Origin of the sequence: Pseudarthrobacter sp. PH31-O2, assembly GCF_030063265.1 — a bacterium.
In the GTDB taxonomy this organism is placed as follows: Bacteria; Actinomycetota; Actinomycetes; order Actinomycetales; family Micrococcaceae; genus Arthrobacter.
Genome location: NZ_JASIST010000005.1, coordinates 113,451 through 226,478 on the forward strand (window position 1 = coordinate 113,451; position 113,028 = coordinate 226,478).

At 66.6% G+C, this 113,028-nt stretch carries 100 protein-coding genes, 2 tRNA genes, 1 other RNA gene and 1 pseudogene (2 of these 104 running past the window's edge); 40 read left to right on the forward strand and 64 right to left on the reverse strand.

Annotated elements, in window-relative coordinates; all coding sequences use genetic code 11:
• The 6 genes from QMG72_RS09675 to QMG72_RS09700 all read right to left on the reverse strand — a co-directional run.
• Nucleotides 1-1,060, reverse strand: the 5' portion of a protein-coding gene (locus QMG72_RS09675) for an O-acetylhomoserine aminocarboxypropyltransferase/cysteine synthase family protein (protein ID WP_283480353.1). The gene continues 266 nt to the left of window position 1, outside the view; 1,060 of the gene's 1,326 nt are visible here — the first part of the coding sequence; its start codon is at nt 1,058-1,060; its stop codon lies beyond the left edge, outside the window.
• Nucleotides 1,060-2,289, reverse strand: a complete 1,230-nt coding sequence (gene sfnG, locus QMG72_RS09680; protein ID WP_282359565.1) for a dimethylsulfone monooxygenase SfnG — start codon at nt 2,287-2,289, stop codon at nt 1,060-1,062. Before sfnG ends, QMG72_RS09675 begins: the two co-directional genes overlap by 1 nt.
• Nucleotides 2,282-4,279: an acetate--CoA ligase gene (acs, locus tag QMG72_RS09685; RefSeq protein WP_226773909.1), complete on the reverse strand. Its 1,998-nt coding sequence runs from the start codon at nt 4,277-4,279 to the stop codon at nt 2,282-2,284. The genes sfnG and acs overlap by 8 nt, the downstream gene beginning before the upstream one ends.
• Complete coding sequence (locus QMG72_RS09690) at nt 4,255-5,166, reverse strand: ABC transporter permease (protein ID WP_226773910.1); 912 nt, start codon at nt 5,164-5,166, stop codon at nt 4,255-4,257. The genes acs and QMG72_RS09690 overlap by 25 nt, the downstream gene beginning before the upstream one ends.
• The gene (locus tag QMG72_RS09695; RefSeq protein WP_283480354.1) at nt 5,166-6,203 is read right to left on the reverse strand and encodes an aliphatic sulfonate ABC transporter substrate-binding protein; all 1,038 of its coding nucleotides are present in this window, start codon (nt 6,201-6,203) and stop codon (nt 5,166-5,168) included. Before QMG72_RS09695 ends, QMG72_RS09690 begins: the two co-directional genes overlap by 1 nt.
• A gap of 131 nt (nt 6,204-6,334) precedes the next feature.
• Complete coding sequence (locus QMG72_RS09700; RefSeq protein WP_283480356.1) at nt 6,335-7,192, reverse strand: ABC transporter ATP-binding protein; 858 nt, start codon at nt 7,190-7,192, stop codon at nt 6,335-6,337.
• A gap of 337 nt (nt 7,193-7,529) precedes the next feature.
• Here QMG72_RS09700 and QMG72_RS09705 point away from each other — a divergent pair, with 337 nt between their 5' ends.
• The 5 genes from QMG72_RS09705 (at nt 7,530) to QMG72_RS09725 (ending at nt 10,331) form a co-directional block, all read left to right on the forward strand.
• Nucleotides 7,530-7,955, forward strand: coding sequence for a CoA-binding protein (locus QMG72_RS09705; RefSeq protein ID WP_283480357.1), 426 nt, complete (start codon nt 7,530-7,532; stop codon nt 7,953-7,955).
• 236 nt (nt 7,956-8,191) lie between these two features.
• Nucleotides 8,192-8,902, forward strand: coding sequence for a polysaccharide deacetylase family protein (locus tag QMG72_RS09710; RefSeq protein WP_226773914.1), 711 nt, complete (start codon nt 8,192-8,194; stop codon nt 8,900-8,902).
• 53 nt (nt 8,903-8,955) lie between these two features.
• Nucleotides 8,956-9,363, forward strand: a complete 408-nt coding sequence (locus tag QMG72_RS09715; protein WP_226773915.1) for an MmcQ/YjbR family DNA-binding protein — start codon at nt 8,956-8,958, stop codon at nt 9,361-9,363.
• Nucleotides 9,360-9,905 (forward strand): DUF1990 domain-containing protein, encoded by a 546-nt coding sequence (locus QMG72_RS09720; RefSeq protein WP_226773916.1) that lies wholly within the window; start codon nt 9,360-9,362, stop codon nt 9,903-9,905. Before QMG72_RS09715 ends, QMG72_RS09720 begins: the two co-directional genes overlap by 4 nt.
• A gap of 132 nt (nt 9,906-10,037) precedes the next feature.
• A complete protein-coding gene (locus QMG72_RS09725) occupies nt 10,038-10,331 on the forward strand; it encodes a DUF503 domain-containing protein (protein WP_226773926.1) in 294 nt (97 codons plus the stop codon).
• Between the two features lie 213 nt (nt 10,332-10,544).
• Here QMG72_RS09725 and purL read toward each other — a convergent pair whose 3' ends face one another.
• From purL to purS, 3 genes are read right to left on the reverse strand one after another with little or no spacing between them, the layout of a single operon-like run.
• Entirely contained in the window at nt 10,545-12,872 is a 2,328-nt protein-coding gene (gene purL / locus QMG72_RS09730; RefSeq protein ID WP_226773917.1) for a phosphoribosylformylglycinamidine synthase subunit PurL, read from the reverse strand.
• On the reverse strand, nt 12,869-13,627 hold the full coding sequence (gene purQ, locus QMG72_RS09735; RefSeq protein WP_226773918.1) for a phosphoribosylformylglycinamidine synthase subunit PurQ: 759 nt from the start codon (nt 13,625-13,627) through the stop codon (nt 12,869-12,871). Before purQ ends, purL begins: the two co-directional genes overlap by 4 nt.
• Before the next feature lies 1 nt (nt 13,628).
• On the reverse strand, nt 13,629-13,880 hold the full coding sequence (gene purS, locus QMG72_RS09740; RefSeq protein ID WP_056427643.1) for a phosphoribosylformylglycinamidine synthase subunit PurS: 252 nt from the start codon (nt 13,878-13,880) through the stop codon (nt 13,629-13,631).
• A gap of 268 nt (nt 13,881-14,148) precedes the next feature.
• On the opposite strand from purS, the gene QMG72_RS09745 reads away from it, so the two are divergent.
• Both QMG72_RS09745 and QMG72_RS09750 read left to right on the forward strand, forming a co-directional pair.
• On the forward strand, nt 14,149-14,334 hold the full coding sequence (locus tag QMG72_RS09745) for a hypothetical protein (protein WP_226773919.1): 186 nt from the start codon (nt 14,149-14,151) through the stop codon (nt 14,332-14,334).
• 298 nt (nt 14,335-14,632) lie between these two features.
• Entirely contained in the window at nt 14,633-17,878 is a 3,246-nt protein-coding gene (locus QMG72_RS09750) for a S8 family serine peptidase (RefSeq protein ID WP_502934655.1), read from the forward strand.
• Between the two features lie 117 nt (nt 17,879-17,995).
• On the opposite strand, the gene QMG72_RS09755 is transcribed toward QMG72_RS09750, so the two are convergent.
• From QMG72_RS09755 to QMG72_RS09770, 4 genes are read right to left on the reverse strand one after another with little or no spacing between them, the layout of a single operon-like run.
• Nucleotides 17,996-18,361 (reverse strand): serine protease inhibitor, encoded by a 366-nt coding sequence (locus QMG72_RS09755; protein WP_226773920.1) that lies wholly within the window; start codon nt 18,359-18,361, stop codon nt 17,996-17,998.
• Nucleotides 18,361-19,314 carry a 3-methyladenine DNA glycosylase gene (locus QMG72_RS09760; RefSeq protein ID WP_282359596.1) on the reverse strand — a complete coding sequence of 318 codons (954 nt, stop codon included), beginning with the start codon at nt 19,312-19,314 and terminating at the stop codon, nt 18,361-18,363. Before QMG72_RS09760 ends, QMG72_RS09755 begins: the two co-directional genes overlap by 1 nt.
• Nucleotides 19,307-19,864: an SSI family serine proteinase inhibitor gene (locus QMG72_RS09765; RefSeq protein WP_226773921.1), complete on the reverse strand. Its 558-nt coding sequence runs from the start codon at nt 19,862-19,864 to the stop codon at nt 19,307-19,309. The genes QMG72_RS09760 and QMG72_RS09765 overlap by 8 nt, the downstream gene beginning before the upstream one ends.
• Before the next feature lie 27 nt (nt 19,865-19,891).
• Complete coding sequence (locus tag QMG72_RS09770) at nt 19,892-20,365, reverse strand: MarR family winged helix-turn-helix transcriptional regulator (protein ID WP_226773922.1); 474 nt, start codon at nt 20,363-20,365, stop codon at nt 19,892-19,894.
• A 76-nt stretch (nt 20,366-20,441) separates the two neighbouring features.
• Between QMG72_RS09770 and QMG72_RS09775 the strand changes: the two genes are divergently transcribed.
• Together QMG72_RS09775 and QMG72_RS09780 are read left to right on the forward strand one after the other, a co-directional pair.
• Nucleotides 20,442-20,675 carry a hypothetical protein gene (locus QMG72_RS09775; RefSeq protein WP_226773929.1) on the forward strand — a complete coding sequence of 78 codons (234 nt, stop codon included), beginning with the start codon at nt 20,442-20,444 and terminating at the stop codon, nt 20,673-20,675.
• Between the two features lie 194 nt (nt 20,676-20,869).
• Nucleotides 20,870-21,064: a hypothetical protein gene (locus QMG72_RS09780; protein ID WP_226773930.1), complete on the forward strand. Its 195-nt coding sequence runs from the start codon at nt 20,870-20,872 to the stop codon at nt 21,062-21,064.
• A 147-nt stretch (nt 21,065-21,211) separates the two neighbouring features.
• Here the strand turns inward: QMG72_RS09780 and QMG72_RS09785 are convergent, their stop codons facing one another.
• A complete protein-coding gene (locus QMG72_RS09785; RefSeq protein WP_253031338.1) occupies nt 21,212-22,570 on the reverse strand; it encodes an aspartate kinase in 1,359 nt (452 codons plus the stop codon).
• A gap of 243 nt (nt 22,571-22,813) precedes the next feature.
• Here QMG72_RS09785 and QMG72_RS09790 point away from each other — a divergent pair, with 243 nt between their 5' ends.
• Nucleotides 22,814-23,923 (forward strand): hypothetical protein, encoded by a 1,110-nt coding sequence (locus QMG72_RS09790; RefSeq protein ID WP_226773924.1) that lies wholly within the window; start codon nt 22,814-22,816, stop codon nt 23,921-23,923.
• A gap of 70 nt (nt 23,924-23,993) precedes the next feature.
• On the opposite strand, the gene recR is transcribed toward QMG72_RS09790, so the two are convergent.
• The 3 genes from recR to ffs form a co-directional block, all read right to left on the reverse strand.
• Nucleotides 23,994-24,593: a recombination mediator RecR gene (gene recR, locus QMG72_RS09795; protein ID WP_226773925.1), complete on the reverse strand. Its 600-nt coding sequence runs from the start codon at nt 24,591-24,593 to the stop codon at nt 23,994-23,996.
• 54 nt (nt 24,594-24,647) lie between these two features.
• Nucleotides 24,648-27,620, reverse strand: coding sequence for a DNA polymerase III subunit gamma and tau (locus tag QMG72_RS09800; protein WP_283480361.1), 2,973 nt, complete (start codon nt 27,618-27,620; stop codon nt 24,648-24,650).
• 27 nt (nt 27,621-27,647) lie between these two features.
• Nucleotides 27,648-27,744: signal recognition particle sRNA small type (gene ffs, locus QMG72_RS09805), an RNA gene on the reverse strand.
• 224 nt (nt 27,745-27,968) lie between these two features.
• Between ffs and QMG72_RS09810 the strand changes: the two genes are divergently transcribed.
• Nucleotides 27,969-28,053: transfer RNA gene (locus QMG72_RS09810), tRNA-Ser, on the forward strand.
• A 65-nt stretch (nt 28,054-28,118) separates the two neighbouring features.
• Here QMG72_RS09810 and QMG72_RS09815 read toward each other — a convergent pair.
• A complete protein-coding gene (locus QMG72_RS09815) occupies nt 28,119-29,030 on the reverse strand; it encodes an oxygenase MpaB family protein (RefSeq protein ID WP_283480362.1) in 912 nt (303 codons plus the stop codon).
• Between the two features lie 282 nt (nt 29,031-29,312).
• On the opposite strand from QMG72_RS09815, the gene QMG72_RS09820 reads away from it, so the two are divergent.
• The 4 genes from QMG72_RS09820 to QMG72_RS09835 all read left to right on the forward strand — a co-directional run bounded on the left by QMG72_RS09820 (nt 29,313) and on the right by QMG72_RS09835 (nt 33,596).
• Nucleotides 29,313-30,431: a M23 family metallopeptidase gene (locus tag QMG72_RS09820; RefSeq protein WP_283480363.1), complete on the forward strand. Its 1,119-nt coding sequence runs from the start codon at nt 29,313-29,315 to the stop codon at nt 30,429-30,431.
• A 108-nt stretch (nt 30,432-30,539) separates the two neighbouring features.
• The gene (locus tag QMG72_RS09825) at nt 30,540-31,025 is read left to right on the forward strand and encodes a glutathione peroxidase (protein WP_226775008.1); all 486 of its coding nucleotides are present in this window, start codon (nt 30,540-30,542) and stop codon (nt 31,023-31,025) included.
• Between the two features lie 221 nt (nt 31,026-31,246).
• A complete protein-coding gene (fdhA, locus tag QMG72_RS09830; RefSeq protein WP_226775009.1) occupies nt 31,247-32,458 on the forward strand; it encodes a formaldehyde dehydrogenase, glutathione-independent in 1,212 nt (403 codons plus the stop codon).
• Nucleotides 32,459-32,654: 196 nt separating this feature from the next.
• On the forward strand, nt 32,655-33,596 hold the full coding sequence (locus QMG72_RS09835; RefSeq protein ID WP_282468072.1) for a phosphodiesterase: 942 nt from the start codon (nt 32,655-32,657) through the stop codon (nt 33,594-33,596).
• Between the two features lie 88 nt (nt 33,597-33,684).
• Here QMG72_RS09835 and QMG72_RS09840 read toward each other — a convergent pair whose 3' ends face one another.
• Nucleotides 33,685-35,262: a stealth family protein gene (locus QMG72_RS09840; RefSeq protein WP_282359574.1), complete on the reverse strand. Its 1,578-nt coding sequence runs from the start codon at nt 35,260-35,262 to the stop codon at nt 33,685-33,687.
• A gap of 124 nt (nt 35,263-35,386) precedes the next feature.
• Nucleotides 35,387-36,301 carry a Cof-type HAD-IIB family hydrolase gene (locus QMG72_RS09845; protein WP_226775012.1) on the reverse strand — a complete coding sequence of 305 codons (915 nt, stop codon included), beginning with the start codon at nt 36,299-36,301 and terminating at the stop codon, nt 35,387-35,389.
• Between the two features lie 178 nt (nt 36,302-36,479).
• On the opposite strand from QMG72_RS09845, the gene QMG72_RS09850 reads away from it, so the two are divergent.
• Both QMG72_RS09850 and QMG72_RS09855 read left to right on the forward strand, forming a co-directional pair.
• Entirely contained in the window at nt 36,480-36,779 is a 300-nt protein-coding gene (locus tag QMG72_RS09850; RefSeq protein ID WP_226775013.1) for a type II toxin-antitoxin system VapB family antitoxin, read from the forward strand.
• The gene (locus tag QMG72_RS09855) at nt 36,772-37,449 is read left to right on the forward strand and encodes a LytR C-terminal domain-containing protein (protein WP_283480364.1); all 678 of its coding nucleotides are present in this window, start codon (nt 36,772-36,774) and stop codon (nt 37,447-37,449) included. The genes QMG72_RS09850 and QMG72_RS09855 overlap by 8 nt, the downstream gene beginning before the upstream one ends.
• Here QMG72_RS09855 and QMG72_RS09860 read toward each other — a convergent pair.
• From QMG72_RS09860 to QMG72_RS09910, 11 genes are all read right to left on the reverse strand, one after another.
• Nucleotides 37,446-38,084 carry a TetR/AcrR family transcriptional regulator gene (locus tag QMG72_RS09860; protein WP_226775015.1) on the reverse strand — a complete coding sequence of 213 codons (639 nt, stop codon included), beginning with the start codon at nt 38,082-38,084 and terminating at the stop codon, nt 37,446-37,448. The genes QMG72_RS09855 and QMG72_RS09860 overlap by 4 nt on opposite strands.
• Before the next feature lie 59 nt (nt 38,085-38,143).
• Nucleotides 38,144-38,860 (reverse strand): DsbA family oxidoreductase, encoded by a 717-nt coding sequence (locus tag QMG72_RS09865; protein WP_283480365.1) that lies wholly within the window; start codon nt 38,858-38,860, stop codon nt 38,144-38,146.
• A gap of 55 nt (nt 38,861-38,915) precedes the next feature.
• Nucleotides 38,916-39,452: a GNAT family N-acetyltransferase gene (locus QMG72_RS09870; protein WP_282359580.1), complete on the reverse strand. Its 537-nt coding sequence runs from the start codon at nt 39,450-39,452 to the stop codon at nt 38,916-38,918.
• A 76-nt stretch (nt 39,453-39,528) separates the two neighbouring features.
• The gene (locus tag QMG72_RS09875; protein ID WP_283480366.1) at nt 39,529-40,398 is read right to left on the reverse strand and encodes a TolB family protein; all 870 of its coding nucleotides are present in this window, start codon (nt 40,396-40,398) and stop codon (nt 39,529-39,531) included.
• A gap of 14 nt (nt 40,399-40,412) precedes the next feature.
• Nucleotides 40,413-41,408 carry a sugar phosphate isomerase/epimerase family protein gene (locus QMG72_RS09880; RefSeq protein WP_282359582.1) on the reverse strand — a complete coding sequence of 332 codons (996 nt, stop codon included), beginning with the start codon at nt 41,406-41,408 and terminating at the stop codon, nt 40,413-40,415.
• A 1-nt stretch (nt 41,409) separates the two neighbouring features.
• Entirely contained in the window at nt 41,410-42,567 is a 1,158-nt protein-coding gene (locus QMG72_RS09885) for a Gfo/Idh/MocA family protein (RefSeq protein ID WP_283480457.1), read from the reverse strand.
• A 196-nt stretch (nt 42,568-42,763) separates the two neighbouring features.
• On the reverse strand, nt 42,764-43,603 hold the full coding sequence (locus QMG72_RS09890) for a carbohydrate ABC transporter permease (protein WP_282359583.1): 840 nt from the start codon (nt 43,601-43,603) through the stop codon (nt 42,764-42,766).
• Entirely contained in the window at nt 43,596-44,426 is an 831-nt protein-coding gene (locus QMG72_RS09895) for a carbohydrate ABC transporter permease (RefSeq protein WP_396021281.1), read from the reverse strand. The genes QMG72_RS09890 and QMG72_RS09895 overlap by 8 nt, the downstream gene beginning before the upstream one ends.
• Nucleotides 44,427-44,682: 256 nt before the next feature.
• Complete coding sequence (locus tag QMG72_RS09900) at nt 44,683-46,005, reverse strand: ABC transporter substrate-binding protein (protein ID WP_283480367.1); 1,323 nt, start codon at nt 46,003-46,005, stop codon at nt 44,683-44,685.
• 57 nt (nt 46,006-46,062) lie between these two features.
• Nucleotides 46,063-47,205, reverse strand: coding sequence for a Gfo/Idh/MocA family protein (locus QMG72_RS09905; protein WP_283480369.1), 1,143 nt, complete (start codon nt 47,203-47,205; stop codon nt 46,063-46,065).
• Nucleotides 47,202-47,942 carry a sugar phosphate isomerase/epimerase family protein gene (locus tag QMG72_RS09910; RefSeq protein ID WP_283480371.1) on the reverse strand — a complete coding sequence of 247 codons (741 nt, stop codon included), beginning with the start codon at nt 47,940-47,942 and terminating at the stop codon, nt 47,202-47,204. Before QMG72_RS09910 ends, QMG72_RS09905 begins: the two co-directional genes overlap by 4 nt.
• A gap of 211 nt (nt 47,943-48,153) precedes the next feature.
• Between QMG72_RS09910 and QMG72_RS09915 the strand changes: the two genes are divergently transcribed.
• Both QMG72_RS09915 and QMG72_RS09920 read left to right on the forward strand, forming a co-directional pair.
• On the forward strand, nt 48,154-49,365 hold the full coding sequence (locus QMG72_RS09915) for an ROK family transcriptional regulator (RefSeq protein ID WP_226775025.1): 1,212 nt from the start codon (nt 48,154-48,156) through the stop codon (nt 49,363-49,365).
• Between the two features lie 106 nt (nt 49,366-49,471).
• A complete protein-coding gene (locus QMG72_RS09920; protein ID WP_226775026.1) occupies nt 49,472-50,665 on the forward strand; it encodes an MFS transporter in 1,194 nt (397 codons plus the stop codon).
• A 211-nt stretch (nt 50,666-50,876) separates the two neighbouring features.
• Here QMG72_RS09920 and aceB read toward each other — a convergent pair whose 3' ends face one another.
• Nucleotides 50,877-52,538: a malate synthase A gene (gene aceB / locus QMG72_RS09925; protein ID WP_283480373.1), complete on the reverse strand. Its 1,662-nt coding sequence runs from the start codon at nt 52,536-52,538 to the stop codon at nt 50,877-50,879.
• Nucleotides 52,539-52,743: 205 nt separating this feature from the next.
• Nucleotides 52,744-54,060, reverse strand: a complete 1,317-nt coding sequence (gene aceA, locus QMG72_RS09930) for an isocitrate lyase (protein WP_226775028.1) — start codon at nt 54,058-54,060, stop codon at nt 52,744-52,746.
• A gap of 168 nt (nt 54,061-54,228) precedes the next feature.
• Here aceA and QMG72_RS09935 point away from each other — a divergent pair, with 168 nt between their 5' ends.
• Both QMG72_RS09935 and QMG72_RS09940 read left to right on the forward strand, forming a co-directional pair.
• The gene (locus QMG72_RS09935; protein WP_226775029.1) at nt 54,229-55,713 is read left to right on the forward strand and encodes a helix-turn-helix transcriptional regulator; all 1,485 of its coding nucleotides are present in this window, start codon (nt 54,229-54,231) and stop codon (nt 55,711-55,713) included.
• A 105-nt stretch (nt 55,714-55,818) separates the two neighbouring features.
• Nucleotides 55,819-57,543 carry a pyruvate dehydrogenase gene (locus QMG72_RS09940; RefSeq protein WP_283480375.1) on the forward strand — a complete coding sequence of 575 codons (1,725 nt, stop codon included), beginning with the start codon at nt 55,819-55,821 and terminating at the stop codon, nt 57,541-57,543.
• A 17-nt stretch (nt 57,544-57,560) separates the two neighbouring features.
• Here the strand turns inward: QMG72_RS09940 and QMG72_RS09945 are convergent, their stop codons facing one another.
• Nucleotides 57,561-58,424 (reverse strand): hydroxymethylpyrimidine/phosphomethylpyrimidine kinase, encoded by an 864-nt coding sequence (locus QMG72_RS09945; RefSeq protein ID WP_226773193.1) that lies wholly within the window; start codon nt 58,422-58,424, stop codon nt 57,561-57,563.
• Between the two features lie 142 nt (nt 58,425-58,566).
• On the opposite strand from QMG72_RS09945, the gene QMG72_RS09950 reads away from it, so the two are divergent.
• Nucleotides 58,567-59,958 carry an MFS transporter gene (locus QMG72_RS09950; protein WP_226773194.1) on the forward strand — a complete coding sequence of 464 codons (1,392 nt, stop codon included), beginning with the start codon at nt 58,567-58,569 and terminating at the stop codon, nt 59,956-59,958.
• Nucleotides 59,959-60,116: 158 nt separating this feature from the next.
• On the opposite strand, the pseudogene QMG72_RS09955 reads toward QMG72_RS09950, so the two are convergent.
• Together QMG72_RS09955 and QMG72_RS09960 are read right to left on the reverse strand one after the other, a co-directional pair.
• Nucleotides 60,117-61,037: pseudogene (locus QMG72_RS09955) on the reverse strand (TIGR01777 family oxidoreductase).
• Nucleotides 61,038-61,070: 33 nt separating this feature from the next.
• Entirely contained in the window at nt 61,071-61,727 is a 657-nt protein-coding gene (locus QMG72_RS09960) for a TetR/AcrR family transcriptional regulator (protein WP_283480376.1), read from the reverse strand.
• A 254-nt stretch (nt 61,728-61,981) separates the two neighbouring features.
• Here QMG72_RS09960 and QMG72_RS09965 point away from each other — a divergent pair, with 254 nt between their 5' ends.
• Complete coding sequence (locus tag QMG72_RS09965) at nt 61,982-62,677, forward strand: queuosine precursor transporter (RefSeq protein WP_282360502.1); 696 nt, start codon at nt 61,982-61,984, stop codon at nt 62,675-62,677.
• A gap of 105 nt (nt 62,678-62,782) precedes the next feature.
• On the opposite strand, the gene QMG72_RS09970 is transcribed toward QMG72_RS09965, so the two are convergent.
• From QMG72_RS09970 to QMG72_RS09995, 6 genes are all read right to left on the reverse strand, one after another.
• On the reverse strand, nt 62,783-63,727 hold the full coding sequence (locus QMG72_RS09970; RefSeq protein WP_226773198.1) for a type IV toxin-antitoxin system AbiEi family antitoxin domain-containing protein: 945 nt from the start codon (nt 63,725-63,727) through the stop codon (nt 62,783-62,785).
• 150 nt (nt 63,728-63,877) lie between these two features.
• Nucleotides 63,878-65,176: a tRNA guanosine(34) transglycosylase Tgt gene (tgt, locus tag QMG72_RS09975; RefSeq protein ID WP_283480378.1), complete on the reverse strand. Its 1,299-nt coding sequence runs from the start codon at nt 65,174-65,176 to the stop codon at nt 63,878-63,880.
• Between the two features lie 33 nt (nt 65,177-65,209).
• Nucleotides 65,210-65,935, reverse strand: coding sequence for an SRPBCC family protein (locus QMG72_RS09980; RefSeq protein WP_283480379.1), 726 nt, complete (start codon nt 65,933-65,935; stop codon nt 65,210-65,212).
• 49 nt (nt 65,936-65,984) lie between these two features.
• On the reverse strand, nt 65,985-67,022 hold the full coding sequence (locus QMG72_RS09985; RefSeq protein WP_283480380.1) for a DUF6707 family protein: 1,038 nt from the start codon (nt 67,020-67,022) through the stop codon (nt 65,985-65,987).
• A gap of 76 nt (nt 67,023-67,098) precedes the next feature.
• The gene (locus tag QMG72_RS09990) at nt 67,099-67,638 is read right to left on the reverse strand and encodes an NUDIX hydrolase family protein (RefSeq protein WP_226773202.1); all 540 of its coding nucleotides are present in this window, start codon (nt 67,636-67,638) and stop codon (nt 67,099-67,101) included.
• Between the two features lie 43 nt (nt 67,639-67,681).
• Complete coding sequence (locus QMG72_RS09995; RefSeq protein WP_283480382.1) at nt 67,682-68,443, reverse strand: VOC family protein; 762 nt, start codon at nt 68,441-68,443, stop codon at nt 67,682-67,684.
• Nucleotides 68,444-68,537: 94 nt separating this feature from the next.
• Here QMG72_RS09995 and QMG72_RS10000 point away from each other — a divergent pair, with 94 nt between their 5' ends.
• Both QMG72_RS10000 and QMG72_RS10005 read left to right on the forward strand, forming a co-directional pair.
• Entirely contained in the window at nt 68,538-69,137 is a 600-nt protein-coding gene (locus QMG72_RS10000; RefSeq protein ID WP_226773204.1) for a YdeI/OmpD-associated family protein, read from the forward strand.
• 55 nt (nt 69,138-69,192) lie between these two features.
• A complete protein-coding gene (locus QMG72_RS10005; protein WP_283480384.1) occupies nt 69,193-69,933 on the forward strand; it encodes a phosphatase PAP2 family protein in 741 nt (246 codons plus the stop codon).
• On the opposite strand, the gene QMG72_RS10010 is transcribed toward QMG72_RS10005, so the two are convergent.
• The 5 genes from QMG72_RS10010 to QMG72_RS10030 form a co-directional block, all read right to left on the reverse strand.
• Entirely contained in the window at nt 69,930-71,837 is a 1,908-nt protein-coding gene (locus QMG72_RS10010) for a glycogen debranching N-terminal domain-containing protein (protein WP_283480385.1), read from the reverse strand. The two genes, QMG72_RS10005 and QMG72_RS10010, sit on opposite strands and share 4 nt — an antisense overlap.
• A gap of 30 nt (nt 71,838-71,867) precedes the next feature.
• Nucleotides 71,868-73,043 (reverse strand): ABC transporter ATP-binding protein, encoded by a 1,176-nt coding sequence (locus QMG72_RS10015; RefSeq protein WP_283480386.1) that lies wholly within the window; start codon nt 73,041-73,043, stop codon nt 71,868-71,870.
• Nucleotides 73,040-74,632, reverse strand: a complete 1,593-nt coding sequence (locus QMG72_RS10020) for an ABC transporter permease (RefSeq protein WP_283480387.1) — start codon at nt 74,630-74,632, stop codon at nt 73,040-73,042. The genes QMG72_RS10015 and QMG72_RS10020 overlap by 4 nt, the downstream gene beginning before the upstream one ends.
• A 4-nt stretch (nt 74,633-74,636) precedes the next feature.
• Nucleotides 74,637-75,689 carry an iron ABC transporter substrate-binding protein gene (locus QMG72_RS10025; RefSeq protein ID WP_283480388.1) on the reverse strand — a complete coding sequence of 351 codons (1,053 nt, stop codon included), beginning with the start codon at nt 75,687-75,689 and terminating at the stop codon, nt 74,637-74,639.
• A gap of 165 nt (nt 75,690-75,854) precedes the next feature.
• Complete coding sequence (locus tag QMG72_RS10030) at nt 75,855-77,096, reverse strand: glycoside hydrolase family 76 protein (protein ID WP_283480389.1); 1,242 nt, start codon at nt 77,094-77,096, stop codon at nt 75,855-75,857.
• A gap of 172 nt (nt 77,097-77,268) precedes the next feature.
• On the opposite strand from QMG72_RS10030, the gene QMG72_RS10035 reads away from it, so the two are divergent.
• Nucleotides 77,269-78,102: an SDR family NAD(P)-dependent oxidoreductase gene (locus QMG72_RS10035; protein WP_226773211.1), complete on the forward strand. Its 834-nt coding sequence runs from the start codon at nt 77,269-77,271 to the stop codon at nt 78,100-78,102.
• Complete coding sequence (locus QMG72_RS10040) at nt 78,099-79,325, forward strand: acyl-CoA dehydrogenase family protein (RefSeq protein ID WP_226773212.1); 1,227 nt, start codon at nt 78,099-78,101, stop codon at nt 79,323-79,325. Before QMG72_RS10035 ends, QMG72_RS10040 begins: the two co-directional genes overlap by 4 nt.
• A gap of 9 nt (nt 79,326-79,334) precedes the next feature.
• Here the strand turns inward: QMG72_RS10040 and QMG72_RS10045 are convergent, their stop codons facing one another.
• From QMG72_RS10045 to QMG72_RS10055, 3 genes are all read right to left on the reverse strand, one after another.
• Complete coding sequence (locus tag QMG72_RS10045; protein WP_226773213.1) at nt 79,335-80,177, reverse strand: DUF1684 domain-containing protein; 843 nt, start codon at nt 80,175-80,177, stop codon at nt 79,335-79,337.
• A 90-nt stretch (nt 80,178-80,267) separates the two neighbouring features.
• Nucleotides 80,268-81,476: an endonuclease gene (locus QMG72_RS10050; RefSeq protein ID WP_282468073.1), complete on the reverse strand. Its 1,209-nt coding sequence runs from the start codon at nt 81,474-81,476 to the stop codon at nt 80,268-80,270.
• 189 nt (nt 81,477-81,665) lie between these two features.
• Nucleotides 81,666-82,292 (reverse strand): TetR/AcrR family transcriptional regulator, encoded by a 627-nt coding sequence (locus tag QMG72_RS10055; protein WP_226774496.1) that lies wholly within the window; start codon nt 82,290-82,292, stop codon nt 81,666-81,668.
• Nucleotides 82,293-83,145: 853 nt separating this feature from the next.
• Between QMG72_RS10055 and QMG72_RS10060 the strand changes: the two genes are divergently transcribed.
• From QMG72_RS10060 to QMG72_RS10070, 3 genes are all read left to right on the forward strand, one after another.
• Nucleotides 83,146-83,826 carry an NADPH-dependent F420 reductase gene (locus QMG72_RS10060; protein WP_226774497.1) on the forward strand — a complete coding sequence of 227 codons (681 nt, stop codon included), beginning with the start codon at nt 83,146-83,148 and terminating at the stop codon, nt 83,824-83,826.
• A gap of 221 nt (nt 83,827-84,047) precedes the next feature.
• Nucleotides 84,048-86,864: a phosphoenolpyruvate carboxylase gene (gene ppc / locus QMG72_RS10065; RefSeq protein ID WP_283480390.1), complete on the forward strand. Its 2,817-nt coding sequence runs from the start codon at nt 84,048-84,050 to the stop codon at nt 86,862-86,864.
• A 40-nt stretch (nt 86,865-86,904) separates the two neighbouring features.
• A complete protein-coding gene (locus QMG72_RS10070) occupies nt 86,905-87,210 on the forward strand; it encodes a hypothetical protein (protein ID WP_226774499.1) in 306 nt (101 codons plus the stop codon).
• 15 nt (nt 87,211-87,225) lie between these two features.
• On the opposite strand, the gene QMG72_RS10075 is transcribed toward QMG72_RS10070, so the two are convergent.
• From QMG72_RS10075 to QMG72_RS10085, 3 genes are read right to left on the reverse strand one after another with little or no spacing between them, the layout of a single operon-like run.
• Nucleotides 87,226-87,852 (reverse strand): DedA family protein, encoded by a 627-nt coding sequence (locus QMG72_RS10075; protein WP_226774500.1) that lies wholly within the window; start codon nt 87,850-87,852, stop codon nt 87,226-87,228.
• 48 nt (nt 87,853-87,900) lie between these two features.
• Nucleotides 87,901-88,482 (reverse strand): DinB family protein, encoded by a 582-nt coding sequence (locus QMG72_RS10080; protein WP_226774501.1) that lies wholly within the window; start codon nt 88,480-88,482, stop codon nt 87,901-87,903.
• Nucleotides 88,483-88,517: 35 nt separating this feature from the next.
• Nucleotides 88,518-89,483 carry an RluA family pseudouridine synthase gene (locus tag QMG72_RS10085; protein ID WP_283480458.1) on the reverse strand — a complete coding sequence of 322 codons (966 nt, stop codon included), beginning with the start codon at nt 89,481-89,483 and terminating at the stop codon, nt 88,518-88,520.
• Nucleotides 89,484-89,662: 179 nt separating this feature from the next.
• Between QMG72_RS10085 and QMG72_RS10090 the strand changes: the two genes are divergently transcribed.
• Nucleotides 89,663-89,944: a hypothetical protein gene (locus QMG72_RS10090; RefSeq protein WP_226774502.1), complete on the forward strand. Its 282-nt coding sequence runs from the start codon at nt 89,663-89,665 to the stop codon at nt 89,942-89,944.
• 60 nt (nt 89,945-90,004) lie between these two features.
• Here QMG72_RS10090 and yczR read toward each other — a convergent pair whose 3' ends face one another.
• On the reverse strand, nt 90,005-91,507 hold the full coding sequence (gene yczR, locus QMG72_RS10095; RefSeq protein WP_283480391.1) for a MocR-like transcription factor YczR: 1,503 nt from the start codon (nt 91,505-91,507) through the stop codon (nt 90,005-90,007).
• Nucleotides 91,508-91,567: 60 nt separating this feature from the next.
• Here yczR and yczE point away from each other — a divergent pair, with 60 nt between their 5' ends.
• On the forward strand, nt 91,568-92,206 hold the full coding sequence (yczE, locus tag QMG72_RS10100) for a membrane protein YczE (protein WP_283480392.1): 639 nt from the start codon (nt 91,568-91,570) through the stop codon (nt 92,204-92,206).
• On the opposite strand, the gene QMG72_RS10105 is transcribed toward yczE, so the two are convergent.
• Both QMG72_RS10105 and QMG72_RS10110 read right to left on the reverse strand, forming a co-directional pair.
• Entirely contained in the window at nt 92,207-93,070 is an 864-nt protein-coding gene (locus tag QMG72_RS10105; RefSeq protein ID WP_283480393.1) for a DNA-formamidopyrimidine glycosylase family protein, read from the reverse strand.
• Nucleotides 93,063-98,012: an ATP-dependent helicase gene (locus QMG72_RS10110; RefSeq protein WP_283480394.1), complete on the reverse strand. Its 4,950-nt coding sequence runs from the start codon at nt 98,010-98,012 to the stop codon at nt 93,063-93,065. Before QMG72_RS10110 ends, QMG72_RS10105 begins: the two co-directional genes overlap by 8 nt.
• A 384-nt stretch (nt 98,013-98,396) precedes the next feature.
• Here QMG72_RS10110 and QMG72_RS10115 point away from each other — a divergent pair, with 384 nt between their 5' ends.
• Nucleotides 98,397-99,737 carry an alpha-amylase family glycosyl hydrolase gene (locus QMG72_RS10115; RefSeq protein WP_253031296.1) on the forward strand — a complete coding sequence of 447 codons (1,341 nt, stop codon included), beginning with the start codon at nt 98,397-98,399 and terminating at the stop codon, nt 99,735-99,737.
• Between the two features lie 40 nt (nt 99,738-99,777).
• Here QMG72_RS10115 and QMG72_RS10120 read toward each other — a convergent pair whose 3' ends face one another.
• From QMG72_RS10120 to QMG72_RS10140, 5 genes are all read right to left on the reverse strand, one after another.
• Nucleotides 99,778-100,425, reverse strand: coding sequence for a DUF4232 domain-containing protein (locus tag QMG72_RS10120; protein WP_283480395.1), 648 nt, complete (start codon nt 100,423-100,425; stop codon nt 99,778-99,780).
• Between the two features lie 102 nt (nt 100,426-100,527).
• On the reverse strand, nt 100,528-101,235 hold the full coding sequence (locus QMG72_RS10125) for a YcnI family copper-binding membrane protein (RefSeq protein WP_502913743.1): 708 nt from the start codon (nt 101,233-101,235) through the stop codon (nt 100,528-100,530).
• A 198-nt stretch (nt 101,236-101,433) separates the two neighbouring features.
• A complete protein-coding gene (locus tag QMG72_RS10130; RefSeq protein ID WP_283480397.1) occupies nt 101,434-102,078 on the reverse strand; it encodes a hypothetical protein in 645 nt (214 codons plus the stop codon).
• A 614-nt stretch (nt 102,079-102,692) separates the two neighbouring features.
• Nucleotides 102,693-105,092 (reverse strand): phosphoenolpyruvate synthase, encoded by a 2,400-nt coding sequence (gene ppsA, locus QMG72_RS10135; RefSeq protein ID WP_283480398.1) that lies wholly within the window; start codon nt 105,090-105,092, stop codon nt 102,693-102,695.
• A 149-nt stretch (nt 105,093-105,241) separates the two neighbouring features.
• Nucleotides 105,242-106,060, reverse strand: a complete 819-nt coding sequence (locus QMG72_RS10140; RefSeq protein ID WP_283480399.1) for a pyruvate, water dikinase regulatory protein — start codon at nt 106,058-106,060, stop codon at nt 105,242-105,244.
• A 136-nt stretch (nt 106,061-106,196) separates the two neighbouring features.
• Here QMG72_RS10140 and QMG72_RS10145 point away from each other — a divergent pair, with 136 nt between their 5' ends.
• The 4 genes from QMG72_RS10145 (at nt 106,197) to QMG72_RS10155 (ending at nt 108,096) form a co-directional block, all read left to right on the forward strand.
• Nucleotides 106,197-106,400 (forward strand): hypothetical protein, encoded by a 204-nt coding sequence (locus QMG72_RS10145; protein ID WP_226773694.1) that lies wholly within the window; start codon nt 106,197-106,199, stop codon nt 106,398-106,400.
• A 934-nt stretch (nt 106,401-107,334) separates the two neighbouring features.
• Nucleotides 107,335-107,532 (forward strand): hypothetical protein, encoded by a 198-nt coding sequence (locus tag QMG72_RS10150; RefSeq protein WP_283480400.1) that lies wholly within the window; start codon nt 107,335-107,337, stop codon nt 107,530-107,532.
• A 4-nt stretch (nt 107,533-107,536) separates the two neighbouring features.
• Complete coding sequence (locus tag QMG72_RS17840) at nt 107,537-107,866, forward strand: ATP-binding cassette domain-containing protein (protein ID WP_354156613.1); 330 nt, start codon at nt 107,537-107,539, stop codon at nt 107,864-107,866.
• Complete coding sequence (locus QMG72_RS10155) at nt 107,866-108,096, forward strand: hypothetical protein (RefSeq protein ID WP_226773690.1); 231 nt, start codon at nt 107,866-107,868, stop codon at nt 108,094-108,096. Before QMG72_RS17840 ends, QMG72_RS10155 begins: the two co-directional genes overlap by 1 nt.
• 211 nt (nt 108,097-108,307) lie before the next feature.
• On the opposite strand, the gene QMG72_RS10160 is transcribed toward QMG72_RS10155, so the two are convergent.
• Nucleotides 108,308-108,395 (reverse strand) — tRNA-Ser (locus tag QMG72_RS10160).
• A gap of 151 nt (nt 108,396-108,546) precedes the next feature.
• On the opposite strand from QMG72_RS10160, the gene QMG72_RS10165 reads away from it, so the two are divergent.
• Together QMG72_RS10165 and QMG72_RS10170 are read left to right on the forward strand one after the other, a co-directional pair.
• On the forward strand, nt 108,547-109,557 hold the full coding sequence (locus QMG72_RS10165) for a zinc-dependent alcohol dehydrogenase (RefSeq protein ID WP_283480401.1): 1,011 nt from the start codon (nt 108,547-108,549) through the stop codon (nt 109,555-109,557).
• A gap of 44 nt (nt 109,558-109,601) precedes the next feature.
• A complete protein-coding gene (locus QMG72_RS10170) occupies nt 109,602-110,036 on the forward strand; it encodes a 6-pyruvoyl trahydropterin synthase family protein (protein WP_283480402.1) in 435 nt (144 codons plus the stop codon).
• Between the two features lie 510 nt (nt 110,037-110,546).
• On the opposite strand, the gene QMG72_RS10175 is transcribed toward QMG72_RS10170, so the two are convergent.
• Nucleotides 110,547-110,864: a hypothetical protein gene (locus QMG72_RS10175; RefSeq protein ID WP_283480403.1), complete on the reverse strand. Its 318-nt coding sequence runs from the start codon at nt 110,862-110,864 to the stop codon at nt 110,547-110,549.
• Nucleotides 110,865-111,485: 621 nt separating this feature from the next.
• On the opposite strand from QMG72_RS10175, the gene QMG72_RS10180 reads away from it, so the two are divergent.
• Nucleotides 111,486-112,748, forward strand: coding sequence for a DNA glycosylase AlkZ-like family protein (locus QMG72_RS10180; protein WP_226773686.1), 1,263 nt, complete (start codon nt 111,486-111,488; stop codon nt 112,746-112,748).
• Nucleotides 112,749-112,781: 33 nt separating this feature from the next.
• On the opposite strand, the gene QMG72_RS10185 is transcribed toward QMG72_RS10180, so the two are convergent.
• Nucleotides 112,782-113,028 carry the 3' portion of a nucleoside deaminase gene (locus QMG72_RS10185; protein ID WP_226773685.1) on the reverse strand. The gene runs 257 nt beyond the window's last position, so the window shows 247 of its 504 coding nt (coding positions 258-504); its start codon lies beyond the right edge, outside the window; its stop codon occupies nt 112,782-112,784.

Consider the following 113,028-nt stretch of genomic DNA (forward strand, 5'->3'; position numbering starts at 1 on the left):
CCGCGGCCCGGCCGCCCTTGACGCCGAAGGAAAACACCGAGCCCGGCCCCAGCGGCAAGTATTTCCTGGCCCGTTCGAAGTGCGGGTGCGAGGGCAGGCCGGAGAAGTTCACGTAGGCCACCCGTTCGTCCGCCTCGAGCCATTCCGCCACGGCCTGGGCGTTCTTCAGATGCTCGTCGAGGCGCTGGGGGAGCGTTTCCACCCCCTGCAGCAGCTGGAAGGCCGACATCGGAGACAGCGCCGGGCCGATGTCGCGGAGGTGCTCGCAGCGCAGTTTGGTGAGGAACCCGTATTCGCCGAAGTTCCCCCACCAGGAGACGTTGCCGTAGGACGCGACGGGCTCGGTCATCATGGGGAACTTGCCGTTGCCCCAATTGAAGCGGCCGCTTTCCACAACGACACCGCCGAGGGTGGTGCCGTGCCCGCCAAGGAACTTCGTGGCGGAATGGATCACGATGTCAGCCCCGTGCTCGATTGGCCGCACGAGGTACGGAGTGCTCAAGGTGGCGTCGACGACGAGCGGGATTCCGGCGTCGTGCGCGACCTTTGCCAGCACTTCAAGGTCCTGGATCTCCGAGGACGGGTTGGCGACCACCTCGACGAAGATCGCCTTGGTGTTCTCCCGGATGGCCGCGGCGTAGTCGGCCGGGTTGGTCCCCGGGACGAAAGTGGTGTCGACCCCGAAGCGGCGCATGGTGACGTCAAGCTGGGTCACCGTGCCGCCGTAGAGCTGGGCGGCGGCGACAATGTGGTCCCCGGCCTGGGTGAGCGCGGCGAAGGTGATGAATTCCGCGGCCATACCCGATGACGTGGCCACAGCGCCGATACCGCCCTCGAGGGAGGCGATGCGCTCTTCGAACGCGGCGACGGTTGGGTTGCCGATCCGGGAGTAGATGTTGCCGTACTTCTGCAGTGCGAAGAGGCTGGCGGCGTCCTGGGTGTCTTTGAAGACGAAGGACGTCGTCTGGTAGATCGGCACGGCGCGGGCGCCGTGCTCGGCATCGGGGGTGCCCCCGGCATGCAGGGCGCGGGTGCGGAAACCAAATTTGCGGTCAGACATTACGCGTTCACCAGCCCGGGGGTGGGGGTGGCCGAGACCGCCGGTGTGCCGGAGAGATCCAGTTCGCTGCCGTTCCTGCGGGCGAGGTCTGCCTCGAGTTCACGGACGATCGGCAGGATGTCCTGGCCGAAGGCGGCGACTTCCTCCTGGAAGTGCAGGTAGCCGGTGAGGAACAGGTTCACGCCGATCTTTTTGTACTCCACGATCCGCTCCGCGATCTGCTCCGGTGTGCCGATCAGCTGGGTTTTGAAGCCGTCGTTGTATTGGACCAGGTCCTCGAAGCTTGAGTCGGCCCACATGCCTTTGCCGTCCTTTGTGGACGCGCCGGCCTCCTGGACAGCGTCGCGGAAACCTTCGACGGCGGGTTTGTGCGCCTTCTCGACGATCTCGCGGAGGGTGTCGCGGGCTTCCCGTTCGGAATCACGGGCGATCACGAATCCGTTCAGGCCAAAGCGCGGGGCGGCGAGCGCGGGCTCGGTGGCGCCGGTCTTGGGCGCGGTCCCGCGTCCGCCTTCTGCCGCGGAAGCCACGACGCCGGCGATGTTCTCCTTGAAGCCTTCCAGGTCCTTGCCGTTGGAGAAGTACCAGTCGGCGACCCGGCCTGCCGTGGCCTGCGCAGCAGTGGAGTTTCCGCCGAAGAAGATCTCCGGGTGTGCCCGGCCGGGCACGTCCACCGGGGCCGGATTCAGGGTGAAGCCGGTGATGTTGTAATACTTTCCGGACTGGCTGTACTCCTGCTCGGTCCAGAGCCCGCGGAGGACGCGGATGAACTCCTCGGTGCGGACGTAGCGTTCGTCGTGTTCGAGCCAGTCCAGGCCGAAGTTCTCGAACTCCGCCTTAAGCCAGCCTGAAACGATGTTCACGGCGGCCCGGCCGTCGGAGATATGGTCCGCGGTGATGATGAATTTGGCGAGAACGCCGGGGTGCCACATGCCCGGGTGGACGGCGGAGATGACCTTGAGCCGCTCGGTGGCCGCCAGCAGCGCCAGGCTGAAGGAGGTGGCCTCGTGCTGTTTGTCCGCGCCGTAGGAGGCGGCATAGCGCGTCTGGGTCAGGGCGTATTCGAAGCCGGAATTCTCCGCGATCCGGGCCAGCTTCTTGTTGTACTCGAAGTCCCAGCCGGTGCGCTGTTCGATAGTGGAAACGACGAGGCCGCCGGAGACATTCGGAACCCAGTAGGCGAACTTGAGCGGTTCGGAGAGACGGGCCACATTGCTGATGTCAGTCATGGGTGTTCCTTACTTCTGGGGTATTTCGGGTTCGCAGGACATCCTGGATGTCCACGATGGATGGTTCGTTCTGGAGCGACGTGGTGTCGCCGAGCGCGCTGCCCTCGAACAGCTGGGTCAGTAGCCGTCGCATGATCTTGCCGCTGCGGGTCTTCGGCACATCCGGGACGACGACGACATCGCGGGGCTTGGCGATAGGCCCGATCGCCTTCGCGACGTGCGCCTTCAGTTCGGACGCGATGTACCCGGCAGCCGCTGCTTCGCGCAGAACGACGAACGCGACGATGGCGTGGCCGGTCTTCGGATCCGCGACGGGGCAGACCCCGGCCTCCACGACGTCCGGGTGTGCGACGAGGGCTGATTCGATCTCGATCGTGGAGAGCAGGTGTCCTGAGACGTTGAGGGTGTCGTCCACCCGTCCGAGGATCCAGATGTCGCCGTCGTCGTCGTATTTGGCACCGTCCCCCGCGAGGAACCACCCCTGCGCGGCGTACTGGCGCCAGTACGAATCGTAGTAGCGCTGCGGGTTCCCCCAGACGGTCCGGGCGATGGCGGGGCCCGGAGCGTCCACCACAATAAAGCCCTGGACGCCGGGCGGGACAGTGTCGCCGGCGTCGTCCACGATCCGGGTGCTGACGCCGGGCAGGGGCCGGGCGGCACAGCCGGGCTTAAAGCCGGCGTCGGTCGGGGCCGGGGAGAGAATGGTGGCGCCGGTTTCGGACTGCCACCAGGTGTCAACGACCGGGGCGGTTCCGGCACCGATGTTCTGCCGGAACCAACGCCATGCTTCGGGGTTGACGGCCTCACCGACGGTGCCGAGCAGGCGGATGGAGGACAGGTCGTAGCTGGCCGGGACGCCGTCGGGGAACCAGCCCATCAGCGAACGGACCAGGGTGGGAGCGGTGTAGTACTGCGTCACGCCGTAGCGCTCAATGATTTCCAAGTGCCGGCCCGGATGCGGAGTGTTGGGGGTGCCCTCGAAAATTACCTGGGTGACTCCGTTGGAGAGCGGACCGTAAAGCTCATAGGTGTGGGCGGTGACCCATGCCAGGTCTGCCGTGCACCAGTGAACGTCCCGGTCACGGAGTGCGGGGTCCGGATTGCTAAAGAGATGCTCGAAGCTCCAGGACGCCTGTGTCAGGTAGCCGCCGGAGGTGTGCACCAGGCCCTTGGGCTTTCCCGTGGTCCCGGAGGTGTACATAATAAACAACGGCGTTTCGGCGTCGAACACTTCGGCTTCGTGGACCTCGGAGGCCCGCCCGACGGCGTTATGCCACCACACATCGCGGCCCTCGGTCATCGGGACGGTCGCCAGAAGCTCCGGCGGGGTGGTTCGGTTGACTACCAGGACATGCTCGATAGCATTGTTGCCGGCCACGGCGGCGTCCGCATTGCCCTTGACCGGTACTGCCTCGCCGCGGCGGAACTGGCCGTCGGTGGTGACCAGCAGCTTCGCACCGGTGTCCGCTACCCGGAATCTGAGCGCTTCGGCGGAGAAACCGCCAAAAACCAGCGAGTGGACGGCGCCGATGCGTGCCACGGCCAAGGTGATGATGATGGTTTCGGGGATGACCGGGAGATAGATGACCACGCGGTCGCCCTTGCCGATTCCCAGCGCAAGCAGGGCGTTGGCAGCCCGGCAGACCTCCCGCTGCAGTTCGGCGTAGCTGATGGTGCGCCGGTCCCCGCGTTCGCCCTCGAAGTGCAACGCCACCTTGTCCCCGCGTCCCGCCGCTACATGGCGGTCGACGCAGTTGGACGCGACGTTGAGCCTGCCGCCCTCAAACCAGGTGATTCCCGGACCGGTGCCGGCAGCCCCGTCTGCCGGGATCCAGCGGTGGGTGGTGTGCCAGGGCCTGGCCTGCCCCGGCACCTCCTCCCAGTCGAGCCGGAGGGCAGCTGCCTCCCAGAAGGAGAGGCGCTCTTGTTCGGTGACCGGGAAACCCGCCGGTGCCGTTTCGGTGCTTATGCCCACCGGTTCACCGCCCATTTCTCGGCCAGGCCCAGCAGGGCGTCCGTGATCTTGCCGATCACGGCCAGCAGCACGATTGCGAGTAGGAGCCGGTCCGTGCGGCCGTTGTTCTGCGAATCCGTGAGCAGGAAGCCAAGCCCCATCGAGGACGCGATGAGTTCGGCGGCCACCAGGAACAGCCAGGCCTGGGCCAGCGCGAGCCGGAGTCCGGAGAACACTGCGGGAACCACTGCCGGAAGCTGGACGGTGGTCAGCAGCTTTACCCCGTTGAGGCCGAAGGCGCGCGCGGCTTCCACCAGGTTGCGGTCCACGTGCCGCAGCGCCAGGGAGACGGTCGTAAAGACGGGGAAAAAGGCGCCGATCAGGATCAGGGTGATCTTGGAATCCTCGCCGATTTTCATCCAGAGGATAAGCAGCGGTACCCACGCGAGGGAGGGGACGGCGCGGAGGGCCCCGATGGTCGGAGCCAGTAGGGAGTCGGCGACTTTGGACAGTCCTACCAGTGACCCGAACACCAGGCCAAGGGCCGCGCCGGCAGCAAAGCCGATCAGCACGCGCTGGGTGGAGATCGCGATGTGCTGGCCGAGTTGCCCGCGCTGGAGCAGGTCAAGGCCTGCCTCCAGCACCATCTCCGGCGGCGGGAGCTGGACAACGCTGAAGACCCCGGCAGCCGTGGAGACCTGCCAGGCGGCCAGAACCGCCGCGGGAAGGACCAATCCAAGGAACAGACGCGTCCAACGGCTGGCCAGGATCCCGGCGGGGAACCATCCGTTCGCCGGGGAGCCGCCAGCGCGCGAACCAGGGGAGGCCGGCCGGGCAGCGTCTGCCGGACGTGCGGGGACGGCTGCAGTGCCCCCGTCGGCAACGCTCGTGCCGGTGCCAGGCGGATTCCGGTGGTTTGTCATCAGGAATCCCTGATCGCGGATGCATCCGCCTTCTTCACCAGCGAGTCATCAAGAAGAGTCGACAATGCCGTGTCGATTTTGTCCTGGCCGGTGACATCCCCGGTCTCAACGAAAGTGGGGCCGATCTTGGCCAGGACCTTGCGCTGGGCCTCACCCGGCGCGGGGTCGACGGCGAGGTTGCTGCGCTCCAGGATCACGGTTTTGGCGATGCCGACGTCGAGGCCCGCGACGTCGGCGAGGATCTGCGCGGTCTCGTCCGGATTCGCGGCGGCCCAGGCACGGGCCTTCTCGTAGGCATTGACGACGGCCTGCGCCTGCTTCGGCTTAGCGGCCAGGAACGACTCGTTCGCGTTCAGGAAGCCGTAGCTGTTGAAGGACACGTTTCGGTAGAACAGCTTTGCACCGTTCTTCTCGGCGCCGGCCATAATCGGATCGAGGCCGGCCCAGGCATCCACGGCCCCGTTCTCCAGTGCCGTGCGTCCGTCCGCGTGCTGTAGGTTCTGCACGGTGACGTCCTTGGCCGAAAGTCCGGCTTCGGCGAGGGACTGCAGGAGGAAGAAGTACGGGTCGGTACCCTTGGTCGCGGCCACGGACTTGCCCCTGAGGTCGGCCACCGTGGCGATCCCGGAGGAGGGCCCCGTGACGAGCGCGGACCATTCGGGCTGCGAGTAGATGTCGATCGTCTTGATCGGGGAACCGTTGGCACGGGCCAGCAGCGCGGCAGATCCGGCCGTGGAACCGACGTCGATCGCGCCGGACCGCAGCGCCTCGTTCGCCTTATTGGAGCCCGCGGACTGGACCCAGTTCACTGTGACACCCTGGTCCTTGAGTGCGGCCTCGAGCCAGCCCTTCTTTTTGATGACCAGGCTCAGCGGGTTGTAGGTGGCGAAGTCGATATTCAGCGTGCCGCCCGAGACTGCGGCGGCGGGGGCCACGGAGGATCCTTCGCCCGCAACGCAGCCAGTAAGAGCAAGGGCGGCGGAGGCGGCAAGGGCCGCCACTACTGAACGGCGGGTGGTTGTGCGGGCGAATGACATGGCGATCCTCTGGGAAGTGAAAAATGCGGAAGTGAAGCAACGTGGACCGGAGCGAAAACTCGCGGTGTAACAGGAGGTGGCGCGGGCCGGGCAGCGGCATTCCGGCCGGCGTTCGAGGCGCCGGCGGGCTGCTAATGGCCGCCGACGCCGAGGGACTGAAAGAGCGAGGTCCGCAGGCTGGCCAGTTCCACGGAACCGCGGCCGCGGGGCCGCGCGCCGGGCACCACAGCGGTGCGAACGATCGTCGCGCTGGTCCCGGCCGCGGCGGATCCGGTACCGGGCCCGCTTTCTTTGCCCAGGACGATGATGCGGTCGGCAAGCTGGAGGGCCTCGTCGACGTCATGGGTCACAAGCAGCACAGTGGTGGGCTCGACTCGGTGGATCTCCAGCAGCAGGTCCTGCATCTTGATCCGGGTGAGCGCGTCGAGTGCGCCGAACGGTTCATCCAGCAGCAGGACACCGGGGTTGCGGGCAAGGGCGCGGGCCAGGGAGGCGCGCTGGGCCATGCCGCCGGATATTTCGCGGGGCCGGTGCTTGGCGAACTCCGTGAGGCCCACGAGGTCAAGCAGCCGGGCCACCTTAGCCTTTCCGTCCCTGGCGCTGATGCCTGCGGGCAGGCCGATCGCGATGTTGGCTTGCAGGGTGTGCCACGGCAGGAGGCGCGGTTCCTGAAAGGCGAAAGCGCAGCGGGAGTCGATGCCCTGGACCGGTGTGCCGTCGATCTCAACACTGCCGGCGGTGGGGGAGTCGAGCCCTGCGGCGGCCCGGAGCAGCGTGGACTTTCCGCATCCGGAGGTGCCAAGGATCGCGAGGACTTCGCCGGCCCGGATTTCGAAGTCGACGTCGCGCAGGACGGTGTGCGCCGCGGCCCCGGCCCCGAAGGTGCGGCGCAGCGATCGGAAGGCAACCGGCAGCGCCGGGGTGCGGGGGGCGGCTCGGGCGGCGTCGTAGGACGACGCCGGCGCGGGGGCGGACAGGGCAGTAGTCATGGGGCACTCCATCGGTCCTGGCAGTAGCACCCTACGGAAAGAGCCGCTCGGCCGGATGGTCAGTCCGGCCGTTCCCGCGGCTCTTACCTCGTTATCGCCGGAGCCAAGGGAAGAACTCCGGCGACCAGGGTTGCTGCGGCTTCATCGATCCAGGTCTCTCGGCCGCTCGGGATGGTCACCTTCTACTAAAACGGAATTGCCGGTTTTGCCCAAATCGACAACGTAATATTCGGAAACCTGACGGCGCGGGCAGGTGTTTCCGTAGATTATTCGAAACGCCGTGCCGGGGTGCCGTGACCCCGCGCGGGATGGCCGCGCGCGGGCCTAGGCTGGGTAGATGACCCATGTGAACGACCCCGCAGTCATCGAACGGCTCCTGCGCGAGAAGGGGCGCTGGGCCATCGTCGGACTGTCGACGAATCAATGGCGGGCGGCATACCAGACGTCCCTGTTTATCCGTGACAGTCTCGGGATGGAGATCGTCCCGGTAAACCTGCCCGGGGATGCCGTCCACGGCGAGCCCGGCTACGCCAGGCTGGCCGACATCCCGGCGTCCGGCCATGCCCTTGACGTTGTGGACTGCTTCGTGAATTCGCAGCGGGTCGGAGCCGTAGTGGACGAAGCGATCGCCGCCGGCGCGAGGGCCGTCTGGCTGCAGCTGGGCGTGATCGACGAGGCCGCCGCCGCCCGTGCCAAAGCCGCAGGGCTGGACGTGGTGATGAACGCCTGCCCGGCGCAGGAAGCGCCGCGGTTCGGTCACTGAGTAACGGCCGCAGGCTGCCGGTCACTTCGACCTGCTATTCTGCGCCGGACCTACTTCGCCTAGCGCTGGGACCAGACTTGTGTGAGCACCACGTAACAGAGCCCCGGCGGCCCCTTGGGCGCCGGACGGCGCTTGGGTTCCTGGGCGCCTCGCTGGCGACGGCCTTGGTGGCCTGCGCGGATCCGGCTGGCCCGTCCACTGCGCCGCCGCAAGCACCCGGCCCCGCAGCCCCTGCCGTGTCCGCCCCTGCCGTGTCCGCCCGGCCCGGGCGTCTGCGCCTCCCGCTCTTGCCCGACGACGGACCCACCCGACGTCCGCGCGCACCGGTTATCCGGGATTTCACGCTGCCTCCGGTTCAGAACGGGCTGGCGCCGGTGCTGACCAAGATCGAGACGAAGCAGCCGGTGGTTTTCCTCACCATTGACGACGGGGTGGCGAAATCTCCCGAAATGATCCGGCTGATGGCCGCGTACGATTATCCGGCGTCGATGTTCCTGACCCGGAACTTCGTTCAGGACAACCCCGGTTTCTTCGAACCCTTCGCCGCCCAGGGGAGCCTGGTGGAGAACCACACACTGAGCCACAACATCAACATGGTCACTCAGATGGGGTACCAACAGCAGCTCGCAGAAATCACCGGTATGCAGGATTATGCCCAGCGGGTGTTCGGACGGCGTCCCGCGCTGTTCCGCCCGCCCGGTGGCGCCTACTCGATCAGCATGCGGCAGGCAGCCGCGGCGGCAGGGATTAAGGCGATCGTCACCTGGGAGGCTAAAGCCAACGCCGGCCGGATGGACTACCAGTACGGCAATACCCTGCGTCCGGGGGATATTGTGCTGATGCATTTCCGCCCCGAGTTCGCCGCCGATCTGGCTGCTTTCCGGGCCGCCCAGCTGGCCGCCGGCCTTGAAGTGGTGCTGCTGGAGGACTTTCTCGGCGTCGTTTGAGGTACTCCCGGCGGGGACCCAAGAAAGTCGGCGGAGGCAAGTAGGCTGAGTTCATGGACGCAGCGGGACTTCGTGGAATCTGCCTTGGCTTGACCGGTGCTTTCGAAGACTTTCCGTTCGGCCCGGAGACCGCTGTCTTTAAGGTGCGGGCCGCAGTGTCCGGCGGCGTCCGCCACGAAGCAAAAATATTCGCCCTCTCTGCCCTGCAGGCGACTGACTTCTCCGTCAGCCTGAAATGCGAGCCGGCCCTGGCAGAGCAGCTGCGTGCGGCGCACCCCGAGATCACCGGAGCCTGGCACCTGAACAAGAAGCACTGGAATGGTGTGCGCCTGGATGGTTCCCTTCCCGATGCGATGGTGCGCGACATGGTTGAAGATTCCTACGACCTCGTGGTGGCTTCGCTGAACCGCCGCCAGCAGGAACAGCTGGGCTGGGCGCGGCTGGCAGGAGGCCGGGCATGAGCGCGCGGATCGCGGCCGGAGAGCTGAACTATCCGGGCATCGGCTCCACGGAGCATGGGCCGGCGCCTGCGGGCTACGAATGCCTGGTCACGCACGCCTACGTGGGCGAGGGCCTGGCCAGCTACCGGCGCGTGGTCCAAGGGACGCTGAACTGGCAACTGCAGAAACGGGCAGGACTGCGTGTCCGCGCGGAATCGGATGTGGTGGCCCCCGGCACCCGCGTGGTCAGCGGGTTCGGCGTCGGGCCGTTCCGGATCGACGCACCGTGCGAGGTGGTCTGGGTCCGCCGCCCGGTACCCGGTAAGGGCCCGCAGTCCGCCGGGTTCGGCTACGGGACCCTCCCCGGGCATCCCGTCCGGGGCGAGGAGGCGTTCGAGATTTCCATCGATGCAGGGGGCCGGGTAGCTATCCGGATCACGGCGTTTGGGGTGCCGTCCAACTGGTTCTACGCGGCGGGCGACGTGCTGGCGAAGCGGGTGCGGGGCCACATCACGTCCCGCTACATCCGGAGTGCACGGGAACTTGCCGCAGGGGTGGACTGAGAGCAGCAACAGTGCTGAATCAACTGACCCTCGACCCAGCAGGGCCTCGACCGGACGCCGCATGAGGGACGCCGCTGCGCTCGGGCGATGGTGGAGCTCGCCATCGTCTAGAACCTCAGGAGGGACAGTGCAATGTGGATCGGCTGGATTGAATGTGACCTGCTCCTTGGCGACGTCCACAGCCTGAAGGAAAAGCGGTCCGTGGTGCGGCCCGTGCTGGCCGAGCTGAAGCGGCGTTTTGAGGTCTCCGTGACCGAGGCTGGCCTCCAGGACCAGTACCGGCGGACCATAATCGGCGCCGGTCTCGTCGCAGCGGACCGGGCTCATCTTATGGAAGTTCTTGCCGCCGTCGAACGCTTTGTCGCCGCCCGGCCCGACATGGAGCTGCTCAGCGTCCGCCAACGGGAGTTGCGCAGCGATGACTGACCTCAACTGATCGATGCAGCAGCGGCGGTGCGGGTGCCGCCAGGGCCCGCGGTCCCGGGCAGGACGAGCCTCCGCCGTGGACCGCCGCGGTCAGTGCTGTCCAAGCCACGCGGGGTGACTTGGCGCCCATCCCGAGGGGGTTCTCCAAGCGGCAAGTGGCCCCACGGCGCGGTCGGTTAGGCCCGCGCCGTGGGGTCAGGGTTGCGGTGCGGACTAGCCGAAGTACTTCGGCAAGGTAGCCTCGTGGGCTTCGCGGAGCGAGGCGAGGTCCAGGGTGTCGACGCCGTTGATCTCAAGCGTGCCGCCCTCGGCGTCCACGACGCCGATCCGGAGGTGCGCGAAGCCGCGGGCGGTGCACATGTCCTTGAACCTGATTTCCTCGGAGCGGGGCACCGCCACGATGGCGCGGCCCTGGGTCTCGGAGAACAGCGCGGTGAACAGGTCCACGCCATCGCGGTCCAGGATATCCTGCAGCGCAATCCGGGCACCCACGCCGTAGCGCAGCGAGGACTCCACGAGGGCCGCGGCAAGGCCGCCCTCGGAGAGGTCGTGCGCGGAATCCACCATGCCGTCGCGGGAAGCGTTAATCAGGATCTCGCCCAGCGCACGCTCGGCGGCCAAGTCAACCTTGGGAGGCAAACCACCCAGGTGTCCGCGCATGTTGGACCACTCCGAACCGTCCAGCTCCGCAGCGGTTGTGCCGAGGAAATAGATGGCCTGGCCGTCTTCTTGCCAGCCCGACGGCGTGCGCCGGTCGACGTCGTCGAACTTGCCCAGCACGGCCACCACGGGGGAGGGGTGGATGGGCACTGTGCCGGTCTGGTTGTAGAGCGAAACGTTGCCGCCGGTGACCGGGATGCCCAGGACCATACACGCGTCGGACAGGCCGCGGATGGCTTCGGCAAGCTGCCACATAACGTCGGGATCCTCGGGCGAGCCGAAGTTCAGGCAGTCGCTGACGGCCATCGGCACGGCGCCGGAGGTGGCGACGTTGCGGTACGCCTCGGCCAGCGCCAACTGTGCGCCGTGGTAGGGATCAAGGTAGGTGTAGCGGCCGTTGGCGTCGGTGGCCAGAGCCACGCCCAACCCGGTTTCCTCGTCCACCCGGACCACGCCGGCGTCGTCCGGGAACGACATCGAGGTATTGCCGCCGACATAGCGGTCGTACTGGCTGGTAATCCAGGACTTGCTGCACATGTTCGGCGAGGAAACGAGCTCGGTGATGGCGGTGGCCAGGTCCGCGGGGGCGGACGGGCGGCCGGCGTCCTGCACGGACCCGGTGAAGGAGTCGGCCTGCACGGCGTCCTGCCAGGCGGGGCGGGCAAACGGCCGGTCGTAGACCGGCCCGTCGTGGGCCACTGTGCGCGGGTCGACGTCAACAATCACGTCACCTTCCCACGTGATGATGAGGCGTCCGGTATCGGTCACCTCGCCCAGCCAGGAATACTCGACAGCCCACTTGTCCATCACGGCTTCAAATGCTGCGACGTTTTCCGGGGTGACGACGGCCATCATGCGTTCCTGCGACTCGGACATCAGGATCTCGCCCGGCGTCAGGGTGGGGTCGCGCAGCAGGACGGAGGTGAGCTCGACTTCCATGCCGCCGTCGCCGTTGGAGGCGAGCTCGGAGGTAGCGCAGGAGATGCCGGCGGCGCCGAGGTCCTGGATGCCCTCAACCAGGGAGCCCTTGAACAGTTCGAGGCAGCATTCGATCAGGACCTTCTCGGCGAAGGGGTCCCCGACCTGGACGGCCGGACGCTTGGAGGGTTTGGTGTCGTCGAAGGACTCCGAGGCCAGCACGGAGGCGCCGCCGATGCCGTCACCGCCGGTGCGGGCTCCGAAGAGCACCACCTTGTTGCCCTTGCCGGAGGCGTTGGCGAGGCGGATGTCCTCGTGCCGCATCACGCCGACGGCGAGGGCGTTGACCAGCGGGTTGCCCTGGTACACGGAGTCGAAGACCATTTCGCCGCCGATGTTCGGCAGTCCCAGGGAGTTGCCGTAGCCGCCGATGCCGGCGACGGCGCCGTGCATCACGCGGGCGGTATCGGGGTGGTCGATGGCGCCGAACCGCAGCGGATCCATTACGGCCACGGGCCGGGCACCCATCGAGATGATGTCGCGGACGATCCCGCCGATGCCGGTCGCGGCACCCTGGTAGGGCTCGACGAACGACGGCGAGTTGTGCGACTCGATCTTGAACGTCACCGCCCAGCCGTCACCGAGATTCGTGACGCCGGCATTTTCGCCGATGCCCACAAGCATGTCCTTTTTCATCTCCTCGGTCACCTTTTCGCCGAACTGGCGCAGGTGGTTCTTGGAGGACTTGTAGGAGCAGTGCTCGCTCCACATCACGGAATACATGGCGAGCTCGGCGCCTGTCGGGCGGCGGCCCAGGACCTTAACGACTTCCTCGAACTCGTTCTGCTTCAGGCCCAGCTCGGCCCACGGCAGCTCGACGTCCGGTGTCTTGGCCGCGTTCTCGACCGTGTCGATGTTGAACTTCTTGGTCTCGGTGGCGTTGGGGCGCGACGTGTCCGTCATTTGTTGTCTCCCACGATCTTGTTCAGGACAGAGGTGAAGAAGCCAAGGCCCTCGGTGCCGGAGCCGTTCTCGGGGCCGAATCCTGCTTCCACGGCGTGTTCCGGGTGCGGCATAAGGCCCACAATGTTTCCCGCGGCGTTGGCGATGCCGGCGATGTCGCGGCGGGAGCCGTTCGGGTTGAAGCCGACGTAGCGGAACACCACACGGCCCTCGGCTTCCAGCGCGTCAAGGGTCTTGGCGTCCGCGATGTACTGGCCGTCCTGGTTCTTCAGCGGCACGGTAATTTCCTGGCCGGCGGCGTAGTCGCCGGTCCAGGCGGTTGTGTTGTTTTCCACCCGCAGGACCTGGTCGCGGCACATGAATTTCAAGTGGTCGTTTTTGATCATCGAGCCGGGCAAAAGGTGCGATTCGGTCAGGATCTGGAAGCCGTTGCAGATGCCCAGCACGGGCAGCCTGCCGTCCGAGGTCGCGGCGTCGATGATTTTGGTCATCAGCGGCGCGAACCGGGAGATGGCGCCGGCGCGGAGGTAGTCGCCGTAGGAGAAACCACCGGGAATGACGACGGCGTCGACGTCCCCCAGGGTGGTGTCGGCGTGCCAGAGCGGGACGGCGGTGGCGCCTGCGAGCCGGACCGCCCGGATGGCATCGCGGTCGTCCAGGGTGCCGGGGAAGGTCACGACGCCGATCTTCGCGCCGGCGAGCCGGGGCTCTGCGGCGACGGCAATGGCTTCGCCAATCAGGGGAAGTTCAGTCATCTCAGGCCTCGACGACCTCGACGTTGACGACGTCTTCGATCACCGGGTTGGACAGCAGGGTCTCCGCGGCGTTCCGGGCCTGGGCCAGGATCTCTTCGGTCACCTCGCCATCGACCGTGAGTTCAAAGCGCTTGCCCTGGCGGACAGCGCTAAACGCGGTGAAGCCCAGACGGGGGAGTGCACCCACGATGGCCTTCCCCTGGGGGTCGAGAATCTCGGGCTTGGGCATAACGTCGACAACGATCCGGGGCATCCGGCAACTCCTGTGCGTGAGCGTTGGGTAAGGGCGCAGCGGAGTGGTGCCGTCTCACGCCGGTCTGCTGTGTGGTGAGGACAGCGTAAAAGGGCGCTCCGCGAGCTTGCATCCCTATTCTACCGGCCGCGGTGCGTCCGGCCGCATTCGCGCGGGCAGTGTGAACACCGGCAGCGCGGCGGGCGCAGGCGCTGGTGCGCCCTTCGGCTCCGGCCCGGGACGCCGCAGTGCTCTGGTCACCCCGGTGCCCCGTCAGTAGCATGTGCCTATGGCTGAGAAAACGAAGTCCGTGCTGTTGCCCGTTGTTGCTGCTGCCGTTTTTGCGGGCCTCGGGAGGATGGTCCTGCAGAAGGTCATGGGGGACCGGAAGGCCAGGGAAAGCAATGTGGCCGGCCCGCTTGACGAGAAGACCCGCGCCGGGATCAGCGAACTGGTGAGGACGCCGCGGGAGTAGCGTGCCGGCGAGACGCCCGGCTCCTTTCTTCCGGGGGCCGCAATTCGGCCTCCGGGGCCCACCCGGGCGGCCCGGCCCAAGGATCTTGTCGAATTGTGTGACAAATTTCGATTTCCTGTTTGTGTTCTATGTCATAACCGGCTCTCAGTCTGTACTGTATGAATCGGCTGGTATCCTTCAGGGCCGTGAGGTTCCTAGCTCTTTCAGTCCTGCCAGTCCCCTGACCCGGTAGTGCCGCCGCAGTCCCCTGACCCGGCAACGCCGCCGGTATCGTTCCTTATGAAAGGTTCAACTACACGTGAAATCACCAGGAAAGAGCTTCCTTCGAAGCGGGGGACTCCGGAGGGCCGCGGCACTGACCCTGGGCTTGCCGGTTCTCTTGTCAACAGCCGCAATCGCGCCCGCCACGGCGGCTCCCGCGATGGGCTCGCCCGTCGCCGGAGTTGCGCAGAAGAATCTGGATCCGAACAGCTACCAGGACGGACGCTACATTGTCGTCCTCAATGAGAAACCGGCGGCCACCTACGATGGCGGGACGCCCGGGCTGGCGGCAACCAAGCCGGACTCCGGCAAGAAGCTCGACACCGGGAAGACCGACGTCCAGCGTTACGAGGCCCACCTCGAAGCGAAGCAGGCCGAGGTCGCCGGGCAGCAGAACGTCCGGATCAAGCGGCAGTTCACCGCGGCCGTCAACGGTTTCAGCGCAAACCTCACGGGGGACCAGGCCATCAAGCTGGCCAAGGACCCCGGCGTGCTGGTGGTTGCTCCGGATACCGAAAACGCCCCGGACTACTCGAGCACTGACTTCCTGAAGCTCAGCGGCCCCAACGGCACCTGGAGCACGAAGTTCGGCGGCCAGGCGGCCGCCGGCAAGGGTGTTGTCGTGGGTGTCATCGACACCGGCTACACCCCCTCCAGCGCCTTTTTCGCCGGCGACCAGGTTATGCCGCTCGTTGGCGATCCCGTCGTTGGCGTGCCGTACCGCACCGACGACGGCAAGATTGCAATGCTCAAGTCCGACGGCGATACCTTCACCGGCGAGTGCCAGAAAGGCGAGGGTACCGGCGCAGACTTTGACGGCTCCGCCTGCAACTCCAAAGTCCTCGCGGCGCATTACTTCGCCGATGACTTCCTGACGTACGTTCCGGCGGAAGAACGCTCCCCGCTGGAGAAGATCTCCCCGGTCGATGTCGCCAGCCACGGCACGCATACGGCCAGTACCGCTGCCGGGAACGCGAACGTCGAGACTTTCGTTGACGGTCGCAGCTTCGGTCTGACCAGCGGCATCGCCCCCGCGGCCAAGCTCTCTGTTTACAAGGTCTGCTGGGAGGATACCGACCCGAACAGCGGCGGCTGCTACAGCTCCTCATCGATCGCCGCAGTCGACCAGGCCATCTACGACGGTGTGGATGTCCTGAACTATTCGATTTCCGGCGCCACCTCCACCACCACCGATCCGGTCTCCATGGCGTTCCTGTCGGCCGCCTCCGCCGGAATCTTCGTGGCAGCATCGGCCGGTAACTCCGGCCCGACGGCGAGCACAGTGAACCACGGTGAACCGTGGGTCACGACTGTCGCTGCCAGCAGCTTCTCGCAGGAACTGCAGGGCACCGTCGAGTTCTCCGACGGAAGCAAGTTCCGCGGCGCCAGCATCATGAACCGCGAAGTCCAGGGTGCCGGCGTCGTGCTGGCTGCCAACGCGGCCGCCACGGCCGGAATCCCCAACGCAGCACTTTGCGGCCCGGACACACTGGACCCGGCGAAAGTCGCCGGCAAGGTAGTGGTCTGTGACCGCGGCGTCTTCGATCGCGTCGCCAAGAGCAAGGAAGTCCAGCGCGGCGGCGGTGTCGGCATGATCCTCGTCAACCTGAGCAACTCCTCGCTGGACACGGACAAGCACGCCGTCCCGACCGTCCACGTCAACCCGCCGGCCACCGAGACCATCAAGGCCAAGGTCACGGCCAACCCGGCCATAACGGTTTCCCTGGTCAACAAGGACACCACCGGCCTGGCGCCTGAGGCCCAGCCGCAGATCGCCGGTTTCTCGTCCCGCGGCCCGCTGCTGGCAACCGAATCCGACCTGCTGAAGCCTGATGTGACTGCCCCCGGCGTTGCAGTCCTGGCGGGCGTTTCGCCGATAGGCACCGGCGGGGACAACTTTGGCTTTTTGTCCGGTACCTCCATGGCGGCTCCGCACGTCGCCGGCTTCGGCGCACTGGTCCTCGGCAAGAACCCGAAGTGGTCCCCGGCCACGGTCAAGTCCGCGATGATGACCACCGCCGGTGACATCAAGAATGCCGACGGCAGCAAGAACACCGATGTCCTCGCCACCGGCGCAGGCCAGGTTGATCCGGCCCGCATGCTGGACCCTGGACTGGTGTACGACGCCAACGAAGACGACTACCTGAAGTTCATCCAGGGCACCGGAGTGGACCTCGGCATCCCGGGGCTGGGCAGCACAAAGGCCCGCGACATGAACGTCCCGTCGTTCTCGCTGGGCAACCTGACCGGCAAGATCGAAGTAACCCGGACCCTGACCGCGCTGACCCCCGGCACCTACCGGGTCAAGGCCGACGTCCCCGGTGTCAAGGTCACGGTAACCCCGTCCATCCTGACGTTCGGAACGGCAGGGGAGAAGAAGAACTTCAAGGTCTCCTTCGAGAATCAGAGCGCAGCACTGGGCAAGTTCGCCATGGGCTCGCTGACCTGGCAGGGCGCCAACAAGAACGTGGCTTCCCCGATCGCGGTCCGTCCGCAGTCGGTCGTCACCTCCAAGGATGTTGCCTTCACCTCCGAGGGCGGCACCGGCTCCGGTGACCTCAAGGTTGTCTCGGGCACCAACAATGCCATCAACATGACCCTGGACGGTCTATCCAAGGCGGACTCCTCTGCCGTTGAACTGGTCCCCGGTCCGGTGGCCCTTGGGGTTACGAACGCCTCGAACTTCGCCAAAGCCGTCCAGGTGCCGGCCGGCAGCCCGCTGGCCAAGCTCTCGGTCTACTCCGCGGACCCGAATGCCGACTTCGATATGTATGTGGTGAATCCCGCCAACCAGCTGATCCAGGTCGCAACCTCGTCTGCGAGCGAGTCGCTCTCAATCCCCAACCCGACCCCGGGAACCTACCGGATTTTCGTGAACCTCTACGCCAGCCCCAACGGCCAGGCCACGAAGGCGAGCGTCGATGCAGCTGTGCTCGGCTCCAATGTCGGCAACGCGACGTTGACGCCCAACCCGTTGCGTCTTGCCAACGGCAAGTCCGGAGTCGTGACGCTGAAATGGAAGAACCTGGCAGTCGGTTCCTACATCGGCCGGGTGACGTTCGCCGGCACCAGCGAGCCGACGTTTGTCAGTGTGCTCGTGACTCCGGCAGGCGCCGTGGTGGTGCCGCCGACCTCTGAGGACCAGGACAGCAATGACGGTCCCGGTGACAGCGGCGACGGAAGCCACGACGGCAAGGACAAAAAGGACAAGGGCAAAAAGGTGAAGAAGGAGCAGGCTAAGTTCCAGAACGAGGAACTTAGCGCTCCCAACAACGCCGTCTAGGCGCAGTTCCAGTCCTGACAAAACGGCAACGGCCGGCGGTTTGCACCGCCGGCCGTTGCCGTTCCTGCACTGCCGGCCGTTGCCGTTCCTGCGTCCTGCCGGACGCAGGCGGCCAGCCTAGATCGCGCCGGTGGAACCCGCCACTCCGCCCAGCAGCGGCGCCATGGCCCGCCAGCGGGCGATCTCGCAACCGTCCGTGCGGCTGAACTGGCTGGTGACTTCCCGGCCCAGGAACCACCCGGTGACCACGGCCAGCTGCGGACCGCCGTACTGCTGGGTGCACAATTTCGGCGGACCGGGCCGGGGGAAGAACATGTCCTCCCCATGCTGTGTGACGGCAGCGAGGGCGGCGGTGGCATCCGGCAGGGTACATCCCGCCGCGAGGACGCCGTCGCTTGCCGACAGCTGAAAAACGTGTTCCGGGGCGCCCGGTGCCTCGGTCAGTCGAACGGTGAGATCGATCTCGTGGTGATTGTGGGTCATTACTGTCCTTTTGTACGTTCGATGTCAGGGCCGGACCGTATCGACCGCAGCAGGGGAGCAAGCTCCCGCAGCAACCGCTCCCGCAGGTCTTGCGCTTCGGTCGAAAAAGCCCGCTGGTATTCGATATAGGCGGCTTTGCCCTCGGGTGTTTCGATCAGGATGGCGGGATAGCCCCACTCGTCCAGGTCATAGGGGGATGCCTGCATGTCCATGGCCCGGATCCGCCAGGAGAGCTCGAAACAGTCCATCACCAGCTCACTCGGCAGCAGCGGGGCAAGCTTGTAGGCCCACTTATAGAGGTCCATGTTGGCGTGCAGGCAACCGGGCTGTTCCATCGACCGCTGGTTTTCCCGGCTTGGCGCCAGGCTGTTGAGCGGAACCGCGTCCGGTGTGTAAAAACGGAAGGCGTCGAAGTGGGAGCAGCGGATCCGGTTTTGCTCCACCACTTCGTCGGTCCGTTCGGAGCCTAGCCGCAGCTGGAGGTATTCGTGCCGAAGCTCGAACTTATCCTGCCGGTAGACCATGGCCCATTCGTGCAGCCCAAAGCAGCCGAATTGGGCCGGGCGCGCCGCAGTCCCGGCCAGGATAATCCCGGCGAATACCAGGGCCTCCCGACGGTCCCGGACGAAGGCTTCGACGTCGACAGTGGCAGCCGTGGTGCCCGGCGGCAGCCCCGCGGCGGCGAGTTCGCCGTCGTCGGCCGCGCGGTAGTACTTCCAGCCGGTCCGCTCGGCCGCGGCGGGCCCTGACAGTACGACGCCGGCGCCGGGGTGCCAGCGCAGCAACTGCCCGGGTTTCTGGGTGTAGTAGGTGAAGAGAAAGTCCTCTACCGGGTGCTTCTTGCCCGCCGAACGCCGGGCGAGGTAAGGGTCCGCGTAGCGGCGGACACGCGCGTGGTGGGCAGCTTGGCGGGGAAGCCAGTGATCTGTGGAAAGTCCCTGCAGTTTAGACAGCTCCGCCGGTGGAGCCCAGGACGTCCTTGGCGGCGTTCCAGGCGGAGATCTCGCAGCCGTCGCGCAGACTGAACGTTGTTTCGACCGGACGTCCGTCCACGACGCCCGTGACCGTGGCCTCCTGCGGGCCGCCGTACTGCTGGGTGCAGGCCTGGTCTTTTGGCCGGGGCTGCGGGCTCAGGAGCGCTGCGTCGTTCTTCAGGGCGGTGCAGGCTGCGGCAGCGTTGGGGTGCTGGCTCTCGGCGGAGGGAACTCCGTCCACGCAGACCAGTGTGAAGTTTGCGGGTGTGCCGGACGCGGACGGTTTGACGCTGATGGCGAGTTCGGCGTTGCCCAGTCCCGGCCCCGGGGTCGCGGAGGCGGCGGACGGCGCAGGTGCCGGCGTTTTTGTTTCGGCATCGGGCGAGGGTGTGCCTGTCGGGGCAGTGCTGGTCCCGTCCGTCGGGGCGGTGGCGGTGGTCGACGGCGTCGGTGTTGTTCCTGGCGAGCAGGCGGCGAGTCCGGCCACTGCCATCAGAACGAACGCCGCCTGGCTCAGTTGCTTGCGCATCAGCAGTCCTCCTGTGTTTTGCCCAGTCTACCGCCGCGGCGGCAGCTCGACGGGGGTCTTTGTGGCAGCAATCAGGCCCATCATGGCGCTGTGCAGATGGCTGACCTGTTCACGGGTCATGCCCAGCCGATCCATCATGGTGCCGGGCACGGCTGTCGCTTGCTGCCGCAACGCCGCACCCCGCGGCGTCAGGCCCACGGCAAGGGTCCGTTCGTTGCCGGGCACGCGCTGGCGGGTGATGAATCCGGCCGACTCCAGGCGGCGGAGCAGGGGCGAAATCGTTGCCGGTTCCTGGGCGATGGCAGCGCTGATGTCTCGTACGGAGCGGGGGCTGGATTCCCAGAGGCAAAGCATCACAAGGTATTGCGGGTGGGTCAGGCCGAGCTGGTCCAACACCGGCTTGTAGGCGCCGACGACGCTCCGGGAGGCCACCGTAAGAGCGAAGCAGAGCTGGTGCTCGAGCAGGAGGTCGTCCCGGGCTTCCCCGGTCGATTCCGTCATCTGGCCTCCTAGATAGTTCGTGTACTAATCATTAGCGTACACTGGAGTCATCGTCCCGTTCTAGGAGTGGATTGTGATGGCCAACGAAAAAGCCGAAAACGGCTCGCAGCGTTTTATGCGTGCCACCGGCAAGCTCCGGATGATCTTCGGCCCCGCCAACCGCAGCGCCCTCGGCCATGAGATGACGGAACAGAACCGGCAGCTGCTGGCCGCGCGCGAAGCCGAAACCCAGCAGTGGGAGACCCTCCGGAGGCCGGACGGAAGCACCTATGTTGTGCCGCGCAACCCCGATGACAAGTCACTGCGCTGAGCCGCAGCAAGGCCGGGGCTCCGGGACCGCGTCCGGCCCTGGTCTCGGGCCGCCCGGCGCCTTTTGCCGCCGTCGGGCGTAAAATGAGGGCACTGGCCCCGCACGCAGCCGTGGCCGTTCAGCATGGCCCGGACGCTGGAGAGGGGGTGGGAATTGTGGCACTCGCACTGCGGAAAGCTGCCCTCGGAAAGCACCTGCACCCGTCGTCCTGGATAGGTTTCTTTTTCGGTACTGCTTCGAGGGGGGATACCTCCTCGCCGGTCGTGCACAAGCACGACGACTTTGAGCGGGCTTCCGAAGTGGACCTCGCCGGTTTCGAAGTGGAGACCGATGCGCAGGGACATCACTACGCTGTCCGAAAGGAAGATCTCCGGAACCAGGAAGCCTGAGCATTCGCCGGAGGGGCGCAAAGGTCCCGGGCGTAACGGGCAGGGAGCGGCCGGCGCCGGTCCCTGCCTTCAATAATGGTGTCTTGTCTTAATGACGGCTGGCTAGCCGCGTCCGGCGTGAATCCCCGCCGAGTCCCGCCGTTCCGGTCAGCGGCCGGTACCGCCGTAGACCGTTGCCTCGTCCTCGCTGTCCAGGTCAAAAGCCTTGTGAATGGCGCGAACGGCGTCGTCGAGTAGATCAGCGTGCGTGACGACGGAAATCCTGATCTCCGAGGTGGAGATCATGTTGATGTTGATGCTGGCCTCCGAAAGCGCCGCGAAGAACCGCGCAGAGACACCGGGATGGGACCGCATGCCGGCGCCGATCAGCGACAGCTTTCCGATCTTTTCGTTGTATTCGATGCTTTCGAAGCCGATCCGGTCCTGCGCGGCGTGCAGGGCGGCCAGGGCGTCGGCGCCCTCGACGATCGGCAGGGTGAAGGAAATATCGGTCCGGCCGGTGCCGTGCGTGGATACGTTCTGGACAATCATGTCAATGTTCGAGTGCGCATCGGCGATGACCTGGAAGATCGCCGCGGCCTTGCCGGGAATATCAGGAACCCCGACGACCGTGACCTTGGCTTCGGAACGGTCGTGGGCAACACCGGAGATGATTGGCTGCTCCAAGGCAACTCCTTCTTGGGTTGGGATCTTGTCGTCGGCGCCGGGTAGGACCCAGGTGCCTTCGTTCTGGCTAAAGGAGGATCTTACATGCAGCGGCATACCGAAACGGCGCGCATACTCGACGCAGCGCAAGTGCAGGATCTTGGCGCCGGACGCCGCCAGTTCGAGCATCTCCTCGCTGGAGATCCGGTCGATCTTGCGCGCGGACGGTACAACTCTGGGATCTGCGGTGTAGATCCCGTCGACGTCGGTGAAGATCTCGCACACGTCGGCATCGAGGGCGGCGGCCAGCGCCACCGCTGTGGTGTCCGAACCGCCGCGGCCCAGCGTTGTGACCTCGTTGGTGGTGCGGCTCATGCCCTGGAAGCCTGCGACGATCGCAATGTGTCCCTTGTCCAGGGCGGTGCGGATGCGGTGCGGGTCGACGTCGATGATCCGGGCTTTGCCGTGGATGCCGTCGGTGATCATGCCGGCCTGGGAGCCGGTGAAGGACTGTGCCGAAGCGCCGAACTTGTTGATGGCCATGGCGAGCAGGGCCATCGAGATGCGTTCACCGGCTGAGAGCAGCATGTCCATTTCCCGGGCCGGCGCCGCATCGGTGACCTGTGCGGCCAAGTCCAGTAGTTCATCGGTGGTGTCGCCCATGGCCGAGACAACCACAACGACTTCGTCACCGGCGTTCTGGGCGTCGACGATCCGCCTGGCCACCCGCTTTATCCCCGCAGCATCCGCTACTGAGGAACCGCCGAATTTCTTGACCACCAGGTGCCTGGTGGGGGCGGCCGTGACGGGCAGCGTTAGCGGCTGCGGTCCGGAGTGGACTTCGGTAGTGGGCAAACTCATGCGCGCACCCTCACTGGATCATCGGGGTTCTGGGCCAGGCAACCAAACGGCGCGACGGCGTAACTTCTCAGCCCAGTTTATCGCCGTGTCCCGTCGGTTGCTTCATTGTGACCGAATGGCAGACGGGCCCCCTCATTTCCTCTGGACATGCTCTCCCTCGCGGATCAGGATTGGGCATATGGCGGGTATGTCCGTTCAGGGACGCGGGTGCTGGACATGTCCACTAGGTCGGAGGCTCAAACGGTGGACCAGGATGGGGAAGAGTTTGGCTATGAGCTGATCGGCGCCGGGGCCACTCCGGATGCCGCGCCCGGGGTCGGCGACGGGCAGAGCGGCGACGACCGGGACGGCGGGCCATTCCAGGCCGCCGGCCGCATGACCCGCGTAGTCCGGGCAGCCGTTCACGAACGCCTGCTGGCCGTGCGCACGCTGAGGTTCTGGCTCGCGTCGGCAGCGGTATCGCTGGCTTCGTGGGGTTTGGCCATGTTGCTGGTCGCGGTCCTGGGTGCCGGCGAAGAACTCCACGGCGATTCGTACCGTTTGGCGTACATTCTGACCGCGGCGGCGTTGACAATGGTCGCGGCGTTAGCGGGGGTGCTGTGGGGTCTCGGTTGGCGCAGCCGGGTCCATTGCCCCTCGCCTTCGGAGCCGGTGTCCGAACGGGGCGGCGGCGCTGGCCCGCTGCCACGCTGGTTCGAGGCTGCGTCGCGGGGTGTCGCGTTTGCTTTGGCTGCCTTCGTTTTCCTGCTGGTGCCGGCCTTTGGATCCGGCGGGCCGGTTGAAGCAGCGGTTGTTGCGGCAATCGTTATGGTGGTGGCTTCTGCGGCGTTCGGTGGGATTGGTGCCGGCGCCGCTGCCTGGCTCCGTCCCGGTGCCGCGCGAACCGCCGCCTGCGTTGTTGCGGCCTTTCTGGTGCTGGGAAACGTGGTGGCAGTGGTCGCTCTACTGCCGGCGGTTCGCGCTGACGAGCCGGTGCTGGTGGCCATCAATGTCGAGCGCGATGACTTGGGCCGGGTGGTGCATTTTGAATGTTCGCCCGAGTTTGCCGGGATTGCCGAGGTCTTCCACACCGAGCGGATCTTCTGGCTGGCGGTTTCGAACCCGGTGATTATATTTACCCTGCTGCTTGGGGACCCATCGTCTCCGCCGGACTCCCTCCGCTGGCTGCCGGTTGAACTCCAGGCCGCCGCCGAAGGCCGGCATGTCCCGTGTCTTGAAGCGGAGCCGTTGGAAGAATCCGGACTGCAGATCCCGTTGGCTCTCAGCGGGTTGGCCGGCCAGGGTGTGCTGGCCGGGATTTTCCTGAACGGAGGGGCTGCGGCAGTCCGACGGCGTGAGGTTGCTCCGAGGTAAACGCCCCCGGGCCGGTTAGGCGCTAGTGTGCCAAGGTGGGGCCGAGGCGGCGTTCATCATCCCGGGTGGACTAGCTCAGAGCGTTGCGGCGGCCCTCGAACGCACGGCCCAGCGTGACCTCATCGGCGTATTCGAGGTCGCCGCCCACGGGCAGTCCCGACGCCAGCCTGGTGACGGCGATCCCGATCGACTTGAGCATACGGGCCAGGTAGGTAGCCGTTGCCTCGCCCTCCAGATTGGGGTCGGTGGCAATGATGACTTCCTGGATGGCCCCGTCGTTGAGCCGGGTGAGCAGCTCACGGATCCGGAGCTGCTCGGGGCCAACACCGGCGATGGGGTTGATGGCCCCTCCAAGCACGTGGTAACGGCCGCGGAAAGATCGGGTGCGTTCGACGGCAAGGACGTCTTTGGATTCTTCAACGACGCAGATGATCGAGGGGTCCCGGCGCGGGTCCCGGCAGATGTTGCAGAGTTCCTGCTCCGTGACGTTCCCGCAGACGGTGCAGAATTTCACCCGCTCTTTGACAGTGATGATGGCATCGGCCAGCCGCTTCATGTCCTGCGGGTCGGCTTCAAGGATGTGGAAAGCCAGCCGCTGGGCGGACTTGGGCCCGACGCCGGGAAGCCGTCCGAGCTCGTCGATCAGCTCTTGAACTGCACCTTCGTACACTTTGTCCTCGTTCGTCTTTGTGTGTGGGGGGGTCGGTGGCCTGCGGCGGGGCGGCTAGAACCGCGGCGGCAGTGCGCTGCCGTCCAAGGACCGTTCTTCCACGAGTTTTCCGCCCAGGATGCGTTCCACGGCGGCCCGTCCGAAGACGCCTGATTCTTCGATAGTCTCGTCGTCGGCGCTGGGTACGTCCTGGACATAGGTGTTGACCGCGGCTGCGGCGCGGGCCGGGGCCTTGGCGCGGCCCGCTTCGGCCTCAGGGCTGTTGGAGAGGCGCTGGTACAGGCTTTGCCTGCCAGCGGATGGTGGGGTTGCCAGGTCCGCGGGCGCCATCACCGGCGTGGCGTGCAGGGCAACGGGCTCGCCGCTGGTTGACGCTGGCTCGGAGGCAGCGACGGCCGGCACCAGCTCCGCGGAATCTCCCCACCCGTTCGAAGAGGCAACGGGCTGGTAGGACGCGGAAGCCGACACTGCCGCGGCGTACTGCGGGACCTGTGCCGCTGCTGGTTCATACTGCGGTGGATCGGGCTCGGGCGTTGGGGTGGCAGCGACGGTTTCCTCGCGCCGGTAGCCTCCGACGTTGGAGTCGGTGCCGACGGTCCAGACGCCGGGGGCTTCCTCGAGGGCACGGCCCCAGGGGTCGTCGGCAGGGGCTGGCGCTTCGACCGGCGGAACGGCGGTCGGGGTTGTTTTGGCGGCAGCCCCGGCGCGGGCGGGTGCGGCGGGCCTGTTGCGTACAGCTGAGGCTGCCGGTTGCGGGGCGGCGCTGGCAGCTGGGGCCGAAGGGTCCCAGTCCATCGGCGGTTCCTCGTCCAGCGGCGGAGCGTCTTCGTCCCGCGGCGGTCCCCAATCGTCGTCGGGATAGGCGTAGGAGCCGGCCGGGTCCTGGACCGGTCCCGGGTGTTCGTTCGCTGCCGAAGCTGCCGGAACGGCGGTCCGGGGTTCCTCCGGCGTGGTTTCTGTCGGAGCGTGCGACGGCGTAGGCGTAGGCGCAGAGGCAGAGGCAGAGGCAGCGGGTGCCGGGGCCGCCGCTGGAGCATCTTCGGCCGGCGCAGGCCCTGGTGGCAGCGCGGTGGCCGGGGCGTCCTGGTGCGCAGCACTTTGCTCCGCCGCGGCCGTGGGCAGGCTCCAGCCAGCGTCGGTGGGCGTGGCCGGGACGTCCCGGCTAGCGGGTGCTTTTGGGTTTGGCTCAGAGCTCGCTGCGCTGTTGCTTCCACTGGCCACGGCAGTGATCTGGCATTCGATGCCAATCGTCTTGTGGATCGCCTGCCGCAGATTCTCCGAGTGATCTGCCCGCCCGAACGCGCCCGCCAGGCCCGCGGTATTAAAGGCGAGCGTCAGTACATGGTCTTCGAAGTGCCCCACTTGGGCATTTGGTTCGACGAGGGCCCAGGTGCTCCGCTTGATCTTGCTGAGGGTCTGCAGGATCTCGGGCCATGCGCGGCGGAGGACTTCGACATCGGCCCCGGATCCGGTGCCATTAGCAGCAGCGGGAGCTGTTGACGCGGCGGAAGGGGCGGGCCGGATTTGGGCCACAGCGGACGGGGCAGCGACCGCCGGCACCGGCGGAGCTGCCTCGCGCGCCGGCGCCGGTCCGGAGGCCGCCGGGTTGACCGCCGCCGGCTCAGTGACGGGCCAGTCCCGGGTGCTGACACGCGGCGGAGTGAGAGTTTCCCTGGCCGGTTCAGCGTCGGGCAGCCGGGCCGCTTGAACGGCGGCGGCCGGCGGAGTGGCGGCTGCAGGCACCGGAACGGCAGGCGCCGGAGCCGCCGCCGCGGGGGCAGCCGCCGCTGCGGTAGCGTCCGGGGCCTGGGCGGCCGTGACCGCTGGGGCGGCAAGGGGGGCCCCGACGTCGTTTCCGGCATAATTCAGGCGGCGTTCCACCCGGTCGATTCGGGCGGCAATGCCGCGCTCTGTCTGCTCCGAAGACGGCAGCAGGATCCGGGCGCAGAGTAATTCCAGGTGCAGCCGCGGCGACGTCGCACCGGTCATCTCGGTCAGAGCGGTGTTGGAGACGTCCGCTGCCCGGGACAGCTCTGCCGCGCCCAGGTTGTGTGCCTGGTTCTGCAGACGCGCGATTTGGTCGGCGGGAACGCCGCGGAGAATTGACTGGGCGCTCTCCGGCAAGGCTTGGACGATGATGAGGTCGCGGAAGCGTTCGAGCAGGTCCTCCACGAACCGGCGCGGGTCATGTCCGGTTTGGATGACCCGGTCCACTGCGCGGAACACGGTGGCGGCGTCGGAGGCCGCGACGGCCTCCACAACGTCGTCGAGCAGCGTCGCATGGGTGTAGCCCAGCAGGGCAACGGCGAGCTCGTAGTCCAGGCCGTCCGGTCCGGCGCCGGCCATAAGCTGGTCCAGGACGGAGAGCGAGTCCCGCACGGAACCGCCGCCGGCGCGGATAACGAGCGAAAGCACGCCCGGCGCCACGGGGACATCTTCCTGCCTGCAGAGCAGCTCCAGGTACGCCATCAGCGGCTCGGGCGGCACGAGGCGGAACGGGTAGTGGTGTGTACGGGAACGGATGGTGCCGATGACCTTGTCCGGCTCCGTGGTGGCAAAAATGAATTTGATGTGTTCCGGCGGCTCTTCGACGATCTTGAGCAGGGCGTTGAAGCCGGCTGAGGTGACCATGTGGGCTTCGTCGATGATAAAGATCTTGTAGCGGTCGCGGACGGGAGCGTAGGTTGCCCGTTCGCGCAGGTCGCGGGCGTCGTCGACACCGCCGTGGCTGGCGGCGTCGATCTCGATGACGTCGAGGGACCCGGAGCCGCCCCGGGCCAGTTCGACGCAGCTCGGGCACTTGCCGCAAGGGGTATCCGTGGGGCCCTCGGCGCAGTTCAGGCAACGGGCCAGGATGCGGGCGGAAGTCGTTTTTCCGCAGCCGCGGGGGCCCGAAAAGAGGTAGGCGTGGTTCACGCGATTCTTGCGCAGAGCGGTCATCAGCGGCTCGGTGACGTGTTCCTGCCCGATAACGTCCGCGAACGAATCAGGGCGGTATCTACGGTAAAGGGCGGTAGTAACAGTCACAGCTAAACCCTACCAATCGGCACAGACATAAAAGACCCCTCATGCACCCGCCAGAGCCCATTTACCCTTGCTACCTTCCGGTCCTGGGGGAGTTCAACAGGATGACGCCACATGAGGGGCCGTCAGCAAGTTTACCCGACGTTTGAGTGTGCCCCGAATCGTGGGCTGCGAGCCGGGAAAATCCCGCCGGACTTGCTCATTTTCCAGTGCAGAGGCAGGGCACAATAGGCATATGTCCATTGGTCGCGGCGAGCGTGGGGCATGTCCGGTGGGGCCGGGGGTGGGGCCAATTGGGCGATGCCGGGAAGTTCAGGTATTCTAGTATCTGCTTTTGATTCAGAAGCTACTGGAGAATTCGCCTAGCGGCCTATGGCGCACGCCTGGAACGCGTGTTGGGTTAACGCCCTCGGGGGTTCAAATCCCCCATTCTCCGCGCTTGGCCCCGGTCCCTTGGACCGGGGCCTTTTTGCTTGCCGCGAAGATGACGGCCCGGCGCCCTCAGGCCCGGTAGCCCAGCCTGCGGAGTCGATTCCGGGCAGCCTGTTCACTCGGGCCCACCCGGCCCAAAGCGAGATGGACGATGCTGAGCGTAACCTTCGTCGCCAGCCGCACCGGCAGCGGGAAGGGCCCCAGCCGGGCGGTGCGCAGGCCCAGCAAGTCCCGGTACTTGGGCTCGAGGCTGACCACGGCCGCTGCGAACAGCACCCGGTAGCCCGGTCTGAGCACGGGGTGGAGCGGCGGGTTGCGGATGAACGCCACGGTCTCGGCAACCCTTCCGTCGGAGCGGAGCTCGCCGGCTTCATACCAGTGGTCCAATTGCTGGCGCATAGCCGCCTCGCTGAGCGGCGGCGACTGCACCCCCATCAGTTCACCGGCCTGTGCCCATTCACGCACGTAGGCGTCGGGACCGCCAGGAATCGGCCGGCCCCAGATCTTGTGCGTCGAGAGGAAAGCGTCGGTGAAGGCGATATGCACCCAGCGAAGCAATTCCGGATCATCAGCCGCGTAGCTGCGCGCGACGCCGTGACCGTCCACGTATTCCCCGCGCACCGATCCGTGGAGCCGCAGCACCCAGTCGGAGGCAGCGCGGGCCGCGGTGGTTGACCCGTAGGTAACCGTAAAGATCCAGCGGATCGTCCCCGCAAGCCGGCCCAGTGGATCCTCGCGGAAACGGGAGTGGTCGTGGACGCCAGCCAACGCGCCGGGATGGAGCGCCTGCATAAGCAGCGCCCGAATGCCCGCCACAATCGGTGTCATGTCCCCATGCACGGCCCAGACTGCCGAGCCTGGCAGGTGGTAGCCGGGGTCGTTGCCTTCCGCAAGACGGGGCACCCATTCCGGGACCTCGTCCCGGGACCCGGAAAACGTTTGCTTTAGTTCGGCCTGCCATTCCCTGAGGACATTGCGCATACTCCCATTCTCACCCACAGCCGCGGTGCCAGATACTCGCCGCTGGGCGCGGAACTACTGTGCTGCCCACTCGAGTTTGAAAGCCGCGGGTTTTTGCGGTTCACAGGCCACGACGAATGTGGTCCCATAAGAACGTCGGTCCGAGGTATTTGCGATCGGCGAACAGGATGCGGGAGCCACATCGTGGGAAAACACTGGGGAAACTCATCGGGTGGGCAGGCCACTAGAACCCGAATCTTTGCTGGGCGCCTTCTGTCCGGGGGTTTGTGCCTCTCCCTTGCGGTGCTGAGTTTCGGAGTCCAGGGGCTCGCGGGCAGCGGAACTGCCGGATTGCCGGCCCGAGTGCTGGCCTCCGGCGTCGTAGGTCCGGGCACCCTGGCGGCGGACGGTGGAGGCATCCCCGCCGTTTCGGCTGTTGGCGCCTTGGCCGCCACATCATTCACCGCCGACGCACTGGCGCTTCTGGCCTACAACCGGTCAAGCGTCCTGACGACGCCCAGGGACGGCGTAGCCGTGCAGCTCAACGTTGCATCTGCCGGATTGAAACGGCCCGCAGAAGGCTTCCTGATGGCTCCCCTCGAATCCCTCCACGAGTCCTCTCCCTTTGGGCAGCGAATCAGCCCCATCTCGGGAGCGCCCGGCGAATTCCACTGGGGCCAGGACTACTCGGCGCCATGCGGTACCCGGGTCTATTCCGCCGACGCCGGAGTGGTGCGGGCAGTCGGCTGGCACCCCTGGGGTGGCGGAAACCGTGTGGAAATCGATCACGGCAACGGCCTCGTGACCACCTACAACCACCTTGAGGGGATCGCCGTCAAAAAGGGCGACTCGGTTCGGGTTGGCCAGGTCATTGCGAGGGTGGGAACCACCGGGTCCTCCACCGGCTGCCATCTGCATTTTGAGACCATCCTCAACGGCTCCCACAAAAACCCCCATGAATGGATCCTCCTACCGACGGTGCAGACGGACCAGCTTGGCGCCCTGGTGATGACCAGCTACGCGCCCAATGCCGGACTGCCGTCGAATACTTCACTTGGCTGGGCGATCCCGGGTTCCCGCGACCGGAGCGGCGAGTCCGGCGCCGGCGCCCAAGCAGCACCCGCAACGGAGCTGCCGCAACTGCCAAACCTCATCGCGACGCCGACGACGTCCACCACGACGCCGCCAACGACCCTGCCCGTGACGACCCCGCCCGCGCCCACACCGCCCACCACAACGCCGCCAACGACCCCGCCCGCGCCCACACCGCCCACCGCGCCGCCAACGACGCCGGCCACCGCGACGCCGACGCCCACACCCACAGTGACCCCCGCCTCCACCCCTACCCCTACCCCGACGACCGAGCCCACGCCGCTGACTGCGCCGCGGGTACCCGTCCCGTCGCTGCCTCCGGGGCCGTAGCAGGCCCCGACCCATACCCGCGTACGTTGGTATCGAATGACAGTCGTGACCAATCCGGATCACTGCTCCGGGCACGAACTCCCTACCAACTTCGCGAGGAACCCCGCTATGACCGATCTCCACAGCATTCCGCTCACCCTTATCGACGGCACCAGCACCGACTTTGGCCGGTTCAAGGGGGAGGTGGTGCTGGTGGTCAACGTGGCGTCGCAGTGCGGTTTCACCCCGCAGTACGCCGGGCTTGAGGCGCTTCACAATAAGTTCCGGGATCAGGGCTTTCAGGTACTCGGGGTGCCCTGCAACCAGTTTGCCGGCCAGGAACCCGCCGCGGACTCCGAGATCGCGGAATTCTGCGAACGGAACTTCGGTGTGACCTTTCCACTCAGCACCAAAGCCGACGTCCGCGGCAAAAACCAGCACCCTCTCTACGCGGAACTGACGAAATTCAAAAACGGCTTCCTGCCGGGGCTGGTGAAGTGGAACTTCGAGAAATTCCTTGTGAACCGTGAGGGCGCAGTGGTTTCCCGGTTTGCTCCTACCGTCGGTCCGGATTCGCCCGAAGTACTGGAAGCCGTTCGCTCGGCCCTTAGCTGAGAGCTGGGTCCCGGACTGCAAGGGGACAAGGACCCCTATCCCTAAGCAGGCTTACCGACTTAGACTGGCCGGACCTTCCAGATACACCGGGCATGCCCACGGCGCCAACGCGCTCGTGCGCGCTGGCGCTCTGCTGCGCGTGCCTGGGGACGGTATGTCAGTACGCTTCGTGAATCACTACCGGACTCTCAGAGCGGGTCCGTGAAACCAGGAGGAATGTGATGACAGGGAACAAAGCCGTTGCCTACAAGGGGCCGGGAAAGGTCGAGCTTATCGACATCGACTACCCCAGCTTCGAACTCAAAGACGGTCCGGGGGTCAACCCCGCCAACGTGGGCCGCTCCGTGCGCCATGGCGTAATCCTCAAAACCGTTGCCACGAACATTTGCGGTTCGGACCAGCACATGGTCCGCGGCCGCACCACCGCTCCCTCAGACCTGGTGCTGGGGCACGAAATCACCGGCGAAGTGGTCGAAGTAGGGCCCGACGTCGAGTTCATCAAGGTGGGGGACATCTGCTCGGTTCCCTTCAACATCGCCTGCGGACGGTGCCGCAACTGCAAGGAACGCAAGACCGGTATTTGCCTTAACGTCAACCCGGACCGTCCGGGCAGCGCCTACGGCTACGTCGACATGGGCGGCTGGGTCGGCGGCCAGGCCAACTACGTCCTGGTACCGTACGCGGACTGGAACTTGCTGAAGTTCCCGGACCGGGACCAGGCGCTCGAGAAGATGATGGACCTGACCATGCTCTCGGACATCTTCCCGACCGGCTTCCACGGCGCTGTTACCGCCGGCGTTGGAGTCGGTTCCACGGTCTACGTCGCCGGGGCGGGCCCTGTTGGGCTGGCTGCGGCAACCAGCGCCCAGCTCTTGGGCGCCGCCGTCGTTATTGTCGGTGACATGAACGCTGACCGCCTGGCGCAGGCGCGCAGCTTTGGCTGCGAAACCGTGGATTTGAGCGAAGGCGGCCCGGCGGAGCAGATCGAACAGCTGCTGGGCGTCCCGGAGGTCGACTGCGGCGTCGACGCCGTCGGCTTCGAAGCCAGGGGACACGGCCACGACGCCAAGGAAGCGCCGGCAACGGTGCTGAACTCGCTGATGGAAATCACTGCAGCCGGCGGCGCCCTGGGCATTCCGGGGCTCTACGTCACGGGGGATCCAGGCGGTGTGGACGAAGCGGCCAAAAAGGGGGCGCTCTCGCTCAGCCTCGGGACCGGCTGGGCCAAATCGCTGAGCTTCACCACCGGCCAGTGCCCGGTGATGAAGTACAACCGCCAGCTGATGATGGCGATCCTGCATGACAGGGTCCACATCGCTAAGAACGTCAACGCCAAGGCGATCACGCTGGAGGAAGCGCCGAAGGGCTACGCGGAGTTCGACGCCGGCGCCGCCACGAAGTACGTGCTGAACCCGAACGGCTACCTGAGCTAGCAGCCAGGTGCCTGAGTAAGTACGTTCCGGCGAGCGCATAGCGGGGCAAGTATGCGTTCGCCGGAATACTCGTTGTTGTCTTTTTTTCAAACATGCCTACTGGAGTTTGCGCATTGTTCGCCGATTGTCTGGTTGGATAGACCTTACTGAGAGGGACGTTGGGGGCTACAGCCTCCACCCAACCAGGAAGGTAGCAATGGAGCTCATCGAGGCCGAACACCCCCGGCCACGTCATTTTCTACTCCATCTGAGTGACCCCCACCTGCTGGGAGGTCCGGATCCACTCCATGGTGTGGTCAACAGCGAATCCCTGCTCCAACAACTTTTTGACGAAGTGCAGGCCTCCGGAGCCCGCCCGGAAGCCGTGATTTTCACCGGCGACCTGGCCGACCGGGGCGAAGCGGCGGCCTACGCCAAACTGCGGGCCATTGTTGAGCCCGCCTGCAAGGCCCTCGGGGCAAAGGTCATTTGGGCAATGGGAAACCACGACGACCGCGCCAACTTCCGTACCGGCCTGCTGGACGTCCCGGCCGACGATTCCCCCGTGGACCATACGTATTTCATCAACGGGCTGCGGATCATCACCCTCGACACCTCGGTTCCGGGCTACCACCACGGCGAGCTGAGCCCCGGGCAACTGGAGTGGCTCGCGGCCGAACTCGCCACGCCCGCCCCGGATGGAACCATCCTGGCCCTGCACCACCCGCCGGTGCCTTCGGTCCTGGATCTCGCGGTCCTCGTCGAGCTGCGGGACCAGGCGGCCCTGGCCGGGGTCCTGCGGAACTCCGACGTTCGCGCAATTTTGGGTGGCCACCTACACTATTCGACGACGGCGACTTTCGCCGGGATCCCGGTCTCGGTAGCGTCAGCCACGTGTTACACGCAGGACCTCAACGTTCCGGTCGGCGGAACTCGCGGGCGCGACGGCGGCCAGGCGTTTAATCTCGTGCACGTCTATGAGCACACAATTGTGCACTCCGTGGTCCTGCTCGGCGACACACCCGCGGTCGGCGAGATTGTTCCGGCCGCGGAGGTCCAGCGGCGGATCACGGCGGCCGGGATCCGCATCCCGGCCAAGGCGAAGCTTGAGGATCCGGCCAGGACCCCCAGCAACCGCCGCCTGACTTCCCGCAGCTAGCGCAGGACCCGCCGTCGCCCGCCGGGACCCCGGTCCGGTGACCGCGGCCGGAGGGCGATGTTGGTTTCGCCCCGCGGCCCGCGCCCGGCTACTTTTCCCAGGGGGCCTTGATCGGGTAATACTTCTCCAGGAAGTCAGTCACGAGCTCGGCCCGTTCCTCAGCGGCAACCTCGGGGAAGCTTCCGTCATTGAGGCAAAAGAAGTCCATGTTCCGCTTGGCGAGCAGTTTTGGCAGGTAGTTCAGGCCGGCCCTGGCGGTGGTGTCCACGTAGCGCACCTTTGCCGCCGTCTGGGTAACGGCCCGGCCGGTGAGCAGGGCGTAGTAGTGGTAGAACGAGTTGGTCACCGAGATGTTGTCGGCCGCGCGGAAGGTACTGGCCGCAGTTTTTGCGAATTCGGCCGGAAATTCCTGTTCCATCGTGGCCACGACACTGCGTCGCAGCGGTGCGGCCGTGTGTTCCAGGTGCCGTGTGGTGATCCGGCCGAAGCGGTCCCAGAGCAATTTTCGGTTGACCCGGGCAGCGTTTTCGAAGCCGCTGCGCTCGGCGTCGTTGTCCCCAAGCCCGATCCGGGTTTCGGCTTCAATAAACTTCGTGATGCCGCCTGGGGTAAAAAACATGTCCGGTCCGACGGCACGGCCGAAGAACATGTCGTCGTTGGAGTACAGGAAGTGCTCGGACAAGCCGTCGATGTTGTGAAGCTGGCACTCCACGGCCTGTGAGTTGTGGGTGGGCAGCACGGACGGGTCCGCAAAGAACTCTTCGCTGCGGACAATCGTCACTCCCGGGTGGTCCGCAAGCCAGGCCGGCGCGGTCGAGTCCGTGGCGATGAAGATCCGGCGGACCCAGGGCGCAAACATGTACACCGAGCGCAGCGCGTACTTGAGTTCGTCGATCTGGCGGAAACGGGCTTCGTGGTCGTCGCCTTCGCCCACCACAACGCCGGCCATCCGTGCGCGCCGCGCTGCAATGTACTCCGGGGAACTGCCGTCCACCCAGGAGAACACGATGTCGACGTCGAAGCTGATGTCACTTGCGTGGTCAGCGAACATGTTCTCGATCGTGGGCCAAGTGTGGCCGTAGCGCTCCACCGTGCCGCGGACGGCGTCCTGGGCCAGCAGTGTCCGGCGGGTCAACGAGTTCTCGATCGGCAGGATCAGCTGGTCCCCCTCGAAACTCCACAGTTCCAGCTGCACGCCGGCCGAGGCGCCGAACTCGAAGCCGCCCTCAGGCTCGACCCGCGGACGGTACAACCGGAAGATCCGGGCCTGCCGGTTGGGGGAGAGTTCGCCGTCGGCAACCAGGACGGAGGACTTCTTTTTGGCGTCAACGGTCATCGAGTAGAAAGGCTCGTCGCGGCAGGCAGTGACGAGGGCGCTGCGGAGTTTCTTGCGGTCCTTCCAGTCCACAGCGATGACCGGCCGGTCGTTATTGCCCCGGACCAGGAGGTAGTCGAGCCCGGCGTCGTCAAGCACCGACCTGATGAGCATCAGGTCCTCGACCATGGCCTGGTACGGCGTGCGGTTTTCGTTGATCAGGCCGTAGCGGCCCCGCCGGCGCACGACGTGCTGGCGGGTACGGAATCTCGCGACCGCAGCCGCGGAGGTGACCTCGTCGTGGGCGTCCACGGATGCCTGGCTGCCGTAATAGATCTCGTCCTGGACCATTGCGTCTGTAATTTCGGTTCTCCGTGATTCTTTGCGTGAGTGGGTGCCTACTTGCATGATAACGCCCGCCCCAAAATCGGCCGGAATTTCCGCGGCAGGGATGCTGCGGAAGTGGCCGGCCGGCTCAGCCCGCCAGGGCTAGGCGCCAGCTGCGCAGGAAGGCCGCGCCGGCGTCGTCGTGGATGACTTCCGCACCCAAACCCAGATCCGCCGCGGTGAGGACCTCGTAAGGTTTTACCGGGACACCGTCGGCCGGCCGGACATCGACATGCTTCACCGGATGGTCGTTGTGGTGCAGCCAGTCGGCCATGGCGTAGTCGGTGCGGGAATCGCCCACCGTGCGCCAGGCCTGCGGGGTAACGCCCTGCGCTGCCAGCAGTTCCACGGCCCGGCTCGCGCCGAGGTCCTTGCCGAGCCGGACCGACTCAATGTCGGTGGAGATGATGGTCGGATCCACCCGATAGTCGACCCGGTCATCGGAGTCCGGTACGTGATGGTCCAGCCGCACGACTCCCAGACCATGCCGGGACATCAGTTCGATGGCGTCGGCGTCGAAGAGCTGCTGCTCGGCCTGGTAGTCGGAGCTCTCGACGGCGATGTGCTGTTCGACGGAGACCATGGCCAGCTTGGTTTCGTCGAAGAACATGTGGCTGGTGTAGTCCTCCGCCACGAGCCGGCGGACGTCATCGCTGAAAGCCCGGGGAACGGCCAGTTCATGGTCGACATGCACCGGGCCGGGCCCCGCAGCGGTGTAGCTGAACCAGACAGCGCCCTTTTCACATACCGCATGGATCAGGGTGCCGGCCGGCATTCCCGCGGCAATCATCGGCTCCATCACCTGTTCACGGATGAAGTCGGCCGAACGGCCGGTATTAAAGACCACCGGGATCCCGGCCCCGGCCAGCGCGAGCAGGTCCGCGATGATCTCCGGCTGCACCGTGCGGGTGACGGGGCTCGCTACCGGACCGTCGACGTCGAGCAGGAGTGCCAGCGGGGGAGTCGACGGCGTGAGGGAGGCGTTGATCTCGGCAGTTGTCATGACCCCATTCTTCCAGCAGCCAGGCACCAATGGATCCGTTGAAAGCCGTGCTGCCGGAAGATGGGCACTGTGACAGCTTCGACTCGACGGTGTGACAGATGGTTACCGTTTGGCCACAACCTCCCGCTAGGGGGAGTGGTGGATTCCCTTGGCCAGCCAAGTTCCATAGGCTTGCCGGGTGATATTCAAAGCCGTGGGCGAGGGCCGCCCGTACCCCGACCATGGTTACCACACGCCTAAAGATTGGGCGTCGCTGCCACCGCGGCCGGTCCGGCTGGATGAGCTGGTGACCACCAAGCGCACGTTGGACCTCGAGGCGCTGCTGGCGGAGGACTCCACGTTCTTCGGCGATCTGTTTCCGCATGTGGTGGAATACCGCGGCGTCCTCTACCTCGAGGACGGACTGCACCGTGCCCTTCGGACTGCCCTGCACCAGCGCACTGCGATCCACGCACGCGTTCTGGTGATAAATGGCTAGGAAGCCGAAGGACGTCAGGGTCCTGCATGGGCACCAGGTCATCACCGGCGCGGATTTGCGAGCCACCTTTGTGGCGAATGATGAACTGCACGAGAATCCGGTCAGAATGCGGCGACGCATCCGCCACGGCGTTGTGCTGGTGCTGCTGGTGGGACTGGTTACGGCCGCGATTGTGGTGGCGGTCGCGATTATGAACGGGCAGATTAAGATTCCGACGGCGCAGCCCAGCCAGACGGCCGCGTCCGCCTGCCCGGCGGCGAGCTTTGACTACACGCCGCCGGAGAAGATCAACCTCAATGTCTATAACTCAACATCCCGCCCCGGTCTGGCCCGCACCGTGGCCGACGAGTTCGCGGCCCGGAAGTTCCTGGTCGGCGCCGTCGACAATTCGACGTCGGGCTACCGCGGGGTGGCGTTGGTTGTCTCCGGTGCCGCCGGCCAGTCCGCGGCGTTCAGCGTGCAGCGCAACCTGCCGGGCTCGGACTATTTCCAGGACGGGAGGACGGACCCCAGCGTGGACGTTGTCCTCACCGGGGACTTTAAGGAACTCGCGAAGCCGGAACTGGTCGATCAAACCCCCGGCAAGCTTAGCTGTCCGCGGGAGGACCGCCGGGTAGTGGATGAGCCGGGTTCCATTACGCCTGCGGTCACGCCCGCTCCCGGCGGTTAGACGATTCGGCGGACGGGCCGGCCTTCGCCGTCAAACCGTGCACCGGCGCCCAGTTGGATAAAACGCACCGTCCGGGCCAGCCGGGTTTCTGCCTCGGCGTCCCCGGACGCACCGTCGCCACGGGCGGCACTGGATGAGAGGGTGCCGTGGATAAGCTGCGCCAGCTGGATGACGTCTGCGTCCGGCAGGTAACCCTGGGCCATGCCGGCCCGCAGGATGCCCTGCAACAGCTGGCTGAGCTCCCCTACGTGGCCGGCGAGTTTTGCGAACGATGCCGGCGAGAGCACTGTGGCCATTGCGGGTCCGGGTGGCAGGTGGCGCCGGCTGAGGTCCTCAACCTGGGCGCGGACGTAGCGGGCCAGACGGTCCACCGGGTTCTCCAAGGAATCCAGGGACTGCCTCAGGTCAACCAGAAAACGCCCCGTCTGATCCAGCGCGTACGCAATCAGCAGTTCTTCGATGTCCGCGTAGTAGTTGTAGACCGCCGTCCGGCCAATCCGGGCATGCCGTGCGACGTCGGTCATCGTCAGCCCCGGCAGGCCATGCGTAAAGAGGAGCTCGCCGAAACCGGTCAGGATACGCCGCTGGGTTTCGGCGCGTTGGGCGGCGTTGTTCGCCGCCGAAATCCTGGGCATACGGACACTTTAGCGCGATCTGTCAGCAAAATGCGCTATGTCGCCAGCCGCGGCAGCCGTTAGACGGCGCAACCATCCGGTCCGCAGGCCGCCGCAGTTTCAGCGGCGCCGCCGGCGCCGGCCGGGACCATCGTCAGGGGGCGGCTCTCCTGCCAGGCCTGTTCGAGGGCGTTGCTGAACGTCTCGGCGGGCTGGGCGCCGGAGAGCCCGAACTTGCGGTCGATCACAAAGAACGGTACACCGGTGATACCCAGCGCCCGCCCTTCTTCGAAGTCCAGCCGCACCTCATCGGCGTATTTGTCGGTGCTGAACAGCTCGTCCAATTCGGCAGCACCGATCCCCAGATCCAGACCCAGGGAGGTCAGGTAGTCCTGGCTGCCGATATCTTTGCCGTGTTCGAAGTGGTCGCTGAGCAGCCGCTCCTTCGCAGCATCCTGGAACCCGTGCGCGGCGGCGAGGTGGATCAGCCGGTGGGCGCTGAAGCTGTTCGCGACAACGACGTCGTCGAAACGGTAGTTGAGGCCCTCGCCCTTGGCCTGCTCCGCCACATGTGCGAACACTCCGGCGACCTGGGCCGGAGCCATACCCTTGCGGGTGCTCAAGTACTCCAGGGTCGTGCCGTCGTAGTGGTCCGGCAGGGAAGGATCCAACTGGTAGCTGCGCCAGAGCACCTGCACCGAATCGCGGTGCGGGAAGGCCGCGAGTGCGGTTTCAAAGCGGCGCTTGCCGATGTAGCACCAGGGGCAAGCGACGTCGGACCAGATTTCAATCTTCATATCCACCGCAACCCGCACCGGGCCGGCTCCATTCCCCCGGGCACTGTCGGGTTGGTCACGGGGTGAGCCGGCGTTCCATCACGAAGTCGTGTTCCACGGTGTTTCCGAGCGTAAATGATTTGGTGCCGACCCTGCGGAAGCCGGACTTCTCGTAGAACCTGATGGCGCGGGCATTCTGGCTGTTCACCCCGAGCCACAGTCCGCGGGCGCCGGCCGCCGCGGCTGCCCCGATACTCGCATGCATCAATTCGGCTGCGGCGCCGAGGCCGTGGTGGTCCGGATGCACGTAGCACTTGCTCAGCTCGGTGCACGGGCGTTCTGTCAGGACCGCAGCGACGGCCGGGTCCCCGGTGGGGCGGGTGGCCAGGAGGCTGTAGCCCCGGAGGTCACCGCCGCCGTCGATCACCAGGACGGTGACCCCAGGATCGGCAATGTAGCTGCGGAAGTTGGCCTCGCTGAGTGTACTAGCGAGGTGGGCGGCGATGTCTTCCGGGGAAGAACCCGGCGGGCACGCCAGCGGGAAGGTGACGGCCGCGAGACCGGCCAGCCGGGCGGCGTCGTGGGCGGTTGCCGGTCTGATTACGTGCGTCATGCCCAGAACCGTAGCCCGCGGAAGCGGCGGCCTGCGCTTTGTGAAGCGTTGTTGCGCCCGGAGTCCGCTGCGGGAGTCAGCCGAGCGGGTACGCGACGTAGGCGAACCGGGTTGAATCGGGAGACCAGCTGTTGACGTTGAGCGTCCCCTGGCCCCCGCGCAGGGTCCAGGTGTGCAGCGCGGTGTTCCAGTCCGCCGTCGAGACCGTTACGACCTCGACGGGCAGATCTGCCGGGTGGCCGACGGTACCTGCCGGGAACCGAAGATAAGCGGCGTGAAGCCCGTCGGGGGAAATATGCGGGAACCAATCGGCTGTTCCGCTCCGGGTCAATCGCTCCAGCCCTGATCCGTCGCTGCGAACACGAGCGATTTGCGCGTGCCCGGGCCAGTCGCCGAAACTCTCGGTATTGAGGTAGATCCACTCGCCCTCCGGTGCGTATTCCGGCCCGTCGCAATGCCCCGGCCCGGTGTCAATTGTTGTCCCGGGTCCGCCCCCGGCCGGCATCGTGATGAGCAGACCCGGTTTCGCGAAATCACCCGCCGCAACCCCCACATAGGCGAGTTCGCGTCCGTCCGGACTCACGCCGTGCAGGAAGTGCGAAGACCCGTCGTGCTCCGTTACCCGGACCGCTTCCCCGCCCTGGATCGCCGCCCGGTAGATGTGGCCGTCATCGGCGGAGAGGTAGATGTGGTTGCAGCCGGGGGCCAGAACATGATCATTGTTCAGCTCGGGGATGCCGGTGAGAGGGACCTGCCCGAGCGAGCGGCTGGACATGTCCAGCCGCCACAAGCCACCGGCACCGTTGAGGAAAAGCGCAGAATTGTCCGCTGCCCAGTTCGGCGCTTCCAGCAACACGGCGCTGGTGAGGATGAGCTCGCGGGCACCCGTGGTCAGGGACGCGATCCAGACTTCGCAGCGTTGGCCGGCTGCCAGCGCCCGGGGCACCAAGGACCCCTGACTTACTGCTTGAACGCGGCGTCGAAGGAGGTATTCGACGCCGGGAAGTCGAACCTCTTGAGCGCGGCGAGGGCTTCGGGGGCGCCGTGCAGCCGGTCCATGCCGGCGTCCTCCCATTCAATGCTGATCGGGCCGGTGTAGCCGATCGCGGTCAGGGCGCGGAAGGACGATTCCCACGGCACGTCGCCGCGGCCGGCGGAGACGAAGTCCCAGCCGCGGCGCGGGTCGCCCCAGGGCAGGTGTGAGCCCATAACGGTGTTCCGGCCGGTGGGGCGCAGCTTGGTGTCCTTGCAGTCCACGTGGTAGATCCGGTCCTGGAAGTCCCAGATGAAGGAGACCGGGTCGATGCCCTGCCACATAAAGTGGGAGGGGTCCCAGTTCAGCCCAAAGGCCTCGCGGTGGCCGATCGCCTCGAGGGTCCGGACTGTGGTCCAGTAGTCGTAGGCGATCTCGGACGGGTGGACCTCGTGGGCGAAGCGGACGCCGCATTCGTCGAAGACGTCCAGGATGGGGTTCCAGCGGTCGGCGAAGTCTTGGTAGCCGGCCTCGATGACCTTTTCCGGTACGGGCGGGAACATCGCGACGTACTGCCAGATCGAGGAGCCGGTGAACCCGACTACGGTGTCCACACCCAGGGCCCTGGCCAGGCGTGCCGTGTGTTTCATTTCCTCGGCGGCTCGCTGCCGGACGCCTTCGGGGTCGCCGTCGCCCCAGACCTTGGCCCCGACGATGGCCTCGTGCCGGAAGTCGATCGGATCATCGCAGACGGCCTGGCCCTTGAGGTGGTTGGAGATGGCCCAGACCTTGAGGTTGTACTTCTGAAGCACGGCGAGTTTGGACTCGACGTAGCCGGGTTCGTCCCAGCGCCAGGCGTCCAGGTGGTCCCCCGAGACGGCGATTTCCAGGCCGTCGTAGCCCCAGCCGGATGCCAGGCGAGCCACTTCCTCGAAGGGCAGGTCGGCCCACTGGCCGGTGAACAGGGTGTACGGGCGGGCCATGTCAGGCTCCTTCGGGGGCGGGGTTCGATGCAGGGATGCCGGCGGTCGGCTCGCCGGCGAGTTGGATGATGGAGCTTTTGGCCGCCGCACTTTTCTCCACAGCGGCCAGAATACGCTGGACTATCAAGCCGTCCTCGAAGGACGGCGAGGGCTCGAAGCCAGCGCCGATCGCGACGAGGAAGTCCCGGATTTCGTGGGTGAAAGTGTGTTCCCAGCCAATCACGTGCCCCTGCGGCCACCAGGCGGCGGCATAGGGGTGAACCGGTTCGTTGACCAGGATGCGCCGGAAGCCTTGTTCCCGGACCGGCACCGTTGCGTCCAGGAAACCCAGTTCGTTCATCGACTCAAGGTCGAAGAGCAGGGAACCCTTGTCCCCGTAGATCTCCAGTTTGAGCGAGTTTTTCCGCCCGGTGGCGACCCGGGAGACTTCCACCGAGGCGACGGCTCCGGAGGCGAGCGAAAGCGTGGCCCAGGCGGCGTCGTCGACAGTGACTTCTTCGAGTCCGTTCCGGCCGGGGCGGTGCGAGGTGAAGGTGTGCAGCCGGCCGGAGACCTCGGTGACCTGGTCGCCAAGCAGGAAGAGCACCTGGTCGATGGCGTGCGAGGCGATGTCCCCCAGCGCCCCGGAGCCGGCGGTGTCCTTGTTCAGCCGCCACGTTATGGGCGACGCCGGGTCAACGAGCCAGTCCTGCAGATATGCCGCCCGGACGTGCCGGACGGCGCCCAGCCGGCCCTCACTGATCAGTTCCCGGGCCAGGGCCAGGGCCGGGACGCGCCGGTAGTTGAAGCCGATCATGGACTGGATACCCTGGCGCCGGGCCGACTTCGCCGCAGCGGTCATCGACTCGGCCTCGGCCAGGGTGTTGGCCAGTGGCTTCTCCACCAGCACATGCTTGCCGGCGGCCAGCGCGGCGACGGCGATCTCCGCGTGCATAAAGCCCGGGGCGCAGATGTCCACGACCTGGATGTCGTCGCGTTCGATCACCGAGCGCCAGTCGGTGGAGGACTCCGCCCAGCCGTACCTGGCGGCCGCTTCGGCTACCCCGGCCGCGTCCCGTCCGACCAGGACGCGTTGTTCGAAGGCCGGGACGTCGAAGTAGCTGGCCACGTTGCGCCAGGCGTTCGAGTGGGCCTTGCCCATAAACGCGTAGCCAATCATGGCCACGCCGAGCGGGGAACCGGCAGGGGACCCGGTTGCCCCGCCGGACGGGGTGAAGGTGCGGGTGCCGGGCTGCGCCGGCGGTGGCGTGGGCGCCGTCGTCATCTGATGCTCCTTGGAACTGGGGTGGCCGGGCCGCAACGGCGCATGCCGGGTCAGGGGGTGGGCCGGGTGGAATTCACTGCGCTTGCCGCGCCTACTTCACTGCCCCTGCCGACAGCCCGGAGACGAGGTGCTTCTGGACCAGGATGAAGCCGATGAGTACGGGCAGGCTGACCACCACGGACGCGGCCATCAACTGGTTCCAGAACACGTCGGATTCGCTGGCATAGGACTTGAGCCCCAGGGACAGCGTTTTGGTCGCCTCGTTGGTCAGGACCGAGGCGAACAGGACTTCCCCCCAGGCGGATATAAACGAGTACACCGCCACGGCGATGATGCCCGGCTTGGCCACGGGCAGGATGACCCGGAACAGGGCGCCCATCCGGCCGGTGCCGTCGATCATCGAGGCCTCTTCGAGTTCCTTGGGGATGGCGGCGAAATACCCGGTCAGCATCCAGATGGCGAACGGCAGGGTGAAGGTCATGTACGTGATAATCAGGCCCAGGTATGAGCCCTGGAGCTGCAACCCGGTGACGTTCCTGATCTGCGTGAAGATCAGGTACAGCGGCAGCAGGAACAGGATGCCGGGGAACATCTGGGTGGACAGCACCGTCAGGCTGAAGGCGCGCCGGCCGCGGAACTGCAGCCGCGCGACGGCGTACGCGGCCAGTACGGCGACGGTCACCGAGCAGACCGTGGCGGCCACCGTGATGATCAGGCTGTTCTGGAAATACTTGGCCAGCGGCACCGTGGTCCAGATATCGAAGTAGGGCGAAGCCGTGAGCTCGTCCGGGATCCACTGGAACAGCCCGGAGACGTCCTTGAGGGGCTTGAGCGAAGTGGACACAACGACGTAGAGCGGCACGGCCACCCAGAGGGACAAGATGGTCAGGACGATATTGCGCAGAATGCGGAAGTTGCGGGTCTCAATCATTGTCGGCCCCCTTGGGCAGCACCATGCGGATGTAGAAGAAGGACGCAATGAACAAAGCGATCAGGAGCAGTACGCTCATGGCGCCGCCCAGGCCGAAGTTCCAGCTGCCGAAAGAGTTCTGGTAGATCAGCGGCGAAACCAGGGTAGCTTCCTTCGGGGAGGCCGCGCCGAAGAGCACAAACGGGATGTTGAACTGGTTGAAGGTCCAGAGCGACATCACCAGCAGCAGCACGCCGTTCGCAGGGCGGACCATCGGCAGGGTAATGCTGCGGAATTGCTGCCAGAGCGAGGCCCCGTCAATCGAAGCGGCTTCATAGACGTCGGCGGGGACGGTCTGCAGGGCGGCCATCAGCATCAGGAACGCGAACGGCCACAGCTGCCAGACGTTCACCACGATCATGGCACCAAAGGAGTTTTGGCCCAGGAGCCAGAACGGACGCTCGTCCCCAAAAAGGTGCAGGGTGTCAACGAGGATCTGGTTCACGGCGCCGTCGCGCTGATTGAACATAAAGGCCCAGGCGATTGTGCCCACATAGGCAGGCAGGGCGTAGGGAACCAGGAAGAAGGTCCGCAGGATGGCGCGGCCCTTGAAATTGGAGGACAGGAACACCGCGCCGGCCATGCCCAGGACCCAGGAGAAGCCAACCACCGTCACGGTGTAGAGCAGGGTCCGGCCGACGGTGCTAAAGAACGCCTGGCCGATGGTGCTTTCGGGGTTCAGTCCGTTGACGAAGTTCTGCAGGCCGACGAACGGGGCGTTGAGCCAGTTGGTGAGGTTGAGCTGGGTGAGCGAGATAAAGGCAATCCACACCCCCAGAAGCATCGGGCCGATATGGATGAGCAACTCGAGCAGGGCCGCTGGCAGGACAAGGCCGTAGGGGAGGAAGGACTTTTTCTTCTTGCGGACCGGCAATGCGGTCCGTGCCGCCGGAGGATCAGGAACAGGGCCGGAGGCGAGCCCTGGCTGCGGGGCGTCGCCGCCGCCGGGTGCGGGATCGCCGCGGTCCAATGCTGAGTGGGTCATGGAAGCTCCTTGGCCGAAGGTGCGGGGGCGTGGCCCCCGCACCTGTCAGGCATTGTTACTGGGCCGCAACCATCTGGTTGTTGGCATCCTTGAGGGCGGACTGGACGTCTGCTTCCGTGACGGTCCCGGTGGCAGCCTTGGCAAAAAGGTTCTTGATCGCGGTGCCTGTCAGCGTTTCCATCTGGCCTTCCTTCGGGATCAGCGGCATGGGCAGGGCATGGTTGGCCAGTGCGTCGTTCTTGAGCTTGACCTCGTCGGTTTGGAATGCGGCATCCGAGGAGACGCTGGAAACCACCGGCAGGGAACGGTAGGCCTTGTTCAGCGCGACCTGCTCGGTGTCGCTGGTGAGCCAGCCGGCCAGCTTGATTGCGTTTTCTTTGTTCTTGGAATTTTTGAACACGCTCAGGTTGATGCCGGCGACGTGGCTCTGGGTGCCTTCGGGTCCGCTGGCACCTGCCTTCATCATGGGGATGGGGGCAACGGCCCAGTCCGTGAAGCCGCGGGCCTCAAAGTTCTTAACCGGGCTCTGGTCGAAAACCATTGCTGCCTTGCCGTTGATCAGGTTGTCCACTTTCTGCGAGCCATCCGAGATTTCGGCGTCCGAGGGCGACATCACCTTGTCAGTTGCCATCAGGTCAACCCACTGCTTCACACCCTCGACCTGGGCGGCACTGTCAAACGTCGGTTTGCCGTCCTTGTCGAAGAGGGCGCCGCCGTTCTGCAGCCCGCGCACGAAGGCCTGGTGGGAGTTGGCGGAGACCGAGGCTCCGGCAGCCGTAAAGCCCCACTGGTCCGGCTTTCCGTCGCCGTTGGTGTCCTTGGTCAGCTTCTTGGCGTCTGCGACGAACTCATCCCATGTGACCGGCGGCGCCTCGATGCCGGCCTCCTTAAACATTTTCGGGTTGTAGTACATGTTGTACGCGAGCCCGTACAGCGGGACCGAGGTCGGGGCCTTGCCATCAGCGCCGCCGGTGGACCAGCTGGTCTGCAGGAAACGGTCCTTGCCGCCGACAGCTTCGAGCAAGGCACCCTCCACCGGCTCAAACGCGCCGGTTTCCTGCAGGGTGACTGCCCAGGTGTTGCCGATGTTCAGGACGTCGGGGCCGTCGCCGCTGGTGACGGCGGTCAGGATGCGGTTGTACAAGTCGCTCCAGCCGATGACCTCGAGCTTGACCTTCACTCCGGTCTTCTCGGTGAAACGGTCCAGGCTGGGCTTGAGCTTGGCCGCGGTGTCCTCGAGGCTGTTGCCCTGGTTGGAGGCCCAGTAGGTGATGGTGTCACTGTTGGTTGCCTGGCTGCTGCCGCCGCAGGCGGTCATGCCGAATGCCAGCGATGCCGTGGCGGCCAGGGCCGACAGGACTTTAATGGGGTTCTTCATGGTTGCTCCGGGTTTCTCGTCGTCGAGCTGGGGCTGGTGTATAGGGTCGGGCTGGGACTACTGGGCAGCGAGTATCGCCGCGGTCGGATCCCAGTCTTCGGGTAGGGCAGGGACCTTGGCGGCGGAGCTCTCGACATCCACGAAGGCGCGGGTGTCGATCGAGTCGGAGATGGCGGCCATGGTGTCGAGGATGTGGAATGCCAGCTCACCCTGGGCCCGGTGCGGCCGGCCCGCGCGGATGGCGCGGGCCATTTCCAGCACCCCTGCGCCGCGGCCGGCGGTGGAGCCGATGGACGGGACGGTGGTCCAGTCGTCGGAGCCAAGCGCGCAGATCCGGATGTCGCCGTCGAAGTTGTTCGGGTCCGGCAGGGCGATGGTGGCGTCGGAGCCGGTAATTTCCACAAAGCCCGCGCGCTTGAACGGTGAATCGAAGCTGAAAATGCTCTGGCCGGACTCGCCGCCTTCGAACTCCAGGATGGCGCTGACGTGCGTGGGGACGGTGACGGCGAATTCCTCGCCGGCCTTCGGTCCGGAACCGATGACCCGGGTTTCGCGGGACTTGGAGCCGAACGCCGCCACCCGTCGGACACTGCCGAAGGTCTGGACCAGGGTGGTGAGGTAGTACGGGCCAATGTCGAACAGGGGACCGGCGCCGTCCTGGAAGAGGAATGCGGGGTTCGGGTGCCAGGACTCCGGGCCGGGCGACTGCATCAGGGTCAGGGCCGTCAGCGGTGTGCCGATGTCGCCGCGATCGATCATCCGGCGCGCGGTCTGCAGCCCCGCGCCGAGGAAGGTGTCCGGGGCGCAGCCGAGCCGAAGGCCGGCGGCGTCGGCCGCCTTGAGCAGTCCGCGGCCGCTTTCGCGGTCCAGCGAGAAGGGCTTCTCGCTCCAGACGTGTTTGCCGGCGTTGACGGCCTGGGTGGCCACCTCGACGTGGGCTGCCGGGATGGTCAGGTTGATGACGATCTCGACGTCGGGGTTGCCCAGTACGGCGTCGACTCCGCCGTGGTTCTCAATCCCGTACTCCGCTGCGCGGGCGGCGGCAGCCTCCTCGAAGAGGTCCCCGATCGCGACGACCCTGACGTCCGGGAAGCTCGTGAGGTTATCCAGGTATTGCTTGCTGATGACCCCGGCGCCGATAATGCCGACGCCGACAGGTCCCGATCCAAGCGGGCCGGACGCTGCTGCTGAGTGGCTCATGCGGAGACCTTCCCGGCGCTGAGGTAGTTGTAGCTGTCCCGTACCGCGTCGAACATGTCGCCCTGGAAATCGTCCAGTTCGATCACACCGGCTTCGAGGGATCCTGCCGCCGCGAGTACGTCCCAGACCGGCATCTTGCCGTCACCCACGGCGAGTTGGCTGGCGGGGTCGGCGGTGACGGGTCCGTCCTTGATGTGGATGAACTTCACCCGCTCGCCCAGACGGGCGAGGAGGGCGGCCGGATCCTGGCCGCCGACGGCAGCCCAGTACGTGTCGAGCTCGAGGACGACCTCCGGGTCCAGATGGTCGGCGAGGTGCTCCAGGGCGGTCTTGCCGTCGATCACCGACTCAACTTCCCACCAGTGGTTGTGGTAGCCGACGCGGACGCCATAGCCAGCACCTTTGGCGGCGGCGGCGTTGAGCTGGGATGCGGTTTCCTTGATGTCCTCGATGGTGTTCCAGCGCTCGATCGGAACGTGCGGATCGATGACGGTGCCGATGCCCAGCTGCCGGGCCGCCGCGAAGATGGCGTCCTGATCATCACTGAGCAGGGGCGCGTGGCCGGAAGGGGCGGTGAGGTTGTTCTCGGCCATGGCCTGCTTGAGTTCAGCGGCTTTGGCGACGAAACGATAGGGCTCAACCATGGTGAAGCCGATGTCGGCCAGGCGCTGGATGGTTCCAGCGAGATCCTCTTCAAGGGCCTTGCGGACCGTGTAGAGCTGGATCGAGTATGACACTGTCTCTCCTCGTCGTTGGGGTGTGAGCTGCAGCTGTTTTTACTGGACCGCCCGACGCACCTTCGTGGGGCGTCCGGTTCAGTCAGGCAAGTGAGCCGCCTCACACCCCAAGCTAGAACGACTTATGCTGACCGTCAAGCAAAAGTTGCAAACTTAGTGCCAGTCTTTCTTCAAGGTGACATGCATAAGAACTTCGTGCTATCACTTACTCATGAGTACGACCACCGGCGCCGAACCCGCCGCGCCCGAGGCCGCCGGCAGCCTTTCCCGAGCCGGTGACCTGTTTCAGTTGTTGCGCGACGGCAAGGCCCGCACCCGCGCCGAACTGGCGCTCACCACCGGCCTGGCCCGCTCCACTGTCGCATCCCGCATCGACGCGCTGATGCATTCCGGACTGGTGGGGCCCGCCGGCGAGGCCAGCTCCAGTGGCGGCAGGCCGCCGTCGCGCTTTGCCTTCAACCCGGCCGCCCGCGTTGTGCTGGCGGTCGACGTCGGAGCCACGCATATGATCATCGCCGTTACGGACCTGGGTGGCACCGTACTGGCGGAGCGTCGGCTGACCCAGGATGTCGCCGACGGCCCGGATGTTGTGCTGGACCGTCTCGTCGCCGAAGGGACCAAGCTGCTGGGCCAGGCCGGCCGCGGCAGGGACGACCTCGCAGGCGTCGGCATCGGACTGCCCGGCCCCGTGGAGCACGGCACCGGAATGCCGGTGAAGCCGCCCATTATGCCCGGCTGGGACGGGTTCGACGTCGTCCGGCACGTCCGGCGCTCGCTGCCGGTCCCCGTGCTGGTGGATAACGACGTTAACATCATGGCGTTAGGGGAGCGGACCGGCTACTGGCCGGAACACGAGAACTTCCTCTTTATCAAGGTGGCCACCGGCATTGGCGCCGGCATCATCAGCAGCGGCCAACTCCAGCGCGGCGCCGACGGCACGGCCGGAGACCTCGGCCACGTCCGGGTGCCCCGCGGCGACGAGGTGCTCTGCCGCTGCGGCAACTACGGTTGCCTTGAGGCGCTCGCCTCCGGCCCCGCCATCGCGCACGGCCTGGCGCTCCAAGGCCTGCAGGCGGAAAACGGCGGCGACGTGCTGCGGCTTGTGGCCGGCGGAAACCTGCAGGCGATCCAGGCGCTGCGCCAAGCCGGCCGGGACCTCGGCGACGTCCTGGCCACCGTGGTGAACCTGCTTAATCCTTCCGTCATCGTGATCGGCGGAAGCCTGGGCCAGGCCGGCGAACACCTGATGGCGGGGGTCCGGGAGGTGGTCTACCGGCGTTCGCTGCCGCTGGCCACCACCCACCTGCGGATCGGCCTGTCCATGGCCGGGGACCAGGCCGCCATCCTGGGCGCCAGCCAGATGGTCACGCAGTACGTCCTCTCGCCGGCAGCGATCGAGGCGACCCTGCAGGCGGCAGGCTAACACTCGGGTTCGGGGACCTGTCATAAACGCCTGCCCGGCCGTGGCCCGTGATAGCAATGGGATTGATGAAAGCATATTTCCGCCCGCCGGCCGGGCTGCGGCAGCCATGAGCGCCAACGTCCTCGCCAAGGTGCCGCGCAGCTGGATCCTGCTGGCCGCAATCGGGCTCATCGCCCTGAACATGCGCGGCCCGTTCGTGGCCGTGGCGCCGGTGGTCGGCCTGATGCAGCAGGAACTCGGCTTCTCTCCGGTGGAACTGGGCCTCCTGACGGGCATCCCGGTGCTGTGCTTCGCCCTCGCCTCCCCGCTCGCCTCGCTGACCGGGCGCAAACTCGGCGCCGAAGCCGCCATCAGTCTCACCCTCCTGGGGGTGCTGCTGGGCATCATTGTCCGTTCCGCCGGCAGCGGCGCCACGGTTATGCTGGGCACCGCGATCCTCGGGATCGCCATCACGATCGGCAACATCGCCGTGCCGCTGATCATCCGGCGGGACTTTGCACCTGCCCGGCAGGCCACCGCGATGGGCATCTACACCGCGGCCCTTAACATTGGCTCCTTTGTCACCGCCATGGTGATGGCGCCGCTGGCCGGGATGCTTGGGTGGCGGCTGGCCCTTGGCGCCTGCGGGCTCTTCGCCGTCGCGGCCGTGCTGGCCTGGCTGTTCGCTTTCGGCAACCGGGCATTCCGCCCTGAACCCGTCCCAATGCCGGACGCGGGACGCGCCGGGATCAAGCGCGCGTCGCGCTGGATTACGGTCGGACTGACCGTGGGATTCGCCGGGCAGGCGTTCTCTTACTATGGTGTGACCGCGTGGCTGCCCAGTATCCTCGCCGACGAGCTGGGCATGACGGCCGATGGGGCCGGCGCCGGGTCCTCACTGTTCCAGATTCTCGCCATCGTCGGCGGTCTGGGGGTTCCGCTGGCGGCCCGTTTCGCCAGTACGACGGCGGTCGGACTCACTTTGGGATTGTTGTGGCTGACCGTCCCGGCGGGCCTGCTGCTCTCGCCCGGGCTGTGGTGGTTGTGGTCCTCGTTCGGGGGCATCGCCCAGGGCGGCGGCATCACCCTGGTTTTTATTGCCATCATCCGGCTGGCCCGGGATCAGGCCTCGGCCGGCCGGATGTCCGCCGTGGTGCAGGGGGTCGGCTATTCCTTTGGCGCGCTGGCGCCGACCCTCCTGGGCTATGTAAACGGCGTCTCGGGGTCCTGGACCGGGCCACTGCTGATGGTGCTCGGCTCCGTGGCGATGTTCATCCTGGGCACCGCTTTTTCGCTCCGTCACGTCCCGAAAGCACACTGAACCGGGCGCACCGCTTCCGCGGAGGGACAGCCAGGGCCCATATTCCCTGGGGAACATGGGCCCTGGCTGTTACTTCCCGACGCCGTCGTCGAGTTGCTGCGGGGGTCTTCCGTCGCTGGGCCGCCGCCCCGGATCTCGGGGGTGCCTGTTGCGAAGGGCGTGGCAGCCCAGCAGACGGAAATCTTTACCTTCCGGGGGTCCGGTCCGGACCTCAGGCGGGGGCGAGTGCGGGGTCCTCGACCGGGAGCTCACCGTCGCGCGCTTCATGCAGGAACCGGTCGTAGGCCGGCAGGGTCAGGAATGCCGGGAACGACGGGGTGAGCGTGACTTCCTCGAAGATGTCCCGGGCGTCGGCAAAGCGGTCGCCCTCGAAGCGTTCCAGCTTGGTGAACTCCTCCTCCAGCATGTCCTCCACCCATTCGCGGGAGATGACCTCGCCCTGGTCCGTGATGGCACGGGAGAAGATCCACTGCCACAGCTGCGAGCGGGAAATCTCCGCGGTGGCGGCGTCCTCCATCAGGTTGTGGATGGCGACGGCGCCGTTGCCGCGAAGCCAGGACTCGATGTAGCGGATGCCAACTTCGATGTTGTTCCGGATGCCCTGCTCGGTGATGGTGCCGGTGGTGGCGGCGATGTCGAGCAGTGCGCGGTCGTCCGGGGTGACGTCCTCGCGGAGCCGGTCCAGCTGGTTCGGGCGTTCGCCCAGGACGCCGTCGAACACTTCACGGCAGACCGGAACCAGGTCCGGGTGCGCCACCCAGGAGCCGTCGAAGCCGTCGCCGGCCTCGCGGGTCTTGTCGGCACGGACCTTCTCGATGGCGATCGCGTTGGCCTCGGCGTCCTTGCGGTTGGGGACAGCCGCCGCCATTCCGCCGATCGCCATGGCACCGCGTTTGTGGCAGGCCCGGACCAGCTGTTCGGTATAGGCACGCATAAACGGCTGCGTCATGGTCACCTGGCTGCGGTCCGGCAGGACAAAACGCGGGCCGCGGGTGCGGAAGTTCTTGATCAGGGAGAAGATGTAGTCCCAGCGGCCGGCGTTCAGACCCGCGGCGTGGTCCTTGAGCTCGTAGAGGATTTCCTCCATTTCGAACGCGGCGGTGATGGTTTCGATCAGCACGGTGGCGCGGATGGTGCCCTGCGGGATGCCGAGCAGGTCCTGGGCGAGGATAAAGATGTCGTTCCACAGGCGGGCTTCGAGGTGGTTCTCGATCTTCGGCAGGTAGAAGTACGGACCCTTGCCCTGCGAGATCAGGCGGCGGGCGTTGTGGTAAAAGTACAGGCCGAAGTCCACGATGCCGCCGGCGATCGGGGTGCCGTCAATGAGCATGTGCTTTTCCGGCAGGTGCCAGCCGCGGGGACGGACCACGATCGTCGGCAGGTCCGCGGCGGGGTGGAGTTTGTATTCCTTGCCCTCGGTTGAGGTGAAGTCGATCCGGCGCTCCAAGGCGTCGATGAGGTTGAGCTGGCCCTGGATGACGTTGCGCCACGACGGGGTGGAGGAGTCCTCCATGTCCGCGAGCCACACCTTCGCACCGGAGTTCAGCGCGTTGATGGTCATCTTTTTGTCCACCGGGCCGGTGATCTCGACTCGACGGTCCGTCAGGCCGGGGGCGGGCGGGGCGACGCGCCAGGTCGGATCGTTGCGCACGGACTCGGTCTCGCTCAGGAACCGCGGGTCCTGGCCCTTGCCGATCTGCTGGCGGCGGTCACGGCGGGCCTGCAGCAGCTCCAGCCGACGTTCCGCAGTGGCCTTGTGCAGCTTGCCAACAAAGGCCAGCGCGTCCGGCGTCAGGACCTCGCTCTGCCGGCAGATGGGCTGGGCCGTCAACGTGATTCCGTTGATGGTGAAGTTGTCAGTGAAACTGTTCATTTCAATCTCTCCCTAGAGAAGAAGCAAGTTCGAGGGCGGCTGGCGACGTGCGTACCAGGCCGAAGGTGCCGGTGTTGCGGCAGCCTGCGTAAAAGGGGCCCCATTGCCGCCCCGCGATGTGGAAACGAAGCAGCGGCGGCAATGGGGAATAGCAGGCAGAGCAATGCCGGACCGAAGGCCGGACGGAGGCACCGCCGTCGGGTGTCTAGTGGAACTGGCCTTCTTCGGTGGATCCCACCAGGGCCAAGGTGGATGCGTTCGGGTTGAGCGCGGTTGCGATGTCGTCGAAGTAGCCGGTGCCAACTTCGCGCTGGTGTTTGGTCGCGGTGTAGCCGCGGGATTCGGAGGCGAATTCCTTCTCCTGCAGCTCGACGTAGGCGCTCATGCCTTCCCGGGCGTAGCCGTGGGCGAGATCAAACATCGAGTAGTTCAGGGCGTGGAAGCCGGCCAGAGTGATGAACTGGAAGGTGAAGCCCATGGCGCCGAGTTCGCGCTGGAACTTGGCGATCGTGGCGTCGTCGAGGTGCTTCTTCCAGTTGAACGACGGCGAGCAGTTGTAGGAGAGCATCTGGTCCGGGAAGTCTGCCTTGACGGATTCGGCGAACTTACGTGCCAGCTCCAGGTCCGGGGTGCCCGTTTCCATCCAGATGAGGTCGGAATACGGGGCGTAGGCCTTGGCGCGGGCGATGCAGGGTTCGATCCCGTTGCGGACCTTGTAGAAGCCTTCCGCGGTGCGCTCGCCGGTGACAAATTCCTTGTCCCGGTCGTCGACGTCGGAAGTGATCAGGGTGGCTGCCTCGGCGTCGGTGCGGGCGATGATGACGGAAGGGGTGCCCGCGACGTCGGCTGCCAGGCGGGCGGCGTTCAGTGTGCGGACGTGCTGCTGGCTGGGGATCAGGACCTTGCCGCCGAGGTGGCCGCACTTCTTCTCCGAAGCGAGCTGGTCTTCCCAGTGCACTCCCGAGGCGCCGGCCTGGATCATGGACTTCATCAGTTCGTAGGCGTTCAGCGGCCCGCCGAAGCCTGCCTCGGCGTCGGCGATGATCGGGACCATCCAGTCCTCAACGGTCTGGATGCCTTCGGAGAACTCGATCTGGTCGGCGCGGAGCAGGGCATTGTTAATACGCCGGACCACAGTGGGCACCGAGTTGGCCGGGTAGAGGGACTGGTCCGGGTAGGTGTGGCCGGAGTTGTTGGCGTCGGCCGCAACCTGCCAGCCGGAAAGGTAGATGGCACGCAGGCCGGCCTTGACTTGCTGCACTGCCTGGTTGCCGGTCAGTGCACCCAAGGCGTTGGTGTACTTGCCTTCCTTGTGCTCGGCGGTGAGCTGCTTCCACAGCTTCTCCGAGCCGCGGCGTGCCAGTGTGTGTTCCTCGGAGACACGGCCGCGCAGCCGGACGACGTCGGAGGCCTTGTAGTCCCGGGTGACACCTTCCCAGCGCGGGTTGGCGGCCCACTCGAGCTCCAGGGCCGCGGCTTGCTCAGCGGGCGTCTGCTGGGTGGGCTCAAATGCTGCAGTCATCTTTGTCTCCTTGGTGGGTCCGGGACCGGGTGCGCTGCTTCTTCGCAGAGCCCCGGGCTGATCCGGAGCGGTGTAACTTTTCCGTAAGATCCACTTTTCTGCACTTCCACGCATCTTTCTAGACCAAAACCATGGAAAGAAATGAACTTCTTCGCGTATTCTTAAGAAATGCACCCCGCCAGTTGGAACCGTCCCGCATCCGCAGCGACCGCCCCCGCCGTCCCTGAAGTCGACGTCATCAGCATGGGCCGCCGGGTCCGGCACCTCCGCAAGGCCGCCGGACTCACTCTTGATGACCTGAGCGCCACGGTGGGAACGGCCCCCAGCCAGCTGAGCCTGATCGAGAACGGAAAGCGCGAACCCAAGCTCGGTCTGCTCCAGCAGCTGGCGGGGGCCCTTGGTGTCAGCATCGACGAGTTGCTCGGTGCGGAACCGCCCAACCGTCGCGCGGCCCTGGAGATTGAGCTGGAGCGCTACCAGCGCAGCCCCATCTATGAGTCGCTGAAGCTGCCGACGATCCGGATCAGCTCCCGGCTGCCCATGGATGTGCTGGAGTCCATGGTGGGGCTCCAACACGAGCTGGAACGGCGGCTCAACGAGCAGGTGGCGACGCCGGAGGAGGCCCGCCGCGCGAACGGGAAGCTGCGCGCCATGATGCGCGAGCGGAACAATTATTTCCCGGAGTACGAGGCGGAAGCGCAAAAGGTCCTCGCCTCCGTCGGCCACACCAGCGGCCCGCTCTCCCACCACGTCATCGCAGACATTGCCGGGCATCTCGGGTTCAGCCTGCACCACGTGGGCGACCTCCCGCACTCCACTCGTTCGGTGACCGACCTCAAGAACCGCCGGATCTACCTCACCCAGAACGCGCGCAGCGACCATGATCCGCGCTCGGTGCTGCTGCAGGCACTGGGCCACTATGTCCTGGGGCACCAGACCCCCACGAACTACGGCGACTTCCTGATGCAGCGGGTGGCCACCAACTACTTTGCTGCTGCGCTGCTGCTGCCGGAGCAGGCCACCGTGGAGTTCCTGCAAAAGGCCAAGCAGGCCAAGGAGATCTCGGTGGAGGACATTCGGGACGCCTTCGCCGTGTCGTATGAGACCGCGGCGCACCGCTTTACCAACCTCGCCACCGAGCACCTGGACCTGCGGACGCACTTCCAGAAGACGCACAAAAGCGGCATTATCTACAAGGCTTACGAGAACGACGGAGTGACGTTCCCGCAGGACCACACCGGCGCCATCGAGGGCCAGCCGTCCTGCAAGAACTGGACCTCCCGGGTGGTTTTCGATGTGCCGGACAAGTTCAGTGCCTACAACCAGTACACCGACACCCCGGCCGGGACCTACTGGTGCACGGCGCGCACGGAGCGCTCCGCGAACGGGGAGTTCTCGCTCTCCGTGGGTGTCCCGTATGCGCAGGTGAAGTGGTTCCGCGGCCGGGAAACCACCGAGCGGTCCACGTCGACCTGCCCGGATGAGAGTTGCTGCAAGCGTCCGCCGGCCGCGCTGACCTCGGAGTGGGCCGGCAATGCCTGGCCCTCCGCACGGGCCCACTCGCACCTGCTTGCAGCGATGCCGCCGGGCGCCTTCCCCGGCGTGGACGAGACCGAGGTCTACTCATTCCTGCAGGCGCACGCGGGGAACTAGCTGGGCACTGCCAGGACCGGCCGGGGCCCGTCTGGCGCGGCACGCGGCCGGGGCGACTATATTGGCCGTGTCAGCTAACGGATCCGACCGCGGGAGTGCCCAGCCATGGCCAAGGAACTTGCCAGCCAGCTCATCGAACAACTGCAAGCCGCCGGCGTGCAGCGTATCTACGGAATTGTCGGCGACAGCCTCAATCCGATTGTCGACGCCGTCCGCAAAACCGGCGGTGCCGCGAAGGGCGGGATCGACTGGATCCATGTCCGGCACGAAGAAGCAGCCGCGTTCGCGGCCTCGGCCGAAGCCCAGCTGACCGGCCGTCTGGCGGTCTGCGCCGGCTCCTGCGGGCCGGGAAACCTGCACCTGATCAACGGCCTCTATGACGCCAACCGTTCCGGCGCGCCGGTGCTGGCGATCGCCTCGCACATTCCCAGCAAACAAATCGGCAGCAGCTTCTTCCAGGAAACGCACCCGGACCGGCTCTTTAACGAGTGCTCGGTGTACTCCGAGCTGATCAGCACCGCCGGCCAGGCCCCGAGGGTGATGCACAGCGCCATCCAGCATGCCGTCGCGCTTCGGGGCGTCGCCGTCGTGACCCTGCCCGGCGACATCGCTGGACTGGACGCGACCGCAGAAACCCCGGCGCCGGCAGCTTTCCTGCCGGCCACGCTGGTCCCGGACCCCGCCAGCGTGCAGGAACTTGCCGACGCCATCAACGCCGCGGACAAGGTCGCCATCTTTGCCGGTGCAGGCGTCCAGGGCGCCCATGATCAGGTCATTGGACTCGCCGAACTCCTCAAGGCGCCGATCGGCCATTCGCTGCGCGGCAAAGATTTTATGCAGTACGACAATCCCTACGACATCGGTATGACGGGGCTGTTGGGCTATGGCGCGGCGGCCGAGGGGATTGAGGACGCGGACCTGCTGATCCTGCTGGGGACCGATTTCCCGTACGACCAGTTCCTGCCCGCGACCCGGACGGCCCAGGTGGACCGGGCCGGGCAAAACCTGGGCCGGCGCACCGACGTCGACGTCGCGGTCCATGGCGACGTGTTGCCCACGTTGACCGCGCTGATGCCGTTGCTGGCAGCAAAGAAGAGCCGCCGGTTCCTCGACGCGATGCTGAAGAAGCACGACCGGCTGATGAACAAAGCCGTCGGCGCCTACACCCGGAAAGTGGAGAAAACCGAGCCGATCCATCCCGAGTATGCCGCGTCGCTGCTGGACCAGCTCGCCGCCAAGGACGCGATTTTCACCGCGGACACGGGTATGTGCAACGTCTGGACCGCCCGCTACATCAACCCATTGGGTACCCGGCGGCTGATCGGCTCGTATTTGCACGGCTCCATGGCGAACGCGCTGCCGCAGGCGATCGGCGCCCAACTGGCCTACCCCGGGCGCCAAGTGGTCTCGGTCTCGGGCGACGGCGGCCTGTCGATGCTGTTGGGGGAGCTGATCACAGTGGCCGCGCACCGGCTCCCGGTCAATGTGGTGGTGTTCAATAATTCCACCCTGGGCATGGTCAAGCTGGAGATGCTGGTGGACGGGCTGCCGGACTTTGGCGTCGATGTGCCCGATGCCAACTATGCGGCCGTGGCCCGGGCCCTGGGCTTCCATGCCGTCCGCGTCACGGATCCGTCCCGGATTGAGGCCGCCTACCGGGAAGCCTTTGCCCATCCGGGACCCTCCCTGGTGGAACTCATCACCGACCCCAAAGCGCTCTCGCTGCCGCCGAAGATCAAAGGTGCCCAGATCCTCGGGTTCGCGACGGCGATGTCCAAAGTGGTGCTCAACCGGGGCGATTCCGGCGAACTCGGGCGCGGGAGGGGCTAGCGCGGGCGCGGGAGGGGCTAGCGCGGGCCGCCCTGCCACACGGCGTCGAACGGCGCACCGGAGGGAACGCGGTTCCGGATCCCCGCCGTGACAAATTCCTTCGCGGTCCGGGCTGCCTCCAGCGGCGCCGCGCCCTTGGCCAGCTCGGCCGTCACCGCGGCAGCCAGCGAGCAGCCGGCGCCGGAGACGGCCACCTCGCCGACCTTCGGGGCGGAGAGGACCTCGAGCGTTTCGCCGTCGTAGTAGACGTCGACGGCGTCCGGGCCGGCCAGGCGCACACCGCCTTTCGCCAGCACCGCCGCACCGCTGAGTTCATGGATGCGCACAGCCGCGGCCTTGAGGGATTCGACGTCGGTGATCTCCAGCCCGGAGAGTGACTCGGCCTCGAAGTGGTTCGGCGTAACGAAGGTGGCCAGCGGCAGGATCTGCGCCTTGAGCGCCTGGTCGGTGTCCAGTGCATGGCCCGGCTCCTGGCCCTTGCAGATCAGCACCGGGTCCAGCACCACGTGGCGGAACTGTCCCGCGGCCAGCGCCGAGGCCACCGTGGAAATCGTCGCCGGGCTGCCAAGCATGCCGATCTTCACCGTATCCAGCGCGGACGGCGCACCGGACGCGGCGCCGTACGCCGCCGTCGTTGCCTCCAGCTGGTCGGCGATGACCTGCTGGTCGATAGCGACAAAGCGGTGGTTCCAGTTGTCCTTCGGATCAAAGGACACGATGCAGGTCAGGTTGGCGATACCAAAGACGCCGAGTTCTTGGAAGGTCTTCAGGTCCGCCTGTGCGCCGGCGCCGCCGGTCGCCTCGGAGCCGGCGATGGTCAGGGCGACGGCGGGGTAGGGGCCCGCGTCGGAGGTCAGCTTGTCCACGGCGTAAGGAGTCATGGATCTATCCTGCCACCCCGGGAAATCCGGACGCATTGTGCGTATGACCAATATGAACACAACCCGAGTGGCCCGGATCACCGGGACTAGGGTGGCGGACGGTGTTGCTTTCTTGCGGCGCCGGATCCAGGAAGGTTCATCGATGAGCACCCAGCTGTCCGAAGCGGCGCAGACCAGAAAAGCCGTCAGCAATATTCTCAAAGGATCTGCCGGCAACCTCGTGGAGTGGTACGACCTCTACGTCTATACAGTGTTCGCGGCATATTTCCAGTCGCACTTCTTCAATCCCACCGACGACCTCCAGGCCGGCCTCGAAGCGATGGCCGTCTTCTCGACGTCGTTCCTGATGCGGCCGGTCGGCGCCTGGTTCTTCGGCCGCTACGCGGACCGCAAGGGACGCAAGGCCGCGCTGACCCTGAGTGTGACCATGATGTCCGCGGGGTCCTTTGCCATCGCCATCCTGCCCACGCAGCAGCAGATCGGCCTGTGGGCCTTGATCCTGCTGGTCCTCATCCGCGTGATCCAAGGCTTCTCGGTGGGCGGCGAGTACGGCACCAGCGCCACCTACATGTCCGAGGCTGCCACCACCAAGCGCCGCGGATTCTTCTCCAGCTTCCAGTACGTCACCCTGATCGGCGGCCAGATGCTGGCCCTGCTGGTTCTGGTCATCCTGCAGAACTCTATCCCCAAGGCCGATCTAGGCGAGTGGGGCTGGCGGATCCCCTTCGCGATTGGCGGCGTCGCCGCGCTTGTAGTCCTGTGGCTGCGCCGTTCGATGGAGGAAACCGTCTCGGCCGAACAGCTCGAGGCCGCCAAGGCCCCCGCCGTCGCCGGGCAGGCGCAGCCGGGCACCATGAGACTGTTGTTCACCAGCTACTGGAAGCCGCTGCTGATCTGCATCGGCATTACCCTCGGCGGCACGGTGGCGTTCTACACGTACACCAACTTCATCCTGAAGTTCATGAATGACACCTCCGGCATCGCCAAGACCGAGACCTCGGTGATCAACTTCTGGGCGCTGTTCATCTTTATGCTGCTCCAGCCCGTCTACGGCATCATCTCGGACAAGGTCGGGCGTAAGCCGCTGCTGCTCTGGTTCGGCATCACCGGTGTGGTGTTCACCTGGCCGCTGCTTTCCACCCTGGCCGGCACCAAGGATCCGTTCACCGCGTTCCTGCTGATGATGGGCGGCCTGCTTATTGTCGGCGGCTACACCTCGATCAACGCCCTGGTCAAGGCCGAGCTGTTCCCCGCGTCCATCCGCGCCCTCGGCGTCGGACTGGGCTACGCGATCGCGAACTCGCTCTTCGGCGGCACGGTCCCGCTGATCGGGGCCGCCCTGCAGAAGGTCGGCCAGGTGGACCTGTTCTTCACCTACGTCACAGTGGCCATCGCCATCTCGCTGCTGGTCTACATCTTCGCGCTCAAGAATAAGAAGTCCACGCACCTGGATCACGAGCAGGGCCACGCCTGGGAGTCCGCAGCGGACCGCGACGGCGAAGGCAAGGACCTCATCGACGCCACGCGCCGGTAGGGTGTGGACGACGGCGGACGCCGCGCGGACTCGGCGCGGACGACGGCGGACGACGGCGGACGCCGCGCGGACTCGGCGCGGACTCGGCGCGGACGACGGCGGGTTGCCGGCTGCGGGATTTCGGTTCCGGAAGCCGGCGGCCCGCCGTCGCCGTTAACTCAATCCGCGGCGCCAGGGGGCCGACGGGGTCCGCAGATCCGCTCCAGCGCCGGTTCCAGCGCAGGCTCCAGGAAGACGAACCCGGCGTCGAGCAGTTTCCGGGGTGCCACCCAACGGCTCTTGAGCACCAGTTCGGCCTCCGTTCTGATCAGCACGGCTCCGAGCTTGAGGAGCCATGCTGGAGTGGGCATGCCCCACGGCGCTCCGAGGGTGCGGCGGACCGCCCGCATCAGGTCGCGGTTGGTCACCACGTCCGGCGCCGCGATGTTAACCGGGCCGGCAAGGTCGGTGCGCCGGCTCAGGAAGCGCACTGCACGGTAGAGGTCCTCCACCTGGATCCAGCTGAATTTCTGCGTCCCTGGGCCCATGGCTCCGCCCAGGCCCAGCCGCGCGAGGGTCGCAAAGGGCCGCATCACCCCGCCGCCGGGCCCCAGCACGATGGCAATCCGCAGCGCCACCTTCCGGGTCTGCGGCGTCGGCGCCTGGTTGAGGGCCGCTTCCCAGGCGCGGGCGACGTCGACGGAGAACCCGGTGCCGAGCTCGCCGTCGTCCTCAGTTTGGGGCCGGTCCTCCGCGTGCCGGTAGATTGTTGCCGTGCTGGCGTTCAGCTAGGCGACGGGGGGAGTGCTGCAACGTGCAAGGGCGCGGCCCAATGCCGCGGTGGTAGACACCCGGGAGTTCAGGATTTGGGCCCTGTTCCGCCCGGTGTAGCGGCAGCTCACCGAACGGCCCGCGAGGTTCACGAGGAGTTCGGCGCCGTCGAGTGCGGCGGTGATAGCGCTGTCGTCACCCCAGCGAGCCGTATCAGCGGGGGACCGGCCGATGGTCCGGACGTCCCAGCCGTCCTGCCCGAACCGGCGGCGGAAATAGCGCCCGATGAATCCAGAGGCGCCGGCCACGACCACAATGCTTCTGCCCATAGTTCCCCCATAATTGTGAGTTGATGCCCGGTGTTAGCCCCGGACCGTGCGGCCTAAGTCCATGGCGTCGTCCAGGATCCTGCCGACGCCTGGAATTCTCGTGAGCGAGAGCCCGCGGGCGATCAGGGGGGCGGCGCCGTCAACAAGTTTCCGGGTCCGGCGTTGCCCCTCCGAGGTGTCGTACACCCAGAAGAGGGTGACCCCCATGTACCCCAGCCAGAGCAGCCCGGGCAGTTCCGCCCGGAGCCTCCGGGGCGGCCCCGGGCGTGCTCCGTCTACGGCGGCGCGGAAAATGGCCAGCGACGCTTCCCGGGCGCTGCCGGATTCTGCGTTGAACGGGTTGACGGGCGACGCCGGGCGGATGGCGGTGGCGATGAAATCGGCGCCGAAGCGGTGGTACGGCGCCATAACGTCCAGGCCCGCGTGCATTGTCGCCTTCAGCCTGGCGCTGAGGTCGTTAAACCCGACGACGGCCTCCGCGGCCCTGTCCGCGTGCTGGCCTTGGACCTGGAGATAGAGCTCGTGGACCAGGTCATCCTTTGACGCGAAGTAGTAATAGGCGTTGCCGACGGACACTCCGGCCTCGGCCGCAATGGCGCGCATGGTGGCTTTTTCGAAGCCGATGTCACGAAACATCCGCAATGCGACGTCCGCCACCCGATGCCGGGTCTGATCGCTCTTGGCTGCCATGGTCGTCCTCATTTCTGAACGTGTTCAAAAAGTGTGGCACAGGTTTTGAGCGTGTTCAAATTTGTGAGTGCGTGGCTGTGCGGAGGTATCCATAGCCGGGGCTGGGCCGCGGCGGGCGGCCGGCCCGGCCAAGGTGCGAGAATGGAAGCGGTTCCCGGCGCGCTGCACCGGAGCCTCCAGTGCTAATACAGCCGGCCACCCCGGGCCCAGAACCGTTCCGGACCGCCGAGCGAACCACTACGAATGGATTACCCATGACTGCCGCCAAGACCTTCCCTGCTGCCGCCCCGCCAAAGTTTGCCACCATTGGATCGCCGTATTTCGGCATCATGCTGGCTGTTATGGCAGTGGTGCTGATCCTTTCCAACATCGGCGCATCCAAGGGTGTGGCGATCGGGCCCATCATCACCGACGGCGGGTTCTTCCTCTTCCCGCTCGCGTACATTTTGGGCGACGTCATCAGCGAGGTCTACGGCTTCAAGGTGGCACGCAAGGCCATCGTGACCAGCTTCGCGCTATCGGTGTTCGCGTCCCTGTGCTACTGGATCATCATCGCCCTCCCCGGCTTCGGGGACGAGTATGGCCTTGCCAAGCAGTCCGCACTGGAGAGCGCCCTGGGGCCGGTCCCGCAGATCGTATTCGCCTCGCTCCTGGCCTTCTTCGCGGGCCAAACGATCAACTCCTGGATCCTCGTGAAGATGAAGGCCCGGACCGGGGAAAAGTCACTCTGGGCTCGGCTGATGGGATCCTCCGGGGTGGGCGAGTTTGTGGACACGCTGATCTTCTGCAGCATCGCAGCCTCCGTGATCGGGATCAGCGACGGCGCGATGTTCGTGAACTACGTTCTGGTGGGTTTCCTCTACAAGACCCTCGTGGAGTTTGCGTTTGTGCCGCTGACTTCACTCGCCATCGGCTGGGTGAAGAAGCGCGAGCCAAGCTACGGGGCGTAAGCGCTCACTCCACTTCCGCCGAAGTCGCCGGAAACGTGCCAAGTCGCCGCAACGTTCCGGCGATTTCGCGGGCATCCGGCGAACTCGGGGCGGCGGGCTCTTGGCTCAGGACGAGTGGTGCCGGCCCGTCAACGCCCGGAGCACACGGTTCTTGAATTCCTGTTCGCGGAAGAGGTCTTTCCACTCGACACGGAGAAAAAGCCATCCTTCCTCCGTCAGGGCCTTCTCGCGTCGCCGTTCCTCGAAAAGCACTTCCTCGGTGGGCCGAAAGTCAAAGTATTTGACCTTGCCGTCGAACTCCATGGCCACCTTTTCCTTCTTCCAGGCGAAGTCCAGTCGATGCCGTCCGATCCGGCTCGTGACTTCAACCTGCGGTTCGGGCATCGAGATGCCCAGCCGGAGGAACAGCTCCCGGGTCAGCGTTTCGCCGGGGGATTCCGAGCGAACGTCCGCCGTGTCGAGTACTCGGCGGAAGGTGCGGATGCCGCGGCGGCCCTCCAGTGAATCAGCCATCTCCTGCAGCAGAGACCTGTCCGCACCAAGACGCAGCGCATGATCCATAACGATGAGCGCCTGCCGATAGCTCAGCAGCATGGCGCAATCCGCGGCTGTCCGCTCCAGCGAGGTTGTTCGCAGACCGCCCACTTGTGTCAGCTCAGTGTCGGAGAAGGGTCGTGTGTGGCACCGAACATCCTTGCCGTGGCGCTCGGCCGACGGGCGCACCCGCTGCAGGACATGGATTAGCTCGTCCACGTTCCAGAGATAGAGGCGGTGCAGACGAGCTGCGGAAGTGTGGCTATAGGCGAAGGCTCCGGTTGATGTGGTGAGTGTTCCGTGTGCATGTGCATAGATCAACTGCCGGCTGCGGACCGGTGCCGGCAGAGCGTTCCACACGCTGCCACGGGCATAGCAGCCGTACCGCAGGCGAACGAGCGAACCCGAGTCCAGCAACGACTTGATGGACCGGGAGCCGTAGCCCAGGTCGATTAGCTGGTCAGTGCGCCAAAGGTTTCCACGCGGCGGAAGCGTGAGCGGCTTCTGTTGAGGCATGACGCCAGTTTCGGGCGCCGCGGGGAGTTCCCGGGAGGCCCCGCCGTCGCTATGTGGAAACACGACGTCGCCGGAAGCCTGCGAGTTCGCCGCGGCCTTCCGGCGACATGGCACGCTTTCGGCGACTTCGGCGACAGGGCCGCCCAGCGGCTAGGAGTAGTAACGGCCCAGGGTCTCGGCCTTGAAGTCGAAGAAGGTGCCTGCCTCGATGGCAAGCCGGGCGTCATCGACCATCTTCACCACAAAGCGCTCGTTGTGGATTGAGATCAAGGTGGCTGAAACCATTTCCTTGGCCTTGAACAGGTGGTGGATGTAGGCGCGGGAATAGTTCAGGCAGGCGTAGCAGTCGCAGCCTTCCTGTAGCGGCCCGAAGTCGCGCTTGTACTTGGCGCCGGAGAGGTTGTAGCGCCCGGTGAGGTGATAGAAAGCCGAGTTCCGGGCCACCCGGGTGGGGGAGACACAGTCGAAGGTGTCCGCGCCATTCTCGATCGCTGTGAAGATGTCGTCGGGCTCGGAAATGCCCAGTAGGTGCCGCGGCTTGTTCTCCGGCAGTTCCTCGTTGCACCAGCGCACGATCGTGCCCAGGTTTTCCTTCTCGAGCGCCCCGCCGATGCCGAAGCCGTCGAAGTTCATGGCGCCGAGGTCGCGGCTGGCCTTGCGTCGAAGGTCCTCGTACTGGGCGCCCTGGAGGACGCCGAACAGTGCCTGATAGGGCTTGCCGGTCCGCTCCGATGTCAGCCGAAAATGCTCGGTGATGCAGCGCTCGGCCCAGCGGCGGGTGCGCTCCAGGGATTCCTCCTGGTAGCCGCGGGAATTCTGCAGGGTGGTCAGCTCATCGAAGGCGAACATAATGTCCGCGCCGAGCTGATGCTGGACGTTCATCGAAATTTCCGGGCTGAAGCGGTGCCGGTCGCCGTTGAGGTGGCTTTTGAACCACACACCTTCCTCGTCCACGTGGGCCAGCCGCTCCTTGCCCGGGGCGACAGCGTCATCCGGCCCCGACTGGTCCACTGACTTCATATCGATGACCTTTTTAAAGCCCGAGCCCAGGCTCATCACCTGGAACCCGCCGGAATCCGTGAAGGTGGGGCCGGGCCAGTTCATAAACGCGCCCAGCCCGCCGGCCTCGTCCAGGATGTCCGCCCCGGGCTGCAGGTACAGGTGGTAGGCATTGGCGAGGACGGCCTGGGCTCCGAGCCCGGCGATGGATTCCGGCAGCACCGCCTTGACCGTGGCCTTGGTGCCGACGGCGATAAACGCCGGGGTTTGGATCTCACCATGCGGTGTGCTGATGGTGCCGGTCCGGCCGAGGAACTCCCCGCCGTTGGCAGCGATCTGGGACGCCGACGGTGAACAGCTTTCACTAAGGCGTTTTCCCACCCGGAAGGAAAACTCGGACTGCCGCGCTGGCAGGGGCGATGACACTGGTGATTCAGGATTGGCTGGCACCGTTCAAGTGTGCCAGCTAACAGGCGCCAACCCTTAGTGCAGCGGATCGGATGTGGGGTAGTTCTCAGCCCGCCAGGTGTCCCAGTACGTGCGCACGGATCCGAGTTGGTGCGCCCCGAGGTCGTACGTGGAGACGATGACCAAAGACCCGCCGTTGGGCCGGACATCGGGGATGACCGGCTGGTCCGCCACGATGACCAGGCCCTCGCCGTGTTCTGCATAGTGGTGGACTGTGAGTCCCACCTGGTGGTTGCTCCGGAACCAGACCTTGCCGGCAACCTTCTCACCCGTGGCAAGGGCGAGCGAATACGGCTCGCCGGGCGGGGGAACCTCGGACAGGCCGAGCCTTTCGATGGCGGACCCCTCGGTGCCGGGAACCGAGAAGAAGAAGGTCCGTCGCCTGCCGTGCGGGTGCCGTTCAAGGGCGAACCGGAGCTGTTGGATGAAGGTCAGCCAGCCTTGGGTGATGTCCTCGTCCCAGGCGGCCCACTCGGAGTGATGGTCCACTGCGGCCCGGGTGACACTTAGCTCCGTGCCGGTCGGGACCGGTCTCAGGGTGAACACATCCCCGCCGTCGACCACGAGCGAGGTGTGGTCGGCGCCTTCAACGACTTTGGGACTGAAATAGATCTCATCGATCTCGGCCGCCTGGTCATCGGCTTCCCAGCCGTGCCACTGGGCAACCAGGGAGGGTTCGCGCAGCATTGTCCAAACCTGCTGCGCGTCGGAGTTAATGACAACGCTCAGATTGTTCGTCATGGGCTGAATCTACAACGCCCGGCCACCAGGGGGTAGGGGGCAAAACACCTCAGGAACGGACGGATTCGAGTTCGTTGCCGATCCGGCGTTCCAGCTCCGGGACGCCAATGGTTTCCGAGCCGCCGTGCGCGCGCAGGAACAGCAGCGCCTCGAGCCGCAGTTGCCGCCACTCGCGCTCCGCATCCGGATTCGAGTTGTCCATGGCGCGGAAGATCTCTTTGTCGTAAAGGTTCGGTTCATTCAGCGAGCGCTGGCGGACCTTGGCGTTGATCCGGGCCTTAAACGGGTCCGCCTCCATGGAATCGGGGGCGCGGAGGAACTTCTCGTAGACGGCTGCGCGTTCGGTCTCGCCGAGCTGGCGGCAAATGTAGCTGGACAGGGCCAGGGAAGCCTCCACCGAGGCCCAGCGGCCGCGGTTTCCGTCGAACGGCAGCACATTAAGCAGATCCGCAACGGCGAGCGCGTTGTCGGCGTCCTTGAGGACAATGAACAGTTCCTGGGCCAGGTCGCTGAGGTCTTTGAGGCAACTCCCCGACTTCGTGTTGATGCCCTTGGCGAGCCGTTCGCTCAGCAGCAGCACGCTCACCGAGCTTGGGTGCGCCTCTGCCACAGCTGCCACGACCGACTCGGGCGTTCCATGCGGGGCAGGGATCAGCGCGAGGTCCTCGTCGCTGGGGCCACTCACCAGCGGTGGAACGGGCGGCAGCGGAGGGACCACGACGCCGGGGACGGCTCCGCTGGCTGCCTCCCCGGGACCGCTTGTGCCGCCGGCGTCGGATTCCACGCCGCCGTCAGCCAGCGACGGTTCGACGAGCTGCAGGAGCGAGCCGGAATCCTCGGAGGCAGATTCTTCCGCTTCGGACGCGGACTCCAGAATCAGGACCGTGGAGGCTGCCGCAATCCGGAGACCGCCGCCTCCGGTGAGGGTCGCCAGGACCATGGCAGGCGTCCCGAAGTCGTCGTTTTCGATGTCCACACGCTGGATTTCGGCAGAGCGGGTGCCGTCGGGCAACAGCAGATGATCGCCGCTCTGCAACGAGCCAGCCTGCTGTTCAATGTAGTTCGGGGCGGCCGGTGGGTAAGTCATCTGGAGTCCTTAAATTCTCTTGCGGTCCGCCCAACAGTCTACAAAGGCGCGGGGAAGTCTGGGACGCGGGCTCCGGTCAGTTCCCGACGCCGGCGAAAGCCAGGGCCTGGCGGATCAGGGCCCCGCGGCCGCCGCTGAATTCCAGCTGGACGTCCGAGCTCATGACTTCCTGCGGGGTCATCCAGGTCAGTTCCAGCGCGTCCTGCCGGGGGGAGCATTCACCGGTGACGGGGATGATGTAGGCCAGCGCCACCGCATGCTGGCGGTCGTCGGTGAATCCAGTGTGGGACGGGGACGGGAAGTACTCCGCCACAGTGAACGGCACCGGACTAATGGGTAGCTGTGGGAAGGCCAGCGGGCCGAGGTCCTTCTCCATGTGGCGCAGCAGGGCCGCGCGGATGGTCTCGCGGTAGAGCACCCGGCCCGACACCAGGGAGCGCACCATCGTGCCGTCCTCCTCGGCCTGCAGGAGGGTACCGACCTCGTTGACGAACCCCAACGGGTCCAGCCGGACCGGAACGGCCTCGACGTAGACCATGGGCAACCGGCCGCGCGCCTCGAACAAATCATCGTCGGAGAGCCAGCCGGGGTTCGGGTCAGGAGTGCGAACGTTCATGGTTAAGTTCTACCCCATCCCCGCCCGAACACCGTGACGCAGCTCAGCTGGCGGGCACCGATTCCGGTGGTTCGCCGGCCGGTGCCGCTGAAATCCAAAGCGGCGGGTGGGCGGCCCCACCGTCCGCATCGGGGTTGGCTGCATGCAGGGTGGGGACGGCGGCTTCCTCGATGACCGCGGCCTCGTGTCCCGCCGCGATGAGGCGCTGGCGGAGGCCGTCAAAGTCACCGTCGTATTCGAAGCCCAGGCCGGCACGCCCGGCGCCGGTGCCTGCACCGACCATAAGGACCCCGCCGTTCTTTGCCGTGAATGCTTCGGATTCCACGGCGTCCGGGTCGCCCGGGGCCGGGCGGGGCCGGGCGCCGATGTCACGCAGCGTTTGAGCCGCCGTGACGGCGTCTTCGGAGAACCAGACTTCGACGACGGCGATCCCCGGGTCCGCGTCCGCTGGTTCCACCCAGCTGCCGTCGGCGGCGCGCGTGGCCGGGTCGGCGAGGAAAGTGAATCCGTCCGCGGCGGTGACGCGGCAGGAAGGGCCGTGGTCCGCGTCGATGAGTTCCGCGGTGGTGCCGGCCTCCTTGGTCCGCCGGGCGAATTCCTTCAGATCGCCTACTTCGACGCCGAAGGATGTAGTGCCGTCCTCAGCCGCGCCCGGCTCGACGAAGTGTAGGGCGAGGCGGCCGGAGCCGGCGTCGAACTCCCGCCAGGTGGGCTCGTCGACGGTCTTGACCATGCCCAGGGCGGTGAGCAACCGCTCCCATTCATCAAGACGGGAGGTGAAATGGATCGGGCGGACGCGCAGCATCGTTGCTCCTCGGGGTGTGATGGATTCCAGCTGACAGGGATATCGTCCCACCAAAGCAACCCCTGTTGTCAGAGTCGCGGGGCACAATGGTGCCATGGTTGCTGAACTTGAGGAACTGCTGGTCCGGGATGCTGCCCAGTGGCGCGCCTGGCTGGAGGAACACCACGCGGGAAGCCCCGGCGTGTGGCTGGTGCTGCATAAAAAAGGCGGGACGGTTACGGAACTCGACTATGAGGCCGCACTGCAGGAAGCCCTCTGTTTCGGCTGGATTGACGGACAGGCCCGGCGCCGCGACGGAGAGAGTTCCTTTCAGCGGATGACCCGCCGGCGGCCGAGAAGTGTGTGGTCGGCCCGGAACGTGGAGCGGATCGGCCGCCTTGAAGCGGCGGGCAGGATGGCTCCTGCCGGGCGTGCCGCCGTCGAAAGCGCCAAGGCTGACGGACGCTGGGAGGCTGCCTACGACGGGGCGGCTTCGGCGCAAGTGCCCCCGGACCTTGCCGCAGCCATTGCCGCCGAGCCGCGGGCACAGGCAATGTTCGACGTCCTGACCTCCGTGAACAGGTACGCCCTGATCTACCGGACCAACGCGGTCAAGCAGGCAGCCACCCGGGAGCGTAAGATCGCGGCTTTCGTCGAAATGCTCGCCCGGCATGAAACCCCGTATCCGCAGACCAAACGGCCAGCTGTCCCCTAGGGATTTCCCAGCGGGCATCCGGCCTGCCGGGAGCTTCGACTGGAACAATAGCCCAATGCCCGTTGCCCAGCGCGAACCGCGCACCCCTGATGTGCGGCTGGTGCGATCCCAGCGCGCGGTGTTTTTTGGCGCGGCAGCCTTGTTGGTGGCCGGAGAAACCATATTTTGGCTGACGCTGGCGGCGGTCCGGGCGAACGGGGGGCCCGCGGCCCTGGACGGGACCGTCCATGACGGCCTGGTGGCGTCGCGTACTTCCCTCGCTACTTCCGCGCTGGCGGCCGTGACCACAGTGACGTCGCCGCTGTGGATGACTGTGATCGGCGTGGTCCTGGCGGTGGCGTGGTATGTGCGGAAACGCGAACTCTGGCGTCCGGCCCTGCTGATCGGTGCCATGGCAGCGACATTCGGGCTGTCGACATTCATCAAGCACCAGGTCAACCGGGCCCGGCCGCCGGCCGGCGACTTCCTGCTGGGACCGGACGACGCGTTTTCCTTCCCCTCTGGCCATACCTTGGGTGCGGGCGTCTTTTTCCTGGTGCTGGCCTACCTGCTGGCGTCCCGCAGCCGGAAGACGTCGACGGCGGTGCTCGGCTTTGCCGCCGCGGCCGCCGGCACCCTGGTGGTGGCATTCAGCCGGATCTACCTGGGCTACCACTGGCTGACCGATGTCATCGCATCCCTGGGCCTGGCTGTCGCCGTCGTCGGGGTCGTGATCCTGGTGGACGGACTCCGTGAGGCCCGGCGGGCGCTCCCCGGGACACCCGCAGCGCCGTCCGGGACGGGCGGAACGTCCTAGAAGTGCACGCCCATGGCCTGCGCGACCACAACTGCAGCGGCCGAGGACCAGGCCTGCGGGTGGCACGACGCCGGATAGGGCACCGCTTGGCCGGCCTCGTCGGCAGTGATACCGGCGAACAGTTCCGGCAGCCGGTCACCGAAGGAGCCGGACGCGGCCAGCAGGCCTTCGGCGAGGATCCTGGCCTCGGCGGGCATTCCCTCGGCGAGCAGTCCCCGGACCGCGATCGCGGTGTCGTGGCTCCAGACCGAACCGCAGTGGTAGCTGAACGGCCAGAAGCCGGCCGCGCGCCGCGAAATCGTGTGCACGCCGAAGCCGGAGAACAACTCCGGACTCAGCAGCCGGTCGGCCACGAGCTTGGCTTCGGAGGCGTCCAGGATCCCGGTGCCGAGCAGATGCCCCATATTGGAGCCCGGGACATCCAGCGGATCACCGTTCCCGTCGAGGGCCATGGCGGGGAAGGTCCCGCTGTCGTCCTGGACCCAGAAGCGCGCGCGGAAGTTCTGTTGCAGGGCTTTGGCGAAGTCCCGCAGCTCCTGGCCGCCGGGTTCGCCATAGGCGTCGAAGAGGGCGGCGGTGTCCACCGCGGCTTGATAGGCGTAGCCCTGCACCTCGGAGAGCGCGATCGGGCCCTCGGCCAGGCGGCCGTCGCGGAACTGCAAGGCGTCCGCCGAGTCCTTCCAGCCCTGGTTGCTGAGACCGTGGCCGGTCTCGTCCTGATAGCTCAGGAACCCGCTGTTGACGCTTCCGGGCGCACCGCCGGCTGCCAGTAGCCATTGCACTGCGCGGGCCGCGTTGGGCAGGAGCGAGCGGACGGCGGCGTCATCCAGCCCGGCCCGGCCAAGTTCGGCCAACAGGCACAGCCAGAGCGGGGTGGCGTCCACAGTGCCGTAGTACACCGGGGGCAGGCGGAGGCCCTGGCTCTCCAGCAGCAATTCCTTGGACCGGAGCTCGTGCAGGATTTTGCCGGGCTCCTCCGCGGCGGCCGGATCGTGCCTGGTGCCTTGGAACGCGGCCAGTGTGCGCAGCGTTCCGGCGGCGAGTCCGGCGTCCAGCGGCAGAAGCAGCCGCGCGGCCCACAGCGAGTCGCGTCCGAACAAGGTGAAATACCAGGGTGCCCCGGCGGCGGCGAACGGTGCGTCGGGCAACTTGCGGGTGGCCAGGCGGAGCCCGGCGAGTTCATCGATGGCGTTGTCCAGCAGCTTGCCGAGGGCGCCGGCCGGTTCGGCGCGTACCCGGTGCGGGGCGGGCGTCCTGGCCGCCACCACGGTGTCTTCGCTGTCAGCCAGCATGGCCTGCCACTCCACCTCGAACGGCGATCCCCGGCCGGCAGTGCCGCGCCAGATGAGCCGTTCGCCCGCGGCGACGCTGCCGGGGGCGGCGACGGTCAGGGTCCGCCCGCCGTCGCGCCAGCGCAGCGTGGAGTCATCAGCGGAGAACGGGCCGGAGGGCTCCCTGAAGCGGCTCAGGCGGATGGCGGCCATGTCGGTGAAGTCCGCGGCGAGCTGGATTTCGATCTCCACGTCAAGCGACTCGAGGGAGGTGGCCAGACGGAGGGAATGCCGGACGGCGCCGGGCGTCACCGTCCAGGTCTGCAGAAGCTCCACGGCGGGGTCCTCGGAGGACCCCGGGATGCCGCGGACCAGCCCACGCACCCGCAGCACACCGCCGGCCGCCGCCTCGATCGTGGCGGGCTCCGGCTCAAGGCCGTTCACACGCACCTCCGCACGGCACAGCATCCGCGTGTCGCCGTGCAGCAGGCCGGTAAACCAGCCCTCGCCCGCGGCGCCGGAAGCTTCCGCGCCACCGCCGCGGCCCGAGAGCCGGCCCTCGGCATCGAGCCACAACTGGGTGGGGGCGGCAACGGAGCAGTGCTGGCGGTGGAGTGCTGGCTGAACTGTCATGCGCCCACCCTATGCCTGGATCCCCGACGGCTATGCCTGCGGCAGGTCCTCCATCGGGAAAGCCACGGCTTCGCCCACAACGCGCAGACACAGCTCGGTGCCCGGCCGGGCGATGGAGGCGTTCCAGTGCCGGATGGTGATGATCTCGCCGCCGCCGGGGTAGCGGTGGTCTGCGATGGCCCCTTCACTGAGGACGGGAGGGGCGGCGAGCTTAAGCCGGACAGTGGTTTCCGGCCCGAAGTAATCGGTGTCCACCACAACACCGCGGATGGGGCCGTCTTCGGCGATCCGGATCTGCTCAGGGCGCAGCATCAGCTGGACCCGGCCCTGGGCCGGGGGCCGGCGGACCGGGATGCCGCCCAGTGAGCAGGTGGCGAGGGAGCCTTCCATCCAGGCATCGAGGATCACGGCGTCGCCCAGGAACTCGGCGGTGGCCCGGTCCGCGGGGCGGGTATAAACGATAAACGGGTTGCCGATCTGTGCCAGCCGTCCGCCGCGCATCACCGCCACCTGGTCCGCAAAGGAAAGTGCCTCGCCCTGGTCGTGGGTGACCAGGATGGTGGTGACCCCGGCGTCCTGGAGTACTTTGCCCACCGCCCTGCGGGTGGCTACCCGCAGCCCTGCGTCCAGGGCCGAGAACGGCTCGTCCAGGAGCATCAGTTCCGGTTCGCGGGCGAGCGCACGGGCCAGGGCCACACGCTGCTGCTGGCCGCCGGAGAGCTGGTGCGGGCGCCGTTTGGCCATGGCCGGGTCCAGCGAGACCATCTCCAGGAGTTCGGCCACCCGGTCCTTCAGTGCCCGGCGGCCGCCGGGAAGTTTGGTGGTATCGAGGCCGAAGGAGATGTTCTGCCCGACGCTCAGGTGCGGGAACAGGGCTCCGTCCTGCGCCACGTAGCCGACGTGGCGCTTATGTGCCGGGACCCAGACGCCGCCGCCGGCCACCTTGGTGCCGTTGAGTGAAATGCTGCCGGTGTCCGGGTGTTCAAAACCGGCAATCAGCCGCAGCAGCGTGGTCTTGCCGGAACCGGACGGGCCCACGATCGCCGTTGTGCCGCCCCTGGCCACCGAGAGGTTGACGCCCTTGAGGACCGCCTGGGTCCCGAAATCCTTTGTGACGGCGTCGATCTGCAGGTGGTTGTTGGTGCTGGTGGCCACGGACGCGGCGATCCGCGGTGCCGGGAGCCGGGAAGGGCTGTACTGGGTCACTGTCCCGCTGCTTTCTTGGACTGCTGGAAGAGGAGGTAGGTCATCGGCGCGGACAAAAGAATCATCAGCAACGCGTATGGCGCCGCCCCGGCGTAGTCGATTTCGCTGCTCTTGCTCCAGAACTCCGTTGCCAGGGTCCGGGTGCCGTTGGGGGAGAGCAGCAGCGTCGCCGTCAGTTCATTGACGATTGCCAGGAACACCAGCGCGGCGCCACCGGCGGCGGCCGGGGCCGTGAGCCGGAGTGTCACGCGCAGGAACGCCAGCAACGGCGGTTTGCCGAGCGCCTGGGCGGCCTCGTCGAGTTCCTTGGGCGCCTGCGCCAGGCCGGAACGGATGTTTACCAGGGAGCGCGGCAGGAACAACAACACGTAGGCCGCGATCAGCAGCGTTGAGGTTTGGTAGAGGCTGGGCGCAGCCTTGATGCTGACGGTCACGAAGGCCAGGCCCACCACGATCCCGGGCATGGAACTGGTGATGTAGTTGGACAGCTCCAGGGCCTTGCTGAACCAGCCGGGGTGTCGCACTGCCAGGTAGGCCATCGGGAACGCGACAACGGTGGTGGCCAGGGCGCCGGCGAGACCGTACATCAGGGTCAGCAGCAGGGCCGGAAGGAATTCGTCTGCGGCCCAGATGCCCGGCCCGCCGGCGACGATCCAGCGCAGCACGAACGTCAGCGGAAGTCCGAAGGCCAGGGCGGTGAGCGCGGCCAGGAACAGCTGGGCGGGCAGCTGGTAAGCACGCAGCGGAAGCCGCAGGGCGCGCGCCTGGGCCCCGGAACCGATCCTGGCGTACCGGGCACTGCCTCGGCTGCGCACTTCAACCAGCAGCAGGATCAGGCACAGGAACACCAGGACGCTGGCCAGCATGTTCCCTGCGGTGCCGTTGAAGGTCGACTGGTACTGCACCATGATCGCTGTGGTGAAGGTGTCGAAACGGATCATCGCGAACGCCCCGTATTCGGCCAGCAGGTGCAGGGATACCAGAAGCGCGCCCCCGGTCATCGCGATGCGCAGCTGCGGCAGGACCACACGGAAGAAGGCCCGCCAGGCGCCCAGGCCCAGGGACGCGGCCGATTGTTCGATGGCAGGGTCCAGCCGGCTGAGGGTCGCGGCGGCCGGAATGTAAACGAGCGGAAAATACGACAGGGTCGCGATCAGCACGCCGGACCACAGACCCTCAAGCGACGGCACCGCGGAGACCCAGGCATAGCTGTTGACAAACGCCGGGATGGCCAGCGGGGCAGCGAGCAGCACGGCCCACCATCTGTGGCCCTTAAGGTGCGTGCGTTCCACCAGCCAGGCTCCGCCCACGCCGAGGATGAGGCACAGCGGCACGGTGATCAGCATCAGGAGCACGGTGTTGAGCAGCAGCGTACCGACGCGTGCCCGGAAGATCAGCTCCACGGCTGTGTCCCAGCCGGTGGCCACCGTCATAACAATGACGTAGCCCAGCGGAATCAGCGCGAACAGGGCAATCAGGACGGCCAGGACCGCAATAACAGAAACGCCGAAAGGCGGGCGGGGGCGTTTGCCCCGGCCCGCCGTCGGTGTGCTCCCGGATGTTTCGGGCGCCGCCAGCTTGGTTGCCACGAAGTTAGAGCAGCCCTGCCTTGGTCATCAGCTCGCTGACCTTGGCGGAGTTGAGCTTGGCGGGATCCACCGTGGGTGCCTGCAGCTCCGGCAGCGGGACGAGTTTCTCGTTGGCCGGGGTGGCGGAGGCGATGGCGTATTCGAAGGAGGTGCCCTTTTGCAGGATTTCCTGGCCCTTCTTGCCGGTGATGAACTTGACGAAGGCCTGGGCCGCCGCGGCGTTCTTTGAGGACTGCAGGACGCCGCCGCCGGAGACGGAGACAAAGGCGCCCGGGTCCTGGTTCTTGAAGTAGTACGGCGTGACGTTCTTGGAGTTCTCGCCGGTCTTGGCCTGGTCGCCGTAGTAGTAGTAGTGGTAGATCAGGGCGGCATCCACTTCGCCGGCATTGACCGCCTTCATGGCCGTGCTGTTGCCCTTGTAGGCCTTGGAGTTCTCCTTCATGCCTTTGAGCCATTCCTCGGTGGCCGCTTCGCCCTTGAGTTCGAGCAGGGCCGAGACAATCGCCTGGAAGTCGGCGCCGGAGGGCGACGCCGCCCATTTGCCCTTCCACTCCGGCTTGGCCAGGTCCAGCATCGACTTGGGCAGCTGGTCTTCGCTCAGCTTGGACTTGTCGTAGACCAGGACAGTGGAACGGGCTGCGATGCCCGTCCACTTGTTTGTGGAGGGCCGGTATTCGGCGGGAACCTGGGCGACGGTGGCATTGTCGATGTCGGCGAACAGGCCGGCGTTTTCCACCTGGGCCATGGCCGGGGAGTTTTCGGTGAGGAACACGTCGGCGGGGGAGGCCTGGCCCTCCTGGATGATCTGGTTGGACATTTCGGTATCCGAACCCTGGCGGACGGTGACCTTAACGCCGGTCTCGGCGGTGAAGGCGTCCACCCATTCCTGGGAAAGGGACTCGTGCTGGGCGTTGTACACCGTGATCGCACCGGAAATCTTGCCGTCAGCGGCGTCGCTGCCGGAGGGCGTGGAGGTGCCGGAGCCACAGGCGGCCAGGCCGAGCGCTGCGGTGGCGGCAAGTGCGATACCTGCCAGCGCGTTGTTGCGGATCTTCATGGGGCTGCTTTCTGGAGGGAAGGTCTCTGGAGCCCTAGCCCCCGTGAGCGGGGGAAGTTAGGGCATGCTCACTAGGAAAAACTGTAGGTTAGCCAACCCTAAGCAACCAAGCCGAGAACGCCTTAAGTGACGAGGATCACGTGAATTACGAAACTATTGCATGACTTAATTGTCGGCGGCCGGTTCCGTGGGGGTGGCTGACTCGTTCCCTGCCGGGTGCCCGGACCGAGCGGCGATTGCCGCCGCGGCTTCCAGCACCATCCACGCCTGCAGCTGGGTGGAAAGTTCGACGGCGGCGCCCGGCGGGTAGCTGCGCAGCGCCGGCCGCTCGGGGCGGTCGGAGAACAGGACGCGGCTGCCCTTGCCGGCCAGTGGCTCCGCCGCGGACAACGGGCGGCGGCCTTCCCAGAACGCCTCGGCAGTGTTGTTCACGAGCGTTGTGGCCGTCGCCCGGGCCTGGGCCGGAAGCCGCTGGTCGGCGGCGGCTAGGGCCAGGTAGCGCGCCAGGATGCCGGTGAACAGGCCGCCGTCGCCGGTGCCCTCGCAGCGCAGGACGTCGGCAGTACGCCCCGCCAGGGCTGCCGGGACGGTGAGTCCGCGTGCCACCGACGCCACCAGCTCGGCGGCGCGTGCCAGGTTGGCCTCGCCGCCCAGCTCCAGCAGGGCGCCCAGCACCGGGCCCTGGTTGTAGCTGTAGATGGCGCCCTCCAGCACCACGCCGCCGGCCGGCGTGATCCGGAGCCCGTCGCGGTACAGGCCCTGTTCGGCGTCGAAAAGGCGTGCGTTCAGCCAGTCCAGCAGGGCCTGCGCCTTGGCCGGCTGGCCGGTCCGGGCGTAGTGGAGCGCCACCGGCGCGGTGGCCGGGGTGTTCTTGAAATCCCGTTTTGTGCTCCAGAACGTGCCGCCGCCGAGGTCATCGGTGGATGCCGAGTCGAACTGCAGGGTGAGGCTCTTCAGGACCTTGGCGTTACGGCGGCGGCCGGCATCGTGGCGGCTGTCCTCGGCGAGCTGCTCCAGCCGCAACGTGGACAGGGCCAGCCACGCCATGTCGTCGTAATAGTTGTTGACCACGGTGAGGAAGTTTCGGAGCCGGATTCCGGTGACCAGCCAGGATGCGAGGCGGCCGGCGCTGGGCAGGGTGCTGCCGTCGAACGGTTTTCCGGGACGGTGTTCACGGCCCAGTTCCCGGCGCCCGGCGTCCACGAGGCAGTCCACATAGTGCGCCTGCCACCAGTAGTGCCAGGGCCGGGCAAGGTTTCCGAGCCTGCCGGAGGGTCGCACAATCGCGGCGAGATGGGTTCCCGGCAGGAAAAAGAGCCGCTGCCCGAACATTCTGGTTACCGACCGGGCTGCTTCGTCGGCCCGGAAAGACCAGTTGTGGGCCGGGGGCATGTCTGCGGGCGTCATGGCTTCAGCGTAGTGGCGGCCCCGCGTCCGGCGCGGGACCGTTGCGCCATTGCGGGGCGAAGGTGCTTTCTGCCGGCATTCCAGTTAACATTCATTAACTATTGTTCTCTGTCGGTTCGTGACGCTGCCCACAGTGTCGTGGCAGGTTCCGGTTCCACATCAAGGAGGATGCATGGACATCAAAGGTACAGTCGCGCTGATTACCGGCGGGGCCTCCGGGCTCGGGGCTGCCACGGCACGGCGTTTGTTCGACGCCGGAGCCTCGGTCGTCCTGGTGGACCTGCCCGGCTCCGCCGGCAGCGCCTTCGCCGATGAACTGAACGCGGCGGACAACGTCCAGGCGAACACCGCCGAGGCCGGCAGCCCGACGCGGCAGGGCAACCGGGCGGTTTTTGTGCCAGCCGACGTCACCAGCGAAGAGCAAGTACAGGGCGCCGTTGACGCTGCCGTGGAGCTGGGGCCGCTCCGGATTGTGGTCAACTGTGCCGGAATCGCCACCCCGGGAAAGGTCCTGGGCCGGACGGGCGTGCTGGCACTGGAGACGTTCAGCCGTGTCATCCAGATCAACCTCGTGGGCACCTTCAACGTGATCCGCCTCGCGGCGGCCGCGATGGCTGCCACCGAGCCGGCCGTGACCGGACTGGGCGGGCCCGAGCGCGGGGTGATCATCAACACCGCGTCCGTCGCCGCGTTTGATGGCCAGATCGGCCAGCCTGCCTACGCCGCCTCCAAGGGGGCCGTGCACGCGATGACATTGCCGATCGCCCGGGAACTTGCCCGGTCCCTGATCCGTGTGATGACAATTGCGCCAGGCATTTTCGAGACACCCATGATGGCCGGACTGCCGCAGGAAGCCCAGGACTCCCTCGGGGCCCAGGTACCGCATCCATCCCGGCTGGGCCGGCCCGCAGAGTACGCGAACCTCGCCGCACACATCGTGGAGAACGCCATGCTCAACGGCGAGACCATCCGGCTTGACGGCGCCATCCGGATGGGGCCGAAATGAGGCCGGCCGGGTTGGCGGAGTCGCCGGCGTCCGCTGCGTCAACCGAGGGCCTTCCAACCGCGGACTTCTTCGGCTTCGAGGCGATGCTCAACGCCGCGGAACAGGCTAAGCTCGCCGAACTGCGGGACTTCCTGGCCCGGGAAGTGGCACCCTACGCGGCCGACTGGTGGAATAGGGCCGAGTTCCCCGCCCACATCCTGCCCAAGCTGGCGGCCCTGGAGCTCAGCGCACCGGCCCAGCGCGGCTACAGCAACCTGTTTGCCGGGCTGGTGATCGCCGAGATGACCCGGGTGGATACCTCGCTGGCGACGTTTTTCCTGGTCCATCACGATCTTTTTGTCGAAGCCCTTTACGGCTTCGGCTCCGCGGAGCAGAAGGCGCGGCTGCTCGATGACGCCGCGAACCTCCGGACCACCGGGGCGTTCGCCCTGACCGAGCCTGAACACGGCTCCGATGTGGCCGGTGGCATGGAATCCGTTGCCCGGCGGGTCCGCGGCGGGGCGCCCGGCGGCGGCGACACCTGGGTGCTCAACGGCGCCAAGCGATGGATCGGCAACGGGACGTTCTGCGACTACATGCTGGTCTGGGCCCGCGACGAGGACGGCGGCGGCATCCGCGGCTTTATTGTGGACGCGACCCTGCCGGGCGTGAGCCGGAGCAGGATCGAGAACAAGATCGCGCTGCGCACGGTGCAGAACGCGGACATCGTCTTCACCGACGTCCAGGTGGCAGAGTCGGACCGTTTCGCAGGGATCAACAGCTTCGAGGACACCAATGAACTGCTGCGCGGGTCGCGGATCATGGTCGCCTGGCAGGGTGTTGGCCAGCAATTGGCCGCGTTCGACGTCGCCCGGCAGTACGCCGTCGAACGCCGGCAGTTCGGCCGCCCGCTGGCGAAATTCCAGCTGGTCCAGCAGCAGCTGGTGACGATGCTCGGCAATGCAGTGGCGAGCATGGGCATGATGGTCCGGATCGCACAGCTGCAGGATGCGGGAGCCGCGGACATGCCGCAGGTGGCGCTTGCGAAGTCCTATGTGAGCGCCCGGATGCGGGAAACCGTGGGGATGGGCCGGTCCCTGCTGGGCGGCAACGGCATTGTCACCGACTACCGGATGGCCAAGATCTTCGCCGACGCCGAGGCGATTTACACCTATGAGGGCTCGTACGAGATCAACACCCTGATCGTCGGGCGGGCCGTGACCGGGGTTTCCGCGATCGTCTAGGGCGGGTGCCTAGAACAACGCGGGCTCCTTTTCCCCGGCCTCGATCCGGTAGTCCAGGCTGTTGTTCCTCACCGGCATGGGGCAGGTGCCGTAGGGGGTGAAGGCGCTGGGGTAGTTGATGGCCCGGTTGAAATCCAGGCTGACGGTGCGGTTCCCCAGGGCGTCGACGCGCGGCCGGGCCGTGGAGACCTTCCGCCACTCGTCAGTGCTCTCACCGTTCGTCTCGTCGTGGAACGTGACCGTCAGGGCGCCGAGCTTTTCCTCTTCGGCCTGCAGATGGAACTCGTGGTCCGTGCCGGGGAGCCGGAACACCAGTTCGCCAACCGAGCGGTGGACCCCGTCGACCAACGGGTTGGCGGTGCCGATCGGGACGTCCACGGGTGCCGGATAGGGGTGGAAGCTGGCTTCAACCACCAGCTCGGGGCGGTAGTCGAAGGTGGGTACGCCGTCGAACCCGGTGAACACCGGCGACGTCGAATCCCGGGTGCGGACGGCGTACTTATCGGCGCGCATGGCCAGCTCAACCACCACCTGCCGGCCGTCAGCTCCGCCGTACCGGACCCAGAGCAGCGATGCCTCATTGAGCAGCGAGGCCTTGATGGTGCCAGCAACGGGTTCGCCGGTGTCCACCAGCGTCAGCCCCTCGGCGGCGGTGGCGGTGAGGGACGCCGTCGTACCGTCCGTGGACCACAGCCCGGGGGCGAGGTCGAGCGCGGCCGGCCGGTCCTCCAGCCATTGGAAGGACGTGAGCGTCAGCCAGCCGTAATCGCCCGCGAGGGCCGTGTTGCGGCTGTTGCGGAAACGCTGCCAGCGGGCGAGCTGGGCGTCGAGGTCGCGGTGGGTGGTGCTCACGGTATCCTTCCAAGCGGTGAACGGCTGCCTTGGCTACCACCCTAAGCCGCGCCCCACCCGGCCGCTAGCCGGGTGGGGCGCGAAATACTGTCAGTTCCAGATCGCCTCGGCGTACTCCGGGTGGTCCACAAACGGGTTCCGGTTGCCCTGCCACTGCTCGAAGATCCGCTGGTTGCGGCGTTGTTCGAAGGCATCCGGCGGATCGATCCGGTTCCACTCCAGCAGCACGCTCATCTTGCCCATATAAGGTGCCGTGCCGTTGTTGACGGAGTTGTTCATCTCCAGGTCGGCGAAGCCGTCACCGCCCTCGTACCGGACCGCCATGTACATGACCATTCGTGCCACATCCCCTTTGACCGCGTTGCGGGGCTCCCAGGAATCGGCATCGGTGTAGTTGCCCGGGGCCTCGGCGGACTGTGTGCCGCCCAGGTCGAAGTCCTTGTTTCCGCGGGCGGAGTTGACAGTGACGTCGGTGGGCCGCAGGTGGTGCACATCGGTCCCCGGGCCGGTGGCCGTGCCGAAGTCCCCGTGCGACTTGGCCCAGACGTGTTCCCGGTTCCAGTCATTCACGCCCCCGCCGTTGGTGGCCTTGGACTGTGAGCGTCCGGTGTACAGCAGGATGACGTTGTTGCTGTTGGACGGATCCTGGTCCGTGTCCTTCAGCGCATCCCAGACCTGGTCATAGCTGAGCTTCTGCTGCACGGAGATGATCTGGTGCAGGCTGCTTTCCAGCGCCGGTCCGGTCTTTCCGGCGGCCGGGGCGTAATAGTCACCGGGGGTTGGGGTTGGCGTGGGGGTTGGGGTTGGGGTTGCCGACAGCGCCATGCTGGTGGGGCTCTTGATCCCGGCGTGCGAGAAGTAGGCCGTCAGCAGTCCGGTGACGTTGACCTTTTTGCCCAGCAGGGACGGGGTGCTCTGCAGCCCGAACGCGGTGCGGTACTGCGTGGTGACCTGGACGTAGAGCATCTTCGCCGTGCTCGTCTCGGCCGCCGAGTCGGCGATCGCCAGGGCCGTGTCCGAAGTGAAGCCGGTGCGGAGCACTGTGGTTGCCGACGTCGGCTGGCCCACGATGTAACCGGTCACCGCCGCGGCCGAGCCGTCCTGGGTTGCGATGGCCTGGGCCACCGTGAGCGGCGCGGCCGCCTGCGAGCCGGGTGCAGCCGCGGACTGCCCCACCAGTCCGGCGAAGAGCAGGCTGAGGACAAGGGCGACGGCGAGCAGCGGGCTGCGCGCGGGCCCGGCGGCTTTCGGGCCCGTGATCGCACCCGTCTGGGTGGCCGGGACGGGGACTGGGGTCATGAAGTGCTCCTCGAAGCGGGGCGATCGCCGGAACAGTCGCGCACAGAGAGTTGACAGGTTTTGTCAAGGCAATATCAAGATACGTCATTGTTCGCCGGGCGGGCAGGGATTCCGGCTCGTGACCGGCAGGATTTGATTAGAGTTCGACGGCTGTTCACCGCTGTTGTCCGGCTGGCGTCCGGCGGGACGTCAGCCGGCGGCGGTTACGGCGGTGTGGCCCAGGCTGGCGGCGACAAGTTGGGATGCGGTGTCGCGGGCGGCGGTGGCCGCCGCCGGATCAGCGTCGAGCACGCCGCTGGCGAGGCCGCCGTCGAGCACCAGGGTCAGGCTGCGGGCGAGCTGGTTCGGATCCGGGGCGCCGGCCTGGACGGCGAGGTCACGGATCCAGGCCCTGATGTGCTCCTTGTGGGCCACTGTCCGTTCGTGGACCCTGGTTCCGGTGGCGGACTCGGCCGCGGCGTTGATAAAGGCGCAGCCACGGTAGCCGTCGCGGCGGCAGGCGCTGGCCAGGGCGTCGAACAACCCCACGAGCTGGCCCGCGGGGTCCGGCCCGGCGGCTTCCGCCGCGGCCTTCAGCTGCCCGGCCCAGACCCCGTCCACCTTCTCCAGGTACGCCAGGATCAGGTCGTCCTTGGCCGGAAAGTACTTGTAGAACGTGGCCTTGGCGACGCCGGATTCGGCGATGATCGTGTCGATGCCGGCGGCGCGGAGCCCGTGGGCGTAGAAGAGCCGGAAGGCCGTGGCAAGGATCCTTTCCCGCGCCTGGCCGGCGGGCGCCCGGAGGGCCTGTGGTGTCCTGGTGCCGGTCGGAATCATGGCTTCTATGCTACACAGACAAGTCTGTCTACGGGTGATTGCTGGATTCCGGATCGTACCGTCGTTCCGTTACTTGCGAAAGGCGGCCCGCCCCTGTTGCCGCACGTCAATACCTCCGGGAAGGTGCAGTCGTTGCCTTAGATGAAAACCTTCGGCTGTCGAGGCGGTTCCATCGTTCGTTCACGGCGGGTTTGATCGGCGCCGGTTGTTTGGCGGTAGCAAGGGTTTCCAGCCGTCCCGAAATGGCCAGGATTTGCCGGGAGAGTGCGGCGGGGCCCAGGTCCGGACCGGGATCTGGGACTTCAGCAGCGATCCGGGCTTGGTATGGGGCCGGCCACGCGGCGGGAGCCTCGCCCGCTGGCCCGCCAGCCGCCGGTCGATAGTCGCCGAGTTCATGCCGGCAAGCAACGCCGCCTGCCCGTCGGTGATATCCAGGGCCTTCTCGGCCCGCAGTATCGGAGCGAGGTCCGGCAGCATCGGCGCCAGCAGTTTGCCCGCCGGCCCTCGCGGCACCGCCCAAGCGTGATCCCGGGGCCAGCCCGTCGGCTCGACCAGCTCGACCAGCTCGACCCCAGCTCATCGAGGATCCGGCCCTTCCTCGTACGGTCACCCGCCCGGTAGGACGCGGCCAGGTGATTCGTGACAGCAGTGCGCCCACCCATCGTCAATCCCATCCCTCAAGGATCTCCGCCGGCCAACCTTCCCGGAGCTTTTCTCCTGAGTCAACGTATGCGGCTACGCGGAGGTTATTTATCAGTCAACGCGCCGCCTTGCCGTAGACAGGTCTGTCTGGTAGCGTCCTTCCCGTCGGTAGACAGATCTGTCTACTTCACCGCTTCAGAATGAGGATGCCATGAAAATTGCGGTACTGGGAACCGGAACGGTCGGACGGACGATCGCCGCGGCGCTCGCCAGCCACGGGCACCACGTCGTCGTCGGAACCCGCGACAGGGAGGAAACGCTGGCCCGGACGCAGCCGGACGCCATGGGCAATGCACCGTTCGCCCAGTGGCATGCCGCGAACTCCGGAATCGGCGTCGCCGCGTTCGCCGTCGCCGCGGCCGAAGCCGAGGTGGTCGTCAATGCCACGAACGGCGCAGGCTCGCTGGCGGCCCTGACGGCAGCGGGCGCCCGGAACCTCGACGGCAAGGTCATCATGGACATCGCCAACCCCCTGGATTTCTCGCAGGGCATGCCGCCGTCGCTGAACCCGGTCAACACCGACAGCCTCGGCGAGCAGATCCAGCGTTCCTTCCCGGACGCCCGGGTGGTCAAGACACTGAACACGATGACCGCGAGTGTAATGGTGGACCCGGCGAGTGTGGCCGGCGGCGACCACACGGTCTTCGTTTCCGGAAACGACGCGGCGGCCAAGGAGACCGTGGCAGTGCTGCTCAGGGGATTCGGCCACCGGGACATCATCGACCTGGGCGACATCACCACCGCCCGCGGCGCCGAAATGATCCTGCCGATCTGGCTGCGGCTCTGGGGGGCCTTCGGCAATGCGGACTTCAACTTCAAGATCGCACGCTAGAACCCGCCACCCAACTGGCTCGCAGCTGGGGTCGTTTTGAGCGCCCAAAACGACCCAGCTGCGAGCCAGTTGGGAAGGGTGGCTGGGTTGAGCCCCGGACACTATCCGAGACGGATTCCCCGCCGGTCGCGGCTCCGGGTAGCATCCAGTAGGAAGAAAGTAACCGGGCTCACAGTATCCAGCGCAGTGTACGAGCCACGTCCTCTCGAAAGACTGTATCCATGGCTGACACTGCAACTAATTCCGGCACCGATCTCGCGTCCGAACTGCGCGCGGATGTCCGCCGGGTTTCCACCCTCCTCGGCGAATCCCTGGTCCGCCAGCACGGCCCTGAGCTCCTGGTGCTCGTGGAACAGGTCCGCCTGCTGACCAAGGAGTCCAAGGAAGCCGCCCGCGGCGGCGCGGATGCCACCGGACCGTGGAGCTCCTACGACGTCGTCGCGCAGGTACGCGAACTGCTGGGCTCCCTGCCGCTGGAGCAGGCAACCGACCTGGTGCGGGCGTTCGCGTTCTACTTCCACCTCGCCAACGCCGCCGAACAGGTCCACCGGGTCCGCGGGCTGCGCACCCGGAAGGAAAAGGACGGCTGGCTGGCCAAGGCCGTCAGCGACATCGCCAGCCAGGCCGGGCCGGCGGTCCTGCAGGACGTCGTGAACGAACTCGATGTGCGGCCCATCTTCACGGCCCACCCCACAGAGGCGTCCCGCCGGTCCGTGCTGGACAAGGTTCGCAGGCTCTCCGACATTCTGGCCGAGAGCACCACGGAAGGTACGTCCGGGCGCCGCCGCCAGGACCGTCAGCTCGCCGAAGTGATTGACCAGATGTGGCAAACGGACGAACTGCGCCAGGTCCGGCCGACCCCGGTGGACGAGGCCCGGAACGCGATCTACTACCTCACCGGCATCCTGGGGGACGCCCTGCCCGAGATGCTCTCGGACCTCTCGGAACTGCTCGGCGAGCACGGTGTCACCCTGCCCGCGGAGACGGCCCCCATCCGCTTCGGCTCCTGGATCGGCGGCGACCGGGACGGCAACCCCAATGTGACAGCAGCAGTCACCCGCGAAATCCTGCAGATCCAGAACCAGCATGCCGTCCGGATCAGCATCGGCCTTATAGACGGCTTGATTTCGATCCTTTCCAACTCAACGGCCCTCGCGGGTGCGGACCAGGAGTTGCTGGACTCGATCGATGCGGACCTGAAGAAGCTGCCGGGACTGGACCGCCGGGTCCTGGAACTTAATGCCCAGGAGCCGTACCGGTTAAAACTCACCTGCATCAAAGCCAAACTGCTCAACACCGCCCGGCGTGTGGCGGCCGGGGCAGTGCATGAGCCCGGCCGCGACTACACCGCCACCGCGGAGCTGCTCGCCGAGCTGGCCCTGCTGGAGCGATCCCTGCGGAACCATCACGCGGCGCTGGCAGCGGACGGCTCCCTGGCCAGGGTGCGCCGGGCCATTGCCTCTTTTGGGCTGCACCTGGCTACCTTGGACATCCGGGAACACGCAGACCACCACCACGACGCCGTCGGCCAGCTGATGGACCGGCTCGGCGGCCCCGGCATCCGGTATGCGGAACTCAGCCGGGCCGAGCGCTTCGAGGTGCTGGGGTCCGAGCTTGCCTCCCGCCGCCCGCTTTCCGGCCACCCGATCAAGCTCGACGGCGTTGCGGATGGAACGTACGACGTCTTCCGTGAGATCCGGCGGGCCTTGCGCACCTACGGCCCCGACGTGATCGAGACCTACATCATTTCCATGACCCGAGGCGCTGACGATGTCCTGGCCGCGGCCGTGCTGGCCCGCGAAGCCGGCCTGGTCAACCTCTTCGGCGCGGCCCCCTATGCCAGGATCGGCTTTGCGCCGCTGCTCGAAACAGTGGAGGAACTGCGCTCCTCGGCTGAAATCGTGGACCGGTTGCTCTCCGACTCCTCCTACCGCGAGCTGGTCCGCCTGCGCGGTGACGTGCAGGAAATTATGCTCGGCTATTCGGACTCCAACAAGGAATCCGGCGTGATGACCAGCCAGTGGGAAATCCACAAGACCCAGCGCAAACTGCGCGATGTCGCCGCTAAGCATGGTGTGCGGGTGCGCTTGTTCCATGGCCGCGGCGGCTCTGTGGGCCGCGGCGGCGGGCCAACCTACGATGCCATCATGGCCCAGCCCAACGGGGTGCTCGAAGGTGAAATCAAGTTCACCGAGCAGGGCGAGGTCATTTCGGACAAGTACTCGCTGCCCGAACTCGCCCGCGAGAACCTGGAGCTCTCGCTCGCTGCAGTGATGCAGGGTTCAGCGCTGCACCGCACGCCGCGTACCTCGGAGGACCAGCGGGAACGCTACGGGCACGTTATGGAGACGATTTCGGACGCCGCGTTCGCCCGGTACCGGACCCTAATCGATGATCCGGATCTGCCGGCGTACTTTATGGCGTCGACCCCGGTGGAGCAGCTCGGTTCGCTGAACATCGGCTCGCGGCCGTCCAAACGACCTGATTCCGGTTCGGGACTGGAAGGCCTGCGGGCCATCCCCTGGGTGTTCGGCTGGACGCAGTCGCGGCAGATCGTTCCGGGCTGGTTTGGGGTCGGCTCCGGGCTCAAGGCAGCACGGGAGGCCGGCCACTCGGACCAGCTGGTGGAGATGATTGACGGCTGGCACTTCTTCCGCTCGGTCCTCTCCAACGTCGAGATGACGCTGGCCAAAACGGACATGGACATTGCCGGCTACTACGTCTCCACCCTGGTGCCTGCGGAACTGCACCACCTCTTCCGTGCCATCCTGGCCGAATATGAACTGACTGTCACCGAGATCCAGAACCTGACCGGCGAGGACCTGCTGCTCGACGCGCAGCCCACCCTAAAGCGCTCGCTGGAGATCCGCGACCAGTACCTCGACCCGATCAGTTATCTGCAGGTGGAACTGCTGCGCAGGGTGCGTTCCGAAGCGGCAGGGGAGGGCATGCCCAACGGCGAGATCGACGAGCGGCTCCAGCGAGCCATGCTCATCACGGTCAACGGCGTGGCGGCCGGCCTGCGCAACACCGGCTAGGCCCGGCGGAGCCGGCAGCGCGTCCCGATAGGGTGGTGGTATGCCGTCGTTCCAGACCAGATTGAAGATCACCGGACTCAAACCGGGCAAACCACCGGAGGCCGTGATGGCTGCGGCCGTGGAGGCACTGCAGAGCCGGCACCACGTCGAAGCGAACGAGCTGGACCTGGCCGGAGGGGTCCCGCAGTTGAATCTGCGTTTCCTCGTTGAGCCCACTTCCTACGGCGGCGAGAACAGCCAGGCGCTGGAGTCGGCCGCGATGATGCGCGACGCCGTCGAGCGCGTTGCGGTGACCGGCAACCTGTTGGTCCTTCGCCGCAACCGCGGCCGCTGGGCGCCCGTCTAGGCCCCGGGCGGCCGCTCAGAAGTCCAGTTCCTCCCCGGGGCTGTCCACCACAGGGGAGTTGTTGCCGCGCCGGAGCGTGACAATAACGCCGACGACGGCGCCGATCAGGATCCCGAGGGCGACGCCGATGAGCGAACTCGCCCAGAACGGCAGTCCGGTGGCCGCGCCGGTGGCATAGCCGAGACCGACGGACCAGACGGCCGAGAGGATGCCGCCCAAAGCTGCGCAGAGGCTGAACCCGCGGGTGGAGACGTTGGCGATGCCGGCTGCGGCCGTCGTCGCGAGCCGTCCGCCGGGAATGAACCGGATTCCGATAATCGCGCCGTAGGTCGTGGACCGGCCGGCTTTGCCTGTCGCTCTGTGCACGGCCCGGTGAAAGCTGCGGCCCCACTGCCAGCGGTCCAGGACGTGGCTCAGGCGCCGCTTGAAGAGCTGGAATACCAGGATGTCGCCGAGCCAGGACGCCGCCGCCGCCAGGAGGATCAGCACGACGGCGTTGGCGCGGCCGACTGCGGAGAGCGCGCCGCCGGTGATGAGCAGCATTTCGGAGGGGACCGGGGGGAAAATCGCATCGCCCATAACCAGGGGGATGATCCAGAAATAGATCGCGTCCCCCCAGTTGTCAGCGTTGCCGAAGTCCATGCGCACAAGGTATCGCACTTCGGCCCGGACGCCCGTTTACCAGGCGGGTCAATGGGCGCCGGCCCGGCGTGCCACAGCCTCAAGTTCTGACCGGTATGCCGCCCATTGCTCCGCTGTGCGGGACGGCACGTTCGGGTCCTGCGGGCCGTTCCCTGCGGTGCCGTCGATTAGTTCGCGGAGGATGTCGGCGTGACCGGCATGGCGGGCGGTCTCAACACATATGTGAACCAGGATCTGATGCAGGGTTACCCGGCGGCGCTCCGGAGTCCACCACGGCACGTCTCCGTGCGCATCGAGAGCGAGTGTCTCGATCGTGGCGTCGCTGTGGCGGCCCGAGAACTCAAAGAACTCAATGATCTCGGCCCGGGTCTCGCCGTCGGCGGCCCACATGTCGGCGTCCGCAGGCGCATCGGCGCCGAGCCACGGCACAACTCGATTGCTGGGTCTGCCGAACACCTCCCCGAAGTACCCCAACTGCACGCTGCCGACATGCTTGATGAGTCCAAGCAGGTTTGTGCCGGTTGGAGTCAGCGGACGGCGGACGTCGTAGTCGCCCAGGCCGTCGAGTTTGGCGAGAAGGTCCGTGCGTCGAATTCGAAGGTATCCGTGCAAGTCAGATTTTTGGTCCATATGGATCACTCTGCCTTACCGGCGCCCCGAGCCGGCTAGGTGTCCTCGCTGAGCTCCAGTCCGCTGCGGTACTCCACCGGCTCCCCGGTGATTGGGTCCACGAACCGGATTCCGCGGGCGAGGAGCTGGAGCGGCTTCGAGTAGTCGTCCGGGGCTTTTGCCAGCAAATCCGGGTAGAAGGCGTCGTTGACTATTCCGAGGCCCAGCGAGGCCATGTGCACCCGGAGCTGGTGCGTTTTTCCCGAGTGCGGCTCCAGCCGGTACAGCGCACGGCGCAGGGCGGAGTTGGGAGGAGTGCCGGCGTCGGGCGCTTTCGGGGCGGGGCCGTCGAAGGTCCGCAGCCGCTCAATCCTGGTCTCGGCGTTGGGTTCGCCGTCGACTACTTCGGCGAGCAGGTAGCTGCGGGACTTGGTCATCCGGTTCCGGACCACCACGGGGAATTCGACGGCGGGGTACCCGGGTGCAGGCTCGGCCGCAGACACACACTCGTATTCCTTCTGGACCTGGCGTTTCTCGAAGAGCACCTGGTACTTTCCCCGGGTCTGCGGGTTCGTGGAGAGCAGAAGGATGCCGGCAGTCATGCGGTCCAGCCGGTGCATGGGAATAAGATCCGGGAGGTTCAGCTGGTTCCGGAGCCGGACCAGCGCGGACTCCTGAATGTAGGTCCCGCCGGGGGTGGTGGGCAGGAAATGCGGTTTGTCCACCACCAAAAGATGCTCGTCCTGATGCAGGATGCTTAGTTCCACCGGGATCCGGACTTCGGGCGGCAGGGTGCGGTAGTACCAGATGAACGTGTGGTTCCGCAGCGGGGTGGCCCGGTCCAGGGGGACGCCCTCCGCACCCACGATCTCGCCGGCGTCGAAACGGTCTTCAATGCCCTGTGGATCGATGTGGCCCCAGCGGTGCATCATGTAGTCCATCGCGGTGTCCCACGGCCCCTCGTCCGGGAGGCGGAGGCGGGTGGCATTGACGCCGTCGCGCACGGGCAGGGGGGATTGCATCACCGGTCCATTCTACTTTGCCGGGGTTCGGGCCGGGCACGAGGTCGCCGGAAGCGCCCGGGGTCGCCGTAAGCTTCCGGCGACCCCGGGAGCTTCCGGCGAACTCGGCACACCGGCCCGCAGCCGATGATCGAAGACCCGGCCGCCGCGGCAACTTCGCCGAGGAACTCGGCGTCACCGTGACCCAGCTCGTGGGCAAATACCACGACGGCGGACCGAGGCCCGGCGCCACTGCGGGCGGCGGGCGCAGGCACCGCCTCGTCGTCGCACTTCACCCGTCGCTCAGGACACCACCGACGGCATCACCCAAAACCTCCTCAGCTAATGAGCAGGACAATGAACGACAAGCGGAACTTCGAAATCATCGTGCCGGGATGACTGTCCACGACTTCAGCGCCGGCAAGGACTCCGCGGCTGCGGCAAGGGCCTGGGGCGGCTTCCTCGAGAAGGTCTGCCCCTAGCGGATCCGCGACGCGGGGCTGGCCTGCAGCGCGCCATCGTTTGACCTCACCGGGGTCGGATCAGGCGAGGGCGGCGGCGGGCACGGCGCCAGGGCTGCGCCGCAACTGTGGGGAGGCCTCCAGCCGGTCCTGGGCTGCACGCAGCGCCGCCACAGCGGTTTCGAGCTGTTCCGGGGGCAGGGTGAACGGCACCCGAAGAAAGCTCTCGAACGCCCCACCCGTACCAAAACGCGGGCCGGCCGCGAGCCGGATGCCGAAGTCGGGGGCCACCACGGCAAGGGCGGTGCTGATCGGGGCCGGGAGGCGGCACCACACGGACAGCCCGCCGTCGGGCCGTTCGCTCTGCCAGCCCGGCAGGCGTCCTGCGATGAGGTCCAGCAGCGTGTCCCGGTTGCCGCGCAGTGAGGCCAGCCGTGCCGGGAGCGGCTCGGAGAGCGCGTTGACCAAGTGGGCCGCCGCGAGCTGTTCCACAACCGGCCCGCCCAGATCCATGGTGGTACGCGCGGCGGCGAAGCGCTGGATCAGGGACTCGTCAGCGCGAATCCAGCCGGTCCGCAAACCGGCCCAGTGCGACTTGCTGAGGGAACCGATGGAGACGACGGCGGGGCTGAAAGCCGCCACCGGGGCAGTCTCGATTCCGTCCAGGTTCAGCGCCCGAAGCGTTTCATCGACCACAAGAACGGTGCCGGCGGCGGCAGCGGCGTGGACCAGCCTGCGGCGCTGGGAATCCGACATCAGCCGCCCGGTGGGGTTGTGGAAGTCCGGGACCACATAGGCCATCGCGGGCCGCTGCTGCCTCAGCGCGGACTCGATCGCCGCCAGGTCCCACCCGGGCCGTCCAGCGGAAAACGGCGCGGAGTCCCTTCCCGGCTCGACGGCGGGCATGGCCACCGGTACCAGCCGGCAACCCGCGGCCCGGATGGCGTCGATCGCGTTGGGGTAGCTCGGATGCTCCACGAGGACTTTGTCAGACCGGCCGGCCAGGGTACTCAGCACCACGTTCAGGGCGTGCTGTGCCCCGGATGTCACGAGAATCTGCGCTGCAGTGGTGGGCACACCGGCCGCAGCGTAATGCCCGGCGATAGCTTCCCGCAGTGGCCTGACACCGAGGGCGTCGTACCCGAAGCCCGGCAGCAGCGCCGGAAGCTCGGTCAGGGCCGAGGCGAAGGCCCGGTGGACGACCTCGCCGCTGGCCGGCAGCGAGGCGTAGGCAAGGTCGAGAATCCCGTCCGGGACGGCCAGGCCCGGTGCGCCGCTGAGAATCGTCCCGCCGCCGCCAACCTGGCTGGCCCGCGGGATGCACGTCCGGCCGCGGCTGCCCTGCCCGCTGCTGAGGAAGCCCTGTTCGCGCAACACCGAGTAGGCGGCGGTCACGGTGGTCCGGCTGATCCCGAGTGTCGAGGCCAGCGCCCGTTCGCTGGGGAGGGCTATTTCGAGCGGCACCCGGCCGTCAAGGACCAGAAGGCGGACGACGTCGGCGAGTTCCCGGTAGGCGGGGGCGGCACCAAGGTTCCAGTCGCCCAGCAAACGGGTCAGGGAGCTTGAATTCAGCGAACCGGACATAGAGCCACTATTTCAAACTGGCTCTGGATTGCAAGGCCAGTTTTCCGGGAGGATGGTTCCATGATGACGCGCAGGATCCTCCAGCTCCTAATCGGCCTCGCCATGTACGGCGTATCCTTGGCCATGTTCATCCGCGCCGGCCTTGGCTTGGACCCCTGGGACGTGTTCCACCAGGGCCTGGCCCTCAAGACCGGGCTGAGCATTGGCACAGTGGTCATCATTGTCAGCTTTCTGGTGCTGCTCCTGTGGATTCCACTCCGGCAGTGGCCGGGCATCGGCACGCTGTGCAACGCCGTGCTGGTGGGCGTCTTCGCGGACGTCGGGCTGGCGTTGATCCCGCAGATCAGCCACCTGGGCGGGCAGGCCGGAATGCTTGCCGGCGCCGTGCTGCTCAACGGCATCGCCTCGGCCTGCTATATCGGTGCCCGCTTCGGTCCCGGCGCCCGCGACGGCTTGATGACCGGCCTCGCCCGGCGGACCGGATGGTCGGTGCGGACATCCCGGACCGGAATTGAAATCGTGGTTCTGGCCGCGGGCTGGCTGCTCGGCGGTTCCGTCGGCATCGGGACCGTGCTCTACGCCCTGGCTATCGGTCCGCTGGTTCAACTGCTGCTGCCCCGGTTCACCGTGCCGGAGTTGACGGTGCCGGGCCCGCCGATGGTGGCCGCCGGGGCGGTGCCCCCCGCATCCCGGGCGTAGCTATCCGGGGATCGGCAGCGGCTGGCACGAGGGACAGAAGTAGATGTCGCGCTCCTCGGCACCGGTGGCCGTAGCCAGGACCCCCCGCCGCAGCGGAGTCCGGCACTTCAAGCATGGCTGGTGCTCGCGCCGGTAGACCCAGTAGCCGGGCAGCCCGGCGGTTCGGCCCACGGTGGCGCCGCGCCGGTTCAGGACGGTGGTTCGTCGACCAGGGCCCAGGTTGGCCTCCAGTAGGCGCTTTGCGTCGGTGATGAGGGCCGCAATGTCAGGCACGGCCGAGACGGGTGCCGCCGGGTGAACGCCGGAGAGGAAGCAGGCCTCACAGCGGTAGATGTTGCCGATCCCGGCAAGGTTCCGCTGGTCCAGGAGGGCGACGCCGATCGGGACGTCCGGCGCTGCACTGATCCGCCGCTCCGCCTCGGCCATGTCCCAGTCAGGACCGAGCAGATCCGGGCCAAGGTGGCCGACGACGGCGGCTTCCTCAGAGCTGCGGACCACCTCGAGGATTCCGAGCGAGAATCCAACAACGTCCGCCGCGGCGGTGCGCAACACACAACGCGCGGTGAATGCCGGCTTGCGCCAGCGCCCGCCCGGAGGGTAGACCTGCCAAGTCCCCTCCATTTTGAGATGGGAATGGATCGTTAGCCGCTCCGGTCCGGCCGGGCCGGCGCCGTGTGGCCGCGCCGGGGCCTCCAGCCGCATCAGCAGGTGCTTGCCCCTTGGCACCACCTCGGTTACGGTCCAGCCGCCCAGTTTGAGGGTGGCGAACCGCGGTACCCGGAAGTCGGAGGAGATCAGCTGTTGTCCGGCCAGTGCGGCCTGAAGCTGCGCGGCAGCGCGGAAGACCGAATCGCCCTCAGGCACGGATCCTCAGTCCCTTGGGTGTGGAGTACGCCCCGGCGTGGGCCAGGGCGGCCGCGATGGGAGTGTCGAGGATGCCGTGGCCGTTGACCTTTTCCATAATCAGTTTGTCCACCGCTCCGCGGGTCACCACGCTGACCAGGGCCGCGCCGGCCGCAGCCAGAACCTCAGTGTCCGCACTGAAGGCCAGCAGGGTCTTGCCGCCGCGTTCCACATACAGCGCCAGGGCGCCGTCCACCAGGACCACCAGGGCGCCGGCCTTCCGGCCCGGGCGGTGGCCGGTTCCAGCTTCGACGTTGAGCGCGGGCCACGGCAGCGCGGCGCCGTAGGGATTGGCCGGGTCCGTCGCGGCCAGGGCCAACGCCACCGGCTCGGCTTTGTGCAGCTGGGTGTCCTCGGCGTATGAACGCAGCCGGTCCACGGTCGCTGGAACGGCGAACTGCGCCGCACCGAGGTGCTCGATAAAGTAACCCCGCCGGCAGCGGCCGGCTTCCTCCAGCCGCGCCAGGACCTTATACATCAGGCCAAAGCCGCCCAGGATGTTCTCCGCCATGACCGAGCCGCGGGTGACGACGCCGTACCGGTCCAGCAGGAGTTCAGCGGTGGCCCGGGCGTGGATAGTGGCGTCCAGTTCGGGGGCTGGGAGGGCGGACCAGCGGCCGGCGGCCAGCGGGGGAGTGGGGGCAGCGCCGCTGGCGGAGCCGTAACGGCCGCCGGTCAGCCCCGGGGAGCCGAGCAACCCGGTGCCGTGGGAGCGCCCCAGCCGGCTCAGCCTGGGGGCCCGGGCCCGTGGGGCGCGGGCGACCTGCCGGTGCGCGGTGTGGCCGCCGGCAATCATCGCCCGGACCGGGGCAAAGGTGTCGCCCGTGATCCGGCCCGCCCAGGCCAGGTCCCAGAGTGCGGAGACGACGTCCTGGTCGCTGAGCACCGTGTCCATGCCGCCGGCTACGTCTGTGAGCTGCCGGAAGAAGTAGCCGCCGCCGTTGTTGCGCAGGTAGTCCAGCAGCCGCTGCTGCGCGTCCCCGGGCTCGAAGTCGATGGCCGGGTTGAGGGTCAGTTCTGCCGAATCGGCCAGGTGGAGGCTGACCCAGCCGTCGTTGCCGGGGAGCGCTCCTGCTCCGGACCAGAGGACTTCGCCGGCCGCCATAAGCTCATCGAGCATCGCGGGCTGGTAGTCGGCCACCCGGCTGGCGAGGATCAGGGGTTCCCAGGCTGAGGCCGGGATGGGCACGCCGGAGAGTTGGTCGACTGCGGTGATGATCCCGTCCAGTCCGCGCAGCGCCGACTGCCCGCGCTTGCCCGGGACGCGGACGTTCTGCCAGGCGGGCAGGAAGCGGCCGTAGGCGGCGGCGTCCACCGGCTCGACTTCGGCGCGGAGTGCGGCGAGCGAGCGGCGGCGGAGCCGGCGCAGGACTTCGGCGTCGCACCATTCACTGACCCCGGCCAGCGACGGGGCCGTGGTTGCCTGCGTCCCGCCGTCGGCCTCCTGCGCCGGTGCCGCCGGTGGTGCGGCGTGCGGGCGGAATTCGCCTTCCACTACCCGTCCGTCCGCGGCAAGCCGCTTCAGCGCCGTAGCGACGACGGCGACTCCGAGTCCCAGCCGGGCGGCGGCCTCGGCGGAGGTGAACGGCCCGTGGGTACGGGCGAAGCGGGAGACGAGGTCGCCCAACGGGTCAGCGACCGGCTCGATGAAGGCCAGCGGCACGCCCATCGGCAACGGCACGCCGATGGCGTCGCGCAGCCGGGCGGCATCCTCCACCGCGGCGTACCGCTCGGTACCGCCGACGTTGACCTTGATGGCGCGGTTGGCGCGTTGGAGCGCCACAAGGTGTGCGGTGGCATCGGCAACCGGAGCCTCAACAGCGTCGGCCACCGGCTCGGCAACCGATCCTTCAAGCCCTGCCGCGGCTTCCAGGCGGGCGGCGACTTCCCCCGCGGTCAGCGGGCCCAGCAGCCGGAGCAGGTCCGCAACCCCCTCCAGCCCGCGGACCTTCCGGTCCGGGGCGAGGCGCTGCAGTTCTTGCTCCGTGTCGTCAATGACCTTGGAGTCGAGCAGTTCACGCAGCTCGACCCGGCCCAGGAGTTCGTTGAGCAGGGTCGAATCCAGCGCCAGCGCGGCAGCCCGGCGCTCGGCCAGCGGGGAATCGCCTTCGTAAAGGAACTGCGCGACGTAGCCGAACAGCAGGGACTTGGCGAAGGGGGAGGGCTGCTGGGTAGTGGTTTGCAGGATCCGCAGCTCGCGCCGCTCAATGGAGGCGGCGATGTCCTTGAGTGCCGGGAGGTCGTAGACGTCCTGGAGGCATTCCCGGACCGTCTCGAGGACGATCGGGAAGGTGGGGTATTTCCGCGCAACGTCCAGCAGTTGGGCGGAGCGTTGCCGCTGCTGCCACAGGGGTTGCCGCTTGCCCGGGTTCTGCCGGGGCAGGAGCAGCGCCCGGGCGGCGCACTCACGGAACCGGGACGCGAACAGGGCACTGCCGCCGACCTCCGCCGTCACGATCTGTTCAAGTTCCTCCGGGTCAAAGAGGAAGAGCTCCGCACCGGGGGGCTCGTCGTCCATCATGGGCACACGCAGTACGATGCCGTCATCGGCGGCCATCGCGGAGCCGTCCATCCCGTAACGCTGGTGCAGCCGCTGCCCGACGGCGAGGGCCCACGGCGCGTGCACCGGCATGCCGAACGGGCTGTGCAGTACCACCCGCCAGTCGCCGAGTTCGTCGTGGAAGCGCTCCACCACGAGCGTGGTGTCGCTGGGGACCACGTCGGTGGCCAGCTTTTGCTCGGCGAGGTACTGGATGAGGTTGTTGGCGGCGAAATCGTCCAGGCCGCTGGCCTTGCAGCGTTCCGTGGCCGGTCCGACGTCGGACGCGGACAGTTCGCGGACAAACGCGCCCAGGGCGCGGCCGAGGTCCACCGGCCGGCCGAGGGAGTCGCCCTTCCAGAAAGGGAGCTTCCCGGGCTGGCCGAAGGCGGGGGAGACCAGGACCCGGTCATGGGTGATCTCCTCGATCTTCCAGCTGGTGGCGCCCAGGGCGAACACGTCACCGACCCGGGACTCGTACACCATTTCCTCGTCGAGTTCGCCGACCCGGCGGCCACCCTTGGCTGCGGCGGCGGCCGGGCTGGCCGCCCTGCCGTCGCCGCTCGCGGAACCCGGGGAGCCGGAGCCTTCGACTTCCGTGCCGATGATGTAGACGCCAAAAAGCCCGCGGTCCGGAATGGTGCCGCCGGAGGTGACAGCCAGCCGCTGGGCTCCGGGCCGGCCCTCGATGGTGCCGGCATTGCGGTCCCAGATAATCCGGGGCCGCAGTTCCGCGAACTCGTCCGAGGGATACCGGCCGGCGAGCAGGTCCAGTGTGGCCTCGAAGGCGGAGCGGGGGAGCGAGGCGAACGGCGCCGACCGGCGGACCGTGGAGAACCATTCCTCCACTTCGATGGGCTCCAGTGCCGTGGCCGCGACGGTCTGCTGGGCCAGGATGTCCAGCGGATTCGCGGGGACGTAGAGGCGTTCGATTTTGCCGGCCAGCATCCGCTCCACCGTGATGGTGGTGTGCACCAGATCTGCACGGTGCTTGGGGAAGAGCACACCCTGGGAGATTTCCCCGACCTGATGACCGGCGCGGCCCACCCGCTGGAGCCCGCTGGCCACGGACGGCGGGGACTCAACTTGCACCACGAGGTCAACTGCCCCCATGTCGATGCCCAGTTCAAGGGAGGACGTGGCAACAACGCAGCGCAGCCGGCCGGATTTCAGGTCGTCTTCGATCAGGGCCCGCTGGTCCTTGGAGACCGAGCCGTGGTGGGCGCGGGCCAGGACCGGATCGGCGCCGGCGGTGCTGCCGGCCTGGGCCATCATGTGCGCCGGCGTCGCGGTGGAAGCGGGCGTCCCGACGGCGGCACCGTCCCAGCCGCCACCGCCGGCGGCCATCAGTTGCCGCTCGGCGTGGATCTCGTTGAGCCGGGCCGTGAGGCGTTCGGCGAGCCGGCGGGAATTGGCGAACACAATGGTGGACTGGTTGGCCAGCACCAGGTCCACTATCTTCTCCTCCACATGCGGCCAGATCGATGCCTGGGGCTGCAGCCCGGATGCAGGCCCGGAGTCGAACGCGCCGGCAGCGCCCTGCAAGTCGGACATGTCTTCCACCGGGACGGAGACCGTCAAGTCCCAGGTCTTCTTCGACGGCGGAGCGACAATTTCCACCGGGGCGGAGCCAGCGAGGAACTGTGCCACCAACTCCTTGGGTTCCACGGTGGCCGAGAGCCCGATCCGCTGGGCGGGTTTTGGGAGCAACGCGTCGAGGCGTTCCAGGGACACTGCCAAGTGGGCACCGCGTTTGGTGCCCGCGACGGCGTGGACCTCGTCGACGATGATGGTGTCCACCTCGCTGAGGGTCTCCCGAGCCTTGGACGTGAGCATCAGGAAGAGGGATTCGGGGGTGGTGATGAGGATGTCCGGGGGGTTGCCCAGCAGCGAGCGGCGCTCCGAGGCCGGGGTGTCACCTGACCGGACGCCCACGGTGATCAGCGGTGCGGGCAGGTTAAGGCGTTTGGCGGTCTGGGTGATGCCGATCAACGGTGCCCGCAGGTTGCGTTCGACGTCGACGCCGAGCGCCTTGAGCGGCGAGATGTAGAGCACCCGGGTTTTGCGTTTGGGCGTCTTTCGGCGGGCGCCTTTGGCAGCGTCAAGGCCGGGCAGCCCCTCGGGCTCAGCGGGGGCCGCGATGAGCAGGCGGTCGAGGGCCCAGAGAAAGGCTGCGAGTGTTTTGCCGGAACCGGTGGGGGCGACGACGAGGGCATGCGCGCCGGAGGAAATCGCGTTCCAGGCCCCTTCCTGGGCGGGTGTGGGCGCGGTGAAGGCGCCCAGGAACCAGTCCCGGGTTGGCCGGCTGAACCGGTCCATGGCCTCCGCCGCGAGTGTGCCGCCAGCGAGCTCCTGCCCCTTCATTCCTCCATCATGCCCTACGGCACCGACAGTCACGGGCGGCCCCGGCATCGCCTCAGCGACCGCGATGCTCAGCAGGCTGAGGCCGGGACGAAAACCTCGTGGATGCCTGCGGCCGCGGCCTGCTCACGTAATTCGTGAACCAGGCGGCTCCCGTGCGCCGTGAGGCCTCCGACAATATCGTCACCGACGAATGCCGCAAGGGCCCAGAAGGTATCCTGATCGAGCTAATACTCGTCCTTCTTGCTGCAATCTTGGTGGTGGCCGCGGCGACGTGCTGCGCAGGCCTAGCCTGTTCACGGAGCAACTGCCGGATACTTCGGAAAGACTTTAGGGCCGATTGGCCCCGCGGTCGATTCCACCGCACTGACAGAGAGGGTATGCCTGATGAGTGAGCCGACCTGGGTACAGCACGCAATCTGGTGGCAGGTTTATCCGCTGGGTTTCACCGGCGCCGACGCAGCAGCAGGCACAGCCGCGGAACCGGTGGTCCACCGCCTGGACCGGTTGCACGCCTGGCTGGATTACGCAGTGGAGCTGGGGGCTTCCGGGCTGGCCCTCGGCCCGGTCTTCGCCTCCGAATCGCACGGCTACGACACGACTGACTATTACCGCATCGATCCGCGGCTGGGCGACGACAACGACTTCGACGAACTGGTTGCCCAGGCCCACGCCCGCGGTTTGAAGGTCCTGCTCGACGGCGTCTTCAACCACACCGGGCGCAGCTTCGGGCCGTTCCGGCAGGTTCTTGCCGACGGTCCGGCAGCACCCACCGGTTCCTGGTTCCGGCTGGACTGGCCCGAAGCCGGCTGGGCCCCCGGCGTCGAGCCGGGCTACAAGGACTTCGAAGGCCACCATCACCTGGTCGCGCTGAACCACGAGGAACCCCAGGTTGCCGAGTTCGTCGCGGACGTTATGAAGCATTGGTTGGGGCGCGGAGCGGACGGTTGGCGGCTGGACGCGGCGTATGCCGTGCCGCCGTCGTTCTGGAAACCGGTCCTGGCGCAGGTGCGCAGTGACTATCCGGACGCGTACTTCGTGGGTGAATATATCCACGGCGACTATGCCCGTGAAGTGCAGGCAAGTACCCTCGATGCCGTCACCCAATACGAACTCTGGAAGGCCGTGTGGAGTTCGCTGAATGACGGCAACTTCTACGAACTGGCCGCTGCGCTGGAGCGGCACAACGGCTTCCTGGCGACCTTTACCCCGTTGACGTTTGTGGGCAATCACGACGTCACCCGGCTGGCGAGCCGGCTGACGGATCCGGAGCAGTTGCCGCTGGCACTGGCGGTGCTCCTCACAGTGGGCGGCACACCGTCGATCTATTACGGCGACGAGCAGGCCTTTCGCGGTGTTAAGGAGGACCGGGCTGGAGGAGACGACGCGGTCCGGCCGGCCTTCCCGGGCACCCCGGCAGAGCTCGCCGGGCTTGGCTGGCCGGTCTACCACCTGCACCAGGAACTGATCAGCCTCCGACGCCGGCACGCGTGGCTGCACTCCGCGCGCACCAGGGTACTCACAATCAGCAACGAACACCTCGTCTATGAGGCCAGCGGAGACGGCGGTTCGCTCACGGTAGCCCTGAACCTCTCGGGCGCTCCCGTGGAAGTGTCCGTGCCCGCCTCGGCCGCCGCGTTACTGGCGGGGCGGGGCGGGAAGCATCCGGACCGCGGCACTCTTACCCTGGACGGTTACGGCTGGGCCGTTCTCGGCGACACCGACTAGGCGCAGCACCGGCTGCTGGGAGTCACGCGGTGCGGTGGGGCTACTTGCCGGTGAACGCCCCGATGGTCAGCACGTTGATGCCGGCGTTGCTGCAGGCGTCATGTGGTTCGGCGATAAACAAGGACGCGGTGTCCTCGGGCGGGTAGACCCGAAAGCCCGCCGCGTGAACGAGGGTGCAGTCCGAGTAGTTGCGGGCCTGCGTGTAGCGCAGGGTGGCGGTTCCGGCCTGTCCCGGTGCGAGCAGCACTTCGGCGGAGGGCGTGGACTCGTCCCGCGCCGCTGGGGCGCCGATCGGGGCACCGTTCGCGTCGGCGGTGAGCGAGACGCCGGCGAAGCCCACCAGCCGGCACGGTTCGGTGCCGGAATTCGTCAGGATCAGCTGCATGTAGACGCTGCCGGCCGCGCCGCCGCCGGTGGCATCGGTCGTGGCGGTCAGGCCGGCGGCCTTGCACAAGCCCGGGCCCGCGGGGGTGGAAGGTGCCGGTGCCGTGGCCGGGGCCGAGGCCGAGGGGGCGGGGGCGGTAGCTGCCGCCCCGGCCGACTGGCTGGCGGAGGTTTCCGGGGAGGACGCCGGAGTGCTGGACGTTTGGGACTGCGGTGTTCCGGTGCCGCAGCCGGCGAGGAGGAGTGCCGCCGCGGCCGCTGCCGTCGTAAATACCAGTCTGGTGTTGATTCGCTGAGCCGTCATGGCACCACCTTCACGCCCGATGTTGCCTGAGTCAACGACGCCACGGCAGCGCTGTCCGATTGATGCCCGGATTGTGATTTCCGGGCATCAATCGTGGGTCAGCTACTCCTTGGCCACGGAAGCGGGCGCCGGGGTGCGAACCGGCGCCGGGGTGTTGCTTCGGCTGCGGGCCAAGGCGAGTCCGCCGAGGGCGAGCCCGCCGACGCCTGCCACCAGTCCAGCCCAGCTGCGGGCCTGGGCTCCGTCGTCGTTCACCGCGGCGGCCTGTACCGTCTCCGGCGCGGCGTCGGAGGTGCTGGCGGCATGGCCGCTGTGCCCGTCGGCCGCAGCGGCCGCCGTGACCGTCACGGACGGCGCCGGCGCCTTGAGCGCGTGCGGGTCCTGCCCCTCGGCGGGGAGCTGCGACCAGTCCGTCTGGCCGACCTCGCAGTTCTGCAGCGTCGGGAAGTACAGGGTCTTGCCCGCAGCGTCGGGCAGTTTGACCGAAAGCACCAGGGCATCGCGAAAGGCCGGATCCAGCGGGGCTTTGGCGGTGTAGACGATCTGGCTGGTGCGTTTGGTGATGGAGGAGCCGTCTGCGAGCTTTTTCGGCTCGGCCAGCTGTTCGGTGACTTTGGCGGCCGTCCAATTGGGATTGACCGTGGGTTGGGCGTCGTTGAGTTCGGCGGGGAGGGTGATGGTGACTTTGGTGGTGCCGGATGCGTCGCAGCCGTGCGGGATCCCAAAGGTCAGCAAGGCGTAGGAGTTGGCGCCGGTCGTGTCCGGGGTGACTCCGACGTGCGCGGAAGCGCCGGAGATGCCGGCAAGCATCAGCGCGGCGGTTCCGCCGGCCACGGCCGTTCCGGAGAGGGTGCGGCGGATGGCGGAGGTGGAGGAGGTCTTCACAGGGGTTGCCTTTCAGGCCTGCGCGCAGCACAGCGGCAGGCGCAAAAAATGGGGGTGGCGCGGCGCTGCTTATGATCCGGACCCGCAGGTGGAGGCCGGTCGCGGCCGCGGCCGGGAAAGGAGTCAGTAAAATACAACGACGGCGGCGGGGGGTCCGCGGCCGCTATCGCGCCGAAGGTTCCGCCACGGCAGCGGTGCGCACTCCGCGGGCCAGCCGGTAACAGCCGGAACCGCAACGACGTCGGGCGCTACGGGCGCGGGGAGCCGGAGCAGGGGACGCAGCCAGGCCGCGAGGGACCACAGGGCGTCTTCACCGCGGGCGAGCAGGACGGCGCAGAGCAGAGTCGCCAGCGCATGGCCGGCCAACATCAGGAGCGAAACGAACGGGGCCTCGGCCGCCGTGCCGCTGGAGGCAGTCTGCAGCTCAGGGCCGAGGAAGTGCGGGATCGCCGCAAGATGGTGCGGCGCGGCGGGGCCGGCCGGCCCGGACGCAGATCCGCCCAAGGCCTGGGGGCTCAAAGCCGTGAAGGCCTCGTGCAGCAGCAACTGTCCGGCACCCAACAGCCCGGCCAGTGCCGGCAGGTTCAGTTTGAGCCGCGTCGCGGTGGTGGCGGCCAGCCCGGTCAGGGCCAGGAGGGCCAGCAGGATGCCGGAGACCGGCAGTTGTCCGCCGGCCAGCGTGTGCGCGCCCGCAGCCAGGGACAGGATGGTGAGCGCCACCATGGCGGAACGCAGGGCGTGGAATGGTGCCCGGGCGGCTGTGCGCACAGAACACTCCCTTCACCAGCGGCGGCCATGGTTGCTCCCGCGGGCGTTGCCGGCTGCGGGTTGTCCCCCGATTCTACCGGCGGATTCTACCGGGCTGCGAAAAGCGCTGGGCGACCGGGAACCGGCTGGCGTCAGTCCGTTTCGGGTCCTGAGCAGAAGTGGCAGTCGTCAGGGCACAATTCGTCAACCGCCAAGTCTTTGAGCCGGCCTCCGGGTGGTACGTCGGTCCAAAGCCGGGGGGCGCCGCTGGCCCGATCTTGCTGCAAAGTCACGAGGTGTCCTGAACGTCATTGGTGCGGAACGGTGATGATTCCAAGCTAACCCCGGGTGGCTGCCACCGTTCAATGGACCAATTGACGGTGACGCCGGTTCCGTCTTGTGCAAGCGTCCAGCGCCGGTGCCCAGCGCCGGCGATGCTGTGCGCCGCCTGGGTCGAGGCCCTCGAGGCCCTCGAGGCCCTCGAGGCCCTCGAGGCCCTCGGTGTCGCCGGCGCGCTGGCCCTGAGTGGGTGCGGCTTGGTGTTTCGCGTGCCAGGTCTTCTGCTGGTCGGTCATGACTCCGAGTGGCCGCGGGGGAGGCGCGAAACCCCATCCCGCGGCCCTGGCGCAAGAACCTTAGCTCGCCGCGGCCGGCGACGTTGCGGCGGCTCCGGCGAGCCGGAGCCAGGTGTCCACAACGGTGTCGGGGTTCAGCGAGACGGAATCGATGCCTTCTTCGACCAGCCATTCGGCGAAGTCCGGGTGGTCGCTCGGGCCCTGGCCGCAGATGCCGACGTACTTCCCGCGCGACTTGCAGGCCTTGATCGCCATGCTGAGCAGCTTTTTCACGGCGGGGTTGCGCTCATCGAAGCTGCCGGCGACGATCGCGGAATCCCGGTCCAGGCCCAGTGCCAGCTGGGTCATGTCGTTGGAGCCGATGGAGAAGCCGTCAAAGTAGTCCAGGAACTCATCGGCCAGCAGCGCGTTGGACGGAATTTCGCACATCATGATGACTTCCAGGCCGTTTTCGCCGCGGCGCAAGCCGTTCTCTGCGAGCAGGTCGATCACGCCGCTGGCCTCATCGACGGTGCGCACGAACGGGATCATCAACTTCACGTTGGTCAGGCCCATCTCGTTCCGGACAAAGGACAGGGCCTCGCACTCCAGGTCGAAGCAGTCCCGGAAGGACGGCTCCAGGTACCGCGAGGCGCCGCGGAACCCGATCATCGGGTTCTCCTCGTGCGGCTCGTAGGCCGGTCCGCCGAGGAGATTCGCGTACTCGTTGGACTTGAAGTCGGACATCCGCACAATCACCGGTTCCGGTGCGAAGGCCGCAGCGATGGTCGCCACACCCTCGGCGAGGCGCTTGATGTAGTACTCGCGCGGGCTGCCATAGGCGGCGATCCGCTCCTTGATTTCCGCCAGCACGTCCGCGGGCTGGTCGGCCATGTTCAGCAGTGCCTTCGGGTGGATGCCGATCTGGCGGTTGATGATGAATTCCAGCCGGGCCAGGCCCACCCCGTGGTTGGGCAGCTGCGCGAACGTAAACGCCTGCTCGGGGGTGCCGACGTTCATCATGACCTTGACCGGGGCCTCCGGCAGCTGGGTGATTTCAGTTTCCTCGACGCTGAAGTCCAGGAGTCCCTCGTAGATGACACCGGTTTCGCCGTCGGCGCAGGAAACAGTCACCTCGAGCCCGTCGGAGAGGGCGTCGGTGGCGCCACCGGTGCCGACGACGGCGGGAATCCCCAGTTCCCGGGCGATGATGGCCGCATGGCAGGTACGTCCGCCGCGGTTGGTCACGATGGCGGAGGCGCGCTTCATGATCGGTTCCCAGTCCGGGTCGGTCATATCCGCGACAAGGACGTCGCCGGTCTTGAACGCCGCCATCTGGTCAATCGCGGTGAGGATCCGGACGCGGCCGGCCCCGATGCGCTGGCCGATGGCGCGGCCCTCGACCAGCACCCGGCCGGAGCCGTTCAGCCGGAATCGGCTCAGGCTGCCGGAGGTGCGCCGGGACTGCACGGTCTCCGGGCGTGCCTGCAGGATGTACAGGCCGCCGTCGATCCCGTCCTTGCCCCATTCGATGTCCATCGGCCGTCCGTAGTGGTTCTCGATCGCGACTGCGTGCCGGGCGAGCTGTTCGACGTCGTCGTCGTCAAGGCTGAAGCGGTTCCGCAGGGACGCCTCCACCGGAACGAAGTCAATGGTGTGCCCGATTTCGCGGTTGCTTGTGTACGTCATCTGGAGGGCCTTCTCACCCAGGCCGCGCTTGAGGATGGCCGGGCGCCCTGCCTCGAGGGCGGGCTTGTACACGTAGAACTCGTCCGGGTTGACGGCCCCCTGGACGACGGCCTCGCCGAGGCCGTAGGAGGAGGTGACGAAGACAGCGTCCTCGAACCCGGATTCGGTGTCCATCGTGAACATCACGCCGGAAGCGCCGACGTCGGAACGCACCATCCGCTGGATGCCGGCCGAGAGCGCCACTTCGGCGTGCTCGAACTTGTGGTGCACCCGGTAGGCGATGGCCCGGTCGTTATAGAGGGACGCGAAGACATCCCTGATGGCCACCAGGATGTTCTCGATGCCCCGGACGTTCAGGAACGTCTCCTGCTGCCCGGCGAAGGAGGCATCCGGAAGATCTTCCGCCGTCGCGCTGGAGCGGACCGCCCAGGAAAGGTCGTCGGAGCCGCCGTGCTTTTCCACAAGCGCCTGGTATGCGGCGCGGATCTGGGCTTCAAAGTCCGGCAGGAAGGGCGTCTCGCGCATCAGGGTCCGGATTTCCTGGCCCGCGGCCGCCAACGCCGTCACGTCATCGGTATCCAGGCCGACGAGCCGGTCGGCAATCCTCTGGTCCAGGCCGGAGCCGGCCAGGAAGCTGCGGTAGGCATCTGCCGTCGTAGCGAATCCGTCAGGCACCTGGACGCCGGCGGAGGTCAGGTTCTGCACCATCTCGCCGAGGGAGGCGTTTTTGCCGCCCACCCGGTCCAGATCTTTGAGGCCGAGTTCTGAGAACCACAGGATGTCTGTCGTCATGGTTGCTGCTCCTTTGCAGATGGTGGCAATCGGTGCCGCGGCCCGCTTTGGGCGGCAGCCAGTTGATGGCGCAATTCCTGTCCACAGTGACAGGTCCGCGCCGGTGGTTCCAGCTGATGTGGCCCACGCAACACTGGTGAATCGACGGCCTAGTGTTTAAGGTTCATTCTCTGGAGGATGGTGGCGGCCATTTCCTCGACGGACACGCTGGCCGAATTCAGGTAGGGGATCCCGTGCGAGACATACAGCCGCTCGGCGCTGCGCAGCTCGAAGCCGCACTGCCGCAGCGACGCGTAGGGCGAGCCGCGGCGGCGTTCGGTGCGGACCTGGCTCAGCCGGAGCGGGTTGGTGGTGAGGCCGAAGCACTTCGACACGAAGGGACGCAGCGGTTTGGGGAGGCCTTCGCGTTCAAAATCCTCGTCCACCAGCGGGAAATTGGCGGCGAAGATGCCGTGCTGCAGCGCCAGGTACATGGTGGTGGGGGTCTTGCCGCAGCGCGACGGCGCCACCAGGATCACTTGGGCTTTCTCGAGCGCACGCAGGCTCTGCCCGTCGTCGTGCTCCATTGCGTATTCGACGGCGGCCATCCGGGACTGGTAGCGGGCGGCGTTGCCCAGGCCGTGGGCCCGGCCCGGTTCGCCGCTGGCTTCGCTTCCGAGGGCCCGCTCCAGCTGCCCGACGTGCGTGCCGATGAGGTCCACGATGATCCCGTTGCAGGTGCCCAGAGCCTGGCGGATGTCGCTGCCGACGGCGGTGGAGAAGACGATTGGCTGCAGTCCGGTGGAGGCTAGGTTGTCGATGACTTTGACGACGGCCCTGGCCTGGTCGACAGTGGTGATGAACGGGACCGTGATGCGGTCAAAAAGGTTCTCGGGGAATTGAGTCAGCAGGGTGTTGCCGAGCGTTTCTGCGGTGATGCCCGTACTGTCCGAAAGAAAGTAGACCGGGCGTGGAGCGTCATTGGTCATAGACGCATTGTGCCCCAGTGCGGGCCGGGTATTCTTCCGCGACGCACCCGACGGTGTCGCCGGCGCCGGCCGGCTCGGCCCGTGCCGGCCCGACGGCGGGGAGTAGGCTGTGTCCCACCTCACCTAAGGAGCCCGCATGAGCTACAAATACCGGACCGTCAAGGTCCGCGGTACGGACCTGGTCGGAACCATTGCCCGCAGGCACGGCGGTGCCCCCGAAATCTACGAAACTTCGAAGGACCCCAGCACTTCTGTTGTTCCCGTGTATTTCCCCGAAACCGGCGAAATCCGCTTCTTCGACCGGACGGTGCTGGAAGACGTCGCGCACCCGGCGGGCTAGGCGTGGGCGCCAGCAAGGATCCCGGGCTCACATCAGATCCGTTCGACGGGCAGTGGGCAGCTGCGGGTCAGCGCTGATCTGATCCTGAGCCGCAGCACAAGCCGGTTGGAGGCTTCGCGTCGGTTTTGCCAGTTCCGAGATAGGTCGCGGCCGCATGGTGTGCGACCCGTCCGGGGATGCAGAGCAGCTGCTGCGCGTGTGCGGCCAACGGCGCCGCAACGCCAGCGTTCAGATCCGTGGCCCATCAGAGCTCCCCTCCGTCGGCGATCTTCGCAACCGTGGCAATAAGGTCGAGAAGTTCGGTTTTGTCGTTCGCGACCCGCGCGGACACCTACGCAATTCTCGACGGCGGCACCGGGCCGTACCGCCGATTCCGCGACATTCCCCACGATCGCGGCTGGGCTGAGCCGCGCAGTGCGTAGTTTCGCTGAAGGCTGAACCGGTTGGGGTTTCTACGGCCGGATGCCCATGGCAGCGGCATCATTCCGGGGCCCGGGCTAGGCCGGAATCCTCGCGCCTTCCAAGTTTCGGCAGCTCCCACTCCGTTGGCGTCAGGATTACTTCATGCTCCCCGGTGAACTGCAAGTCACATGAGGAGTGTCGGCCCTGCTGCGGCAAGGCTTCACGTTCGGTCTGTTATATTCTCTTTTTGTCCAGCGAATGGACAATTGCATCCTGCTACTTCTGAGGGGAGTTAAGGACTGTGGAGAACCGACTCGCTCAGATTGAGCAGCCTGAAGAGATCGACGCGCCCGGATGGGGCGAAGGGGTTGCCGGAGTAGGCGTAGGCGCAGTTGTTGGCGGCGGTCTTGTTTACGGTGGGATCGGCATCGGCGTAGCCATCACCTAGAAATGATTGTCCCTGTGGGGGTGGAAGTCTTATTTCCGCCCCCACAGGCATTTCCACGACATCAAATTGCAGAAAAGAGCGACGATGCGAATGACGCAAGGCAAGGCAACCATCCCCCTTATCGCCGTACTTGGTGCCCTCGTAGCCACGCTGGGCGGCCTGACCGCGATGCTGGCCGCGACTGGCACCCAGCCCGTCCTCCTGGGCATTACGTTGGCTGTCGGCCTGATCCTGCTGGTTGTGCTCGGGGTTTTCATCGGACTCCTGCGGGAGCGGAGCTAATCCTATGGCCGCGCAACCAATCGTTTCAGTGACAGGCCTGGAAAAGAGGTATGGACAGAAAACAGGCATCGCAGGAGTGACCTTCGGTATTGGCCGGGGCGAGTGTGTCGGTCTGCTCGGTCCGAACGGGGCCGGGAAGTCGACCCTCCTGAAGATTCTCTGTGGACTGATGAATCCGACTGCAGCAGGTGTTTTGGCGCGGCGAGACCCAGGCCGGCTCACCGCAGTCCTGTGCGGCCATTGTGGCAACACTGGACGAGATCGATGGGCTAGGCATCGTGTCGTCGACAGCCCGCAAGGGCGGCATCGTACTTCAATCATGCAGGGGGACTGATGGAGAAGACGCCAACCGAACGCTATGGCACGCGGCTGGCAGGGTGGCTGGGGATCTTCGTTTCGACGACGGTTGCCGGCCCGGCATGGTTCCGGCTGCTGGAGCGGGGCTTCAGCTGGCCTGACGCTTTGCTCCTGGCAGCTGGTGCTTTCCTGTTCGTGTTCTGGGCCGCCCGGCTGGTCCTGCTCGAACGCGCGCTCCGGACTGGAGCTGGCCGCGGCAACCGGTGATAGCCGGCTGGCTGTTTCAAGCCGCCCAGAACGAAGCCGATTGCGCGCAGATCGAGTCCTCGGCCCGATTGCAGGTACGGGTCGTCCGGCGGCGGAAACGTCCTAGCGGCAAGGACGCCAGTATTGCCAGGTCTTTGCCGATGAGTCCATCCAGGTCAAAGCAAAAGGCCCTGCTTCCCTTTGTTTACAAGGGAAGCAGGGCCTTTCTCATTGGCGGTGACGGTGGGATTTGAACCCACGTTGGCTTTCACCAAACAACATTTCGAGTGTTGCACCTTCGGCCGCTCGGACACGTCACCAACCTGAATAGGTTACCGGAGCCAAGCGCTGATGCACAAAACGGCACCCCGGCAGATCACCCAGCGGCGCCCCGGGGACCGCTGGCGGCGGCGCGCCCGGGATGGCCCGGGCTTCCCCGCGCATGGGTAGGGGACTAGATTCGTCAGCAGGATGAGCAATTCAGACGAGCAACCACCGCAGCAGAGAACCGCCACCGCTTACTGGACGGTCGGCCTGGAAAAGGGCGAGCTCCGGCGCGAGGACCTGCCGGCCCCCGGGCCCGGCGAGGCGCTGGTGCGGAGCCTCTACTCCGGCATCAGCAAGGGCACCGAGCTGGTGGTCCACAACGCCCGCGTGCCGGAGTGCGTGGCGGAGGAAATGGCCGCCCCTAACCAGGAAGGCTCCTTCCCGTCCCCGGTGAAGTTCGGCTACCTCTCCGTCGGCGTCGTTGAGGCGGGCCCTGCGGACTGGGCGGGCAAAACGGTATTCTGCCTGTACCCGCACCAGGACCTGTACATCGTCCCGGTGGAGTCACTCACCGTGGTTCCGGCGGACGTGCCGGCCCGCCGCGCCGTGCTGACCGGCACCGTCGAGACCGCGATCAACGGGATCTGGGAGGCCGGTCCCCGCCTGGGTGACCGCGTCGCCGTCATCGGCGCCGGCCTCGTCGGCGGCATGGTGGCCAAGCTCCTGGGCTCCTTCCCGCTCGGACGGCTGCAGCTGATCGACGTCGACCCGGCCAAGCGGGCGTTCGCCGAGACGCTCGGCGTGGAGTTCAGCCACCCGGACGATGCCCTGGGCGACTGCGACATCGTTATCCACTGCTCCGCTTCGGAAGCGGGCCTCGGGCGAGCCCTGCAGCTCGCGGGCGACGACGGCGACGTCATCGAAATGTCCTGGTACGCCGACCGTAAAGTTAGCGTCCCGCTGGGCGAAGATTTCCACGCCCGCAGGCTGTCCATCCGCGCCAGCCAGGTGGGCGTTGTGGCCCGCGCGCGCCGGCACCGCCGCACCAACGCCGACCGGCTGCGGCTCGCCGTCGCTCTGCTGAGCGATCCCGCCTTCGAGGTGTTCCTCACCGGCTCGTCCCCGCTCGCGCAGCTGCCCGACGTCGTCCAGCAGCTCTCCGACGGCGTACTGGACGCGCTCTGCCATGTTATTGAATACCCGGCGAGTGCGTAGCAAATCCGTACAGCCAGCCCCCACAGAAGCCACGAGGTAAATCCGTGTTCAGCCTGACCGTCCGCCGCAACTTTATGATCGCCCACAGCCTCCCGCGCCCTGCCTTCGGGCCCGCCCAGGGGATGCACGGCGCCACTTTCGTCACGGAAGTGACCTTCCGCCGTCGCGCCCTGAACGGTGACTCGATCGTTGTGGATATTGGCGAGGCGGGCACCGTGCTGGATTCCATCCTTGACGGCCTGAACTACAAGAACCTTGACGAGCACCCTGATTTTGCCGGCAGGCTCAGCACCACCGAGGCCCTGGCCCAGTACATAGCCGACGCCGTAGCGGCCAGGATCTGCACCGGCGCGGACGGGCGAGAGCTCGCCGGGCTGGACGTTACCTTGCGCGAAACCCCCGACGCGTGGGCCAGCTACACGCTCGACTTCGAGGCTGGCCCGGATGCCGGCGACGACCGAAAGCAGGGTGCAGCTTAACGCTCCCTGCCTCCGGCGTGCCTGCCCCGCTCCGGGTTCCTGGCGGCCAATCCGCAGCTGCGTGATTCAGGCTTACGAGGCTAACCGCCCGCGTACTTTGTGATCATCGCAGGCTGGTTCAACGCCAATGTGCCGGGTGACCCGGTTCCTACAGGTTGTACATCAATCGCCACCTGGACGGCTTCCCGTTTATGTAGACATCGGCGGTACAAAACTGCACGATTGTGCCGCGCTGACTGAAGTAGTCGGCAGCCTGGGAACACTGGGAAAGGGATGAGTAATAAGACACCCGGGGCGTGGCCGCTTGTGCTGGCAGCGCTCCACCAATAAATACCGCCGCGGCCGCCGCAGGGGCAGCCAGGAAAGCGATCAGTTTACGTTTCAATTTCAATCTCCATCGTGTCGATCAATTGGTTTTGGAAACTACTATTCGCTCGCCTGCCGCACACGGCAGGCGAGCGTCGAGTGTCCGACGCGGGCAGTGCCACCTCGTTTTTGTTGGCCTGGACGTTACCCCACGCGATCCAGTTGTGTGACCCAGGTCCAGCACGAAGATTTCACCCTAAAGGATGATCCGTAGCCCACGGTGATCGTCTTGCGGATGCTTGCGCCGTTTTTTAGGCCGAAGCAAGAATGAGCCACGGTGATCGTTGCGTTGGGGCCGGGGTTGTTGGCGGTGCAGCTGCCCACGATGTATTGCCCGTCGGCGGCCAGCGATGAGCATCCACCAACGCCGGCCATTGCTGGTGCCGGTGCACCAATAAGGAACATTGCGCTGAGGGCCGCGGTCCCGAGGGAGGCCGTGAGTGTACGAAGTTTTTTCATCAAGTTGTTCCTTAGGTCGGACTGTAGGTAACCTGGCGGGCGCCCCATCCTCCACACCCGGAGTCGACGCGGAACGACGCCCCATAGTTGAGCGTGACGTACACGTTCCTCCAGCCGGTCACGTGGCATTCGACGCGAAGCATAAGTCGAGCGCCCGGGCCCTTCTTGGGGGGAACGCAGGAGCCAACCACGTAATCATGGTTTGGGAAGTACGAGACCCTGTCGAGGGTCAATGATGAGCAGTGCCCCAAGTTGGCGGCACTGGCGGGGGCCGAAGAGGCTACAACCCCGATCGGTGCCAAACCGCAGGCCGTTATGAGGGCCAAAGCGGCGCGAGCCTTCTTTTTCATGGATCTCCCTTGTTTTATCCAATAAATGGAATAACCATGCTTGACACTGTCTGGCAGCCTGCTCCTTGTCAACCCCGGCGAGGGGGTTTTACCGGGGATGTTGTACATCTTCAGGTTTCTTGAGGGGAACGGTCGGCCCGGCTGGGATGCCAGGGGCCGGTCCGGGTGAAATGCTGAAACCGGACCGTCCGGCCGGGCCGCCGACGGCCGGACCGCCGGAAAATGCCTGCCGTGGAAGATTCCCCTGCCGCATCGGCAGGGGGACAATGACCCCATGACCCCCGAGCCACTTACTTCGCAGCCACTTTCTACGCAGCCACCCCCGGCGAACACGCCGCCGGCCGGGACCCTCACCCGGGAGCGGCTGCGCGCGTGGGCCTGGCACAAGCAGGGACTGGACGGCTCGTTGACCGGCTGTACCGCGGAGCAGGTGTTCGCCCGGGCCGGATGGGCCCGCTCCGTGGGTGGCGCCAACCCCTACCTCGCACTCTTTGCCCGGGCTGGAATCCGCCGCGAACAGGCGGACGCCGATGTCCTGGCGCGCCGGATCCTGGAACTCCCGGCTGCGCGCGGCTGCACCTACGTTATGGGCCGGGACGACTTTGCGTGGGCGCTGCGGCTCGGCCGGGATGCGGCCGACTCCGCGGTCAAGGTGCTCGGCAGGCTCGGCGTGGACCGCGGCGAAATCACACTGCTGGAGGAGCAGGTGCTCCATACCCTGGCCGAGGCAGCAGCCCCGATGGACCCCCGGCAGCTCAAGGAGGAGTTGGGCGATTCGGTGCGGAACCTCGGCGAGGAAGGCAAAAAGAAGGGCGCCGCCACCACGCTGCCCACAGCCCTGGGAATCCTGCAGTCGCAGGGGCGGATTCGCCGGGTTCCGGCCAACGGACGACTGGACCAGCAGCGCTACGCCTATGACCTGTGGAATTTGCCGCCGGGCCAGATCGACGATGACGAAGCCCGCACCGAACTGATCCGTCGCTACCTCGGCTGGACCGGAGGGGCCACGTTCAAGCAGTCACAATGGTTCACGGCTTTTACAGTGGCCCAGAGCAAGGCGGCGCTTGCGGCAGCGGGCGCGGCGGAAGTAGCCACTGCCGCCGGCGAGGCGCTGTGGATGCTGCCCGCGGACGTCGGGCGTCTCGCGGCCTTCGAGGAGCCAGCCGGCGAGCAGATCCAGCTGCTCGCCGGAACCGACTCACTGACGCTCTTGCGGCGCAACGCGGCGGAAATGCTGGCCGAGGAGGACCGGCACCTGATAACAAGGGGTTCGCTTGCCCTTCAGGCGGACCTTCCGGATCACCCGATTTTCGACCGAGGCCGGATCATCGGACTCTGGCAGTACGATCCCGGGAAGGAACGGATCGTGCCGTGGCTGTTCCACCGGCCTACGGCTGCCGTGATCCGGCGGATCGCCGAAGTTCAGGAGTGGATCCGTGCGGACTTGGGCGACTTTCGCGCCTTCAGCCTCGACTCGCCGGCCACCCGGCAAAAGCGCATCGACGGCCTGGCGGCAGCCGCAACCGGCTCCAGCTAGTGTGCGGAAGCGGTGAAGAGGACCCGGCCGGGCTTAGCTGCCGCGGTGCCCGGCAAAAAAATCCCGCAGCAGCGCCGCACTTTCGGACTCCCTTATCCCGCCATACACTTCCACCCAGTGGTTGAGCCGGCGCTCGCGGAGGATGTCGAAGACGGAGCCGGCGGCCCCGGCCTTCTCGTCCCACGCTCCGAATACCACGCGCGGAATCCGGGCCAACACCACGGCCCCGGCACACATGGCGCAAGGCTCCAGGGTCACCACCAGGGTGCAGTCCGCCAAA

Bases quoted from the DNA above. Each gene is read 5' to 3' on its own strand.
- QMG72_RS10145 (WP_226773694.1), top strand. From the start codon at position 106,197: ATGAGCTACAAATACCGGACCGTCAAGGTCCGCGGTACGGACCTGGTC.
- QMG72_RS10040 (WP_226773212.1), top strand. From the start codon at position 78,099: ATGAGGCCGGCCGGGTTGGCGGAGTCGCCGGCGTCCGCTGCGTCAACC.
- QMG72_RS09935 (WP_226775029.1), top strand. From the start codon at position 54,229: ATGCACCCCGCCAGTTGGAACCGTCCCGCATCCGCAGCGACCGCCCCC.
- fdhA (WP_226775009.1), top strand. From the start codon at position 31,247: ATGACAGGGAACAAAGCCGTTGCCTACAAGGGGCCGGGAAAGGTCGAG.
- QMG72_RS10110 (WP_283480394.1), bottom strand. From the start codon at position 98,012: ATGAAGGGGCAGGAGCTCGCTGGCGGCACACTCGCGGCGGAGGCCATG.
- QMG72_RS09785 (WP_253031338.1), bottom strand. From the start codon at position 22,570: ATGAGTTTGCCCACTACCGAAGTCCACTCCGGACCGCAGCCGCTAACG.
- QMG72_RS09995 (WP_283480382.1), bottom strand. From the start codon at position 68,443: ATGCTGCGCGTCCGCCCGATCCATTTCACCTCCCGTCTTGATGAATGG.
- QMG72_RS09980 (WP_283480379.1), bottom strand. From the start codon at position 65,935: ATGACGAACAATCTGAGCGTTGTCATTAACTCCGACGCGCAGCAGGTT.
- QMG72_RS10025 (WP_283480388.1), bottom strand. From the start codon at position 75,689: ATGAAGATCCGCAACAACGCGCTGGCAGGTATCGCACTTGCCGCCACC.
- QMG72_RS10030 (WP_283480389.1), bottom strand. From the start codon at position 77,096: ATGACGCCCGCAGACATGCCCCCGGCCCACAACTGGTCTTTCCGGGCC.
- yczE (WP_283480392.1), top strand. From the start codon at position 91,568: ATGATGACGCGCAGGATCCTCCAGCTCCTAATCGGCCTCGCCATGTAC.
- aceA (WP_226775028.1), bottom strand. From the start codon at position 54,060: ATGACTGCAGCATTTGAGCCCACCCAGCAGACGCCCGCTGAGCAAGCC.
- QMG72_RS09890 (WP_282359583.1), bottom strand. From the start codon at position 43,603: ATGATTGAGACCCGCAACTTCCGCATTCTGCGCAATATCGTCCTGACC.
- QMG72_RS10140 (WP_283480399.1), bottom strand. From the start codon at position 106,060: ATGACCAATGACGCTCCACGCCCGGTCTACTTTCTTTCGGACAGTACG.
- QMG72_RS09905 (WP_283480369.1), bottom strand. From the start codon at position 47,205: ATGAGCCACTCAGCAGCAGCGTCCGGCCCGCTTGGATCGGGACCTGTC.
- QMG72_RS10060 (WP_226774497.1), top strand. From the start codon at position 83,146: ATGAAAATTGCGGTACTGGGAACCGGAACGGTCGGACGGACGATCGCC.
- QMG72_RS10150 (WP_283480400.1), top strand. From the start codon at position 107,335: ATGCGAATGACGCAAGGCAAGGCAACCATCCCCCTTATCGCCGTACTT.
- QMG72_RS10120 (WP_283480395.1), bottom strand. From the start codon at position 100,425: ATGACGGCTCAGCGAATCAACACCAGACTGGTATTTACGACGGCAGCG.
- QMG72_RS10055 (WP_226774496.1), bottom strand. From the start codon at position 82,292: ATGATTCCGACCGGCACCAGGACACCACAGGCCCTCCGGGCGCCCGCC.
- QMG72_RS09835 (WP_282468072.1), top strand. From the start codon at position 32,655: ATGGAGCTCATCGAGGCCGAACACCCCCGGCCACGTCATTTTCTACTC.
- purS (WP_056427643.1), bottom strand. From the start codon at position 13,880: ATGCCCCGGATCGTTGTCGACGTTATGCCCAAGCCCGAGATTCTCGAC.
- QMG72_RS10000 (WP_226773204.1), top strand. From the start codon at position 68,538: ATGGTTGCTGAACTTGAGGAACTGCTGGTCCGGGATGCTGCCCAGTGG.
- QMG72_RS10085 (WP_283480458.1), bottom strand. From the start codon at position 89,483: ATGCAATCCCCCCTGCCCGTGCGCGACGGCGTCAATGCCACCCGCCTC.
- QMG72_RS10080 (WP_226774501.1), bottom strand. From the start codon at position 88,482: ATGGACCAAAAATCTGACTTGCACGGATACCTTCGAATTCGACGCACG.
- QMG72_RS09855 (WP_283480364.1), top strand. From the start codon at position 36,772: ATGGCTAGGAAGCCGAAGGACGTCAGGGTCCTGCATGGGCACCAGGTC.
- QMG72_RS09725 (WP_226773926.1), top strand. From the start codon at position 10,038: ATGTGGATCGGCTGGATTGAATGTGACCTGCTCCTTGGCGACGTCCAC.
- QMG72_RS09915 (WP_226775025.1), top strand. From the start codon at position 48,154: ATGAGTACGACCACCGGCGCCGAACCCGCCGCGCCCGAGGCCGCCGGC.
- QMG72_RS10180 (WP_226773686.1), top strand. From the start codon at position 111,486: ATGACCCCCGAGCCACTTACTTCGCAGCCACTTTCTACGCAGCCACCC.
- QMG72_RS09885 (WP_283480457.1), bottom strand. From the start codon at position 42,567: ATGATTGGCTACGCGTTTATGGGCAAGGCCCACTCGAACGCCTGGCGC.
- QMG72_RS09770 (WP_226773922.1), bottom strand. From the start codon at position 20,365: ATGACGGAATCGACCGGGGAAGCCCGGGACGACCTCCTGCTCGAGCAC.
- QMG72_RS09940 (WP_283480375.1), top strand. From the start codon at position 55,819: ATGGCCAAGGAACTTGCCAGCCAGCTCATCGAACAACTGCAAGCCGCC.
- QMG72_RS10125 (WP_502913743.1), bottom strand. From the start codon at position 101,235: ATGCTTGCCGGCATCTCCGGCGCTTCCGCGCACGTCGGAGTCACCCCG.
- QMG72_RS09920 (WP_226775026.1), top strand. From the start codon at position 49,472: ATGAGCGCCAACGTCCTCGCCAAGGTGCCGCGCAGCTGGATCCTGCTG.
- QMG72_RS09965 (WP_282360502.1), top strand. From the start codon at position 61,982: ATGACTGCCGCCAAGACCTTCCCTGCTGCCGCCCCGCCAAAGTTTGCC.
- QMG72_RS09960 (WP_283480376.1), bottom strand. From the start codon at position 61,727: ATGGCAGCCAAGAGCGATCAGACCCGGCATCGGGTGGCGGACGTCGCA.
- yczR (WP_283480391.1), bottom strand. From the start codon at position 91,507: ATGTCCGGTTCGCTGAATTCAAGCTCCCTGACCCGTTTGCTGGGCGAC.
- QMG72_RS09705 (WP_283480357.1), top strand. From the start codon at position 7,530: ATGACCCATGTGAACGACCCCGCAGTCATCGAACGGCTCCTGCGCGAG.
- QMG72_RS09880 (WP_282359582.1), bottom strand. From the start codon at position 41,408: ATGGCCCGCCCGTACACCCTGTTCACCGGCCAGTGGGCCGACCTGCCC.
- ppc (WP_283480390.1), top strand. From the start codon at position 84,048: ATGGCTGACACTGCAACTAATTCCGGCACCGATCTCGCGTCCGAACTG.
- QMG72_RS17840 (WP_354156613.1), top strand. From the start codon at position 107,537: ATGGCCGCGCAACCAATCGTTTCAGTGACAGGCCTGGAAAAGAGGTAT.
- QMG72_RS09815 (WP_283480362.1), bottom strand. From the start codon at position 29,030: ATGCGCAATGTCCTCAGGGAATGGCAGGCCGAACTAAAGCAAACGTTT.
- QMG72_RS10050 (WP_282468073.1), bottom strand. From the start codon at position 81,476: ATGACCCCAGTCCCCGTCCCGGCCACCCAGACGGGTGCGATCACGGGC.
- QMG72_RS09895 (WP_396021281.1), bottom strand. From the start codon at position 44,426: ATGCTTCTGGGGGTGTGGATTGCCTTTATCTCGCTCACCCAGCTCAAC.
- QMG72_RS10155 (WP_226773690.1), top strand. From the start codon at position 107,866: ATGGAGAAGACGCCAACCGAACGCTATGGCACGCGGCTGGCAGGGTGG.
- purQ (WP_226773918.1), bottom strand. From the start codon at position 13,627: ATGACTGAACTTCCCCTGATTGGCGAAGCCATTGCCGTCGCCGCAGAG.
- QMG72_RS10005 (WP_283480384.1), top strand. From the start codon at position 69,193: ATGCCCGTTGCCCAGCGCGAACCGCGCACCCCTGATGTGCGGCTGGTG.
- sfnG (WP_282359565.1), bottom strand. From the start codon at position 2,289: ATGACTGACATCAGCAATGTGGCCCGTCTCTCCGAACCGCTCAAGTTC.
- QMG72_RS09745 (WP_226773919.1), top strand. From the start codon at position 14,149: ATGGCTGAGAAAACGAAGTCCGTGCTGTTGCCCGTTGTTGCTGCTGCC.
- QMG72_RS09865 (WP_283480365.1), bottom strand. From the start codon at position 38,860: ATGAAGATTGAAATCTGGTCCGACGTCGCTTGCCCCTGGTGCTACATC.
- QMG72_RS09690 (WP_226773910.1), bottom strand. From the start codon at position 5,166: ATGACAAACCACCGGAATCCGCCTGGCACCGGCACGAGCGTTGCCGAC.
- QMG72_RS09715 (WP_226773915.1), top strand. From the start codon at position 8,956: ATGGACGCAGCGGGACTTCGTGGAATCTGCCTTGGCTTGACCGGTGCT.
- QMG72_RS09945 (WP_226773193.1), bottom strand. From the start codon at position 58,424: ATGACTCCTTACGCCGTGGACAAGCTGACCTCCGACGCGGGCCCCTAC.
- QMG72_RS10010 (WP_283480385.1), bottom strand. From the start codon at position 71,837: ATGACAGTTCAGCCAGCACTCCACCGCCAGCACTGCTCCGTTGCCGCC.
- QMG72_RS09825 (WP_226775008.1), top strand. From the start codon at position 30,540: ATGACCGATCTCCACAGCATTCCGCTCACCCTTATCGACGGCACCAGC.
- QMG72_RS09845 (WP_226775012.1), bottom strand. From the start codon at position 36,301: ATGACAACTGCCGAGATCAACGCCTCCCTCACGCCGTCGACTCCCCCG.
- QMG72_RS10035 (WP_226773211.1), top strand. From the start codon at position 77,269: ATGGACATCAAAGGTACAGTCGCGCTGATTACCGGCGGGGCCTCCGGG.
- QMG72_RS09990 (WP_226773202.1), bottom strand. From the start codon at position 67,638: ATGAACGTTCGCACTCCTGACCCGAACCCCGGCTGGCTCTCCGACGAT.
- QMG72_RS09985 (WP_283480380.1), bottom strand. From the start codon at position 67,022: ATGACTTACCCACCGGCCGCCCCGAACTACATTGAACAGCAGGCTGGC.
- QMG72_RS09695 (WP_283480354.1), bottom strand. From the start codon at position 6,203: ATGTCATTCGCCCGCACAACCACCCGCCGTTCAGTAGTGGCGGCCCTT.
- QMG72_RS09840 (WP_282359574.1), bottom strand. From the start codon at position 35,262: ATGGTCCAGGACGAGATCTATTACGGCAGCCAGGCATCCGTGGACGCC.
- QMG72_RS09860 (WP_226775015.1), bottom strand. From the start codon at position 38,084: ATGCCCAGGATTTCGGCGGCGAACAACGCCGCCCAACGCGCCGAAACC.
- QMG72_RS10075 (WP_226774500.1), bottom strand. From the start codon at position 87,852: ATGGACTTCGGCAACGCTGACAACTGGGGGGACGCGATCTATTTCTGG.
- QMG72_RS09720 (WP_226773916.1), top strand. From the start codon at position 9,360: ATGAGCGCGCGGATCGCGGCCGGAGAGCTGAACTATCCGGGCATCGGC.
- QMG72_RS10115 (WP_253031296.1), top strand. From the start codon at position 98,397: ATGAGTGAGCCGACCTGGGTACAGCACGCAATCTGGTGGCAGGTTTAT.
- QMG72_RS09765 (WP_226773921.1), bottom strand. From the start codon at position 19,864: ATGCGCAAGCAACTGAGCCAGGCGGCGTTCGTTCTGATGGCAGTGGCC.
- QMG72_RS10165 (WP_283480401.1), top strand. From the start codon at position 108,547: ATGAGCAATTCAGACGAGCAACCACCGCAGCAGAGAACCGCCACCGCT.
- QMG72_RS09700 (WP_283480356.1), bottom strand. From the start codon at position 7,192: ATGACTACTGCCCTGTCCGCCCCCGCGCCGGCGTCGTCCTACGACGCC.
- QMG72_RS09775 (WP_226773929.1), top strand. From the start codon at position 20,442: ATGGCCAACGAAAAAGCCGAAAACGGCTCGCAGCGTTTTATGCGTGCC.
- purL (WP_226773917.1), bottom strand. From the start codon at position 12,872: ATGACGGACACGTCGCGCCCCAACGCCACCGAGACCAAGAAGTTCAAC.
- QMG72_RS09950 (WP_226773194.1), top strand. From the start codon at position 58,567: ATGAGCACCCAGCTGTCCGAAGCGGCGCAGACCAGAAAAGCCGTCAGC.
- QMG72_RS10070 (WP_226774499.1), top strand. From the start codon at position 86,905: ATGCCGTCGTTCCAGACCAGATTGAAGATCACCGGACTCAAACCGGGC.
- QMG72_RS09870 (WP_282359580.1), bottom strand. From the start codon at position 39,452: ATGACGCACGTAATCAGACCGGCAACCGCCCACGACGCCGCCCGGCTG.
- QMG72_RS09900 (WP_283480367.1), bottom strand. From the start codon at position 46,005: ATGAAGAACCCCATTAAAGTCCTGTCGGCCCTGGCCGCCACGGCATCG.
- aceB (WP_283480373.1), bottom strand. From the start codon at position 52,538: ATGAACAGTTTCACTGACAACTTCACCATCAACGGAATCACGTTGACG.
- QMG72_RS09970 (WP_226773198.1), bottom strand. From the start codon at position 63,727: ATGCCTCAACAGAAGCCGCTCACGCTTCCGCCGCGTGGAAACCTTTGG.
- ppsA (WP_283480398.1), bottom strand. From the start codon at position 105,092: ATGACGACAGACATCCTGTGGTTCTCAGAACTCGGCCTCAAAGATCTG.
- acs (WP_226773909.1), bottom strand. From the start codon at position 4,279: ATGGGCGGTGAACCGGTGGGCATAAGCACCGAAACGGCACCGGCGGGT.
- QMG72_RS09755 (WP_226773920.1), bottom strand. From the start codon at position 18,361: ATGACCCACAATCACCACGAGATCGATCTCACCGTTCGACTGACCGAG.